116 protein-coding genes, 3 tRNA genes and 1 pseudogene (2 of these 120 running past the window's edge) are annotated in these 115,343 nt (G+C 46.5%); 46 read left to right on the plus strand and 74 right to left on the minus strand.

Features of this window, described 5'->3' with window-relative positions; all coding sequences use genetic code 11:
- Positions 1-1,991, plus strand: the 3' portion of a protein-coding gene (locus tag VJ249_11090; GenBank protein HKZ95105.1) for an FtsX-like permease family protein. It extends 853 nt beyond the left edge of the window; the window shows 1,991 of its 2,844 coding nt (coding positions 854-2,844); its start codon lies beyond the left edge, outside the window; the stop codon is at positions 1,989-1,991.
- A complete protein-coding gene (locus VJ249_11095; protein ID HKZ95106.1) occupies positions 1,988-2,884 on the plus strand; it encodes an ABC transporter ATP-binding protein in 897 nt (298 codons plus the stop codon). The genes VJ249_11090 and VJ249_11095 overlap by 4 nt, the downstream gene beginning before the upstream one ends.
- Here VJ249_11095 and VJ249_11100 read toward each other — a convergent pair.
- The 6 genes from VJ249_11100 to VJ249_11125 all read right to left on the minus strand — a co-directional run bounded on the left by VJ249_11100 (position 2,881) and on the right by VJ249_11125 (position 7,877).
- Positions 2,881-4,452, minus strand: a complete 1,572-nt coding sequence (locus tag VJ249_11100) for an amidohydrolase (protein HKZ95107.1) — start codon at positions 4,450-4,452, stop codon at positions 2,881-2,883. The genes VJ249_11095 and VJ249_11100 overlap by 4 nt on opposite strands.
- 85 nt (positions 4,453-4,537) lie before the next feature.
- Positions 4,538-4,699, minus strand: coding sequence for a 30S ribosomal protein S30e (locus tag VJ249_11105; GenBank protein ID HKZ95108.1), 162 nt, complete (start codon positions 4,697-4,699; stop codon positions 4,538-4,540).
- Positions 4,700-4,753: 54 nt separating this feature from the next.
- Positions 4,754-5,434, minus strand: coding sequence for a hypothetical protein (locus VJ249_11110; GenBank protein HKZ95109.1), 681 nt, complete (start codon positions 5,432-5,434; stop codon positions 4,754-4,756).
- The gene (locus tag VJ249_11115; GenBank protein ID HKZ95110.1) at positions 5,425-6,696 is read right to left on the minus strand and encodes a glycosyltransferase family 2 protein; all 1,272 of its coding nucleotides are present in this window, start codon (positions 6,694-6,696) and stop codon (positions 5,425-5,427) included. The genes VJ249_11110 and VJ249_11115 overlap by 10 nt, the downstream gene beginning before the upstream one ends.
- Positions 6,697-6,700: 4 nt before the next feature.
- Positions 6,701-7,201, minus strand: coding sequence for a hypothetical protein (locus tag VJ249_11120; protein HKZ95111.1), 501 nt, complete (start codon positions 7,199-7,201; stop codon positions 6,701-6,703).
- Positions 7,202-7,394: 193 nt separating this feature from the next.
- Positions 7,395-7,877 carry an adenosine-specific kinase gene (locus tag VJ249_11125; GenBank protein ID HKZ95112.1) on the minus strand — a complete coding sequence of 161 codons (483 nt, stop codon included), beginning with the start codon at positions 7,875-7,877 and terminating at the stop codon, positions 7,395-7,397.
- A gap of 407 nt (positions 7,878-8,284) precedes the next feature.
- On the opposite strand from VJ249_11125, the gene VJ249_11130 reads away from it, so the two are divergent.
- From VJ249_11130 to VJ249_11170, 9 genes are all read left to right on the plus strand, one after another.
- Positions 8,285-10,063 carry an asparagine synthase-related protein gene (locus VJ249_11130; GenBank protein HKZ95113.1) on the plus strand — a complete coding sequence of 593 codons (1,779 nt, stop codon included), beginning with the start codon at positions 8,285-8,287 and terminating at the stop codon, positions 10,061-10,063.
- A gap of 202 nt (positions 10,064-10,265) precedes the next feature.
- Positions 10,266-10,586, plus strand: a complete 321-nt coding sequence (locus VJ249_11135; GenBank protein ID HKZ95114.1) for a hypothetical protein — start codon at positions 10,266-10,268, stop codon at positions 10,584-10,586.
- Between the two features lie 351 nt (positions 10,587-10,937).
- The gene (locus VJ249_11140; protein ID HKZ95115.1) at positions 10,938-11,282 is read left to right on the plus strand and encodes a hypothetical protein; all 345 of its coding nucleotides are present in this window, start codon (positions 10,938-10,940) and stop codon (positions 11,280-11,282) included.
- Between the two features lie 122 nt (positions 11,283-11,404).
- Complete coding sequence (locus VJ249_11145) at positions 11,405-12,613, plus strand: hypothetical protein (GenBank protein HKZ95116.1); 1,209 nt, start codon at positions 11,405-11,407, stop codon at positions 12,611-12,613.
- A 277-nt stretch (positions 12,614-12,890) separates the two neighbouring features.
- Positions 12,891-13,199, plus strand: a complete 309-nt coding sequence (locus VJ249_11150) for a PqqD family protein (GenBank protein ID HKZ95117.1) — start codon at positions 12,891-12,893, stop codon at positions 13,197-13,199.
- Positions 13,186-14,316 carry a radical SAM protein gene (locus VJ249_11155; protein HKZ95118.1) on the plus strand — a complete coding sequence of 377 codons (1,131 nt, stop codon included), beginning with the start codon at positions 13,186-13,188 and terminating at the stop codon, positions 14,314-14,316. The genes VJ249_11150 and VJ249_11155 overlap by 14 nt, the downstream gene beginning before the upstream one ends.
- A gap of 44 nt (positions 14,317-14,360) precedes the next feature.
- Complete coding sequence (locus tag VJ249_11160) at positions 14,361-15,020, plus strand: methyltransferase domain-containing protein (protein ID HKZ95119.1); 660 nt, start codon at positions 14,361-14,363, stop codon at positions 15,018-15,020.
- 190 nt (positions 15,021-15,210) lie between these two features.
- Positions 15,211-15,888 (plus strand): nitroreductase family protein, encoded by a 678-nt coding sequence (locus tag VJ249_11165; GenBank protein HKZ95120.1) that lies wholly within the window; start codon positions 15,211-15,213, stop codon positions 15,886-15,888.
- A gap of 1,010 nt (positions 15,889-16,898) precedes the next feature.
- A complete protein-coding gene (locus tag VJ249_11170) occupies positions 16,899-18,086 on the plus strand; it encodes an AMP-binding protein (GenBank protein HKZ95121.1) in 1,188 nt (395 codons plus the stop codon).
- Between the two features lie 126 nt (positions 18,087-18,212).
- Here the strand turns inward: VJ249_11170 and VJ249_11175 are convergent, their stop codons facing one another.
- The 3 genes from VJ249_11175 to VJ249_11185 form a co-directional block, all read right to left on the minus strand.
- Positions 18,213-19,310 (minus strand): GNAT family N-acetyltransferase, encoded by a 1,098-nt coding sequence (locus tag VJ249_11175; protein HKZ95122.1) that lies wholly within the window; start codon positions 19,308-19,310, stop codon positions 18,213-18,215.
- Positions 19,311-19,842: 532 nt separating this feature from the next.
- Entirely contained in the window at positions 19,843-20,430 is a 588-nt protein-coding gene (locus VJ249_11180; GenBank protein HKZ95123.1) for a TrkA C-terminal domain-containing protein, read from the minus strand.
- 4 nt (positions 20,431-20,434) lie between these two features.
- Entirely contained in the window at positions 20,435-21,043 is a 609-nt protein-coding gene (locus tag VJ249_11185) for a TrkA C-terminal domain-containing protein (GenBank protein HKZ95124.1), read from the minus strand.
- Between the two features lie 198 nt (positions 21,044-21,241).
- Here VJ249_11185 and VJ249_11190 point away from each other — a divergent pair, with 198 nt between their 5' ends.
- Complete coding sequence (locus VJ249_11190; protein ID HKZ95125.1) at positions 21,242-22,636, plus strand: magnesium transporter; 1,395 nt, start codon at positions 21,242-21,244, stop codon at positions 22,634-22,636.
- A 104-nt stretch (positions 22,637-22,740) separates the two neighbouring features.
- On the plus strand, positions 22,741-22,908 hold the full coding sequence (locus tag VJ249_11195; GenBank protein HKZ95126.1) for a DUF1059 domain-containing protein: 168 nt from the start codon (positions 22,741-22,743) through the stop codon (positions 22,906-22,908).
- Positions 22,909-23,182: 274 nt separating this feature from the next.
- On the opposite strand, the gene VJ249_11200 is transcribed toward VJ249_11195, so the two are convergent.
- The 10 genes and pseudogenes from VJ249_11200 to VJ249_11245 all read right to left on the minus strand — a co-directional run bounded on the left by VJ249_11200 (position 23,183) and on the right by VJ249_11245 (position 36,375).
- Positions 23,183-24,109: a hypothetical protein gene (locus VJ249_11200; protein ID HKZ95127.1), complete on the minus strand. Its 927-nt coding sequence runs from the start codon at positions 24,107-24,109 to the stop codon at positions 23,183-23,185.
- A gap of 988 nt (positions 24,110-25,097) precedes the next feature.
- Positions 25,098-25,703 (minus strand): annotated as a pseudogene (locus VJ249_11205) (metal-dependent hydrolase).
- A gap of 188 nt (positions 25,704-25,891) precedes the next feature.
- Complete coding sequence (locus VJ249_11210; protein ID HKZ95128.1) at positions 25,892-26,176, minus strand: transcriptional regulator; 285 nt, start codon at positions 26,174-26,176, stop codon at positions 25,892-25,894.
- A 122-nt stretch (positions 26,177-26,298) separates the two neighbouring features.
- Positions 26,299-27,333, minus strand: a complete 1,035-nt coding sequence (locus tag VJ249_11215) for a hypothetical protein (protein ID HKZ95129.1) — start codon at positions 27,331-27,333, stop codon at positions 26,299-26,301.
- 689 nt (positions 27,334-28,022) lie between these two features.
- Positions 28,023-29,696: a NosD domain-containing protein gene (locus tag VJ249_11220; protein ID HKZ95130.1), complete on the minus strand. Its 1,674-nt coding sequence runs from the start codon at positions 29,694-29,696 to the stop codon at positions 28,023-28,025.
- A gap of 164 nt (positions 29,697-29,860) precedes the next feature.
- Positions 29,861-31,387 carry an oligosaccharide flippase family protein gene (locus tag VJ249_11225; GenBank protein ID HKZ95131.1) on the minus strand — a complete coding sequence of 509 codons (1,527 nt, stop codon included), beginning with the start codon at positions 31,385-31,387 and terminating at the stop codon, positions 29,861-29,863.
- Between the two features lie 178 nt (positions 31,388-31,565).
- Entirely contained in the window at positions 31,566-32,294 is a 729-nt protein-coding gene (locus VJ249_11230; protein HKZ95132.1) for a hypothetical protein, read from the minus strand.
- A 232-nt stretch (positions 32,295-32,526) separates the two neighbouring features.
- Complete coding sequence (locus tag VJ249_11235) at positions 32,527-33,138, minus strand: DUF1616 domain-containing protein (protein HKZ95133.1); 612 nt, start codon at positions 33,136-33,138, stop codon at positions 32,527-32,529.
- A gap of 297 nt (positions 33,139-33,435) precedes the next feature.
- Positions 33,436-34,278: a hypothetical protein gene (locus VJ249_11240; protein ID HKZ95134.1), complete on the minus strand. Its 843-nt coding sequence runs from the start codon at positions 34,276-34,278 to the stop codon at positions 33,436-33,438.
- 39 nt (positions 34,279-34,317) lie between these two features.
- Positions 34,318-36,375 (minus strand): exosortase/archaeosortase family protein, encoded by a 2,058-nt coding sequence (locus VJ249_11245; GenBank protein ID HKZ95135.1) that lies wholly within the window; start codon positions 36,373-36,375, stop codon positions 34,318-34,320.
- 178 nt (positions 36,376-36,553) lie between these two features.
- Between VJ249_11245 and VJ249_11250 the strand changes: the two genes are divergently transcribed.
- Entirely contained in the window at positions 36,554-37,918 is a 1,365-nt protein-coding gene (locus VJ249_11250) for a cellulase family glycosylhydrolase (GenBank protein ID HKZ95136.1), read from the plus strand.
- A 156-nt stretch (positions 37,919-38,074) separates the two neighbouring features.
- On the opposite strand, the gene VJ249_11255 is transcribed toward VJ249_11250, so the two are convergent.
- The 21 genes from VJ249_11255 to VJ249_11355 form a co-directional block, all read right to left on the minus strand.
- The gene (locus tag VJ249_11255) at positions 38,075-39,049 is read right to left on the minus strand and encodes a phosphotransferase (GenBank protein HKZ95137.1); all 975 of its coding nucleotides are present in this window, start codon (positions 39,047-39,049) and stop codon (positions 38,075-38,077) included.
- A gap of 46 nt (positions 39,050-39,095) precedes the next feature.
- Entirely contained in the window at positions 39,096-39,512 is a 417-nt protein-coding gene (locus VJ249_11260; protein ID HKZ95138.1) for an FkbM family methyltransferase, read from the minus strand.
- Between the two features lie 673 nt (positions 39,513-40,185).
- Positions 40,186-41,064: an NAD-dependent epimerase/dehydratase family protein gene (locus VJ249_11265; GenBank protein ID HKZ95139.1), complete on the minus strand. Its 879-nt coding sequence runs from the start codon at positions 41,062-41,064 to the stop codon at positions 40,186-40,188.
- Between the two features lie 213 nt (positions 41,065-41,277).
- Positions 41,278-42,363 (minus strand): hypothetical protein, encoded by a 1,086-nt coding sequence (locus VJ249_11270; protein ID HKZ95140.1) that lies wholly within the window; start codon positions 42,361-42,363, stop codon positions 41,278-41,280.
- Between the two features lie 129 nt (positions 42,364-42,492).
- On the minus strand, positions 42,493-43,602 hold the full coding sequence (locus tag VJ249_11275; protein ID HKZ95141.1) for a glycosyltransferase family 2 protein: 1,110 nt from the start codon (positions 43,600-43,602) through the stop codon (positions 42,493-42,495).
- Positions 43,603-43,718: 116 nt separating this feature from the next.
- Positions 43,719-44,429: a class I SAM-dependent methyltransferase gene (locus VJ249_11280; GenBank protein HKZ95142.1), complete on the minus strand. Its 711-nt coding sequence runs from the start codon at positions 44,427-44,429 to the stop codon at positions 43,719-43,721.
- A gap of 16 nt (positions 44,430-44,445) precedes the next feature.
- Positions 44,446-45,621, minus strand: coding sequence for a glycosyltransferase (locus VJ249_11285; protein HKZ95143.1), 1,176 nt, complete (start codon positions 45,619-45,621; stop codon positions 44,446-44,448).
- Between the two features lie 82 nt (positions 45,622-45,703).
- Complete coding sequence (locus VJ249_11290) at positions 45,704-46,639, minus strand: glycosyltransferase (GenBank protein HKZ95144.1); 936 nt, start codon at positions 46,637-46,639, stop codon at positions 45,704-45,706.
- Positions 46,623-48,287, minus strand: a complete 1,665-nt coding sequence (locus VJ249_11295) for a hypothetical protein (protein HKZ95145.1) — start codon at positions 48,285-48,287, stop codon at positions 46,623-46,625. Before VJ249_11295 ends, VJ249_11290 begins: the two co-directional genes overlap by 17 nt.
- Positions 48,288-48,526: 239 nt before the next feature.
- The gene (locus VJ249_11300; GenBank protein HKZ95146.1) at positions 48,527-49,693 is read right to left on the minus strand and encodes a glycosyltransferase family 4 protein; all 1,167 of its coding nucleotides are present in this window, start codon (positions 49,691-49,693) and stop codon (positions 48,527-48,529) included.
- 391 nt (positions 49,694-50,084) lie between these two features.
- Positions 50,085-51,338 carry a glycosyltransferase family 4 protein gene (locus VJ249_11305; protein ID HKZ95147.1) on the minus strand — a complete coding sequence of 418 codons (1,254 nt, stop codon included), beginning with the start codon at positions 51,336-51,338 and terminating at the stop codon, positions 50,085-50,087.
- Positions 51,339-51,356: 18 nt separating this feature from the next.
- Positions 51,357-52,820 (minus strand): radical SAM protein, encoded by a 1,464-nt coding sequence (locus VJ249_11310; protein HKZ95148.1) that lies wholly within the window; start codon positions 52,818-52,820, stop codon positions 51,357-51,359.
- A gap of 1 nt (position 52,821) precedes the next feature.
- On the minus strand, positions 52,822-54,372 hold the full coding sequence (locus tag VJ249_11315; protein ID HKZ95149.1) for a radical SAM protein: 1,551 nt from the start codon (positions 54,370-54,372) through the stop codon (positions 52,822-52,824).
- A 223-nt stretch (positions 54,373-54,595) separates the two neighbouring features.
- Positions 54,596-55,192: a DUF1616 domain-containing protein gene (locus tag VJ249_11320; protein ID HKZ95150.1), complete on the minus strand. Its 597-nt coding sequence runs from the start codon at positions 55,190-55,192 to the stop codon at positions 54,596-54,598.
- Positions 55,182-55,691, minus strand: a complete 510-nt coding sequence (locus VJ249_11325; protein ID HKZ95151.1) for a hypothetical protein — start codon at positions 55,689-55,691, stop codon at positions 55,182-55,184. Before VJ249_11325 ends, VJ249_11320 begins: the two co-directional genes overlap by 11 nt.
- 116 nt (positions 55,692-55,807) lie before the next feature.
- Complete coding sequence (locus VJ249_11330) at positions 55,808-57,007, minus strand: glycosyltransferase (GenBank protein HKZ95152.1); 1,200 nt, start codon at positions 57,005-57,007, stop codon at positions 55,808-55,810.
- Between the two features lie 43 nt (positions 57,008-57,050).
- Positions 57,051-57,941 (minus strand): glycosyltransferase family 2 protein, encoded by an 891-nt coding sequence (locus VJ249_11335; protein ID HKZ95153.1) that lies wholly within the window; start codon positions 57,939-57,941, stop codon positions 57,051-57,053.
- A 143-nt stretch (positions 57,942-58,084) separates the two neighbouring features.
- The gene (locus tag VJ249_11340; GenBank protein HKZ95154.1) at positions 58,085-58,246 is read right to left on the minus strand and encodes a hypothetical protein; all 162 of its coding nucleotides are present in this window, start codon (positions 58,244-58,246) and stop codon (positions 58,085-58,087) included.
- 126 nt (positions 58,247-58,372) lie between these two features.
- Positions 58,373-58,771, minus strand: a complete 399-nt coding sequence (locus tag VJ249_11345; GenBank protein HKZ95155.1) for a winged helix-turn-helix domain-containing protein — start codon at positions 58,769-58,771, stop codon at positions 58,373-58,375.
- Positions 58,772-58,845: 74 nt separating this feature from the next.
- Positions 58,846-59,847 carry an NAD-dependent epimerase/dehydratase family protein gene (locus VJ249_11350; protein ID HKZ95156.1) on the minus strand — a complete coding sequence of 334 codons (1,002 nt, stop codon included), beginning with the start codon at positions 59,845-59,847 and terminating at the stop codon, positions 58,846-58,848.
- Positions 59,848-60,185: 338 nt separating this feature from the next.
- Positions 60,186-60,632, minus strand: coding sequence for a hypothetical protein (locus tag VJ249_11355; protein ID HKZ95157.1), 447 nt, complete (start codon positions 60,630-60,632; stop codon positions 60,186-60,188).
- 245 nt (positions 60,633-60,877) lie between these two features.
- Here VJ249_11355 and VJ249_11360 point away from each other — a divergent pair, with 245 nt between their 5' ends.
- Complete coding sequence (locus tag VJ249_11360; protein ID HKZ95158.1) at positions 60,878-61,240, plus strand: hypothetical protein; 363 nt, start codon at positions 60,878-60,880, stop codon at positions 61,238-61,240.
- Here the strand turns inward: VJ249_11360 and VJ249_11365 are convergent.
- Positions 61,237-61,545, minus strand: a complete 309-nt coding sequence (locus VJ249_11365; GenBank protein HKZ95159.1) for a DUF4364 family protein — start codon at positions 61,543-61,545, stop codon at positions 61,237-61,239. The two genes, VJ249_11360 and VJ249_11365, sit on opposite strands and share 4 nt — an antisense overlap.
- A gap of 419 nt (positions 61,546-61,964) precedes the next feature.
- On the opposite strand from VJ249_11365, the gene VJ249_11370 reads away from it, so the two are divergent.
- Complete coding sequence (locus VJ249_11370) at positions 61,965-62,567, plus strand: hypothetical protein (GenBank protein ID HKZ95160.1); 603 nt, start codon at positions 61,965-61,967, stop codon at positions 62,565-62,567.
- Positions 62,568-62,639: 72 nt separating this feature from the next.
- Here the strand turns inward: VJ249_11370 and VJ249_11375 are convergent.
- From VJ249_11375 to twy1, 5 genes are all read right to left on the minus strand, one after another.
- Positions 62,640-62,715 (minus strand) — tRNA-Arg (locus VJ249_11375).
- Positions 62,716-62,755: 40 nt separating this feature from the next.
- On the minus strand, positions 62,756-63,469 hold the full coding sequence (locus VJ249_11380; protein HKZ95161.1) for an HDIG domain-containing protein: 714 nt from the start codon (positions 63,467-63,469) through the stop codon (positions 62,756-62,758).
- A 28-nt stretch (positions 63,470-63,497) separates the two neighbouring features.
- Complete coding sequence (gene nfi, locus VJ249_11385) at positions 63,498-64,169, minus strand: deoxyribonuclease V (GenBank protein HKZ95162.1); 672 nt, start codon at positions 64,167-64,169, stop codon at positions 63,498-63,500.
- A 12-nt stretch (positions 64,170-64,181) separates the two neighbouring features.
- Positions 64,182-64,829, minus strand: a complete 648-nt coding sequence (locus VJ249_11390; protein HKZ95163.1) for a hypothetical protein — start codon at positions 64,827-64,829, stop codon at positions 64,182-64,184.
- A gap of 34 nt (positions 64,830-64,863) precedes the next feature.
- Complete coding sequence (gene twy1, locus VJ249_11395; GenBank protein ID HKZ95164.1) at positions 64,864-65,823, minus strand: 4-demethylwyosine synthase TYW1; 960 nt, start codon at positions 65,821-65,823, stop codon at positions 64,864-64,866.
- Between the two features lie 173 nt (positions 65,824-65,996).
- Here twy1 and VJ249_11400 point away from each other — a divergent pair, with 173 nt between their 5' ends.
- The gene (locus VJ249_11400; protein ID HKZ95165.1) at positions 65,997-66,989 is read left to right on the plus strand and encodes a 4Fe-4S binding protein; all 993 of its coding nucleotides are present in this window, start codon (positions 65,997-65,999) and stop codon (positions 66,987-66,989) included.
- 6 nt (positions 66,990-66,995) lie between these two features.
- Here VJ249_11400 and VJ249_11405 read toward each other — a convergent pair whose 3' ends face one another.
- A complete protein-coding gene (locus VJ249_11405; protein ID HKZ95166.1) occupies positions 66,996-67,397 on the minus strand; it encodes an NUDIX hydrolase in 402 nt (133 codons plus the stop codon).
- Between the two features lie 364 nt (positions 67,398-67,761).
- Here VJ249_11405 and VJ249_11410 point away from each other — a divergent pair, with 364 nt between their 5' ends.
- Positions 67,762-67,989 (plus strand): hypothetical protein, encoded by a 228-nt coding sequence (locus VJ249_11410; protein HKZ95167.1) that lies wholly within the window; start codon positions 67,762-67,764, stop codon positions 67,987-67,989.
- Between the two features lie 16 nt (positions 67,990-68,005).
- On the opposite strand, the gene amrS is transcribed toward VJ249_11410, so the two are convergent.
- Positions 68,006-69,091, minus strand: a complete 1,086-nt coding sequence (gene amrS / locus VJ249_11415; GenBank protein ID HKZ95168.1) for an AmmeMemoRadiSam system radical SAM enzyme — start codon at positions 69,089-69,091, stop codon at positions 68,006-68,008.
- Between the two features lie 189 nt (positions 69,092-69,280).
- On the opposite strand from amrS, the gene VJ249_11420 reads away from it, so the two are divergent.
- Positions 69,281-69,847 carry a sulfite oxidase-like oxidoreductase gene (locus VJ249_11420; protein ID HKZ95169.1) on the plus strand — a complete coding sequence of 189 codons (567 nt, stop codon included), beginning with the start codon at positions 69,281-69,283 and terminating at the stop codon, positions 69,845-69,847.
- A gap of 405 nt (positions 69,848-70,252) precedes the next feature.
- Here VJ249_11420 and VJ249_11425 read toward each other — a convergent pair whose 3' ends face one another.
- The 4 genes from VJ249_11425 to VJ249_11440 form a co-directional block, all read right to left on the minus strand.
- Complete coding sequence (locus VJ249_11425; protein ID HKZ95170.1) at positions 70,253-70,933, minus strand: protein-L-isoaspartate(D-aspartate) O-methyltransferase; 681 nt, start codon at positions 70,931-70,933, stop codon at positions 70,253-70,255.
- Between the two features lie 325 nt (positions 70,934-71,258).
- The gene (locus VJ249_11430) at positions 71,259-71,837 is read right to left on the minus strand and encodes a hypothetical protein (GenBank protein HKZ95171.1); all 579 of its coding nucleotides are present in this window, start codon (positions 71,835-71,837) and stop codon (positions 71,259-71,261) included.
- Positions 71,838-72,308: 471 nt separating this feature from the next.
- Positions 72,309-74,132, minus strand: a complete 1,824-nt coding sequence (gene glmS, locus VJ249_11435) for a glutamine--fructose-6-phosphate transaminase (isomerizing) (GenBank protein HKZ95172.1) — start codon at positions 74,130-74,132, stop codon at positions 72,309-72,311.
- Between the two features lie 242 nt (positions 74,133-74,374).
- On the minus strand, positions 74,375-75,391 hold the full coding sequence (locus tag VJ249_11440) for a D-cysteine desulfhydrase family protein (GenBank protein ID HKZ95173.1): 1,017 nt from the start codon (positions 75,389-75,391) through the stop codon (positions 74,375-74,377).
- A gap of 118 nt (positions 75,392-75,509) precedes the next feature.
- On the opposite strand from VJ249_11440, the gene VJ249_11445 reads away from it, so the two are divergent.
- Positions 75,510-76,472 (plus strand): helix-turn-helix domain-containing protein, encoded by a 963-nt coding sequence (locus tag VJ249_11445; GenBank protein HKZ95174.1) that lies wholly within the window; start codon positions 75,510-75,512, stop codon positions 76,470-76,472.
- Between the two features lie 35 nt (positions 76,473-76,507).
- Positions 76,508-76,939: a DUF371 domain-containing protein gene (locus tag VJ249_11450; protein HKZ95175.1), complete on the plus strand. Its 432-nt coding sequence runs from the start codon at positions 76,508-76,510 to the stop codon at positions 76,937-76,939.
- Here VJ249_11450 and VJ249_11455 read toward each other — a convergent pair.
- The 6 genes from VJ249_11455 to VJ249_11480 all read right to left on the minus strand — a co-directional run bounded on the left by VJ249_11455 (position 76,932) and on the right by VJ249_11480 (position 81,469).
- Positions 76,932-77,999: a class I SAM-dependent methyltransferase family protein gene (locus tag VJ249_11455; GenBank protein ID HKZ95176.1), complete on the minus strand. Its 1,068-nt coding sequence runs from the start codon at positions 77,997-77,999 to the stop codon at positions 76,932-76,934. The genes VJ249_11450 and VJ249_11455 overlap by 8 nt on opposite strands.
- Before the next feature lie 38 nt (positions 78,000-78,037).
- On the minus strand, positions 78,038-78,814 hold the full coding sequence (locus VJ249_11460) for an ABC transporter ATP-binding protein (GenBank protein ID HKZ95177.1): 777 nt from the start codon (positions 78,812-78,814) through the stop codon (positions 78,038-78,040).
- On the minus strand, positions 78,796-79,587 hold the full coding sequence (locus tag VJ249_11465) for an ABC transporter permease (GenBank protein ID HKZ95178.1): 792 nt from the start codon (positions 79,585-79,587) through the stop codon (positions 78,796-78,798). The genes VJ249_11460 and VJ249_11465 overlap by 19 nt, the downstream gene beginning before the upstream one ends.
- Complete coding sequence (locus tag VJ249_11470; protein HKZ95179.1) at positions 79,588-80,640, minus strand: ABC transporter substrate-binding protein; 1,053 nt, start codon at positions 80,638-80,640, stop codon at positions 79,588-79,590.
- A gap of 181 nt (positions 80,641-80,821) precedes the next feature.
- Positions 80,822-80,917: transfer RNA gene (locus VJ249_11475), tRNA-Lys, on the minus strand.
- 63 nt (positions 80,918-80,980) lie between these two features.
- Positions 80,981-81,469, minus strand: a complete 489-nt coding sequence (locus tag VJ249_11480; protein HKZ95180.1) for an asparaginase domain-containing protein — start codon at positions 81,467-81,469, stop codon at positions 80,981-80,983.
- A gap of 76 nt (positions 81,470-81,545) precedes the next feature.
- Between VJ249_11480 and dph5 the strand changes: the two genes are divergently transcribed.
- The 3 genes from dph5 to VJ249_11495 are packed head-to-tail and all read left to right on the plus strand — an operon-like array spanning position 81,546 to position 83,073.
- Positions 81,546-82,349 carry a diphthine synthase gene (dph5, locus tag VJ249_11485; protein HKZ95181.1) on the plus strand — a complete coding sequence of 268 codons (804 nt, stop codon included), beginning with the start codon at positions 81,546-81,548 and terminating at the stop codon, positions 82,347-82,349.
- Complete coding sequence (locus VJ249_11490; protein HKZ95182.1) at positions 82,346-82,624, plus strand: DUF357 domain-containing protein; 279 nt, start codon at positions 82,346-82,348, stop codon at positions 82,622-82,624. Before dph5 ends, VJ249_11490 begins: the two co-directional genes overlap by 4 nt.
- Positions 82,597-83,073, plus strand: coding sequence for an adenylyltransferase/cytidyltransferase family protein (locus VJ249_11495; protein ID HKZ95183.1), 477 nt, complete (start codon positions 82,597-82,599; stop codon positions 83,071-83,073). The genes VJ249_11490 and VJ249_11495 overlap by 28 nt, the downstream gene beginning before the upstream one ends.
- 1 nt (position 83,074) lies before the next feature.
- Here VJ249_11495 and VJ249_11500 read toward each other — a convergent pair whose 3' ends face one another.
- Complete coding sequence (locus tag VJ249_11500) at positions 83,075-83,776, minus strand: DUF120 domain-containing protein (protein HKZ95184.1); 702 nt, start codon at positions 83,774-83,776, stop codon at positions 83,075-83,077.
- Between the two features lie 69 nt (positions 83,777-83,845).
- The gene (locus VJ249_11505) at positions 83,846-84,490 is read right to left on the minus strand and encodes a TMEM165/GDT1 family protein (protein ID HKZ95185.1); all 645 of its coding nucleotides are present in this window, start codon (positions 84,488-84,490) and stop codon (positions 83,846-83,848) included.
- 50 nt (positions 84,491-84,540) lie between these two features.
- Between VJ249_11505 and VJ249_11510 the strand changes: the two genes are divergently transcribed.
- The 4 genes from VJ249_11510 to VJ249_11525 all read left to right on the plus strand — a co-directional run bounded on the left by VJ249_11510 (position 84,541) and on the right by VJ249_11525 (position 86,571).
- A complete protein-coding gene (locus VJ249_11510; protein HKZ95186.1) occupies positions 84,541-84,855 on the plus strand; it encodes a ferredoxin family protein in 315 nt (104 codons plus the stop codon).
- 289 nt (positions 84,856-85,144) lie between these two features.
- Positions 85,145-85,369, plus strand: a complete 225-nt coding sequence (locus tag VJ249_11515; protein HKZ95187.1) for a hypothetical protein — start codon at positions 85,145-85,147, stop codon at positions 85,367-85,369.
- Positions 85,370-85,517: 148 nt separating this feature from the next.
- Positions 85,518-85,775 carry an Lrp/AsnC ligand binding domain-containing protein gene (locus VJ249_11520; GenBank protein ID HKZ95188.1) on the plus strand — a complete coding sequence of 86 codons (258 nt, stop codon included), beginning with the start codon at positions 85,518-85,520 and terminating at the stop codon, positions 85,773-85,775.
- 310 nt (positions 85,776-86,085) lie between these two features.
- A complete protein-coding gene (locus VJ249_11525) occupies positions 86,086-86,571 on the plus strand; it encodes a hypothetical protein (GenBank protein HKZ95189.1) in 486 nt (161 codons plus the stop codon).
- An 87-nt stretch (positions 86,572-86,658) separates the two neighbouring features.
- Here VJ249_11525 and VJ249_11530 read toward each other — a convergent pair whose 3' ends face one another.
- On the minus strand, positions 86,659-87,048 hold the full coding sequence (locus tag VJ249_11530) for a hypothetical protein (protein ID HKZ95190.1): 390 nt from the start codon (positions 87,046-87,048) through the stop codon (positions 86,659-86,661).
- A 141-nt stretch (positions 87,049-87,189) separates the two neighbouring features.
- Here VJ249_11530 and VJ249_11535 point away from each other — a divergent pair, with 141 nt between their 5' ends.
- Positions 87,190-88,425, plus strand: a complete 1,236-nt coding sequence (locus VJ249_11535) for an MFS transporter (GenBank protein ID HKZ95191.1) — start codon at positions 87,190-87,192, stop codon at positions 88,423-88,425.
- A 5-nt stretch (positions 88,426-88,430) separates the two neighbouring features.
- Here VJ249_11535 and VJ249_11540 read toward each other — a convergent pair whose 3' ends face one another.
- Entirely contained in the window at positions 88,431-89,294 is an 864-nt protein-coding gene (locus tag VJ249_11540; GenBank protein HKZ95192.1) for a metallophosphoesterase, read from the minus strand.
- A 25-nt stretch (positions 89,295-89,319) separates the two neighbouring features.
- Positions 89,320-90,162 carry an inositol monophosphatase family protein gene (locus tag VJ249_11545; GenBank protein ID HKZ95193.1) on the minus strand — a complete coding sequence of 281 codons (843 nt, stop codon included), beginning with the start codon at positions 90,160-90,162 and terminating at the stop codon, positions 89,320-89,322.
- A 57-nt stretch (positions 90,163-90,219) separates the two neighbouring features.
- On the opposite strand from VJ249_11545, the gene VJ249_11550 reads away from it, so the two are divergent.
- The 3 genes from VJ249_11550 (at position 90,220) to truD (ending at position 93,165) form a co-directional block, all read left to right on the plus strand.
- Entirely contained in the window at positions 90,220-91,440 is a 1,221-nt protein-coding gene (locus VJ249_11550) for an NAD(P)/FAD-dependent oxidoreductase (protein HKZ95194.1), read from the plus strand.
- A gap of 82 nt (positions 91,441-91,522) precedes the next feature.
- Positions 91,523-91,885, plus strand: a complete 363-nt coding sequence (gene pth2 / locus VJ249_11555) for a peptidyl-tRNA hydrolase Pth2 (GenBank protein HKZ95195.1) — start codon at positions 91,523-91,525, stop codon at positions 91,883-91,885.
- Positions 91,882-93,165, plus strand: coding sequence for a tRNA pseudouridine(13) synthase TruD (gene truD / locus VJ249_11560; protein ID HKZ95196.1), 1,284 nt, complete (start codon positions 91,882-91,884; stop codon positions 93,163-93,165). Before pth2 ends, truD begins: the two co-directional genes overlap by 4 nt.
- A 4-nt stretch (positions 93,166-93,169) precedes the next feature.
- Here truD and aspS read toward each other — a convergent pair whose 3' ends face one another.
- The 3 genes from aspS to albA form a co-directional block, all read right to left on the minus strand.
- Positions 93,170-94,489, minus strand: coding sequence for an aspartate--tRNA(Asn) ligase (gene aspS, locus VJ249_11565; GenBank protein HKZ95197.1), 1,320 nt, complete (start codon positions 94,487-94,489; stop codon positions 93,170-93,172).
- Positions 94,490-94,512: 23 nt separating this feature from the next.
- Positions 94,513-95,025 carry a hypothetical protein gene (locus VJ249_11570; protein HKZ95198.1) on the minus strand — a complete coding sequence of 171 codons (513 nt, stop codon included), beginning with the start codon at positions 95,023-95,025 and terminating at the stop codon, positions 94,513-94,515.
- Positions 95,026-95,177: 152 nt separating this feature from the next.
- Entirely contained in the window at positions 95,178-95,462 is a 285-nt protein-coding gene (gene albA / locus VJ249_11575; GenBank protein HKZ95199.1) for a DNA-binding protein Alba, read from the minus strand.
- A gap of 215 nt (positions 95,463-95,677) precedes the next feature.
- On the opposite strand from albA, the gene VJ249_11580 reads away from it, so the two are divergent.
- Genes VJ249_11580 through sucD form a run of 3 tightly spaced genes read left to right on the plus strand, consistent with a single transcriptional unit; the run spans position 95,678 to position 98,194 of the window.
- Positions 95,678-96,142 carry an Lrp/AsnC family transcriptional regulator gene (locus VJ249_11580; GenBank protein ID HKZ95200.1) on the plus strand — a complete coding sequence of 155 codons (465 nt, stop codon included), beginning with the start codon at positions 95,678-95,680 and terminating at the stop codon, positions 96,140-96,142.
- Between the two features lie 27 nt (positions 96,143-96,169).
- The gene (gene sucC, locus VJ249_11585) at positions 96,170-97,315 is read left to right on the plus strand and encodes an ADP-forming succinate--CoA ligase subunit beta (protein HKZ95201.1); all 1,146 of its coding nucleotides are present in this window, start codon (positions 96,170-96,172) and stop codon (positions 97,313-97,315) included.
- Between the two features lie 6 nt (positions 97,316-97,321).
- Positions 97,322-98,194 carry a succinate--CoA ligase subunit alpha gene (gene sucD / locus VJ249_11590; GenBank protein HKZ95202.1) on the plus strand — a complete coding sequence of 291 codons (873 nt, stop codon included), beginning with the start codon at positions 97,322-97,324 and terminating at the stop codon, positions 98,192-98,194.
- Between the two features lie 52 nt (positions 98,195-98,246).
- Here sucD and VJ249_11595 read toward each other — a convergent pair whose 3' ends face one another.
- Entirely contained in the window at positions 98,247-99,476 is a 1,230-nt protein-coding gene (locus tag VJ249_11595) for a DUF438 domain-containing protein (protein HKZ95203.1), read from the minus strand.
- 18 nt (positions 99,477-99,494) lie between these two features.
- Positions 99,495-99,854, minus strand: a complete 360-nt coding sequence (locus VJ249_11600) for a DsrE family protein (protein ID HKZ95204.1) — start codon at positions 99,852-99,854, stop codon at positions 99,495-99,497.
- A 136-nt stretch (positions 99,855-99,990) separates the two neighbouring features.
- Here VJ249_11600 and VJ249_11605 point away from each other — a divergent pair, with 136 nt between their 5' ends.
- The 5 genes from VJ249_11605 to VJ249_11625 all read left to right on the plus strand — a co-directional run bounded on the left by VJ249_11605 (position 99,991) and on the right by VJ249_11625 (position 105,214).
- Complete coding sequence (locus VJ249_11605) at positions 99,991-100,494, plus strand: rubrerythrin family protein (protein HKZ95205.1); 504 nt, start codon at positions 99,991-99,993, stop codon at positions 100,492-100,494.
- Between the two features lie 75 nt (positions 100,495-100,569).
- A complete protein-coding gene (locus tag VJ249_11610; protein HKZ95206.1) occupies positions 100,570-101,016 on the plus strand; it encodes a ferritin-like domain-containing protein in 447 nt (148 codons plus the stop codon).
- A gap of 140 nt (positions 101,017-101,156) precedes the next feature.
- Positions 101,157-102,089, plus strand: a complete 933-nt coding sequence (locus VJ249_11615; GenBank protein ID HKZ95207.1) for a trypsin-like peptidase domain-containing protein — start codon at positions 101,157-101,159, stop codon at positions 102,087-102,089.
- Between the two features lie 190 nt (positions 102,090-102,279).
- A complete protein-coding gene (trxB, locus tag VJ249_11620; GenBank protein HKZ95208.1) occupies positions 102,280-103,197 on the plus strand; it encodes a thioredoxin-disulfide reductase in 918 nt (305 codons plus the stop codon).
- 70 nt (positions 103,198-103,267) lie between these two features.
- The gene (locus VJ249_11625) at positions 103,268-105,214 is read left to right on the plus strand and encodes a molybdopterin-dependent oxidoreductase (protein HKZ95209.1); all 1,947 of its coding nucleotides are present in this window, start codon (positions 103,268-103,270) and stop codon (positions 105,212-105,214) included.
- 18 nt (positions 105,215-105,232) lie between these two features.
- On the opposite strand, the gene VJ249_11630 is transcribed toward VJ249_11625, so the two are convergent.
- Positions 105,233-105,580: a NitrOD5 domain-containing protein gene (locus VJ249_11630; protein HKZ95210.1), complete on the minus strand. Its 348-nt coding sequence runs from the start codon at positions 105,578-105,580 to the stop codon at positions 105,233-105,235.
- A 16-nt stretch (positions 105,581-105,596) separates the two neighbouring features.
- Positions 105,597-106,328, minus strand: a complete 732-nt coding sequence (locus VJ249_11635) for an ATPase domain-containing protein (protein HKZ95211.1) — start codon at positions 106,326-106,328, stop codon at positions 105,597-105,599.
- Between the two features lie 238 nt (positions 106,329-106,566).
- Between VJ249_11635 and VJ249_11640 the strand changes: the two genes are divergently transcribed.
- The 5 genes from VJ249_11640 to VJ249_11660 all read left to right on the plus strand — a co-directional run bounded on the left by VJ249_11640 (position 106,567) and on the right by VJ249_11660 (position 111,290).
- Positions 106,567-109,467, plus strand: a complete 2,901-nt coding sequence (locus VJ249_11640; protein HKZ95212.1) for a hypothetical protein — start codon at positions 106,567-106,569, stop codon at positions 109,465-109,467.
- 194 nt (positions 109,468-109,661) lie between these two features.
- Positions 109,662-109,877 carry an AbrB/MazE/SpoVT family DNA-binding domain-containing protein gene (locus tag VJ249_11645; GenBank protein HKZ95213.1) on the plus strand — a complete coding sequence of 72 codons (216 nt, stop codon included), beginning with the start codon at positions 109,662-109,664 and terminating at the stop codon, positions 109,875-109,877.
- A gap of 1 nt (position 109,878) precedes the next feature.
- Positions 109,879-110,277, plus strand: coding sequence for a PIN domain-containing protein (locus VJ249_11650; GenBank protein HKZ95214.1), 399 nt, complete (start codon positions 109,879-109,881; stop codon positions 110,275-110,277).
- A 416-nt stretch (positions 110,278-110,693) separates the two neighbouring features.
- Positions 110,694-111,005 carry a translation initiation factor gene (locus VJ249_11655; protein HKZ95215.1) on the plus strand — a complete coding sequence of 104 codons (312 nt, stop codon included), beginning with the start codon at positions 110,694-110,696 and terminating at the stop codon, positions 111,003-111,005.
- 45 nt (positions 111,006-111,050) lie between these two features.
- Entirely contained in the window at positions 111,051-111,290 is a 240-nt protein-coding gene (locus tag VJ249_11660; GenBank protein ID HKZ95216.1) for a hypothetical protein, read from the plus strand.
- Here the strand turns inward: VJ249_11660 and VJ249_11665 are convergent.
- Complete coding sequence (locus VJ249_11665) at positions 111,287-112,219, minus strand: transcription initiation factor IIB (protein ID HKZ95217.1); 933 nt, start codon at positions 112,217-112,219, stop codon at positions 111,287-111,289. The genes VJ249_11660 and VJ249_11665 overlap by 4 nt on opposite strands.
- A 326-nt stretch (positions 112,220-112,545) precedes the next feature.
- On the opposite strand from VJ249_11665, the gene VJ249_11670 reads away from it, so the two are divergent.
- Positions 112,546-112,655: transfer RNA gene (locus VJ249_11670), tRNA-Gln, on the plus strand.
- Between the two features lie 729 nt (positions 112,656-113,384).
- Here the strand turns inward: VJ249_11670 and VJ249_11675 are convergent.
- The 3 genes from VJ249_11675 to VJ249_11685 form a co-directional block, all read right to left on the minus strand.
- A complete protein-coding gene (locus VJ249_11675; GenBank protein ID HKZ95218.1) occupies positions 113,385-114,170 on the minus strand; it encodes a nucleotidyl transferase AbiEii/AbiGii toxin family protein in 786 nt (261 codons plus the stop codon).
- The gene (locus tag VJ249_11680) at positions 114,154-114,753 is read right to left on the minus strand and encodes a hypothetical protein (GenBank protein ID HKZ95219.1); all 600 of its coding nucleotides are present in this window, start codon (positions 114,751-114,753) and stop codon (positions 114,154-114,156) included. Before VJ249_11680 ends, VJ249_11675 begins: the two co-directional genes overlap by 17 nt.
- Positions 114,754-115,026: 273 nt before the next feature.
- Positions 115,027-115,343, minus strand: the 3' portion of a protein-coding gene (locus VJ249_11685) for a DUF1801 domain-containing protein (GenBank protein ID HKZ95220.1). The gene runs 55 nt beyond the window's last position; 317 of the gene's 372 nt are visible here — the last part of the coding sequence; its start codon lies off the right edge, out of view; the stop codon is at positions 115,027-115,029.

Below are 115,343 nucleotides of genomic sequence, written 5' to 3' on the forward strand. Positions count from 1 at the left end.
GGGGCGGGTTTGGTCTGCCTGTTGCAGGTGGACTTCAGGGCGTTTTGACTTTTTCGCAGATGATGTTGACCATGATGCGACTGGCTTTTATCGCGGTGTCATTGCCGGTGTTTTTCGTAGCTTGGTACATGGGCACAACGGTTTCAGATGTTTCCTTCAACCTTAGACGTCGCGAAATAGGGTTGCTATTGACCAAGGGCTTCTCCAGAAGCCAACTCTTCCGAATGTTCCTCGTTGAAGCCCTACTAATCGGCATCATTGCAGGAGCCATCGGAATACTTCTCGGTATCGCGTTGACTCCCGTATTCGTCAGAGCTGTCGGCGGCGAATTCGCAGCCACACCCATAATAGGAGTTGACACTATGATAATGACTGTTTTTTTCAGCGTTGTCTTGATTGTTCTAGCTGTTTTTAGACCCGCTCGAAGAGCCTCAAACCTGCCCACTGTAGACGCCCTCCGCGAATACATGCTTATAGAGGAAGTCAAACCCTACAAAAAACGATGGCCATGGATTGCATTCATCCTAGGCACATACAAGCTGATAATACTGGCTTTAGGGATAAACTTGTTCAATGAAGTCTCAAGACTAGCCATGTATGGAACCAACTTCCTGCTAACTATACTAGCAATATTGTGGGCAATAATTGATGCAATCTTGACATACATTGGTCCTGTCCTGTTCTTCTGGGGTTTCACAAAAATATTCATCCGAGGCTCGTTGAAGTTTCAGGAAATCACGGCGAAAGCAGCCAAGTTTTTGGGCGACTTAGGTGTTTTGGCAACAAGAAACGTGCAGAGGAATCCCGCACGAGCCGCGTCCGTAGCCTTCCTAATAGCTTTGATAATAGGCTACGGCATACAAATAACAGGAACTCTAGCCAGCGACCAAGACTACAACACGCGCGTCATCTATGCCACCATAGGTTCCGACATGAAAGTGGATCTGCAGCCACCAGTCAACATTTCAGCCACAACGGACCTAGCAGAAACAATTCGTGACAGCGTACCGGGAGTCGCCTCCACAACCACAGAATATTCACTGTACGGATCTTCAAGCTTCGGAAGCCTTCAACTGACAGCGATCAACACAACAGACTGGCGCAACACAGCTTACTACGAGGAAGGCTGGTTCAGTGGCAACGACATAACGACGGCCTTTGAGAAGCTGGCATCAGACAATCGCACCATAATCTTGGACCGTGACACAGCGGAACGCAACGATCTGCACTTGGGAGACCGAATAAAAGTGACTTTCTATGGAGACAGATTCGGCATGGACACTGCCTCCCGAGATCTAACCATTGTGGGATTCTTCGGTGTCAAGCGACCAGACTCACCCATATTTGGTCAAATCAGCATATACAATCCTTTATCTTACACCTCCCACGAATTGTTCCACGAAACACGCCTAATTGTCTCAAACACTTCCTCAAGCAGAATACTCATGAAACTAACAAGTGGAACCAATGGAACTGCCGCGGCGGAGCAAACTAGAACACTCGTACCTGCCACGGCCACGGTCTATTCTGTTTCTGAACAGATACAATTGCAGCAAAGCAACCCCATGTACACAGGCACATTAAACGTGCAACGATTAGGCGTGGCATTTGCCATCGTTGCAGCCTCAGTTGGAACAGCGCTAGTTTCGCTCGTCAGCTTGAAGGAGAGGCAGCGAGAAGCTTCCATGATGGGCGTACGCGGACTGTCATTCAAGCAATTGACGATCATGCTGTTAACAGAGAACTTAGCCGTGGTAACCTTTGCAGTTCTGCTTGGAACCATAGCTGGAATTGTAATAGTCTATGGAAACGTTGCTTCATCCACCGCCACAACGGCAGCTCTTGTCTCAAAACGCCTAGTCTTTCCAATCGACGCCTTACTAACCATATTCGCCTATTTCGGTTTGGTATTCGCATCCAGCATTATCCCAGTCATAATAATGTCAAGAAGATACGTTTCAAGATTAGATAGAGTGGTGCGACAAGCTTGAAAGGCGCAGATATAACCGTAAAAGACGTAGTCAAAGCGTATCGCATGGGCAAGTTGGAAGTCCAAGCCCTACGCGGCCTGAGCATGACCGTTAAAGAAGGCGAAGTAGTCGCAATCATAGGACCTAGCGGAAGCGGAAAAACCACCCTGCTCAACATCATGGGCGGTTTGGACACTGCAACCGCGGGCACAGTAATTGTAGGCGACCTGCAGGTAACAGCACTTGCGCCTGCACAGCTTATCGATTACAGGCGAAAAACCGTGGGTCACATTTTCCAAACCTTGAACTTGATCCCAACATTAACCGCGGCTGAGAACATAGAACTGCCCATGATGGCGCTGGGCATAGACAAAAGCAAAAGAAAACAGCGAGTCAAAGAACTGCTTGGCGTGGTAGGCTTGACTCCTCGAGCTGACCACAAACCCGACGAACTGAGCGGTGGAGAACAGCAGCGTGCAGCAATGGCGGCAGCATTGGCAAACGACGCCCCCGTTATCCTCGCAGACGAACCCACAGGCGAGTTGGACACAACCAACGCTAAAATCGTGGTCGACTACTTGGTGAAAATCAGTCGAGAACTAGGCAAAACAATCATCATGGTGACGCACGACCCTAACATAGCGCGGCACGCCGACAGAATCCTCCGAATTGAGGACGGCACAATCAAAGCGGCATTGACACCAGCCCAAGTCTTAGAGCCCACAGCGGCAATTTCCTACGTTGATCAGCTCAAATCGAGGCTAGTAGACATAGACGCGCAGATGGAACAGCTGGACAAAGACTTCCGCGCAGGCAAAATCGACGGAGACCAATACGCCGAGCAAAGACAGAGACTCAACCAGGCAAAAACAGGATTGCTCGACGAACTGCACCGAATGGGCGTCGTTATCTAATCAAGCGCTGAGTAGACAACTTTTCCATCAACGATAGTCATCTCAACTCGAATATCCCTGATTCTTTCTGGTTCAACCTTGAACGGATCATGTGACAAAACTGTTAGGTCAGCATATTTGCCCACTGCAATTGAACCTTTGACATCCTCTTCAAACGAGAAATAAGCTGCATTTATAGTGTAGGCTTCAAGCGTTTCTCTGACAGAAAGCCGCTCTTCTGGAAATGACTCTCTTGCAACAGCAGCCCACAAGCCTAAGATGGGGTTCAAAGGCTCAGCAGGGGCGTCAGAGCTGGCGGCTATAAGAATTCCACTTTCCACCATTGACTTCAACGCATACGTCCAACGAGCCCTTTCATGTCCCAAGCGGTCTTCAACCCAGAAATCTGAGACTACAAAATGAGGCTGCACACAAACAATCAAGCCAAGCTTCTTGATCTGCCTAATCAGCTTCGGATTCAATATCGATGCGTGTTCGATGCGATGCCGCATTTTGGCGATCCGTTCTCGGTTTAGCATAGTCTTGAAGGCTTCGAGGGCTTGACCTAAAGCCAAATCGCCTATGGCGTGAAGGGCAGCTTGATACCCCGCGTTATCCACTTCGCTGATGAGTTTGCTCAGCTCTTCTTGGCTGTAATAAAGAACGCCTTTGGTTGAGGGCTCATCCGCGTATGGTTTTTCCAAGGCGGCTGTTCGAGCGCCCAGCGAGCCATCGGTGAAGATCTTGACGCATCTTTGTCTCAGAAATTGATCGTCTAGTGCCTTGTCCCTAAAGCTGCGAAAATATTCAATGGGAATCATGACATTAATCCTGAGCGGCAGCTTCCCTTGTCGTCTCAGTTTCTTTAAAGCGTGGACTTCATTGGGTTTGTAGACTAACCATGTGACACTGGTCAAGCCAACTTTAACAGCCTCTGCGCATGCTCGACCGCACGCAGCACGCAGATCTTCTTCGCTGGGTTCGGGCAAATCCCATAAAACGTCCGATGCTCCCTCAAGGAGAATACCTGTTGGTTCACCAGTTTTTGGGTCTCTGCTCACAAGGTTCCCGAGCGAAGCAGTTTCATCTGCGTCTATCTTGGCGATTTTCAAGGCTTTGCTGTTCGCCACGCCGATGTGTCCGCAGACGCGTTTAAGCATGACTGGATTTTCGGGAGAAACCCGGTCCAAGTCCCATTTAGTTGGATACCTCTTCTCCTTCAAGCGGTCTTGATCCCATCCTCGGCCCTGAATCCATCTCCCTCTCCCCGTTTCTTTCACTTTTGCAGCTAATCTGCGCTTGATTTCTCTGATTGAGTGAACACCTCTCAGATCTATCATAGGCAAAGGACTACCCAGCGTAATCATGTGTGCATGCGTGTCGATGAGACCCGGAACAACGGTTTTTCCTTTTAGATTGATGATCCGGGTTTGTGCATCAATCCATCGTTTCATGGCGGAGGTTGCGCCGACATCTACAATCTTGCCGCCCTTAACGGCGATGGCTTGTGCCTGCGGTTTAGCTGAATGCATGGTGATAACGTTGGCATCAATGATGACTAGGTCGGCGCCCATACCACCATCGCTCACAGCCTATCGAGACCTTACAATCAGCCTATAGTCTAATTATTGTTAACGCTTCACGGACTAGAACTAGCTAGGATGTCAGAGAAGCCTAGACCCAGTTCTGCCCCGCCTTGCGCTGAAGAAGTAGCCTTTTCTCATAGTTGCGTCTGGAACGCATCCTAGGCGTGGGCTTCCTTCTCTCCACAGGAGCAATCTTAGGGGTCTGTCCCCTCACTTTGCCGGCTTTTGAAAGACTTCCGTGTGTAGGCATCTGCCAAGTCCTCGACTATTCAGTCTGAGCACATTCTTTTAAGGATTTTCGTCTTCAACCAATTTCGTCTAGGGCTTGAGGCAAATCCACCCTCGGGCATCTAAGCACTTTGATAGTGCCACGTGTCAGTATGCTTCCACTAACCTCAGAGCTTTCGTAGACTTCAACATCTCCGCCTGCCACCAACGTCAGTCCAACAAACACCTTTTCACCCAATTTCGCCGAGCCTTCAGAATGCACTGAACCAGCAACAACTACGTCATCTCCCAAGTGTATATCGCCCAACGAAATGAGATTGCCCCTAATGACTACGCAATCACCTATGACCGCTTTCTCTGCAGCCTTAACGCTACCATGAAAAACGCATCTAGCCCCTGCCTTGAGGGCACCATTAACCACGATATTGTCTGTGATTTCAACGCCGGGCTCAAATTCCACACCCTCAAGAATCCGTACAGTGTTCTTGTTGACTCTGCGGGATTTCACTCCAGATGCCATCAGTATTTCCTGCAAGTCGCCGGATTCCAGCTTAGATGTGCATGAACCGGCTCTTTGAACCGGGACAAGTTTAGGAGTTCTCGCCACTGACTCCTGAAGCGATGATTTCCTGATTCTGCGAGGTCCCTTATCTCGGGGTTTCTTCAGCTCAATTATCGAAGGCAAGAAAACCATAACAATGAAGCCGAAAGCAGAGATTATGATCATGACAAACAACGCATTCGAGTCTAGAGGCACTTCGGTTCATCCCCATTGTGAAGTGTTTTGTTCCAGCTATGTTCGTTGTTGCGAGCTATTTTCGAAATGACCACGTCGAGGAAAGCTTTGGAGCAGATAAGCACATTGAACACGAAGGACAATAGCAGAAGAGGCATTAACCAACTCAACCGCGCCCTCTTATCAAGATACAAACCCACACCAATCTCAAAGAACAAACCAAAGTTGCCAACTCCACTGAAAGCGAACACAGGAAGAAGTGCCCACATAGACTCGAACCAACTGGTAGGCGACTGAAAGAAAATAACTGCTCCTAAAAGCCATGATAATCCTGCGAGAATCGGAAGAAAGTAAACATTCAACAACAGCAGTCCATCAATCTTCTCCCTCAGGCTCAAACTCTCACTTCTCAAGACAGGTAGAAAATGCTTGAAGAAACATTGCATGTGACCCTTCGCCCATCTGTGTCTCTGACGCCACAAAGATCTCCAATCGCTTACAGCCTCCTCGTAGCACTCAGCACCATTAGCATAGCGCACCTTGAACCCAGCTCTGCAGACCTGAAACGTCAGGTCAGTGTCATCAGCCAAGATGCTCGTGTCCCAACCGCCCAAAGCTTCAATGAGCTCCCTCTTCACCGCGCCCACTGTGCCTCCATATTGCGGGATTAAGCCAAGTTTATCCCGTGCCAACTGATCTACTCGATAGCCGCCAATGCGTTCCATAGCTGCTAGCCTTGAAACTAGGCTTGCAGACTCATTCAGAACTGTCACCCTGCCTTGAACCAACCCCACTTCAGGATCCACGAAATATCCGACTAGCTTTTCAACGATATCGATTGGAGGATAATAGTCAGCGTCAAAACAGATCAGAATCTGACCTTTGGAGTGTTTGAGTCCCTCGTTGAGCGAACTGGGCTTGCCTTTTCCAGCGAAGCTCGGTTCTCTGTGAATGACTTTGATGATGCTGTGCATTCGGGCAAAATCCTCCGCGATATTTCCAGTCTGGTCCTTTGAGGCATCGTTGATGACAATCACTTCAAGCTTGTCCTTTGGGTAAGTGAGCTCTGTAATTCTGTACAAAAGCCTGCCGAGGACTGTCTCCTCATTTCGAGCAGGTATCAAGACTGAAACCATGGGTTTGAAACTTAAGCCATGCAACGCGTAATTAGGTTGACCTTTCCGATAGTACAAAGCCACAAGCGAGAAAACATAGTGTCTAACAAGATAAAACAGCATCACCGAAACCAGAAGCATAAACAGAGCGTAAAGGGCAAGAATCACTTTTTCACCAAGCCGCCCGATGCCTGACAGGCACAGACGTTGACAAGCACAGTGACCAAATCGAAACCATCCAAACGAAATCTGTAAGTGGACCCGTGAAAAACTCCGCAAGAACAAAAGCGCCCACACCAAAATAGTAAGAAGTGAAAACAGCGAGAAGCAACCGAATTAGACTCCAAGTCAATCCTATGAGAAAACCAAGCTCCAACCAGAGCATTTTTAACCTCATCGCGCCTCCAATCGGAAGCATAAGAAAGACAAACAATAATGCGAAAATCAAAGCGGAAACAAATCCAGATCTCTGCCATGTCAATGTTACATCGAGACTTGAGCCATCGAGAAGCTTAAGGACAAGCTTTGGCCCTTCAGCACTTAATGATTGAGTTACCTCTATTTGCGCGCCAGACAGCAGTTGAGCGAGGACATCGGCCAAGAGAGGTCTGGCATTAAGCCACAACAAAGCGCACGATAGAATTGAAACCACAAGTCCTGTTAGAAATTTCAAGCTTAGGAATTTCGATCGATGGGAAAGCCATGAACCACGCGAACCAGCGGCGTGAGATGCCCTCAAATATCCCCCAGCGTGAAACTCGCAAAACAGGTTTTCTCATCGAAGTGCAAATGGGGTTCATGTCTTTTTTCCAAATCGCAGATAAGCTTTTCTAACATGCACAAGAAACAGAAAAGAAGGCCAAGACTTAGAGCTTGTAGCCGATTCTTCTCAAGAACTCTCTTCGAGCCTTTATGTCGGCTTCTGTCTCCACTCCCTTGCTCTTCATGCCATCAACTACGCCCAATATCCCTCTTCCTTGCTCGGTTTCAGCCACAATTACTTGGAGCGGGTTGGCAGTCGCAGCGTGTATGGTACATACTTCGGGTACACGTTTGATCGTGTCCAGAACGTTTATCGGATAAGCGTTCTTAATGAAAATGACAAACGAGTGACCGCATGCCAATTCCAACGCGCACTTCGAGGCTAAGGTTGTGAGTTCATCGTCGTTACCTTCCCTTCTCACCAAACATGGTCCGGAGCTTTCGCAGAAACCTATGCCAAACTTGATGTCTGGCACGCTGTTTTTCAAGGCCTCGTAAAGGTCTTCCACGGTCTTGATGAAATGCGCTGTGCCTAGGATTATGTTAACATCTTCAGGTACATCAATTTTTACGACACTAAATTCCAATGTGCCCACCAGCCCGAGCGCGCTATACCCAGGTCATCTCTGACGAGGATTGTGTATTTATGACTTAAGTTCGCTAATACTTGCAGGGCAGACATTCATGAGTTTACCAACGAAAAAACCTCAGCACCCTTCTGAACGAAATTTCTATCTTTTTTGCTGAAGTGTGCGCTAGCAATTGAAATGATTCCTTCGTTTGGGATTCACCGTAAACTCTCCTATGCTTTCCGTGTTTTCCGCCTTTGGTTGAGCGCAGTGAGTTTTTAAACCACTACTCCAGTCATGGATATGAAAAAGACAGAGAGGTTTTATGGGACGGGGGGGAGGGAAGGCTAACGGTAAACTTCGTTATTGCTGTTGACCACAATTGTGAACGACTGACTTTTTTCATTGAGAAAATAAGGTCTTGCTTGGCTCCAATAGAAGGATTGCAGACAGATGTTTGTTCTTATGGAGCTTTTTCTGCTGTCTGGGCGGCGAGCAAATGGGCGCCTATCAGTCATATCGCCGACGATAGCGGTGCAGCAATAGTATGGGGAGAACCTACCAAAGACCCTGGCTCGGAAAGAGTCGACGCAGAGCGGCTTCGTGTTCTGTGGAAACCAAGAAGCGAAGTGCCGCCTGTTTTTGACGGTTTCTACGCAGCCGCATTGTACAGTCCTGAGGAAGGCTTATTGATGGGGGTTGATATTCTAGGAATCTTTCCAGTCTACTATTATTCTACGGATGATTTGATTCTGGTTGGCTCCAGCCCCGAACTCTTTAGGTTCCATCCCGCTTTTCGAATGCAGTTCAACCCCGCTGGTCTTGTGGGCATTTTTCTTGCTAGCGGTTTGTTCGATGGCAAAACTTTGCTTCAAGGGGTCAATCGTTTAGGCGCTGGCAACATGCTTGTTTGGCGATGGGAGAAAGGAGCAAGCGAAGTGAACCAGTATCGAGTCCCGCTTTCACAGAAGTATTTTGATTTTTCATTGAAGGAGCAGTTGGACGTGCTCGATGAGGCAATTGGCAGTGCAGTTAGGCGTTACACGGTTAAGGGCGCTAGGTACACTATGCTTCTTTCAGGCGGGCTCGATTCAAGAATGGTCGCAGGCTACCTTAAACGAGAAGGCGTTGAATTTACAGCTTTAACCGATGGATTGCCAACCGACATTGACGCAGAATGCGCGGCGCAAGTATCCGCAGATTTAGGCGTTAAACATGACTTAATTGATGTCGGAGCACGGGAATGGCTCCAATACGCACATGTGTCGTTGAAATGGGAGTTTCTAGCCAACGGTTTCACAGGTGGCAGAACCTGGGGAATCTGCTCTCATCTGGAAAAGAGGACGCCTCGAGTCATCGCAGGCTTTCTGGGCGACGCCATACTAGGAGGACTTTATATCAACTGGGCTAAAAATCCCATGTCATTTCGTGGTCTTGGTGGTGACTTGTCTTTTGACGCCTTTTTCCATCAGATTAACAGGCGTGGTGTCCCTCGGTTCGTCCTTAAGAAGCTGCTACGAAAGGAGTTGTTTGATGATTTTGTTCAAGACACGATAGCGCGTGTTAGAAGAGAATATGAAAGCTATTCAGATCTAGAGTTTCAGCGCGCTTGGTGTTTCGACCTGCATCATCAAGAACGGTTCCGTCCAGGAAACATGGTGTGGATTCTCTCCTTTGGAGCATGGCCAGTGCTACCTCTGATTGACCGAGGCATCCTTGAAGTCGCTGCAGGCTTGCCCGTATCTGCATTTAACAATCGACGGTTGGAAACAGAGCTAGTTTGCAAGCAGTTTCCAAACTTAGCCAGCCTGCCTTTAGACCGTAGTTCATACGACACAACTCCGTTGAAACCCACAATCAAACAACGGCTCATGTGGTTTGCGATTGGCGACGGAGGGGTTTGGAAGTTGAGCGGAAACGCTCGTCACCTGCGTCGCTTTCTATATTCCCATCTGCGTGGCGTTGAGCCACGATATTACTATCGCGTGTGGGATTTCAACAGTGCGAACTGGAGGGCAATAAGACGTGAGGCGGAAAAGAATCGTGAATTAGCGGGACAGTTTTTCGATGAGTCCGTGTTCGGAAAGGTCTTGCCTGGTCCCGATGCGACTTTAGAGTTTGACAATCCCGCGGTTGAATCGATGGGTCTGAAGTGTTTAATCGGATTCGTGTTATGGCTAGAGAGCCACTGCGAAAAAATCTGAGCCAAGTAACTCGGCTGTTCTAAGCGTACTGTGTATAATGATTTAGAAGTCGGTTTGATTGGCAGTCTGTTTTGCAGAGCGTCATCAACCGTGAGGCTGAACCAATGATTAGTGGCGGTGTCTCCCGCAAACCCGAACTTTTGTCGGATGCAGATATCTCTTTAACTCGGCAAAACCAATGAGTTATCTGACCTGAAGATGAATGCTCTGCGGCAACAGCCAACGTGGTTGCCCAGAAGTATGCTCTGGCTATCCAGAAGGCACAGCAGGAAGGCAAGCTGTCAATGCAAGTGCCTTAGGGCCTGGAGTAGTTACGCCGATGGGTCCACAAGTGCTTGGAATGCCTAGCCCATTCCCGACCGCTGGACCACCAACACAACCACCCTACTACTACCAAGCACCACCCTACTTTCAACCACCTCAACAGCAACCATCTTACCAGTACCCACCACAGCAACCATACGTGGATCCCGACGCCTTAGCACACAAGGTCGCAGACAAAGTGAGAAAGCCACTCGAGTAGAATAGCCTTTCTAACTGGCTGATTCTCTTGAAGATAGGCTACTAGACCACTTTCCTTGATTTCGTTGACTTCAGTCTTCATCAGATTTGCCATTGAGAATGTTGTGGAAAGGCTTGAAGCCGGGGTCCGAAACTGGAGAAAGAGCTAAAGGCAAAACTGGAGCAACTAGAGGCCTGAAAAAAGGATAGACCTGTCTGAACAATGTCCTTTCTGTCATGCTGTCGTTGAGGTAAGCATGTTCAACCATTTGAAAGTCTGCTCTGTGGTTACTGAGGGTAGAAAACAGCCTTATGTAGAAGGAAGTGCCAGAGTACATTCGGATCTTGCTTAGAGAAAAGGGGTCGTTTCTGAGTGGTGTTAGGGCAGAACTTTGACCTAGTTGTCACAAAAGATCCAAGCCTCATCGGAGCGACCGGTGAGATGATCGCTTGGAAATACCTCAGGGGCAAGAGAATATGGACTCACAGAATCGGTTCATGGTATCCTTTTCCACCGAGCCACCCTCTCCGAAAAGGTGAGGACAATTTTGAGCTTAGGGGTCTGAAAGACGAACAGGTGGAATACTTGAAGAATAATTATTTGCGGGGCCCAAGGCCGTATGACTTCGTGGGTGTGAAGCGGAAGCGTGGTCCTGACGGTTTCGTCGGAGAGGCTGACAAGAGCTGGAGAGGGTCAAATCGTCGCGCAATTCCTTAAGGATTTACCAAAGTATCTATTCTTGGACACGTATAATGCGCAACTTGCGAGCCCTGCGCAGAAATACCTGGCTTCCGACTTCCGAATTAGAAAGAATGCAATTGAAGGCTCTTCGTAAAATCTTGAAATACGCTTACGAGAACGTTGCTTTTTACCATCACAGATTTGACGCAGCCAAAATCAAGCCTGAAGACATTCAATCTATAGAGGACATGCAAAGACTTCCAATTCTCACAAAAAAGGACGTGCAAAGGAATTTCGATTCTCTGGTCTCAAGAAACGTCAGAATGGAAATGTGCACGAAAGAAACAACCTCAGGCACGACTGGCACTCCTCTAAACATTATTTCTGAGAAAACAGCCTCTAGTATTATGTCGGCCAACAAGCTTAGGCATCAGGTGGAAAATGGAAGCAGACTACTCAGAGACAAATACGTGCTTCTCCTACCAGTGAAGGGATTAGCTCGTGCGTATGCTAGAAGGACTTATCTTGGCGGTTTTCTCACACGTTTGGGCCTCCTCAGAAGACGTTTGATGGACGCTCAAGAGCCAATAGAAGACGTGATGGAGAAGTTGCTACACTTTGGGCCGGATGTAATAGATAGTATGCCAAGTTTCTTCCTATTGCTGATGAAAGAAATGGAAAAAGGAGGACAAGATATTCGTCCACGACGTATTTTTGCGTGTGGAGAACTCCTTGACGCTAGAAGTAGGGCATTCATCAACTCCGCTTTTAAGGTTGACGTTATTGACGTGTATGGATGCACGGAGGCAGGAAACATTGCCTGGGAGTGTTCTGAACGTATCGGTTATCACACAAATATTGACCTGATAGTGCCCGAATTTGTCAAGGATGATGCGCATGTAGCTGTGGGGGAAGCTGGAAAGATTGTTTTGACACCGCTCTGGAATTTTGCGATGCCACTGATAAGGTATGATATTGGCGACGTTGGAAGACAGAGCAGCGAGAGATGCCCTTGCGGGAGAGGATTGCCTCTAATGGAAGTAGTAGAAGGAAGATATGAGGATTTCATAGTCTTACCGAGTGGCAGAATGATTTCACCGTACGTCACCTCGCGCTATTTTGAAAATGTTGAAGGCATAGATGAGTATAAGATAATTCAACAGGCAAGAAACAAAATCTATATACAACTAGTGCTGAGAGAAAAGCACAATAAAGACATATTTCTTCGTCTTGAAAACACGTTCAGAAAGGAGTTAGGAGAAGACCTGACGATTAGCATCGAGGCCGTGGATTCTCTACTGAAGAACGGAAAACGTCGAAACGTAATCTCAAAATGTTTAACTCGGGAACAGTTTTTCTCCTATTAGCCGCGCTCCGGGGCTTTCTAGCCTAACAAACGATTCTTGACTTCTTCTAGAGCAAACTTCCATAATACTTTTATACGATGCCTCATCATCATATCCTAAGAGGGAGAAACATGTCGAAACCCACAATCCGTAGAATCTCAGGAATCAGCAAAACACGGAAAGCCGAAAAATGCAGCGGTTGCGGCTGCTCGGTAGACTTGGACAAAAAATAGGAAAGCGCTAGACTCGGCTCGCGACATTCGTAATTCCCAAGGAACGCCAGCCAGAAGACTGGATTATGAGAACAAATGGTGAAGCGAAAGCCTCTCCGAGAAAAAAAGCGATCAAAAGAAAAAGAATAGTTGTAAGAGACAGCCTCGAAAGCAGTGGTCATTATCTGGTACTAAACACTTCCAATGGAGACAGCTACGAGATAAACGCCACTGGCAAGCTAATCTTGGATTGCTGTGACGGTTCTTTAACGAAAGACGAAATAGCAAAGAAGATTGCCGACACGTACAGACCCAAGGAAAAAGTCTTAAACATAGACGTAATCAGGTATCTCAACCTCTTGTTGAAAAAGGGCATCTTGGATGAAGAGGAATAAGCAGAAGAAAGAAACAACTTCTCTAGCAACGTGCGAAAAAGTAATCCAAGAAAACTCCAGGACAAACTCTCTGGGTTCCAAAACTCCTCGGCACGAAAAACACGCGAAACCAAACTTTCGGTTTCAATGGCACATCACAGACAGATGCAATCTCGCGTGCAAACACTGCTACATAGAAGACAATAACTCGGTAGAACTGAGTACCGAAGAGATTACTCAAGTTATTGACCATCTTGCTGAAGTCCTAGAGCGGTGGAATTACTCGGGAAGCGTCTCTCTTACTGGAGGCGAGGCGCTCATGAGACGCGACTTTGAGAAAATTGTGAAAGCAATCAGAAAACACGAACAGTTCAAGAACATTTTGGTGATGACTAACGGTGTGCAGATTTCAGGTGAGACTATCGAGTTCCTGAGAGATAACGACTGTGCCGTTCAGGTCAGCATAGACGGCTTCACCAAACAACAACATGATGAAATCAGAGGTGAAGGAAATTTCGACAAAGCCATCGCAACGCTTGGGAAGCTGTCCGAATCAGGTATCTATACTGCCGTGCACTACGTCGTTCACAGGCTAAACTGTCCCACAAGTATCGATCAGTTGAAAGGCTTCTTCAGCTTGTTTGGGCAAGCTGCCGTAAAACAGGTCGTTTTCAGCCTGTTGATTCCAATAGGCAAGGGAAGAGAAATGAGAAGGTTACTGCTCTCACCCAATGAGGTCAGAACCTTGTTCAACCAGTTAATTGAGGTTTCAAGAGATTTTCCAACCGTGCATTTGGACACAAATCGTCCGTTGTGGGCGGCGACCGAAGCCTGCTCAGGCGGCGCATGCCCTGTTGGCTTTTGGTATTGCACTATTCTTCCAAACGGCGACGTGCTTCCATGCAGGCGCCTGCCAATCGTTTTGGGCAACCTGAGAAACCAGTCCTTCTATGAGATCTGGTACAAATCAGACATCTTGTGGAGACTAAGGGAGCATCGAAAGATTGAAGTCTGCGGTCAGTGTAAGCTGCTAGATCAGTGTGGGGGATGTAGAGGCATGGCCTACGCAGTTTACGGAGACTACATGGCAAGAGATCCCGAATGCTTTCTTCTCTCTGATGGACAAGAAAGCTCCTAAGAACATATTGACGATGCGATCATGCAACAAAATAGTGGATAATTGTGTTCGAAAGGCAGTACGTCGAAAACGAGTGCTTGTGGGGCCTATCTCCTGATTCTATTCTGACCAAAAATATAGGAAAGATTCCAGTGGGCAGAGCATTGGATCTAGGTGTCGGTGAAGGGAGGAACGCCCTTTTCTTGGCTCAGACTGGTTTTCAGGTCACTGGAATTGACATCTCACCCAAGGCAATAGAAAAATTCCTCAATCTAGCCAGAGAAAGAGACGTTGCAGTTGAAGGATTGGTGAGGGACATCAGAGACTTCGAGTTCAAACCACACACGTATGATCTGATCGTCGCAACTGTCACCCTACATTTTCTCGCAAAGACAGAGGTGTACGAGACAATCTCCAAAATCATCCGAAGCGTGGCCCTTGGCGGCTACGTTTACATCGGAGACTTCACAGTCAGTGATCCAAGCTACAAAAGTGCCAAGAAAAGACTGAGACAAGTGGATGAGAACACGTTCTGGTACCCAGACTTATCCTGCTACCTGTATTTCTTTTCACACAACGAGTTGAGAAGGATGTTTACGGATTTCGAGACAAAAGTCTATTTGGAAAGAACTCTTGCAGATACCCCTCATGGAAAACGAGGTATCCATACCCATTCAGTTGCCTTATTGCTCGCGCAGAAGTGCCCGAGGAAAAAAGGACTTTAAAGCGTGCTGCATCTTCCGTAACGAATCATGAACAGCATTACCGTCTGGTCCCAGAACGCTTAAAGCAATCTTTCGCAATCCAGCACGCACTCGTACCAGACACAACCGATTTATACGGTGAAACTGCGTCAAAGTAGAAGCATTATTGTATGTGGTCTGAAGAACAAAATACAATGGAGACTGTATGATTATGAAAAGACCAGACTCACTGACAAATGCGAACAGCGCTCACAAGAACCTAAAGAGCTTACTTGACACGATAACCGAAAGAAGAAGTGTCAGAAGATTTCGACAGGATGGGATTACAGACGCAGACCTCAGAACTTTGGTCTTTGCTGCAACAAGGGCTCCTAGCGGTGGGAACATGCAGCCATGGTTCTTCACAATTGTCAAAAATCAACATCTAAAGGACAGACTTGCAAGTGTCATTCTGCAGAACGTAAACGAATTGAATCAAAGTGACCTCTTCTTCAGGAAAGCCACAAAGAGTATCCGGAAGTACTCAACTTTCTTCAAAAACGCCCCCATCGTGATCGCAGTCTTAGTTAAACTGTACGACCGAACCTATATTGATTCAATCGTAAAATTCATGAACGTGGATGCCTTCGAGGCTGTTCACCTACTGGGTTTTGCAGAGGTACAGAGTGTGGCAGCTGCCATAGAGAATCTGCTGTTGGTTGCTCACGCTATGGATTACGGAGCCTGCTGGATGAGGGTGCCTTTCTGTTCAAAAAACAATCTCGAACGAGAACTGGGAGTAGAAAAGCCATGGCATCTGCTAGCATTCATTCCGATAGGATTGCCCGACGAGAAACCGAAAGCAATAGCAAGAAAAGCCGTTGAAGAAGTCATGAAAATCATAGAGTAACCCATCCCACACAGCCGAATCTTCTGACACGGAACTAGCGCGAGCGGTCGAATCGAAATAGGTAATCAATACTGGGATTGCCATCTTAATAGCTGAGATAGGTCCCGCTGCGGATGGACCCCCAAAGAAAGCGAGAGCGCACCTGCGAGGTTCAAGCGGCGATAGTCATGACTGCTAGTAGCTGCCAGTTGAGGTTCTTGGAACTGGACTAGGCCCTCAACAACTCCTCTTAACTGACAGTAGCTCCCACACGTCCCTAGGCTTCGCTTGCTTCTTCCGGACAGGGCAGTCTATTCAGGCACTCTCTAGAGAACTAGCAGTCAACTGGCAGTCAACTACTCTTAACTATATCTGAACGCGGTTAACTGAAAAACAACTTCGCCCAACGTCACGACCACACAGAAAAACAGGTGCCTCCAAACCTTAGGATTCAGATTCACCCGTGTCGACTCGGAACTCCCCTAACTGCCCTCACTACTCTCAGATAACTAGCGGAACTGCTTACAGTCATCTGAAAGCACTACAAAATCTATAAATTCGAGAGTTTCGAATGGTTCGGAATATGGGGTATGGGGAAAGTCCATTGAATCCATATACGTTCATAAGTAGAACAATCTACTGTAGATTGTCCTTTAATTGTTAATAGTAATTAACAAATATTTCCCACGCCAACATAACAATATGTTCATGGAAAATCCAAGTTCATCATTAAAATCATGGATATCCTTTTCCGACAATTTCTCGGGTTGTCTCCCGCAAACTCCTTTTTTTGTTTGATTGAGTGTTAAAAAAAAGAATTCTTTTTAGCGCGCGCTGCACCCCATATGCTTGCAATTTTCTGGAGCACAAGGTTAATAGGAAAAAGGGAAGTGCGTAGTTATGTTGGGAATTGGTGCTAGCAAAGGATGCGCCGTTACGAATCTGCCCCGCGCTTTCTCTATTATCTCTTCACGTATGGAAAAAACACTAGATTAGAAACACCTAGACTTCTTGCGATACAGGAAAAGAAAATGAGAGCGATGGTAAGATACGCCTATGATAACGTACCTTTTTACCACAAATTGCTGAACGCCATCAATGTGAAGCCGACGGAGATCAAAACAGTCAACGACCTGAAGAGGCTTCCCATAATATCAAGAAGACAAGTGCAGGAAAACTACGCCAGTATCATATCAAGGGAATTCAACCCCGCGAAATGTGCCAAACACAAGACCTCCGGGTCAACCGGGGTTCCACTAACGGTTCTTACCGACTACAGAACTTTAGAACCGTCGTGGGCAGTTTCTCTACGCCAGTTCTTTGAAAGCGGCGGGCGATTGCTTGACAAACAGGTGCGCCTTCGGGGACCGGGAGGAAACCCTCCGCATGCCGGAGCCAGACCGTTCTCAGAACATATTGGAATTTTCAGAACAGAATGGGTTACCATAGTTGATGAAATCTCTGACGCTGTACTTTCTTTTCTAAAAGCCTACAAGCCTGACGTAATGATTGGTTACCCTGGCTTTTTTCAACTGCTTTCGGAGAAGACAAGGGGTGAGTTAAGTCCGAGAATCATTTTTTGCATGGGCGAAACCTTGAGTAGTCGTTGCCGCGCCTTGATGGGTTCAGCTTTTGAGGCACGGACTTTTGACTCTTACGGGTGCACTGAAACAGGGGACATCGCTTGGGAATGCCCTGACGAACATGCAGGTTATCACATAAATATTGATTCTGTCATCGTTGAATTTATCAATGAAGGCGAGAGCGTCGCCCCGGGTGAAGAAGGAGAAATTGTTCTCACATATCTGTTCAATCATGCTATGCCCTTTATTCGTTACAAAATAGGTGACGTTGGAGTTCCAATCGAAGAGCAATGCTCTTGTGGAAGAACTTTGCCTCTTATGCGTTCGATAAAGGGTCGAGCTGACGATTTCATAGTTCTTCCCGACGGAAGAAAAGTGTCTCCCTTGGGTATCTTGAACATGGAAAATTTCGCAGGGGTGTCAGAGTATAGGATAATTCAAGAGAAGCGAGACCTTATAGAAGTTTGGTTGAAAATGCCTGAACACTATTCCGATGACTCTGTGAAGAAGTGCGTTTCCGCCCTCAGAAGAAGCTTGGGAGAAGGAGTTCAAATAAAACCGCGAATTGTTGAGGAAATTCCGAGAGATAATTCAGGAAAATTGAGGCGTGTCATCTCAAAAGTAGCAAACTGCTGAAAAGATCAGAGTGCCCAAGCTCAAGCCACCGAATTCACAGGCCTAGCAACTCCAGCGGGAAGCTTCAACGCCAACAATTCGCTCGTTCTGTAAACGCCAGCACGTGCGCTATGCATTAGTCCGCCCTCAGAGAAAGTCGCCAAGTGCGGTGTACCACTGCCCGCTGCATTTGATCAATTCCTCTGAAATTTTCGAAGGATCAAATCTGACGACCAATGTGCTCCTCGGAAATAGAGCAGATGCGAAGAATCCATGCCTTTTCAATGGCTTGTAGCAGGGACTATTCTTCACGGTCCAGCATTCAACATAGTCAACGCCGATCTTCTTGAAGTGCTCTGAAGCTTGGGAAAGCGAGAAACACATCACGTCTTTTCGTCGAGGATGTGTCACCATCTCAACTATGAACCCCTTGTTGAAGCCATCTTGGATCCTTGTTGACAAAACGGTGTAGCCTAAGATTCTTTCTCCCGCCTCGGCTAGGAACACGTCAAAACTCAAGTGGGGTCTTTCGAAGTATTTCCAGTTCAAATATGCCTTACTTCTCATGACGCATATCCCGTAGAAAGGGGAAATTTCATTCCAGAAAACATCGATCCTATCATCAAAGGCTGATATTCTCCTCATTCTTAACCCTGTCGCTTTTACTTTCTTTCTGGCGACGGAAAGTATTTTAAATGCGGATTCGACCCCATGTGAAACTGTTTTCGCGAAAAAACTTCGGCCAAAGCGTTTTTCCACGATTTCACGGGGGTTTAGAGGGTTTATCATAACGGTGATTTCGGAAACCTTTAGTATTCCATATCTTCGCGCGGGTGAAATTGTCATTCTCGAAGCGTCAGCGAAAGAGATGGGAATATGATGTTGAACTGCGTCTTTCCACGACGATTCTGAGAGTGTTCTGTATATCCCCCGACGCCTGAATTCAGGGTGGGTAGCTGCGTCTGCTGCAATCGATCCTTTCAAAGTTTCCTCTCCCAGCTTCATCGCCAGCGGAATGCGTACAATGTGTCCAACTATTTCTCCGTTACATTCGGCAACCCACCTGATGTTCCTTCCAAAAGGATTGGTTTGTTGCCAACGAAAATGGCGTAACCACCTAGATGAATAGGATCTGGAAAACACAATTCCCATTAGCTTTGAGATGCCTAACTCGTCTCCCAGTTTGTATCGACGAGTAATGAGCGACTGAGTCGTGACAGTCCCCCACTCGTTATGCAGCAGCATAACACATAGGCTTTGCGCGCACAGTTGGAAGTGCTAGCGCGCGCTGTGTGTCCGCATGTGTATGCGGTGTGGTCTCTGCAGAATTATCTGCGATTTTTCCACTATGCGTTGAGAAGACACAACACATGGCACAGATCACCTGCTTCTGAACAGAAACCGGTTCGGTATTATTACTGTTTCTAAGTGGAAGTTAATAACATCTGAAACAGAAACCAGCCTCACACGTATAACAGTGACGAAGCCCTAACACAAGACAACGGGCAGACAGAACCTAAAACACCATACAGAAACCCGAACAGGTCCGAAAGCACAATGCTCAAACTTGTTGATGTCACCAGGAACAGTCTGACGACGACATCCACACAGCTTCAGCCTCAAAACGCACTTCAACACCGGTAGAAGAAGGTACAAGGGGCTTACCTCTTTCTTCTTTTGAAATTTCTCTTTCCGCAGAGCCAGCAACATGCCCGTGAATGTTGTTCTAGCGTGCATCACCGCATTCAGGCACGCGATCCACATTAGACCATTTGACCTATTTTGGCCGTTTTTCCGCGTTTGTTAATCTCTTAAGGTCTTCTACACCTTCAGCATATCCTGAGGCAATAAGGTGGTCTCCTGCCTCTATAGCCGTATCAGGTTTTGGTCGAATCCACTTGTCTCCACGCTTTATGCACAGAACCCACATGCCCGTTTCTTCATGGATCTGTGCTTCTTTAAGCGTCTTCCCAGCCAATGGAGATTTCTTCGACACCTGTGCATGGACAACCGTTTCTTCAGCTTCCTTGATAGCGAGTTTCAGCACAGGGTGAGGATCAAGTCCTCTAAGCACAACACCCGCGATCTGCATAGCTGCATCAGCTATCTTTTCAGTGACCACGCCCAACCGGATAAGCCCTAAGTAGTCTTTTGACTCCTCTGGACTGATGCATCGCGTCAATACCAGGAGTTCGAACTTAGTGTGCAGATCGTCTATGTATTCTTCAAGTGTGGCAACTTCCTGAGCCAGCTCTTTACTATTGAGAAATATGGAAGAGTAAGCAAGATCCATCATGAGCTCTGAGGTGTCCTTAAGTTCAACAAGCATGTCAACCACGTCTTTGAATGATTTGTCAATGCTCATGTTTCTAGCTCCGTGCAGCCTGCAATGTTCTACCCGCTAGTCTTTCGAACTCTTCGACGCCCATTGGAGCACCTCTAGCTATGACAACGTCTCCTTCAAGGATTAGCTCGTCTTTTTCAGGATTAATTATGAAGTCTTTGTTGCGGCGTATAGCGATTATGTCTACTCCCATCTTTGGCGCTAATTCCAAGTCTTTCAGTGTCTTGTTTGCCCAAACAGAGCCCTTTTCAATCTCAACCCGCGTCAGACGTTCTTCAACCTGCTCAAAGGCCGCGCGCACTATTGGATGTATGCCGATTTCTCGCAAGACTATGCCCGCTATGTCGCCTGCAGCATCTGAAATCTTGTCTGCAGCCGAGGCCACCATCGATACCGCGACAAGCGATTCCGCATCTCTTGGATCCCTAGCTGCGACCATAGCGCTCATGTCAAGAAGGTAAGCAAGATTGTCAACTCGCCTCTCCATTTCGATGACTTCCTCAGCCAGCGGACGGCTATTAAAAAGAGCCGCAGAATATGCCAAGTCAATCATCAGTTCGGAGAGATCCTTCATCTCAGTGATCAAATCTCTGACCGATATAGGTTTGTACTTGATCTTGTCCAATCGAGCCATTTCTGTCTAAAACTCCCACTGGAACAGTTTGCTTCCCGTGGCAACACTACAATAGATTTCCTACGACAGATAATCTTTGTCCCAATTGCGACTGGACCACACGGGGCGCATGGAAACACCTTTATAAACGAAACGCAAAAAGGGATGACTCAATCGTCTAGCAAAAAAGGGTGAAAGAACTGCTGCAGGGAATGCAAAATGACTCGACTTCAGAAGAGACGGAGCAATCTGAAACTCTCCAAGATACTCCCCCGCGGCAACCCTCGAACACCCTCATACAAACTGAAAACTAGTCAGCTAGAAGAGCAGGAAAAACCAACGACTCAAATCTCCATTACTGCCATATTTTTGAAAATCCGTCGCCGGCTTTTCAAAGGACCCTCAAGAGTTATAGTTTCGGAGTCCAAGCACAAACTTGCCAAGACTTTAAGGGAGTCATTGAGCGCATTTGCCTTCAACATGGTCGGAATCGTGGCTGGAACAATCATAGCCTCGCATGTGGGCTTGTTCAAACTTGCCCCGTGGGCTATCTTGGTTTATCCGTCGATCGTGAGCGCTAGGGGAGTCATAGGCGGCCTGTTTTGCGGTCGACTGAGCACAGCATTGCACCTAGGTACTGTGAAGCCACGAGTTCGTGGAAATACCAAGAGTTTCCACTTGCTATTTCGTGCTGTGGTGATGATGACACTGGAAGCCAGCGTGGGAATGAGTCTGGTTGCAATGTTGTTTGGAAGCACGTTTCTAGCATTACCAACATCTTATTTCTCAAGTATCTTGGCTGTCACTGTCGCAACAATGGCGTTGGCATTATTGGTTGTCTCGCCACTGACTGTACTAGTTTCCGTTATCTCATTCAAACATGGACTGGACCCTGACATAGTTCTGTATCCTGTGGAGTCCACGGTGTCCGACCTGATGATCACGCTGATTTACATTGTGGTGGTTAATGCTTTTGTTCTATTCGGCCTGACTGGGCAATTGCTCGTCGTTCTTGTGGGTTTAATCTTGGCGTCTGTTTCCGCATATTTGTTGGCGAGGAACATGCGAGAACCTGAATTCGTAAAGACAGTGAAGGAGTCGCTTCTGACTCTGTTCTTTGTTGTTTTCATAGTCAATGTGACTGGCTCCGCTCTTGGCAGAATTGCAGAGATTGTCGGCGAGAGGCGAGAAGTCTACACTGTTTATCCTGCCATGATCGACACTATGGGCGATGTTGGTGCCGTTGTTGGCTCGACCGCGACAACAAAACTTGCTTTGGGCACGCTTCAATCATCGCTTTGGTCTATAAGGAACCACTCGATCGAAATCCTCGGGGCTTGGGTGGCGTCTTCCATTATGTTTTGTATTTATTCAGTTTCATCCCTGACCATACAAGGGCTGTTGAGCCCGTCTAATCTGATTAGGTTCACGGCGCTGTTGCTTACGACGAACGTGGCGGCAGGAGCCATTATCGCTGTCGTTTCATACATTGTTGCTGTGCTAACATATCAGAGGGGTTTGGACCCAGATAATTTTGTGATTCCCATTGAGAGTTCTCTCGCAGACAGCATAACAACGTTGTCTCTTCTTGCCGCACTAGGTTTGTTTGGCTAAGAGTACTCAAGCGCTTGCATATGCATTCGAGCGTAGACTTCAGCTTTAAGTCTTCTGGCCGTGTGTGATATGTTGTAGTTGCATCAAAATGGAGGTGACAGTTTATGGATAAAATGCTGATCGCGACGTGTCCGGGTTGCGGATGGCAATTGAAGACTCCGAAAGGCGAAAATGACGTGGTAAAGCACGTTATGCTGCATGCTCAGGACTACCATCCGGAAATGAAGAACGCAAAAAGAGAGGACATCGTGAAGATGATCAAGAAGGAGTAGCTTGCACCTTTTCGCATACAAGAGAAGCAGTCAACGTCTCTTGGTGCCCCAGAGGTTGGGCTCTATTTTCACTTTTTCGTCATTGAGAATTATTCACTCAGGAAGAAGGGCATGCGTTTGATTTTTTTGGCTTTTTTCCTTACAATCCATTGCAGCCGCCTCATAACCAGCGAGCGTATTCGGGAATTGTTCCCTTGCGGAGTCTATGATGTACTGTCTTGGTTTATTCTTGATACAAAAAGGGGGGAGAGGTGTAGGATGTCTGCTCTTGCTGCTATTGTACGGCGTAGTTGAAGTACATTGCCCAGTTGCGACTCGTGAATCTTACTCCGTTGCCCCATGCAGTCTCACACACGAGCCTACACGGAACCGTAACAGAGAAGAACTTCGTCCAACCGTCGAATGGATTTGGATCAGCCCAGCCATCTCTTAACACTGTATTGCCAAAGGAGTCGACGCCTCTCATCCAAGTACGCACGGAGATGAATAATACGTCTCCACAGTTTACTCCCATGCCAGTCAGTGAGAAGGTGTAGGTGTCGGTTGTCACTCCACCTAGTCCTGTGTGTCTGTCAGGCCACGTCCACCACGGTGGTGGAAACGGAGGTGCACTGAAGCCCACAAAGGCAAAGGTGTCGAGTAGTTGCCAGCTCCCTGTGGTTTGAATGGTGATGACGAGATTGTCTCCCACGATGGCTACTGAAACTGATCCGGCATTTTCTGCGTCAGGGTACGTGTAGAGTGGCATTGTGGCTAGTAGACCTTCTGCGAAGGCTTGATCACCTGCTGGTCCGCAGACCACAGCGTGCGCCGCTATGACGAGTACGGTTCCAGGCGTCCAGCTTCCAAGGCTGATGGTGTAAGTGAACATTGACACTGGAGGGTCGTGAATCGTGCTGAATGGAAATTGGCCTGGAATCGGGCTTCCCTGCTTGGTCCTCGGAATATCGGAGAGTGAATCGCCAACGGCGAGGTGGGTTGAAGTCATCATCCAGCTACCGGTGGTCACGTATCTGACAAAGAGATTAATACCGTCGTTCCAAACTAGAACGTCGCCAGCGTCAATTGTCTGGTTTGCGATCAAGTCTGTAATAAACGGGTTTGCGGCAGTGTGGGCGTTTGCTCTTGGGCTCAACGCGATCGGAAGCATGCCTACTATGAACATCAATGTGATTAGCGCTGCAACAATTTTTGGTTTCATTTTTTTCATCCTCTTACTCAATCTTTCTCGATTTTTTTAATGTAATTTTCACTGACCTAATGATACACTCATGCATAAAAGCAACTATGGGATTTTTTTCTAGAGCCTATCCACATTTGTTCTATAGCTAAAGCGTAGAAGAAGCCATCTCCACGAAGAATGAAGACCTGAAGTCAAGAAGTGAACCATCACATTAGTGTGCATAATCTAGTCAGGGAAAGCGGGCCCGGAGGGATTAGAACCCAAACGGGTTCAAGTCCACATGCTTAAACGCAGAAAAGAAGTGAGAGCGCGCGCAGCCAACATGAATGCACGCGCTCCGGGGTTCTCCTTTGCGCTCGCGTGAATTCAGCGTGCAGCAAGGATTGTCCTGACGACATGTAAGTGATAGGAGTTTTATCCCTATATTATAGTAGGGAAGAATGTTATGTAACATTTTACAAGAAAATTCATGGTCAGATTTCCTGCGTTTGAATGTGAAAGAAGGCAAATCATAACGCTGGCAAATTCAGTGACGACTAGACGATTAAAACATGAGTCTGCGTAGACCTGGCGGCTTCTTCGATGGGAATCGGTTTGCCGCCGAATTCTCTGTCTGTTTTTCCGGCTGTACGGCATACGATTATGCGTCAAAGATGTCTGACGGTGTTTGATGTGTCTTGTTTCTAGGCTAAGGGTTTGCTACGCATGTCTGTGTATGAAGGAGCTGGTGAAATGTTTGACATCAACCAGAAGCGCGCGTGCTGCTAAAGAGCAGTTGCACGCCTTTGGTTTTGATTGAGCGTGTCAAATAGTCACCTATAAGTGAGTGTGAGGTAGTTGCAGCCAGGTAGCGCGCGCTTCAAGAATAGTGAACTGACAGTCGGGCGTGCATTATGGGTTGACCGTCTCACGTGGCAATCGGTTTGCCGCCGGTTTCTTGTTGGGTGTCTTCCTAGGCAGAATGGCAAGCCGATTTGTGCTTTGGCAGCAAAAAGCGCCGTGTGTGTTAGGTATGTGGTTTGATGGACTTTGTGATTGGTATGATGTCAATGAGAATGGGAATCACCAAGAGAATGATCAGGATGAGGTGTGGTATGATCAGTTCTGCGGGTACGGGTATTGGAAATTCCGTGAAAACTGGAAATAAAGCTGTGGATACTGGCACTGTAAGTAGTAGGTTGGAAGAGTGACGTTCCAGCATCATTGGCAAGTCTCTTGATGCGAGCATGAGCGCTAAAAAAGCTGCGAAGAGGACAAATTCAATGTATACATAAGCGAGTTTCGCGGTTTCGGAACCCGCTGAAAACCAGTTTGATGTCAATGGATAGAGCAGTTGTACGCCTTGTGTTTTGCTTGGACGTGTCAGATAGTCGCCCAATATTGGGTGGGAGACTAGAGCGATCAGGTATGGAAGTGTCCGTTTTCTCCAAATTAGAACCGCGGGAAGAGCTGAGGCTAGCAGCAGGATGAGAGAGTGGGTGGGTCCACCGTGCTCAAGAACCGGTATTAACATGTCAATATCTGGAATGATTGAAAGCGTGAGGATCAAAGGTATGTTTACGTTGACTTTTAGAGGCTTTGATGAGGCTTTGCCTGTTAAATAACCTAGAGCTAGGTGTCCTACTGCGTACGTTGTGTTTCACTTGCTTGAAGTTTTTATTATTGTCTCTGGAATGCTTTCGCACGTATTTATGTATAGTGGGAATGGCGCGCGCTGTTTAAGTGACCTGCGTGAATGACTTTTGGTCTACATGCGTAGAGTGGGCGGCTGAAAACAAGGGGGCTCTACTTTCTTGGAAATCAGCCTTGTTTGTCTTTCTTTTCTTCCTGTTCAGATGTGTCTTGCAATTGTATGTCTTCGATTGGCGTTGGAGGTGGAGTTGTGGCCATGGTCCAGCCTATCCAAGCTCCTATTCCTAGAATGGCGATGAATGCGATGAACACTGGGATTGCGACTAGCCAGAGTCGTATGGCTTCTAGGGCTGGCCAGAACAGTGCGCCAGTATATGATCCAGCGATTGTTATACAGACGACGCAGATTAATCCGCCAATAACTTGATCCTTAGTCGTGCATGTCACCTCCATTTGATTTACTTACCCTGATGCTAGCACCTACAGTGCGGCGTTTGCTATCATGTCACTGTTCAAATGGCATTTGCGCGCTGCCAACAAACTGCCTTACAAGACGCTCTGGTTTCTTTAGAAGCTTAGTAGGTCTCCCTGATTATGTGACCTAGCAGCTGTCTGATTGCGAATGATGTGAATTTTGGGTTTAGCATACTAGAAATTTGGTCAGTGAAGCTTTTTCGAGCTTTAGCCTCTCTGAACTTCTCCACAAATGCCTGAACTACTGTTATGGGGTGATATTTGAAGGGCATAAGGAAGTTCACTTCTTCAACGCGTGTACTCTCCAAAGGGTTCAAGTCTCTTTGGCTGAGAAGCTTAGCCAGACAATCGGGTATGAAGCCATGAGCTTGTTGATGAAGTAGGGCTGATAGTCCTAGATGAGTTTGAAAAGCTCTGCTTATCTTGCATTCCTCAACCATGGAGATTATCGCATTTGAAGAGGTGCTTCTTGTGTTGGCCAGAGAGTAGAGCGTTGTGTAGTATTCAGATAGGACGTACATCTGCTCCTTTAGGACCGAATGTGCAATCAGGGCAACAAGGTCCGCACATGGATCTAGTGTTCGGACGATCTTTCCATTTGAGAGTTTTTTGTCAATAATGGATTTTCTCAGTTTTTGCTTGTCAAGGTATATTATGTGACTGGCTCCGATTTCATTGTATAGGTCAATGTTGATTTCTGCTTTGGCATCACGAAAAGTGGTTGAGAGAGGTCCAGCCGCCAAGAAGGTGTAGCCTGCATGAGACATATTCCTAATGACTTGTTGGTATTCCGGGCTAAAGATCAAGATATCTAGGTCTACCGTGACCTCTCTGTAGGGTCTTATGCTTTTGAAAAAGGCGTAATCTACGGAGGCTTTTTCTAGAGCTTGAGAAACTCTTGAAGTTGCCTGAACAATCTGAGTATATCTATTGCGTAGCTTATCGTACTCTTTTGCAAAGGAGTCTGATTTGCTGATTGTGCCTAATGCTTGAAGGAAACGGAGGGGCATCCTGTTTCTTGTAGCATAGTGATAGAGTGGTGTAACATCCTTGCCCCTCAACTCCAAATGCGATGTGGCAAAGGGGGAGCCGATAATTCTGAGGATTCTATGTGTAAGAGAATTCGAAGTTTTCACCGGTTGCAACAGAATCCCTTGTTGTCTAGAGTGTCTAGGACTTCTTGAAATGTCTTTTTGGGGCTTTTGTTGGTGGTGTCGAGCACATTAGCACCATCTCTTAAGGAATTGTAAAGATCAAGTTGATTCCTAAGAACACTGATGTCCTCTCCGCTTCTTTGTGCCAACTCCCTTAAATCGGCCACAACAAAGAATTTTACTTTGGTATTACCCGCTAGCGAAATCAGATGTCTTGCCAAGAAGCTTCTACAGAATGAGGGTTCCCCAGTTATTAAGGAGACCCAGACGACTAGGTCTAGAACGTATCTGTCAGCAATGACGACATAGCCAAAGAGGCTAGGTAGAACAAACCTGAGCAGAATGACAGGTAACGCACTAATGTACTCCAGGAGCCAACATAACCTAGCCATGCGTTTTGGTAAGGTGACATTGTAATAAGGGTTCACGTTTCCGCTGTAACTGTCAAATTTTGAAAGAAAGCGGAATAAGATGGAAACAAGAGTATGAGAACCCCTCATCCAGGAGACTTTGGTCCTTAGACCTGTCTTTCTTAGTCGATTGGAAAGGAATGTGGTTTGCGTGGTCTTGCCTGAGCCGTCAGGACCAAAGAAATAAATAATGCACATTGCCGCACCAGGTTGCGTGTTGGGAAATATCGATGCTAGATCGAAAGAGGTTGCGCAAGGTTTCTACTGGTTCGTTTTTCCGTAGTTCTTCCCGACGCTGAATAGGTCTTGGGCATTTACAAGGTTGTCGGAGTTGAGGTCGCTGTTCGGGTGCCAGTTTGGCTTTTCCGGCGTGGAACCGTAAGCTCCTGCCAGCTGGGACAAGTCTATAGCATTAACCATAGTATCTTTGTTTATGTCGCCTATTATTGGATTGCTCCAGTATTCGTATGGGCTCATCAAAGGGTATTTGTCTTGGTTATTGCTGTCAATGACAAACGGTGTATCTCCTATTCCATCGCTTCCAGTCTTGTTCTGGTAAGACCCCCAGTACAAGTCGACGCCTGCATAGTTGCTCCAGTAGTTGCCCCCTGAGGAATAGCCATTGTCCCAGAGGTTGACTGATCCACTGCGGCTGCGCACTTGGTTTGTGTTGTTGAAATTGTTATGGCGGATGTTATTGTTGCTAGATGATATTAGCCAAATTCCATAGTCATTTCTGGCTAGATCGTTGCCCTGAATTATGTTGCCGCCTGAAGAGGTTAGCATTGATCCAACCCAATTGTCAGTTATGTTGTTGATGCTGATCGTGTTGCCATTGGAAGAAACTAGCCAGATACCATACTCGCTGCATTCAGTTATAGTATTGTTGGTTGCGACATTACTGCTGGAACTATCGAGTAAGACTCCGTCTCTCGCAGTTCCTATAGAGTTGTTGGTTATGGTGTTTCCGTTTGATTTGTGCAGGTGGATGGCGGCTTCACTACTGTTTGACACAATGTTGCCTTCTACTGAGGAGTTGTTTGTGTAGGCTAGTACCACTCCTTCGCGATTGTTTGCCAGATGTAGATCCCTGATGGTGATATTCGTTGAGTTCACGGCAGCTACGTAGCCCGCATCAGAAGGTATCTGTTGGCTTTGTTGGTTTACCAAGTAGTAGATTGGCTTTTCGTTTACTTTGTTTGAGGAGTCTATGTCTTGTATGAAATTCGTGAGGGTTGCGCTGTGGACTCCGAAGTTGTAGATGTTGTTGGCTATCTTGTTGTCTCTAAGGGTATTGCTTCCAGAGAATTCCAGCCACAGACCATAACTGTTTCCTGAAGCGTTGTTGCTGAGTACGGAGTTGCCGTTGGAGTAAAGCAGCCAGAGTCCGACTAGGTTGTTCGTTGAGTTGTTATGGCTTATTGTGTTGCCGCTGGAATAGTATAGATATATGCCAACTTCTTGGTTGTTTGCCACTGTGTTGTTAGCTATAACGCTGTTGGTTGAGTGATCAAGAAGTAAGCCGGAGTCGCCTGTGCTTTCTATGATAGCGTTGTTGGCTATAGTGCTGCCGCTCGAATAGTGTAGGTATAAACCATAAGCGCCGTTTCTGACAGTGAACCCCTCGAAGACCACGTTGCTTGCGGTTACGTTGACTGCTGGGGCGTTCCCTAAACCGTCAATAATCGTTGATTCTCTGTTTTCGCCGATAATGGACAATGTTTTGTTTACGACAATATTTCCGGGGTAGGTTCCACTGTCTACGAGAATCGTGTCTCCTGAGTTGGCAGCGTTTATGGCTTCTTGTATCTTCGTGAAATCTGTTGGAACTCTGATCACTCCAGGGGCTGCGATTACGTCAAACCTCGGAGCAGCTAGTGAAAGTGCTAGTATTGTTGCACAGAAGATTATTCGTGAAGAGACTGTCTTTCGCATTTTGAATCACCTCTCTTTGATTTCTACAAGCGCGTTACGACAGATTCCGCTTCATGTTGATAGATGCTGTGAGTACGACGTGACATTTGTCCATTGACATGTCGGCATGTGGGTGTCGACAGCAAGAGCACTTGGACTAGAGCGTGCTTTTCTATCAAGAAGCGCTACCTCGAGAAGAGCTTCTCCGGTAGTCTGAGGTATTTTTCAAGTCTGGGAAAGGCTTGTTTAAGGAGCTCGAAATCCCTTTCATGTAATGCTTTGAGTATGCAGAGTGCTGACAAGTATGCGGCACTTGCCCCTGTAATCTCTAAGACCAGACGTAGGACTGCCGGAAGCGTCATGAAGGCGTTTTCAACGAGTAACAAGTACGGTACTATTAGTAGGGACGCAGCAGCTGATTTCCACAGGGATTCTCTGTCTAGAGTGAGTTTTAGGTTTTTTCTTAGCGCATGAATCACCAGAAGAAGGCTTATTGATTGCACGAAAAACCGGGCGAACGCCGCTCCAACGGCTTCAAAATGTGGAACTAGAACCAGCAATAATAGGATATTTGATAATGCTGAAATCGCATTTATCTTGAGTAGGTATATGGTTTTCCCAATGGCTGTCATTGCGGTATTTAATATCGCTGAGAATGAAATGACAACTGTGGCGAAAGACAATACTGCGAGCGGTATAGCCCCAGTGACGTAATTTTCCCCGTAGAAGAATTCCAATGCTGTTGGAGCTATGATCGCTAACCCTAGGCAGCTAGGAAGCATCAAGTAAGTGATGTATCGTGTCGCAACTCTTATTGTACTGCTTATGCTTTCAAATCTCTGCACTCCGTGTTGAGCCGAGAGTAACGGAAATATCGTTGATGTGACTGGCCCCCAGACTACTGAGAGCATACCAACGCTGTTCAACGCAAGATAGTAGACGCCTACCAGTCCATAGTTAGAAGTTGCTGAGGCTATTATGGCTATATCTGCCCAATTGATGGCAAGTGAGACTGCAGTGCCGATAATGAGGGGAAGGCTGAATCGCACCAATGGTTTGTACGGGGCATAGCTGTTTGAGGGAGGAAGTCTACCTCGAGTAAGAACTACAGCATAGGTCAGTGAGACTGCAGATCCTATAACAAAGCCGCCGAGTACACCTGAAACGCCCAAGTGAAGAAGAGCCAGTAAAGCAGCTGTAGTTCGACCAAGGACTACATGTAGGAGAGCCAATGTTGCCATTTTTCCGAAAAAACCTAAAGCCTGCAAACTTGAGTTGAGAATGGCTGTTAATCCAGAAAGATATGCATATATGGACATGAAAACTAGGAGAGGGGCATTCGCTGATGTGCCAAAAAAATACTCTGAGAGCACCTCAGAAGAGCAGATAATCGCGGCTAAACAAATCGACGAGATAGTGAGAACAATCGCGACAACGGTTTTCTGGACCGCGGCAGCCGTTTCTGGTTTGTTCTTTTCGATGTATTCGGCCATGTACTTCGTCATTGCAGTTGGCAGCGCAAGACCAGTCAGGAGTGATATCGTCGACGCAAGGAAGATCAGAATTGACAGAACACCCAGATCTGCAGGGTTCAGTGCACCTGTCTTTGCCACGACGACGTAGAATATTCCGTAGACGGCATACTGAACTAGCTGAGTCAAAGTTATCTGGAAGGTGCCTCTGCTAACGTTGGCGGTTTTCAGTGTAAGCACCTTTGGACATGTCACAAAACCGGGAGATCAGCATGATTTAGTGAAGGCGTTAGTGCGCGAGCTGGGTTTGGCGATTTGTCACTGCATTTTTCTTAATCGCGTCATTTGATAACACGTAGACATGTAGGACGATAACTATTCTCATTCCGATGCTTGACGCGAATCGAGACCCGCGCGCTTATTTCTTGCGTTTTATTGCATACAATCCGAAGGCAGTAAAGAAGCTCAGAGCCAAGAACAAGGGAGCAAGCTCTGGAACCACCAGTGTGCTTCCGCTATACGGAGTTTTTATATCGAAAGGCAGTCCATAATAATTGCCATTATTATCTGGAATTGACCGCCCATTAGCCAACACGAGAGCTTTGATCTGGCTGACATCTATTGCCGAAGCAAAATTCAGAGTAAGACGAAACTCATATGGAGTTAGTGTTACTGAGTCTTTAAAGAACTTGTAGGCATAATACACATCTTGACCTGCGGCCCCTAGTTGATCCTTGACACCCCCTATTGCGTATTGATCATCGTAGGTGCATCCTGGGTAAGTCGAATCATAAGGTCCGTCCGGGGCTTCTGGGGGGATCCTGGGTTCTGCTGCGAGCACAAAACGGTCTTTGTCAAAGGTGACTGAGGTATCCACTCCGATTGCTGTAATATAGTCGAGGGCGTTGAATGTGGGTGTGTTCAATACAATTACAAGCCAGACATTCTTAGTAGGCGAGTGCCGGGCCGTAGTCACATAGATCATTAAGTCTGCCGGAGTGTAGGTGATCCGTGCCGCGCCAGTTTCTGTTGAACCTACGGGGATGACTCGCAGGTTGGCAAATGGATCTGGAGCGGCTTTGACACTAGATATCATGAAGAACACAACGACAGCTATCAAACCCACTGTCAAATAGGGGCTTTTCATCCAGATCCTTTCCTTATTCTATCTATCAAATGAGCACCAAGCTTGCTTATAATTCCATATGGACATTCAGTGCTGTTTCGTCTAGAAAAAACCTAGGTCATGATTCTAGTGCGCGCGATACCGATTAGTGTGGAAACAGCGAACAAGTAGCCGATTGCAGCGATTTCTGGAAAACCACAAGCATCTTAATGTGTATCGCGAAAACCGGAAAACGATCACGAGTTGAGTCCTGCTATCTGTCTTGGCGATTTCGGCGGGATAGCTTTTCTTTCTCTCGCATTAATCCAGTTGTTGCCAAGACTATCGTAAGAGCCAACAGGCTGAATGTTGGACCCGGAGTTATTATTCCTACGGGTGTGAAGTTTAGTAGTAGTCCTACAAGCGTGGCGAGGGCGATGCTCGTCCCTATGCCTAAAGCGATGCGTTCAATGTCATTCAACCCTTTAAGGGGGAACAGTGCTCTGACCAGCGCGAACCCTGGCAAGAATAGGACAAAGAAGGCCCCGAATATGTATCTTGTATAGACGATGGGATAAGCGTTTTCTGGGACAGTGAAGACCATGATCGCTGTTACTAGGGCTGATGTAATTATGACCCAGTACCAAAGTGCTCTTAAAGAGCACAGATAGGCTTTCAGTGTTTGTGGAGGAGATGTCGCATTAATCCCCAACTTGAGTTTTGCTTGAGCTTCCAATCGTAATATGCTTTCCAGCGCATCTTTCTTGCTTAAGGAACAATCAACCTGAGCGATTCGAATGAGGTGTTCAACTGTTTCTGGATTCTCAGCTCTCAGGATACGTAGAATTCGTTCGTCTAGAGAAGCAAGGTCAGACTGAGTATTCATAAAACTCACTAGAAGAGTTAGGGGGTACGCAATCTTGAGAAAGCGTTGCGTATGCTTTCAGAGCTGAGTTGCACGTGCCGGGCAACTAGGTTCTCAGAATACTGTAGATTTCCACTAAGGTGGTGAGGATGAACACTAGACCAACTACCAGGGCGGCGCTTTTGAGTCGACTCCTTTCTAGAACAATGTGATTCTCTCCAGGGCACGAATAGAGGATCTGAGATGTCAGTAGTAAGATGACAGCGATTATCCCCACCCACAGGCTTATCTCCATAAAGGAAGGAAAGTAGAGCATCTTCAATCCTCAAGGATTCGGTATTGAACCTCGATCAAATCTCCGTTTTCACTACAATTATTCTCTTCTATTACTATTGGTCTTCCCGTAGTCCGTGCGAGCGCCAAAGCGATAGAGCTGCATAAAGGGCAACCGATTCTCTTGCAGACGATCGGGAGCTTTCTTGCTTCTTTGCAGAGATCAGCGAAGATTGAGTTCTCTATTTGGACTTCAACCTTGTCATTTTTTACGCTAATCCGAAAGCCTCTGGCCATTTCCAAGCCTTCTATGAAAAGTCTAGGCAGATTGTTTTGCAGATAATCCAGTTTCACTTTGACGAAGTCGGCTCCAAGTTCCTCTTCATACAAGTTTACAAGGTCTATACCAAGTGGAATTATTATCATTCCTGACTGATTCAGCGCAGCTTTGTCTTCTTTGGATGTTACGGGAATCGGAGAATCTTGGTTCTTTCTTGCCATTAACAACCTCCCGCCTTTTAGATCTTCAAGGCTTTCCGGTGGCAGGTATACGCCATCGCCTTCCAGTCTTAGGGCGCTAATTATTCCGTCTATAGCTGAGCACGATGAAATTGCCGTTGAGTTGAGGAGGCTGCTCTTCACGTATTTTGTTGGGCTTATGAAATGGAGAAGGGCACCCCAGAAAATCAAGGCTAGACCTACAAAATACGTAACGTTTGATGGGTAGAAGACCGACAAAACAAGTGCTGCGCAACCAAGTAGTAGAAGCCCGTATCCAGCAATTCGTGTAGGCTTACGTTTCTGTCTCCATAGCTCTCGCCTGAGCTTCTTGTTTTCGATCTGCAATTTCCGGGTCTTTTCAGCCAGATCTTCAACTTCAAGTGTCATTTTTCTCTTTCTCTCAATACTTGGCCTGATATGCGCGCATCAACCTGCCCGCTGAAAAGGGACTTGGCTTTTCCATATGAGTATGGGTTCATCTTCCTGGCTTGTCAGTTGCCTTTTGACAAGACCAGCCTTTTCTGCCTTGCTGAGTGTCTCAAAGAGTAGATCTAGTTCTATTGGTTCTTCGGTCAGCTTTTCATAAGTCGCAGCAATTTTGTCTAAAGTGGATTTTCCTGTCTTGTCACTTTCATAAACAGCTTTCAGAGCAAGTTTCTCTCTTTCCGAAGTTAGTCGTTCAAATGCTACAAAGTTAGATCTCCTTTTTCTTCGTGTTACTATGGCTTGAAGTACCAGAACACTTCCAAGACAGAAAGCGGTTGTCATCATCAGAGTTTTGCCGTACTCGGGAACAATAGGCGCGATCCATGAGTGACTCTTGGTGTATTGCCACTTGTTGACGACTTCCTGTCCTAAAGGAACTAGCAGGCTTTTAGCTTTCGCGGAATCTTCTGGCGTGATTATTGTTAGAAGGCTTGTTTTTACGTATCTTTCTTCGAACGTGGAGCCCATGTCAAATAGCACTTTCTCGTACCAATATAGGACGGCTTGCGTCAGGTTTGATCCTACGTATTGAAAGACAAAGAAGCGTCCAATCACTGGCGGGTCCTGCAGGAGTTGGACATCTGCAAGATCCAACTGATTCACTCGAGGCTGCAACCCGAATTCCAATCGCAACGTGTACAGGCAATATTCCCAGCCGTGAAGTTCAGACAATGAATCGCCTATTTCTATCGATACCCAAGTCGTGATTTGTTCCGTTTTTCTGGGAATGTATACATACAAAAGCGCAACGTCACGACCCGCTGCTCTCTCAAATTCCCTGTCTCGATAAGCAAATACGAGTTTATGTCCTTGAACATCCGGAAGAACATCCGGACTCGTCTTCTCGCCACCGGGATATAGAATGGATACTTGCATGGTTTCGCCGAGAGAAAAAATGGGCACCTGCACATACAGGATCAAAATCGAGCAAACAAGAAGAATGAGGGTTTTGTACCAGTCTCGATTTGTAGACCTCCGAATTCTGTTTCCAAGGAGTTTCCCACAGCTTAGGCAAAGGAATTGTGCTTTCAAGTCGCGTAGATGATGTTCACATTGCGAAGTTCTGACATCTTTGACGAAGATTTTCGTCTTGAACATCTTTTCCACTGTGAGCAAAAAGACAAAGCTTCCCGCCAAGATCAGAATCCAGCCCCCAAACAATTCGAAAACTCGCATCCCGATTTCAGAACCAAACTGATAACCTATCAAGGCGATAACGATTATGCGAACTATGTTGAGGGCATATATGAGGGGAAAACCAATTAGAAACATTACTGGTTTCTTCCAAGTCCTCCCTCTCACAATATAAGCAATGAATAAGGCAAAGATGGAAAAGGTCATGATTGAATAGATGCCAGAGCATGCGATGTCTATTGTTACGAAGAAAGGGGAATTGTCAGGCTTTTGAAGAACTATGATCGGGGCTCCGTACTCAGCAACTAGAGTTATCGGCAAGCCGATACCTTTGAGGGTCGTGTAGACGGCTTGGGAAGTGATTGTTGACAGCGTTGTACCCGCTGCGAGGAGAGCTTCCACGGGGAGTGGTATTATGAAGAAAAGAAGTGCCACTGCGAACATCAGAGCCTTTAGCGTTTCCTTGTTGAATACAATCAGCAAGCATCCGGCTAAGAATAGCGGAAGTGAGATTAAATGATATTGAAGTGGATAAAACGTGTAGGAACCATTCCAGTATAGTAAGAAGGACAGGACTAATAATAGTCCACCTATGATTTCCTCCTTGGCATTTGCCCTCGTAGCTGTACTGGTTTCTCTAAAAGACGCAGCAGCTGCCAAAACCTTCCTTTTCCTATATATTAGGTAGCTTATGAGGAAAGGAATTAGGATTATGTAGCTGGTTGGTTCATAACGCATTGCTTCACCTGATACCATGATAATATCCGGATGATAGACAATCAACGCTGCCGCTAGTATCACAATTGCTTTTACAGTCATCGTCATTCTGCTGAGTTTCTCGCGCAGAAGAAGTAAGATGCTCATTTCAGCTTCGCCAAACCTTATCAGCAAATAGGGTTTCCCACTAGATCATTGTATTTGTGAAGAACAAACAGACGATAACGTTTATTATATCTTAATACAACGTATAGTTCTTGATACTGGGAATTAGTTTACTCGGTATTGATGGGTGTCGCGCACGCGTATGAGTGGTCATCAAGCAATGAGGCGATCGCTTCCTTCTATTATGCTTTCTTTGCTTCTGCTCCTTGTTCCAACTGCAATGATACAAATCCTTGCTTCGCAGACTTCAGAATCCACGATTTCATCCACTGGAATGATTGGATCAGGCCAAGGACTCCCTTGGCTACATGTTGAGGGTCAATACGTTGTAGATGACCTTGGCAATCGTGTTGCCTGGCGGGGAGCGGGATTGGATTATACTGCGTATAACTTTGGGTGGGACCGTTTCAGAGGGTACATTCGAACATTGAAAGGTAGAGGTCTTAACATGGTCCGACTCGCGTTCTGTGTTCCTGGGCACAGAATTCAGCAAACTGAATATGATCCGGCTAAGATGGATATGGCTCTGAGCATTGTTGAAGAGTACGGCATGTACGCAATTCTTGATTCACACCATTATTGGGCAACAGAAGAGGTTGAAGGATGGGACGACGTAGTGCCAAAGTATAAAGATGAGTGGATTGCCACTTGGGTGGACATTGCCACCCGCTACAGAGATCGCCCCTCGATAGCTGCTTATGAACTAATCAACGAAGGCTTGGGACCACATGACGAGCTGCTTGCCGTCTTAATCGAAGGCATGAATGCCATTAGATCCGTAGACCCAAATCACATGTTTGTTGTCTTTGAATGGAGAAATACAGAATGGCAAATAGCTGAGAACTTCACGGTTTGGAAACCAAGAGACAAGCAGCCCAATACCGTCTATGCATTACATCATTGGTGGACGGCTTATAGAAATAGCATTGAACCCAAATATCCTGAATATGACCCAACCAGATACGTGAACGAGTCCGCGATGGCTTACGGCAATGCTGCTGAATATGTTAATGGGGCAATGGCGTATCGCAGATTCATGAACGCTCCTGTGTGGCTTGGGGAATTCGGAGCCTACGACCGTGACATCGCACATGCCAATATGGCAGAAACCAAAGAGATCATAAGGTTAGCTGAAAGTCAGTCTTTAGGTTGGAGCGTCTGGCAAATGGAAGTAAACTATGATTGGGATTGGCTTGTGCCCGCTCCTTACACGAACCCATATTTCGGAGACCCCCAACCTTTTGCCCCGAAACCTTTTGACATGCGAACCAAGATCGTTGATTCATATGAAATTTTCAGGCTAGATCCATCGTTCATATGGCTCCGCAATAATGGCGCCAACGTAACCCTGAAAGACCCAATGAAAATTAGGGTAGTGATTTGGGAAGGTTGGCCAGGATTGGGAACACTCCTAAGCGATGAAATCGTGACTGTAATCGACACCACAACAGTCGTCAACAGATTTCCGGAAGGACAGACCGGATTGGACGTGAGACATACTCAAATCCGTCCATATGGCATCTAAGGTTCATGCAATGAGTGCTCACAAACTAGATGCCGAGTCTGAGTTATTCTTCCTGCGCCTTCTGGACCAAAAAAAGATGAAACGTGATCGCAACACGGGATTCAATCTGTCATCCTAGATCGAGACACCGAGCAAGTACTTTAAAGCAATCGAGGGCTAACTGCTTAACCTGACGTCTTTGGTTAGCCCACGCGAATCACTCGAGGTTAACATTGCTTCAAGTAACCAGAGAAACCTTCTTAACTTAAGTCTGCACAGAAGCCTGACTCTAATTGAGAGATCTACTTTTGAAGACATATGCAATTTGAGAATTTCTTGCAAAATGACAGAAAGCTCTGCGATTCTCAACGATGCCGATGGAACGTCACTTCCGAAATATCCGCGTAGGAAGGCATTCCTCAATAGCGCCAGTCGTTGCATACTCCTCTTGGATACAAGAACTGAAGCATACATACTAACGAGGAAAGTCGCGAGGTCGTAATACGCTGGACCTTCGAATGATTTCTCCAAGTCTAGGAATATGAATATGTTGTCGGAAAACCGCATGTGTGTGAAGTAAGCTTCTCCATGTAGCCTAACGACTCGCAGCACATTTTCGCAAATATCAACGCTTTTCATAACTTGCAGAATGGTAGATGTATCATCAGGGCTTAGCACGCCATAATCGCGAAGTGTGTTGACCATCTCCTTTACACTGTCTACTAGGCTTTTCTTCGAAGTGGTAATGTTGCTGTGTAGGGTAATGGGGATTATGTCATGAAATTCACGTAGCGCATGGCCAAGATGAAAAAATGTATTAAGGGTTTCAGAAGTTCCGAACATCAAGAAGCTGTGTGTTGAGGGCTCCAGCTCGTTTCCTTTCACATATTCCATTAAAATAGCAGACTGTTCACCTTTTTCAACAAGATTAAGCGTTTGTGGCACATCGAAAGTCTGTGGTTGCATATTCTTGATGGCATTAAGTACTAATCTTTCACGTTCAGCTGCATCGTGTGAGTCATAGACCTTCAGGAAATACCTCTCGCTTCTTGAATACCATCTTCCTTCATGTGCCCTGAACAGAGTTCTCCCAGTTCGAACCAGATGGAAAAAAAGACGGAGCGGGTCAAAAGAGTTCGCATTCTTCAACATTATCAATCCACAAAAGACTCAAGGGCACATGCGCGAATGATTGAAATCACTGGTAATCACAAGAATTGGCAAACCTCAGGTTGCGTGGCCGCAGGCTTTGGGTGCGCGCGCAAGAACGAGAAATTTCGCCAAGTAAGTCTCTAAATAAACGTTGGTTGACGTACACGACATCCGCTTCAGGACTCGCGTCTCTTGAATACTCTTGAACATGAAAGAGTTGGAAGCCCGCTCTTTCAAACACGGGCCTCTCTTCTTCAAAAAGGGATTGACGTTCATACAATCTAATGTTTTGATTCCTAGAAACAACGGATTCTACCTGAACAAAGAGAACGTTGCGGGCATATTTTCCCAGACTCTTGAAAACATCAAGATCACTTCCCTGAGCGTCAATTTTTACATAATGAATAATAGTTTTCTTGAGACCGAGTAGTTCTATAACGGAACTCAAATGCAGGTTGTACACCTTCTCAATTCTCGTAAGGGTTTCGATTTTCCTTCCGACAAACCACTTGTTATTTTTTTAATCAGAGAGGTGTGTGACATTCTCAACTCTCATTTTTTGCAGGCTATTGCATTGTGGGTCGTTGTAGATGTAGAAATCATGGTAACCCTCTTCGCCGTTGGAAATGGCTGCCTGAAGAAATACTGAGAATGGAATTGGGTGATTATATCGGATCGGGTCGATCCCAATAGCAAGAATCGATTTTGTGGGAAGGATGTTTTGGTAAAATGTCTTAAAGAAACCACCGTCGTAGCAACCAACGTCGACATATAAAAGAGATCGTGTTTTAATTTGATTTAGAATCTCAGCAATTATATCGAGTTGAGTCTTATTTCTCTTCAGAGGTAATACGAAAGTTGATTTCAAAACTCGAGCAACAGAAGGAAAACGGGCAAAAACAGCTTGCGCGCGCATGCTAAAGAATCTGAATATTTTCCTCTTCATGTGTCCATTATACATTGCGCCTCATTCCTGAGCAGTTAATGGAACGTTCTTTGGATATGCGCGCAAGTTTTCAACACTGCTAATCACGTGATTAACCGCAGTCAAAAAACCACCAGAGGTGTGTGTGCATACTTGACATTTCCGCTTGAAAGAATACCACACGTTCGTGTTTCCAAGAAAGCTGAGGATTTCAGAGATTACCTAGGTACTTACTTAGACCCGTTTCCAGATTCATTGGATTGACGCCTAGCAAATGTTTCATCTTGCCTATGGCTGCAAGAGTGTTTTCCAAATAACTTACTGGTTTGGGAATGTAGGTGGGGGTAATATCTTTGTCTAAAAACTCATTAATCAAAGAAACTACTGAGTTGAATGTGTAAGCTCTTCCAGAACCTACGTTTACTACACCTTCAACGCTTCTTTCTGCAGACTTCTCAATCGATTTGACTACATCGTCTATGTATACGAAATCTCTCATTTGCTCCCCATCCCCGTATATGGTGGGTTTCTTTCCCCTAATCATGGAATCCAAAAACAGAGTTATCACACTCGCGATCTCTCCTTTGTGGTCTTCACCAGGTCCATAACCTGCAAAGATTCGAAGACCAATAGAAGGAACCACCTCAGAATAATGACTGGCTATATGTTCACAGTTGAGCTTAGCTATGCCGTAAAGATTATTTGGAGCTGGGTTGCATTCTTCAGAATGAGGAAGAGGATTTCTTCCGTAGACACTACCTGATGAGGGATAGATTATTTTCTTGATTCCTGCATCTTTCGCCCACTCGAGTATGTTTATGAATCCTATGATGGTGTCGCGAAACGCAGTTTTTGGGTTTCGGTTAAACAAGATTACAGACGAAGGGGCTCCGAAATGGAAGACGTAATCAATGTGCGGCATTCTCTTGAATATTCCTGCGTTGGAAACATTGCATTTCAGAATTTCACATCTGGAAGGTATATTCTCCATTTTCCCTGTGGAGAAATCATCAACGACAACAATATTTGCCCTTTCTTTCACAAGCCATCTGATAAGATGTTGACCTATGAACCCTGCTCCACCAGTCACTAACACTGTCTGGCTGCTCCACCTCATAGAAACACCTCACACATCAGTCCGTAAACTCGTGGCTATGCACACTTCCAGAAGTACTCCAAAGGTCGCGCTGGGTTTGACATAAGACCTCCACTTTAGTTCACAATGACAGACGACGTTTGAGAAACTCGTGTAGCACGCGCCATCGTGCACACGCTTTCTCCAGCTAGATCATGCGCTTTCGATCTAACTGACTTTGTCAACCATGTTCAACCATAGTGAGAAGTTATCAAGAACTCTAGACATGTAGTTGTCGATAGGTTTGTAACGTATTGGAGTATTCTTCAAGAACGAAACAACATTACTGGTAATAGTGTAATAATCATGGCCTTCTATGTCTGCTCTTTTCAGAGAAGACAATAGCCAATCGATGATGTATGATCCAAAGTACTCCTCTATAACGTCCTTTTCGAAATTGTGAGAATGCCTGTTGTGAACAGCTTGAGGTGGACCGAAAGTTATTCTGTCATCCATTAAATCAACGATTTTCTTAAATATTAGACCTTGAGCTATGTCGTCGAATCGTCCTATTTTGATATTGTTGATATACTCTCCCATGGGAAACTCGTACTGGCATGGAAGTGTTTCTAAGTGAAATGAAACATTCTGAACTGTGTAGGAAATAAACTGTTCCTTTCCAACCATTAGTGGTTTTAGTTTCTTTTCGTGAACATTAATATCCGGATAAGATAGGTGATCAATAGCGCAAATGTCTGGGCTCTTGCTCCACAATCCGATGTTAGACACCACTCTTTTGCGCTCATTTTTGAACGAGTACCGCAGTTTCATTCTACTCATGATTGGAAATCCTCGGACAAACACCCTTTCTTTGAGATTCAGAAAATCACACTGATTGATATAAGCAACATTATTCTCGACAGATTGGAGGTTTCTAGTTTTCCCCACTTCATGCATTGAGAAGAAGTCCTCATCCTTCTTTGGGAAATTGTCATCATCCATTATTATTATGTTGTCTGCTCCTTCTTGAGCTGCTCTCAAGAATCCTATGATTCTTCTTTGATAATTGTTTTCTTTGAATATGAAGTTGTATCTAGATCCGAATTCCGCTTTAACATAATCCTTTTGTTCTCCAATTGACCAGATCGACAGGTTCGGGATTTCACTCAGAGTCTTCTTACATTCATCTGTGGGGGTCTTATTATCTCCTACAAATACAAAGTCGATCTTATGACCGTGAGAAACAGCATTCTGATAGAGATCTATTACGTTCATTGGCACGGTGATGGCGGTAACTACAACAAATGCTCTCATTTGTTCAATACTTCCTTAAATTCCAATATGATGCAGTATTCCATTCTGATGAGTCGTGCAAGCTTGTGAGACATGTGAGAACAAAGTTTCAATCATCGTGCGGACACCTGGAATGCGGTGAAGAATCAACTAACTCTTCTTGAAACTTAATCTTAGCGGCTTAAGTAGCCTCAGGAAATTGTCTGAAAACACGCTCGAATACATGAAACCCCGGCGCATCAGAACAAAAATGCCGTAGAAATGGACAAGAATTAGAGCCAGTAGAGCGCCTACGTATGATTTGCTATCTCTTAGTTTGATCGCAAAGTAAATGAAATTGCTCATGCATCTTGATATGAAGGCAAACCACGACAGTTTAAGACCCAATCTCTTGATCCTGTAGAATAACAGGTACTCCTCAAACTTTATCTGAAAGACCTTGAACCAATCCCCTCCGCGCCTTGGGACCTGAGATGCATAATCTCCAAATATATGATAGTTGAATGGCCCACAACCATTATACTCGCAAACTTCAAATCCTCTGAGGACTGCGACTGTCGCCAGAAAAGCTTCAAACCGATACGGGTTCAATGAGTCCTCATATACATACAGTTCGCGAATCGCTTCCCTTCTGAATGACATATTTCCTGCCCAGAAATTTATCGACTTGCTCTTGTTAGTCTGAGGACGCCCAAAGATTTTCCCACTTATGCTCAGCCCTACATCGTAGTTTTCAAATCCCTTTGTAGACCGATCCAACACCCAGTTAATAGGCCTGCCAAGGCTCCTGAACGTGTTCGATATTATGTCCCTGTATTTATCTTGCCTGAAGACCCTACTTACAGAACAATCAGTTTTCCTTGCTGCGAGATTCTCATTCACAAAGTAGACACACTCACCCGTCAACCCGCCTAGGTTATGATTTTGTGTGTACTCTTTCACGTGCTTCTCTATGAAGTCTCTGGGGGGAATAGTATCATCCTCAGTGAAAACTATAATACTGCCTTTGGCATTTCTTAAGCCGATATTGAAACCTCTGCTGATGTAGCCTTGTTTCTGCAGGAACAATCTTAGCTCAAGATTTTTCTTCTGGCTCTGGATGACTTTTTCCGAATTGTCGCCACTTGGTTTCAGAACCACTAACACCTCGAAGTTCTTGTAGCTTTGACTAGCTAACGCCTTCAAAACACATGGAAGAAAATAATCCCTTCTAAACGTAGGCAAAATGACAGAAACAAGCGGATCGAATGCTTCTTCCATGTGCAGTTCCTCCTATCGCGCGCACTCAATCGGTTCAGATCAATGAGCAGCAAAGCACTCAATGCGGTAATGCGCGTAAATTGACAGCCTACGTGATAAACTTGTACGACGCGACACTATGCTTGCTTCTTTGGATTGACTTCAGTTCTCTCAAAGCGCATCACTAATCCAGCGCTGCTTGGAAATGTCGCTTCAATCTTTCGTTCCGAGAACCAATTTAGTTTCCAAGGCAAGAATAGACTCCTCCACTCTTCGAGTGATCGCTCCCAATAGCCTTTGTCAGATTCTTTCTGCCCTACCCCTTCAGCCAAGATTATGATCGCCCTTGGTCCGCATACCCTTTTTATTTCTGAGACAGCTTTGCTCAGCTGTTTTGGGTATACATGCTGGAGGACCGTCCAGCTTACGCACAGGTCGAAGTAACCATTTGGAAACGGTAATTCTTGAGCTCTGACCTTGTGAAAGCGAATACTTGGATGAAGTTTCATCGCTTGTGCGAGGAGAACCGATTCCGGCTCAATTGCGTGATGTTCACTAGAGTGATCAGCGATCCATGGAGTGAGACGCCCATATCCACAACCAATTTCAAGTGACCTTTCTGCGTGATAGTTCGCAATTGCCTTGTTTAGAAGAAGGACTTCTGCATACAAACGGGCGCTAAATTGTGGTAATCCTGCTCCTTCTGCTCCCCAATCGCATACGACATTTTCGAAAGTGAATGGAACCCGTTTTTCGATGTATCTACACCTGATGTACGGAAGTGTTTCCTGAGGTTTCCTAATGCCTTTGACAAGCAATTCCCAAGTTTTTCTTACTCTCGAACGCAACAGGGCACCTACTCCTTTAGCCCTGAGGTGAATTGCTCAATAACTCACTCACTATTGATGCCATCCTACTTCTGAATCTGACCACAGAAAATCCCTGAGCTCTTTCCGCAACTGCTTCAGTGAGGTTTTGCCTTAGAGCCTTGCTGTTAAGAATATTGGTGACGTCTTGTGCCGCCTCTTCGGCGGTCTCAAAAGCATAACCGTATATTTCTTGTTTTTTTTCAAAGATATCAATCCATGGACCCCCTGATTTGTGAACAACTGGAACTAGCCCGGCCGCCATTGCTTCAACAATTGCTATCCCAAAGCCTTCATTTAGGGTTGTGTGAAGATACACTTGTGCCCTTTGCATAATCTCAAGTTTCTCGGTTAGCGACGCGTCGGGCATTAGGACTATTCTATCCTCCACACACAAGTCTCTTGATTTTGTCTTCAACTCCATCAACACGTGCCTGTCTCTTTGACTTGCAGAGCCCAACACGAAGAATTTTGCCCCCGGAACCCCCGCTGCAATCTCGGGTATCATTTCCAAGTTCTTTGAAGGACTAAAGCGTGATATGGTGACTACCCAAGGCTCACAATGCTCTGCATGTAAGATGGTTTTGTACAAATCTACGTCCACAGGCGGAAAAACAACCACGGCATCAATAGCCCAGTTTTCACTCAAAAATGCTTTCCCGTAGCTACTATTAGTCAAAACCGTCTTCACCTTGAAATCTTCTCTTAGCTTGTTCAAGATGGAACGGCAAGATTTTTGGTAAATCCAGACTAGAGGGCTCTTCGACGCTTTCGTTGGCATTATTCCTTGCAAAAGCATGTGGGGATCATGGACATAGAGTATGTCAGCGTCAACATAAAGAGTCTCTGGATGCGTATTGATCACAAGGTCCAGATAGTTCTCTCCTTTCAAAGATCTGAAAACTCTGTATAAGGATCTCTCAATCCACTTCCAATGCTTAGGTTCATAGGTCATTGGTAGGCTCAAATGAGGGTATACTATTTCATAATCTACTTTCGGTATGCGACCGCAGAGTTTTTCAACGTGATTCCATTTGGTTTTTTCAAGTGTGATCAAGCATGTTCTGTACCCCTCCCTTTTGAGAGATCGAAGTGCTGATATGACTAACCACTCCGCTCCTCCGAACGAATTCAGACTAGGATGAACAAGCGCTATCGTCTTAGAATTGTACATCAATAACTACCAGCGGTCTAAGCGTTATTTTGGCAATCAAACGTTGAGGATCTTTATGAGAATGATTTAGCCAGATGATTCTTCACTTGTTCAGACTGTTTCTAGCTAATGCGCGCTTCTTTATGTCTTTATATGCATTCATGTGCCCTACAAGAAAACCAAGTCTCCTGAAAAGAAAGTGAACAGGCATCAATAGGCACACTTTGTCCCTCGTTACCATCATGGATTTTATTGTCACTCTTACGCAGTAGATTAGGTTCAGGCCGACACGTTGCGCAAAATTCGGGAAATAACGTTTGTGCTTGTTTGCTAGATAAGGAGTACTATACCCCCACCAGCAAGATTCTCTCCATAACGACTTCCACGTATCTCTCATGAAATGGAATACTGTGGTTTCTTTATTTCGGACTATGTCCCATCCTTCGGCTCCTATTCGAATAAATAGGTCCACATCCTCGCCTGCGCCCTTGATGGATGCGTCGAATCCTCCCACTTCTTTTATCGCTTCAATTCGGCATACGGATCCAAAGATTCCAAGCTTGCCCTTACGGCGAACTGAGTCAGTTATCACGAGAGAGGACAGGACCCATTGGTATCCTTCAAGCCTTGCGACAACGCTCTTGCCTTTAGGCAGAAGATGCGGATAGGCGACTCCAATACCAGAGTTGGATTCCATGAGTTGAACATGATTTCTAATAAGATTAGGAGGAATAGCACTGTCTCCGTCAACCCACACTATGTACTTTCCCTGAGCATTCTCTACTACTATTTGGCGCGCCCGAGCCAAACCCTTACCTCCATCGAAGAACAACTTTAATGACATTTGGGTAGTTTTGGACATCCTCTTTATGATATCCAGTGTTTTGTCTTCGCACATCCCGTAAACAACGATTACCTCGATTTCATCATGCGGATAGTCTGAGTCAAATATGCTTTTCAATACGTTGGCGATTGTTTTTTCATTGTTTCTTACGCAGAGTCCAACGCTCACCGGGGGCCAACTAATTTCCTTCAGCATTTGAACACGCAAAGGCCAAATGCCTCCCACTGCTATAAACGATATTCACCGGCATGTTTGTTATGTTAGTTTCAATGTCATACGACCAAATGTAAACTACATCGGCTACTACTTCCCTCTCTTCAATTACTTTATCAATCAATAATCTAATACCCTTCATAGATCCAACGTAGGGGTGGATTATTTTTTCTCGAGTCGCACTAAAATAGTCAAGAGAGGCCATCACCTCGTATGTTCCTACAACCTTCATATCACTGCTAATAGTATCATACAGCTGAGACACTTCTAGATAATCCTCGATTCCCCCTCGAGACACTGTTTTCATCTCTTTATAAAGTTGAGGAGATAAGGAGGGATCACTAATGCCTATTCCACTGAACAAAATCATTAACGTGATAAAAAGCAATGTAATCTTCTTGCCGGAGGAGTTCAAGGCTTTCATACCTACAATTGCGGCTGCAGGAATAAAGAGAAGAAGACTTGAATATCCCATATATCGCTGAAGACCAGCGTAGCTTGAGGATACTCCCCCAATGAAGCCAGCTACTAGTGCGCCCCCACCTCCAACACACATCGACAAAGTCAAGAGAACCTTTTTTCGCGTTAGATATTGTCTGCGAGTAAGATGGTATAACGTATAGGTCAATGCCATTGAAATTGGCATGCTCCATGCGAATGCGTTAATGGGAGAGACGTATTGATCGTATAACGGCACATATTGCCTACCGATCCATTCAGAAGAAGAATAACCAAGCAGGTCTACAATTACGCTTTTTATCGGGTCTAATATGATGTTTATCCCTGATACATGTATCCATCGAAGCATGGTTATGACTACAATTGTGACAAAGGTCATACGAAGTATTGTATCCTTATGGAGCGATCTTCCTTTTGTCTTTCCAATTTTGTACATCAAATAACTAACGGCAAGCATACTTGAAAGAAGCAATATACTAATCGCAGATGTGCCATGCGTAAAAATGGCGGCAACGTAGCTTAGGTTGACTAAAACAATGTTCGAGGCTGTGGGTACAAAGTGCATTGGAAAGAGGAGAATCATTAACATTAGAAGAAAAAAGGATGCTAGCCCTTGTGCTGTAGCATTAACAATAAGAGGTGGAGTAAAAGCAATCAAAAGTATGCCAATAACTCCGATCCGCCAGTTTCCACCAAGTCTTCGGATCAGAGAATAAATCATAAGATCATATGCTAGTGTGAAAAATATGTCAACAAACCACACATTTAGCCTATCCATCCAACCTATAGAGGTCATGTTTGAAACCATAGAGAACAGACCTAAATCCATTGGGAAAGGATTATAGTAAGGATTGAGAAGCCTCCAATCCGTGTCCCAGTGCCCAGTTTGAACGAGTTTAGCCATTGCAGCCGTGCGCTCATCTATCATAATTCCAAACGTCGGCAGAAGACGAGAGAGAATAATCAAGTGGAAGAAAATCACTGCAAAAAGCATAAGTACTCTTTTCGAGTCCGGAGACAGCGCAAGCGCAAGAAGCAAAAGAAATGTAACAGAAGGATACAGGACTAGGAGAAATATTGGCGCCAAATTGAATCCTTGGAAAAGCTGTGAAAGAATCAACATTCCCAACAGGACAAAACTAGATGCCAACAGCCTTAATGAGACACTCAAGTTCGCTTTCTGCTTCTTACTTGGTAACATCAGAACCAGAAAGTAGATCGGTGTCAAGACTGCAGTGAATATTAGAAGCGCTAAGCTAAACTTCATAAAGTATCGACCACATTGCCCTACTTCAATAGGCGTAAGTGTTCGGACTGTAATCCGGCAAGACTCGCCTGCACTAAATGAGCGGGCTCAGAATCTTTGCGTTTGTCAACACAGGGGTAAAACGTTTTTGAACGTGTCACTTCCTAAGAAAAAAGGTCGTAAAGCTTGATAAGGTCTCGAACCGTTCGATCCCAAGAGAACTCATGGAAGATCATATTTCTGCCTCCTAGACCTATTTTGGCTGAAAAATGAGGATTGTTAAGCAAATACATGATATATTCTGCTAGAGCATTCTCCTCGGGTGGATAATTCAATAGAAGTCCAGTCATGTCATGTTGAATGAGGTCGCGTATGCCTCTTACTCTCGTCGCTATTACGGGGATGCCGCTGGCCATAGCTTCCATCAACGAGATCGACTGACTTTCATATTGAGAAAGCGTAACGAACACGTCTGATGAAAAATACAATTGTGTCAAGTATTCTTGGGATATGCCCCCTAGGAATTTTACGGAATCTTGAACTCCAAGACTACTGGCCAGATAGATCAGCTTTTCCTTGTAGAGACCGCTTCCAACGATCAGCAATTGAGAGTTGGGCATAGAAGCCTTGATTCTTGCAAACGATTTGATAAGGTAGTGTACTCCTTTGTATTTTTCCAGTCTGCCAACATACAAAATACTCTTTACGCTTCGATCTGCACGTGCACGATTCCTTGCAGAGTCTTCAAATCTCTTGGCATCTAATCCGTTTGGAATATAGTTAATCCTTCGTTCATCTAACCCGAATTTTTGTTTCAAGAGTTTTCCTTCGAGCCTTCCGACTGCCACAATAGCGTCAGCCTTACTACAAATATACTGTCCTATTGAAAAATCATAGCACCTTTTGGCAAACTGTTGCCAAATGCTTGTACCCAAGGTACGTATATCATATCCTCCGTAGTGTGAGGTGAACACTAGTGGCTTTCCATTTTTGTCTTTAGTGACTGCTGCTGCTAGGGCAGGGAAATTAGGATAACCGTGTGCATGAATTATGTCGGCATCCGTTGTTTTTCCAAGTGCTGAATAAAGTCTGGGTGCAAGAAAGTAGATGTGTCTGGGCGTGTAAGAATCAAATCTCGATATTTCCAATCCGTCGACTATCTGCCTCTTTGGCAATTTACGAGAAGGATCTGTTGTGTATATTCTAACGTTAAACCCTGAACGAATGAGACGTTGAGATATCTCTCTTACGTGGGTCTCTATTCCTCCATTATATGGAAAAAATCTAGGGCAAACTTGTATGACATTCATGTTGTTCAACCCGCTGAGCATTTGTTTGTGATTATTCTGCTTTATCCGATCAAATGCTCAGTTCATTCAAGACCCGCAAAACCTGACATATGCAAGTTACGTCAAGGATTCGAGGAGATGTTCGTATTTCCTGCTATTCTAGTCCAAGTTTTGCTTCTAGCAAGACGTCTACCACACTTCGCCTTTTCTTGGAATTTGCTTGGATCCTTGAGTAATCCTGAATAATTCTAGCGCGCTCGGGCATTTGCAATGTAATACAATGCCAACCGACTAGTTTAATGTCAACTATTTCGTGAACCAAAGCTTGTGTTTTGAGTTTTTTCAGGACAAAATTCGAATCCTAAAACGTGAACCTCATTGCATGGGGCGCGCGCTTAAAAAGTAGTCGTAGTCTGCCAACTGTACCTACCATTCACTCACCAACTTCTTTGTACAAATCCTCGATTTGAGGAACAACTTTTTCTGCGGAAAACAATTTGACTACTCTATTATATCCTTCTATTCCCATGTGTTTCATTCTTTGCGGCTTTTCCAGCAAGTATTTGATAGCGCTCGCTAATTCCAGATGATCATTTGGAGGAACCAGCAACCCCGTCTCTCGATCTTGAACAAACTCTCTTAAGCTACCTATCGCAGAAGCAATCACTGGTTTCTTGAAGGTCATAGCCTCAAGAGTGACCAGAGAAGAAGCTTCAGGCCAAACTGACGGGACTACAACAATCTTGGCATGTTGCATGTAGGAGAAAACAATGTCACTAGGCATGTTAGAGATCATCTTCACTTTTGAATCCGAGATATTGAAAGACCATTTCAGATGTGATCTTCCAACAAGGGTTAATTGAGGTAGAAAATTGAGATTATTCTTCAGAGTTTTGTATGCTTTCAGAAGGACATGTACTCCCTTGTACGGCACTAACGCTCCCACGTAAAGGATATCAGTCAAGAAAGATCCTTCATTGCCAAAACATGTTTTCTCAATCTTTTTCATTTCGTTCAGATCAATAAAGTTAGGAATTACCCGAACGTTATTAAAACCAGCCTCTATAGTCACATTACGGAGGTAATCGCTTACAGCCACTATTTGATCCAGATTGCCTAACAATTTTCGAAAAGCTAACATCGATGACATTATGGCAAACGACTTCATTAACCCATGACTGTTTCGAGCACATGACACACATCTAAACACTAGCGGTTCTCTCTGGTAGCATATACTTCTCTCATTTTCATTGTAACTCGTTTGCTTGGGGCAGAAGAAGCCATAATCATGAAACGTAGAAATAATTGGTAAACGCGGAAATCGTTTCTTGAGAGCAGCCACGGTATACATTGGCCAACCATGTACATGAACAATATCAGGACCAAAGGCCGCAATAACTTTCATAATACCTTTCTTCAAAACAAAGTCAGGTAGAGGGGGGACATAGCACATCTCCTTATCAGTAAAGATCCACTTAAAACTGGACAGAATATGCTTAGTTCTCACAACCTCTACATTTTCCTCGTTTTCAACAGCTTTGTGAGACGGGTCCGAAACCAGAACTTGAATTTCATGACCTCTTTTGGCAAGGTTTAATGCAAGTCTTCTCACATGTTGAGCAATACCACTGATCTTCGGTGGATAAAACTCCGAGATGAGCAAAACACGCATTTTTCCTGCCTCCAAAAAAATGCACGAGCGCTTTCATCTTTGTAGACGCGTGTCCCTTAAGAAATATTTGCATATCTTTCTCAGTTCATTCCGACTAAATAGTTTCCTTGGGTGTTTCACCAGTTTATGCAATTCAAATTCTCGCTTAGCATTATCACATACTTTCTGGACATCCTCTGAAGAAAAAGCATCTGTGCTGATATTTGCGCATCCGACCCATAATTTCGACAAATCTTCATTTTTCAGATAGCCCATTGATTTGCATTGATCATACAAGTCTGTGCCAGGATAAGGAGTAGCGATGGAAAATTGAGCATGATCAAGATCTAAAGATTTGGCAAATTCGACGGTGTCCTTCATGGTATCCTTTGTTTCGCCGGGAAGGCCGAGCACAAAGAATCCAACCGTCTCCATGTCCAATCGCTTTATGAGCTTTACTACTTCTCTAACTCTAGCTAAGGATAATCCCTTCTCGACTATGCTGTTTAGTATATAGGGATTGCCAGATTCTATTCCAAGAAAAAGTCTGTAACAACCCGATCTTTTCATAATCTGCAATAGATCTTCATCTAACGTATTTACATGTACACCATTTGGGGTCGTCCATGAAATGTCTACTCCTCTATTCAGTATCTCTCTGCAGATGTTTCTCATCCTATTCTTATCTAAGGTGAGATTATCGTCTTGAAAATGAATTTCTCGAATTTTATATTTGTCGACTAAGAGTTCAATCTCGTCCACAACGTTTCTTGGGCTTCTAGCTCTCCAAAAACGTCCCCACACTTTATGTATCACGCAGAAAACGCACCGATTGGGGCATCCACGTGAAGTGATCATCGTCGTGAAAGGTATACGCTTAGCAGAAATGCCGTTCATCTTATAATCTGCAGAGAGAACGAGATATTCCTTTATAGGAAACAGATGTCTCGCTGGAAATGGTAATACATCTAGGTCTCTTGGAAAATGCTTCCTCGGATTAATTTTGAGCACGTCATTCTCTCTGAAAACAAGTCCCTGAACAACGTCTAATGAACCCCCCTCTTCAAGACAATTTACAAGGGAGAGCATCGAATATTCTCCCTCACCGATTATGACAAAATCAAAGTCTGGGTCTTTCATTACCAATGATGGAGCCCCGGAAGGATGCGCGCCTCCCACAACTACGGGTATGTTGGGATCCACCTCTTTGACTAACCTCGCCGTTTTTTGAGCGTTGCGAAACTGACAGGAAAACATGCATGATATACCAACAATGTCAGGCTCTACTTGTTTGATCCGGGATCTCATCTCATTCCACGACAATCCGACATGGTAGCAATCATCTTCCCAAATCCGTTGTCTCCAATTTTCAATCACACAATCAATCACTTCAACATCATGACCTGCCTTCTCGAGTAGAGCTGCGATATAAGCAAGCCCTAATGGAGGGCTTCTATGAACAAAATATTCTTCTCCTGCTAAATATGAGTCAGGTGGATAAACTAGCAGTACTTTCATCTCAATCACGATTTTTCTTCTTTAACAGGTTCGTAATTGTATACGCGCCTTTCTTTGCAAAGCCTACCTTGTCTTTTACAGCAAGAAAATGAAGAAAATGCATAGGCAAGAATCTGATGTTCTTTCTCGCCAACGTTTCCAGTCCCTTCTGAGCACGAACCTCGTAATTAGCTCGCCTCACAATTCTCTCTAGGTCTTCAGTACTTAGGTATCGCGTACGAACTACAGAACAAGTGTAGGTATCCATTTTAGATAAATCACTGTCACTAATTAGTCCTTCACTATTCGCCATTTCGGAGAATTTTGTCCCAGGGTAAGGAGATGCTATAGAAAACTGAACAGCGGTTCTGAGCCCCTTTGCAAAATTAATCGTTGCAAGCGCAGTATCCCAATTCTCTTCAGGCAACCCCAACATAAAAAAAGCAAGTGGAACTACACCTAAACTCCTTGCTCGTTCAACAATTTTTCGAACATGATCCAAATAGGCGTCAGCAGAAAATTTGGGGAGGAGTCGACCCATACTGTCTAAGATTCTTTTGCTACCAGACTCGACTCCCAAAAGCATTTCACAGCAGCCTGCCTTAGCCAACAGCCCCAAAAGCTCAAAGTCTACAGTCTCAGGTCTTGTTTCTACAATCCAGTCAACATCTACCTTCTTCTGCATAATGAGTCTACAGATATCCTTCGCACGCTCTTTAAGAAAAGAAAAAGTTGGATCTCTAAACTGAATCAGCTTGGCACCAAAACGTTCCTTGAGATACCGCATTTCATTTACTACGTTTTCAGGACTCCTAAAACGATATTCTAGCCCTTGACTAATCACATAAGGACAATAGAAACAGCCATAGGGACAACCTCTGCTTGAAGATATAGTGAAGAAAAACCTTTTGTAAGGCAAAAGATGCCAAGCTGGATATGGTAATGCATCGAGATTTTTTAATAAAGGAGCATCCCCTGTTGAAACCAACCCTTCACTGCGCCGAAAAACTAGCCCTTTCATCGACACTAGACTTTTATGAGCATGAATGCAACCAATGAGATCGGGCAAGACATTTTCTGGCTCACCAAGTACGCCAAAATCTGCTCCGGACAAATTTAGTGTTTTTGTGGGAAAAACTCTTACCATCGGTCCAATCATTATCAGTGTTATTTCTTCGCTTTGCTTCTTGAGTTGTCTTGCGAAACTGCAATCTAGATTAAAAGTCGGCGTAGACGTTAAAACTACTGCAACCCGTGGTTCAAAGCTGCAACAATTTTTGATGGCCTTTTTCTCATCGTAATTCATAGCGCTACAGTCAAGAACTCTTAAGGGAAATCTGCGTCTTTCCAAAACCGAAGCACTATATAGAAGCGTCAATGGAGGGAATGCAATTTGCTCTTTTGTCCGCAAAACTCCAAATCCGCCTGCAGCATCTCTATCAGCAACAAGGTTTCTTGGATTTGGAGGATTTATCAACACTACATTGGGCCTGGCCATGTCTTTTTTCCACGCTAAGTCGTTTAAGCGCGCTAAGAGGAATGCGCGCGCATAGAACAATACCTCAAAAGTCAACAGGCCATTGCGCGTGCGCTAACCAAAACATTATCATAACTTTCTCGACTCAATTCGCCTACAACTTGCCCTATCGTTTTCCCTTCATTCAGAGTTGGAATGACGACAGTAATGTCCCTCTTGCCTACAGCCACCTGCATCCCTTCACAACCTTATGCTTCAAAATTTCGAACGAAAGGACACCCACAGCACGCGCGAAGCGAACCAAAAAACACAGAAATTACTAACCCGTCATGTTGACCCAGAATCCAACAAAGCGGTCATGATAATGAAACTCCCGCAACGCGTTATCATAAAGCCAAAGTTCAAAAAACAACTGGTAATAGAATCCGCTGTACTCTGAACTCCACTTGGAAAGACAGTCAACTTGAAAATCCACGTCATCTATTGATAAACTACTGACCAAGGAAGAATCTTCTCTAAAGAACACGTTTCGGATCATGAAATTGAAAGCCATTTCCCATTTCTGACCATCGGCAAGAAATACACGAAACTCATAGACCAAGGGCAACGGACTAGGTTTAGAGTTCAAAGAATCCGGTGCCGGCTGAGTTAGATTTCGAAACTTCACATAGACGGCATAATAAGCTGAACGGCCCAAATCATTGCGTACGCCAAAAAAAAGGCCATACTGCTTATTAGCACTGACATTAAAAGGATATCCCTCAGACATTCGCGTCGGACCCAAAATCCAAATCTCAGAAAAAAGCTCCATGCTCCTCGGAAAAGGAAGGAGCATAACAAGTGCAGGATAGGACGCAATCAAAATCAACAGCAAACTACCAGCTAAGAAAAAATTGAGATACCCCTTAAGGCTCATCTGGAGATCCCTCCGGTTTCATTCCCAAAACACGCCGATAATAGCGACGCTTGAAAAAGCGCCAACCGATAAAACTTCCACTAGCAATAATCCCTATAGAAGACATCGATCCGGCAATTGCGACAAAAAAACGTTCATGCCACGACTTTTCAGCCAAATCCCTCAAACCAGCAGCTTCTGACTCAACAACAACTCCAATTTCCTTGCTTCGCTCAGCTAACCTCGACGCATTCTCAAAATCTCCAATCCTAAATGAGAAGCGCGCCTGAACTAAAAGCTGCTCAGCAGAATTCAAGCTAATCAATAGACGCGAGACATTAGCCCCGGCTTGTTCAGCCTCCAAGACAGTTTGAAACGCAGAGTTTATTATATCTTCGCCATTTGAGATAGCCAATGCCACCGTATCTTCACCAGCTGCTGCAAAGCGTGCGCCAACAGAAAACCAAGATGCTAAAACCAGAACAGTTATGAATACAAGTGAAGGTCTCAGAATAGACATGTATCTTCACGTCAGAGCGTCTTTTTCAATTGCCGCGCGCGCTATTTCAAATGCCTCTGAACGCACGCTCAGAACTTTGCAGTTTCAGTAGTGTCAAAATCCAGTTCTGGGCGCTATTACGTTTGATAAAGTGACGAATAAATTATAGATGCAAAAAGCGCTGCCGAGTTTGTCCATGTTCGATTCAAAGCGTTTCTATAACCTGTTTCTACCTTTTGATACACTTCGGTTTTTCCGTGTGCACGTGCTTTGGCTATGCACAGAAGTTGTTGGGCGTAGTCTTCAGGTGTTAAAGCTGTTAGCACGCAATCGGAATTTCTTAGAACTTCAGGGATAGGAGTAGATATGACAGGTATTTTTTGAGACAGGTATTCCCACATCTTGTTGGGCGCAGCGTAGTAAGCCGTTAGATTCAAAACGTCAAAAGGCATTACGCCTACATCAAATTCGGCAATGTACTCTGGTACCTCCTCGTACGGCACAAAGCCTAAGAATTCTGTATGTTTCTCAACTTGTGCGTGCCTAACCCACTGCATCACTTTCTCTGAATACTTAGTAAACAATTTGCCGCCTATTATCAAGAGCTTCACAGGCAACCCTTTCTTTCTAGCCAAGGCAACCCCATCAATCAAACTTCTCATATCAAGCCAGAACTCTAAGCTTCCAACGTAACCCACGACCAAATCCTCCTCACTATACCCCAATTTTTCTCGCAAATTGTTTCCCTCACGCAGCTTGAGGAAGCACTCCGCTATTCCATTGGGAATCAGCGCAACGCTGCGTGCCCCAGCGCGCGCGCTATATTCTACCAATGCTTGGGAGGCCGCAGTTACCACAGATACACGTTTTATCATGTAGCGTAATATGAGGTCAAATACTTTAGTGAGTAATATGCCAGTTGCGCTCCTCACGTCAGACACATAGCCTGCGGCGCTTGTAGGATAGTAGTCAGGCAAATCGAAAATGATGGGAACATCAAGACCTGATATCCTCTCTGCGATGCTATAGGCAAAAGGTGCGGCTAAATTGGATAACACAACCACATCTATGTTTTCCTTTCTAACTATTCTTCTTATCTGGGAAGCATAATTGATACCGTTTATCAAATAATGCAGAGCCACTTGGCCCATTCTTTTTTCATCTAACTCATGCAAAATCAGTTTTGTCTTTAGCTTAGGCCTGTCAAACAGTCTAAACCTAATCGCATGTACCTCAAAATCCTTTTCGTTATTTATCCTGTCGAACAATTGGTTGTGCCTTTGGGGGAAAGGATGACCTACGTAGTCACTGCTAGGAACCAGCAAAACCTTGATCATGAAAAAACACTTTCTTCAAAAAGCACATACGCGCTAAAATCGCTCAGCTTTTCCTCGTTTGCCTCATTATGCGTTTTTCCATCCTTCTGAACAGAAGCGATATGGTGGCCACAGTTAAGCCCTGGGACCCCAAAAGCAGCAACATCAGACCACTCAGAGCATAATCGCCGCGCCATGCCCCGCTTGACACTCTTTCCAATACTGTCCACAAGAGTATGACTGATGCAGGAATGACTGCTAAAGACACAAGACCAGAAAACAATAGAACTGGATTATAACGATGAGCTAAACCAAAAATCGTTCGCATAATCTGGAACCCGTGCTTCCAGCTGCTAAGCTTCTGAGAACCTAGCCGCTTCCTATACGCTATCGGAACCTCCGTGACCCTACCGTTCATGGCAGTCTGAGCCGCAATCTCCACTTCCACATCAAAACCTAGGGCATTCAACTCGAGTTCCCGAGCCGCGTGAGTGTCCATCAGATACATTCCAGAACAGACGTCACTCAGTTTGGTTCCCATGAGCAAATTAAACGTCTTGGTGATCAACCAATTCCCGAAGCGATTTGTGCGTGGGATATTTTTTCTTCCGTTAGCGCGCACCCCAATTATTTGGTCATACTTGTCAGCATGAACCAAAAGGTTGTCAATGTCCTTCGGATCATAAGTGAGATCTCCATCCATGACAAGTAGATACGGCGTCTTCACATTCTCAATAGCTGTTTCAATAGCACCGCACTTTCCTCTACTATGCTGAGAAACAACGTAGCAGCCGTTAGACTCAGCAATTTTCACCGTACCATCAGTCGAATAACCATCAACAACAAGAATATTATGATAGCCCACTTGCTTCAACTCTGTGACAACTGACTCGATTGCCTCCTCCTCATTAAGAGTGGGCAAGACTATCGTAACGTCATCCTTACTCCTTAACATTTCTGTCATCTCCGCAATTCGAGTCAGAATCCACTGTCGAATAGGTTGCGCGCCCGAAACAAACATTCAACTTTTCTGGAATTTAAACAACAATGAAATAAACCGAGTCAAATATCTATATCAAAAGTCTAGAGAAAACCATGTCAAAGTTGCAGCGCGCCTCCACTTTCAAGGCGCAAAACCCTATTCATAACCATCTCATCACCTTCAGAAGACCTCAAACGAGCAAGTTCGAGGTCTTCATCTGAAGTTTCAGGATGATCATCTCCAACAACACGTAATAATGCCTGATCAAGCTCATCCAAGAAAAGATCCCTCTGCGTACTCCGCAACCCTTTCACCCAAACTGGCGTGCGCAAAACAATTCCTGAGACAAAAAGCAACCTAACAGCCGACAAAATGAACAACCACAGCACGTTTTGCTTTGATATTCACACGGAAACTTCTTTTCTATTTGCTATTCGCTTGGAATTGCATTCATTGTTGAAACACATGTTCTCGAGCAGAAGCTTGTCCTTGTGAGCGCCATTTATTTCCTCATTAATTCTCCTATTCCGCTCAAGGTAATCGTCATACATTTGAAGAAAATCCTTCCCCCTCTTCGTAATCAAGTAACAAGAATCATCGTGACAATCTATCAAGCCACTCTCCAAAAGACTCTTCAAATACTTCTCCGACTGTCGGAAACTCAAATTGGCCTGATACATCATCCTCGTCTTCCTAACCTTCACTGAAGCAATAAGTAGCATGTCTCTTACAATTTCCAGACTGTACCGATACTTCTTACCTGCGCGCTCACGCGCTTGATCAAAATTCAAAATCCTAGACAAGCCAGACCACTCACCATACACCAAAACGCGATATCCAAGAGATGAGAATCAGCTAGGAAGGAGTCATGAACGTCCTACTTCTTCATATGATGATGAAGCGCACGCGTATGATAGTGTTTGTCACCTTCTCTAATATGCCGTAAAAGTTCACGACAGCTCAATTTGATAGCTCCTTCACTGTTCAGCGAAGGTTTCCATCCGAGATTAATCAACCTATCAGAAGAAAGCAACATCGCCTTGACATCTCCCCTCCACCCACGTCCCCCATCAACTCCACCAGTTACCCTGAATTCCACGTTCTGAAGCCCCATCTCAGCGACAACAATTTCCGCAATGCGCTTCACACAGACCTGATCAAACGACCCTACGTTGTAAACCTCAAAAGCCCTTTCCGAAACAAGGAAACTATCAAACGCGCGAATCAAGGAATCCACAAAATCGCTAATGTGCAAATACGACTTGCTTTGATTTCCATCTCCTAAAATTTCAAGTTCCTTAGGGTTGCGCCGAAGTTTGTCAATAAAATCTGCAACTATGCCATGATTTGACCTCTCGCCCACAATATTGGCGACACGAAGAATAACACCTCGAAGATCAAACATACGACAATAGGAACTAATCAAAGACTCGCAACCCAACTTTGAAGCTCCATAAACAGAAATGGGCAAAAGAGGTCCATAATCTTCAGGAGTAGGAAAGACCGTAGGTTCACCATAAACAGTTGAAGAGGAAACAAAAACAATCACTTTAGAATTCTTACTCTCTCGCATAGCTTCCAAAACATTAAACGTAACCAACAAATTCTCACGAAAATGAACCGAAGGCTCAGCCATCTCAACACGAACCTCAGGGTTAGCAGCCAAATGAAAAACCACATCAACCCCATCAACACAATTCTTGGCAACATCCAAATCCTTCAAATCACCACGAACAAATCTAAAACGAGAATTACCCAACCAACCCTGAATGTTCCCTAAAATACCACTATTAAGATTATCAACAACCCTGACAAAACACCCCATACCCATGAAACAGTCAACCAAATGAGAGCCAATAAAACCCGCACCACCAGTCACCAAAACTCTAGAAGACCCACCCACCACATCATCCCCTTAAAACAGCCACTACTCTATTTGGAACCAAATAGAGGGGGCCTACAACAATTGCACAACACACAAACGCCCACTCACAGCATCACTCAACTCGCCTTCTTACCAAGTCTCCTATGAAACCACCAAATCCAAACCCTAGTCCTCAACCGATAATACACCGTGAACAGCCGACCCACCACTCCTGCCATAAAGTCACAAACCCCACACGTCGAAACAGCGCACCACAACCAAAGCGGCACAATTAGGAAGAAAAGACCATCAAAATCATTTCCAGACACATACTAGGCTAAAAGCGCACGCACTCACTTTCTAGAACTTCGGTGCAGCCAGCCTCTTCCGCCCTTCTTGAGCTGCAAGTTCTTCTTCCGACCCACTCGACGTGGCACAGCCTCTTCCAGTTGTTGCGCACGCGTGACACGCCTCTGCGTGTTTATCATGGTGCGAGCGAACTTACCCCATCCACCCACTGAAGGATGAGGAGGAATAAAACGCTCAGCATTCTCAATCTTGTGTACACGCAGAATCTCCTTCAAATCCAACAGCTTAAAGTCACGGGTAGCAATTATCACCGTGCCGCGTTCGACAAACAACAACTCAAAGTTCCGGCTCGCCATGCCCTCTGCCCTAGCCTTGTCATCGATGCGATCCCGCCACAAGAGCCGCCACTCGTTTCTCACATCACCTACTAGGATTTGGAGATCTGTGGCTTCAGCACTGGATAATCCTCCTGTGCTATCAGGACGGAGCAAAAGCTTATCGAAACTCCTTTCCGAAACTCTCAGCTGAAGGATAGTATAACGAGTTCCTATTTTATAAGAGATGAAGAATGAAAGGTATAGATGATAAGTACAGACCAAAAGTACAAATCATTAGAGCTAGATTCTCTAGAAAATCGGAATCGATGAACACAGAAATCCCCGGGAGAGCTCTCTCTACCACATGTTCTCCTAGGCTAAAATACAACTTCCCACAACTGTATGCACGTGGTCTATTCTTGACCATAGAGAAGTTCTTCTCCACCATCAAAAACGGAGATTGGCACCGGGTGGACGAGCTGTCAGATCAGCTGGGACTTGGAAGCAGCCAGCTTCTCGAATTCTCAAAGTTCCTTTCCAAGCAAGGTCTCCTCAAATACGACGAAGAAGGCAGCAAGATAAGACTTGAGCCCAAGTGGAAACTCCTTCTCCCAGATGAAGAGATGACGACTGAACCAAAAACCACTGTTGCGACTTTCATAATTCCGCCTGACACCTGCGTTGATGTTCAGTCGACACAAATCAGAAACCTAAGCAGCGTAGAGCTTGAAGTAAACTTGAGAATGGACGACAGAATCAGGGAGGTGGCAATCAGAATCTAGACCGAAGCTTCTTCTGAATAAACGAGCTGCTCCGCCTTCTTGAGAACCTCAAGCAGCGTTCGACCGCGATCAGTGATCCTATACATAGTCCGGTCGTTTCCATTGTCGATCTCTTCTATGAAACCCTTCCTCAACAGATCGTAGAAATACCTGTTGAATCGTTGAAAATTCAGGTTCGACCTGTACATCACCCGCATCTTGTTCGAGGGGTGTAGGGTGGTTTCCAAAATGTCGACCGTAATGGCTGGCCAACTACGTTTATTCAGTCTCCCTCTCCCCTCGACGTGTTGAAGCGATACATTCATGCTTCGGTATGCGCATTACTAATATGTAGAAACCAATTTATGTTTTATGGATAAGGATTCCACTCATAAAAGTGTCGATAATGCGTCCTTCCTGAGAACTCACCCCATGTTATTCCACAAAAAAAGTGAAATATAGCGCATAACGCTTCATGCAATCCACCTAAAGAAGAGTCTAATGAAACGCAGAAAGACGGACGTTGATGCGTTTGATGTATCTCCTGCAACGATAAAGAAGAACTTAGTTCGCTCTTCCTCAGGCAGCAAGGCCCAGTGAACCGTACGGCCTACGCGTACTACGCATCATTAATGCGTATTCGAAGGGTTACTCGACTAGCACGACAGGTATTCACTAACATTCTAGTCGAATGTTCGAGAAAATCTAAAATACAACTGATTACATGATAATGACTCTGAGGAGAATGCGTTCGTTGTATTCTATGAGCCCCTCAGCTAAAGTGCAATGCAAAAAGACAATAGGCAAGATGCTTGTTCTCATGCTAATCTTGATCTCTTCTGCTGCGTCAATGAGATCGGCATTTGCCGACACGACAACTTTTCACATGAACGGAAAAGCAGCTATGGCGCAACTGAGTGACGGATCGTCCTACGCTACGGTCATTGCATTTGAAATTTCGAAACCTACAAAGATAACGATGCTTCAATTCATGCTTCAAGACTCTAGCAATGGGATCTTAATCTTTGAACAGAAGGAACTAGCTTCCAATGAATTCAGCTGGAACTTGGGCGCCTGCAACCTCGACACAGAAATCGCAGGGTTCGCACTGCTCGTAGAATGGAAAGCCATAACTCGGCTCCAAAGTGACCACACAAACCAGAAACTCGAAATAGAGCTGCCGGCGCAAGTAACCCTTCACCTCATATCGACGATGATCATGAGGAATGCAGAAGCCACGTTGAGTTGGAATGGACGCTTCATGCAGGGAGAAGGACAAATTGGACTCACGAACATCGTAAGCGTGATCCATTCCACAGAAGAACCAATACCGCCTAGTCCTCCATAGCGCGCGCACCCACAACGGATAAAGACCTGTGCTTTCTGTACGAAGCTTGTGGGACTTGAACCCAAATAGGAGCGGGCCCGGAGGGATTTGAACCCTCGTTCTCCGGCTCCGAAGGCCGGTGCCTTGATCCGGGCTGGGCAACGGGCCCTCTCTAGAGCTATGACAGCTTGAGTTGTGATAAAAGCTTTTTATGGCGATTTTCGGGGTTTCTGACGTCTTTGTCTTAGTTTTTCTAGAGTTTTGGGCACGGCTTCCCACCCTTTTTGCGTTTTGGCGTTGATGATTTGAAAGGCTTCTTTGGCGGTGATGCGATTTAGTTCCGAGCCTGTCGCCTGTCTGAGCAAGTATTGCGCTGCGTTTAAGACTTCGCCGTTTAGCCTTGAATCAGCCATGTCTGCCAAGTGTACGATTAGTGCTTCGGCTGTTCTAGGTCCCATCGGTCCGTGTTGCCAGCCCATGTGAGCAACGATTATGTGAACTAGGTTGAGAGGAAAGCCTCTTTGAATGAGTTCAGCTACTCCCAATGTGAGGTGGTCGAGACGTTCAGCGAGCGGTGCCGTGACGTAGGTACCGTTCTCCCGTTCAACGTACGTTAACGCTTTGAAGATATCATGGAGTAGTGCGCCGGCTACAACTAGGTCTCGGTCAACCGTCTCATTGTACACATTCTCTACGGTGTCACATAAGGCCAAAGCGATGTTCGTTGTCGAGATCATGTGCTCGACTAGACCGCCAGGATAACTGTGATGATGCGATAAGCCCGCAGGCGATTTTTCAAGGGGCATTCCTGCGTACACTTTGCCTTCTATCTTGATTGTGGGGTCTTCTATTAAGGCAGCGACTTTTTGCCGCAGTGTCTTGCCTGCAATTTTGTTGATTGCTCTTTTCAGTTTTGGGTCCACGTTCTGGTTTTTCTCCTCTTGTTGATAGTTATGGGTGGGTTATTTTTCGTTTGCGTAAATCTCTTTCTTTCGTTGCCAAGGTGTGGGCTGTGTAGATGGGTTCAGGCACTCTTGCCGATTTGGTGCAATGTTTGACGATTTCGATGGCTCTGTTCAATGAAATCTTGTGGCCGACGCTGACGTAGACTGGCTGCTCGTTTTCCTTTCTGCTCAGCGCCGCGCCTAAGACCTCGCCTTTATCGGTTATTGGGGACCAACCTTCTGGGCTCGCTGAATCGACGCTCCCATAGAGGAGGCTCTTTGCCACGCCGACAGTTGGCTTGTCTGTAAGTAGTCCCAAATGGCTGGCGAACCCAAGTCGACGGGGATGTGCTATTCCTTGAGCGTCGACCAGAAAGACATCTGGCTGTATCTTAAGCTTCTTGATGGCTGCTCGTGCTGGTTTGATTTCTCTGAAAGACAAAAGAGTGGGAATGTAGGGAAAGCTTGTCTTCACTGTTGCTATCTGGGCTTCAACAAGCGACAATGTTGCGTACCTGAGTACGGCAACTGCACCAATGGCAAAGTCTTCGACATAGGCTACGTCGACTCCTGCAACATAATTGAGCCTCTCAGGAAGCGTGTCTTCCCTTATGACTTGTTTCGACAATCGTAGCTGAAGCTGCCGAGCCTTTTCAACCGAGAACTTGCCGCGTAGCATGCTCTTTTAGCTCTACTTTTGGCGCTTGGTTCTTTGCTTGACTAGTTTTTCAAGGTTTTTCATGCATTTTTCAAGTGAGCTGCGTCGAGCTTCGATTGTTATGTCGCCTCGTGTGGTTTCGATCAAGTGTCGTGCCACATCGCTTTTTCGGCGGAGTCCGGGCACAAGCATGTACGCTTCGTCCATGGCCATGAGTTCAACATAGATTTCCTCCATTAGCTGTAGGCTTTGTTCAGCTGTTTTCACGTCTTCTCTGCGAAGTGAGTCCAGGGCTCGTCTTCTTAATTCGCCGATTACGTCTGCTAGTCCAAGGACGTAGTCGATTGACGGCGCGTCGATTTCCTCGGGTCTGATGAAACGATTCTCCTCAACAAGAGTCAGTAGTGTCTGCGCTTCTGCGTACTCTTGATGAGCTGCGTTTACTAAGCCTGAGTAAGACATGTCTGGATAAGTTTCGGCAATAGAATGCAGTTTGATGAAGAGTTCAGTGGTTTCTTTCAACAGTTTCTTGGCCTCTTTGAACCTTTGCTGATGTGTAAATAAAATGGCTTGTTTGGAGAGCCGTGTGGCTCGGCGCATGTCGCGCTGAACTTCTTCGTGTATTTTCTCACGCTTTTGTAGTTCATTCTGAATCTTACTTAGCAGGGTCTTCAACGACAAGGTGGGTAACCGTCCAGTTAGGTTATTGAGAGCTTCATGTTAGCCTAATAGGCTTTTGCAGCCTGCTCAAGAGGACAACTCGGCTTTCAGATGCTTCATCAAGCACGTGGTATCCTGTTCCTTCCGCTAATTCTTTCGCGAACGTGTTGATCTCCATGTGGCTTGGCGTGTTCTCGTATTCGAGGCGGAGTTGAGAGAAGCCAACGTGCATGTAGCTTTCTGGTTCAACGTAAGTGGGATTGGCTTTCTTGATCAGCTTTGCGTAGAGTTCGGGGTGCGCCAGATTGTGATGCTTAACAAGAGTAAGTCTGAGCACGGTGGGACAACTGAAGCTGGGAAGATGGCTTAGAGTTTCATTTAGCCTAGTCCAAGCGTTTGGGAACTGCGGGCGACATGTTTCGAGAAAAGTTTTCTCATCGTAGGCACAGAGCGAAACATACAGCTGGGTTGGTTCTTCGCTGAGTCTGCTCAGCGCTTCGGGTATGGTTCCATTTGAAACCAAGAACGTCGTGAATCCCCGCTTGTTGAACAGGCGAAGCAATGCGCTCAAGTGTGGGTAGAGGGTGGGTTCGCCTGTAAGGCTTATTGCCACGTGTCCTGGTTTCAGGGCTTCTCTGAGTTTCCATTCGTCGGTTTTTGGGTTGCCCTTGTAGCCTGTTAGTATCTTTCTTTGCGCTTCGAGGCACCCTTCAACAATCCGTTCAGGGTCATCCCAGCGTGCATCTGGCGTCTCTCTCCATCTGAGGTCGGGCTTGTCGCCACTGTGTGCTCGCCAGCAGAAACTGCAATGCATATTGCAGTAGTGGACAGCCGGCGTCATCTGAACGCATTTGTGCGTTTTGATACCGTAGAACTTCTGTTTGTAGCATGGGCGCTGATTGACGAGGGCTTCATGGAACCATCGGCAGCGTTTGACTGCTGAGTGTGAGCCTATTAAGTGGTATTTCTGTGTCTTCAGTAGCTGGGTGAGTTTGTCTGGAATTTCATTGTGCAAGCAGGTGCCCCCTCTTTGAAGCCAGGTAGCCGTGTTCTTCCATTAAAACGTGGCTGTCGCGTTCTGTTGAAGATTTATATGCAACTTAAGCCTTTCACGTCTCTAAAAACGTAACATAGACGCTGTTAACTGAGCCAATATCTCTGTCATTGAACGCTGGGTGAGAAGAAAGGTTGAGTAAGGAAAGAGAACCACAAAAAGATATGAAGCCCAGAGCCGACGAGGCTAGAACCCCGGGTCTCAGAAAACGACTGTTGAGATTTCAAACCGCAAGAGTCATCGTGCAGTTGTTTCTATTTTTCTTGTTCAACGCAGTTTTTCTGGGTTTGGGACCATGGCCTATACTTCTGCCTGTAACTGGGTTGCTGGGCGTTCCAACTAAGACTATGGGAGACGCGTTCGGTGCGTTGCAATACATGCTCTATTTGCTGATTCCACCATGGCTTGCCATAGCGTCAATATTCGTGGCTTCGGTTCTTGTTGGTCGAGCTTTCTGCGCGTGGGCTTGCCCGTTCGGCTTGGTTCAAGACATACTAGAAGTCATGAAGAGAAGACACACAACGGTTTCGCCACGCACTCACAGTCAGATGGTTAATGTGAAGTATTTTGTCCTGATTGCGACGCTACTAGTCTCTGGTCTTCTGACTTTATCTATCGTTGGTGGACTTGGAAGAGGCTACCAGGATGCGCTAGGAGTCTTCGCCATGGCTCCGTTCAATGCGTTAAGCCCAGCAGATACATTGTTCGCTGTGATTCCCCGAACGGTTTTGGATGTGCGTCATACGCTGCCTCTGTTCTTTGAGCCTAGTGCTGATGCTGCTGGCTTGATTGCCAACTCGATATCTTCTAGTCAAGCGCTGTTTTGGGCTCGATTGGTAGTCCTTGGATTGACCTTGGCTCTTGCTGTGTATGTCCCAAGGGGCTGGTGCCGATACTTTTGTCCTCAAGGCGCTTTGTCAGCCATCCTAATGCGCTTCAGCTTCCTAGGTTTGAAACGTGATCCTGTGCGCTGTGGAAAAGACTGCCGCGACTGTGTCAAAGCCTGTCCCATGGTGGTTCCTATATTGGATGAGCCATGGGAGAAATTCACGCACCCCGAATGCATAATGTGTCTGAAATGCGTCGATGCTTGTTCAACAGCGGCTATAAGACCGAAGTTTCCATGAGCGCAGTTATCTCAGGCGAGCAAGTGCCTCTTTTTCATTATTCCAGTGAAGCATTTGGAGGGCTTCCTCTTTTGTTGTCCAAACGTAGTCAGCGACTTCTGATTTCTGCAGTTTTATAGGTTCCTTTGAGTTAGCTTCGACTACATAGCTTGAAACCACGTGTCTGATGTGTCTGAAGAAGAACTCGTAGTTATGCACTTTGCCTATTATTTTGATGTTCCTTAGGCCTGTTTCCTCAGAGATTTCTCTTTGCAATCCTTCGGTTTCGGTTTCGCCGTTGTTTACTCCACCCTTGAGCAATCGCCAACGATGCCGTCGAGCTGAGTAATCGATTTTCTTGAGAATCAGAACTTTCTTTGCGTTGTCAACTTCGTCGAAGATAACTGCCTGAACTTCCCGTCGCACCATCAAAGGGTTTTCGCCTGCCTTCCCTCAGTCACAGCGTTGTTTTGCCTTATTTGAATAGCGAACTAAAAACTTAATGTTTTCTTGTTGAATAGGGTTGTGCTTTTCAATTTTACATTGAAAGGGTGAGTTTCTCCATGACGCGCGCACTATTTTTGCGAGTGAAAGAGGTTTCAGCCCGTGATTCTGGTTCGCGACGCGAGATTGAGAGTTAACCTAGTTTATACATTTATGTTTGTTCTGTGGAGAGTAAATAGAGATATTAATTGTAATTACATTTTCAGCATTACGCGAGATCCTAGCGTCGGACATGTGGTTTCTTTTAATGTTTAATAGGGTTGAGCAGCATTCTTCTTAGCGAGCATTTATGAGCAGGAGTAAGGGCGAAGAAAAAGCGGCATATCGTCCGCCTGTGCCGTTGCCGAGACGTCCTGAACGCCCCGAAGAGTCAGGTTGGCCTTCTCCAACGCCGATGCCTGCGCCAGCTACTGAGGATCTGGGTAGAGCTATGAAGCAAGTGCTTGATAGATTAGAAGCGATTGAGAAGCGTTTGGAAAACATCGAGAAAATGTTGATGACGCGTCAGCCAGTTTAGCTACCAGTACGCACGTCTAAGCGAGTGGTTGCGATCTCTTAATTCGGCGTCCAGTGATCGGTATTAAGTGACCGCATTTTGGGCATTTTTTGTCTTCTGTTACTTCGTATTGCGTTATGGTATGGTCGAAGCGTTGGATTAGTGTGTCGCCGCATTTTGGGCAGTAGGTGTTTTCGTATTTGTGTCCTTGGACGTTTCCGATGTACGGGTAATTGACTCCTTCTTTCTTAGCCATAGTGTAGGCTTTCTCTAAGGTATCAACTGTGGTTGATGGCTTTGTGAACTTGTAAGCTGGGCTGTACCGTGTGAAGTGCAGAGGAGCGTCTGCGCCCACGTTCTTCAAATGCTTCTTAATAATCCATTGCAGGCATTCGTCGTCATCGTTCACGTCGGTCACGACGAGGTTGACGATTTCCACGTGGAGGCCCATTTTCTTGGCTTCGTGGGCGTTGTGCCATACTTTTTCCACTTCTGCGCCGCCGCAGTGTTTTTGGTAGGTTTCCTTGTCGCCTTTCACATCGATCTTTAGTCCGGTCATGCCTGTGTCTTTCAAGAGTTTCAGTGCTTCCTGTGTCATGTACCCGTTTGAGACGTAGCATGAGTAGAGTCCTTTTTGGCGTCCTAAGCTGAAGACTGGGAGAGCCCATTCTGTGAGCATAGTGGGTTCTTGGAAGCTGGCGCATAAGCCCGTGTCGTGTTGGTTTGTGGCGAGGTTGACGATTTTTTCTGGGCTGAAGTAATGGTTTGATTTAAGTGGATCTGGCTCTTTTTTCGATAGGTGGTGGTTTTGGCACCATTGGCAGTTGAAGTTGCATGACCATGTGGAAAACGTGAGCGCTGATGAGCCGGGCCAGTAGTGGAAGAGGGGTTTGATTTCGATAGGTCGGCTTTCCAACGCGCTTAAATCGCCGTAGACTAGTGTGAGCAGTGTGCCGTCGATGTTGATTCTGGTTTTGCAGATGCCTTTGTTGCCCTGTGGGATAGTGCAGCGCCATTCGCATAGGTTGCATTTGACTTTGTTGCCTCTTTGTTTCTCGTAGAGTAAAGCCTCGTGAACTACGGGAAGGCGTATTAGCTCAGAGTATTCCTGCAGTTGTTGCATTTTTGGTTGGCTCTGCTGTTTCTCTGGGTTGGTTTTGCTCCGCGTAACTGTGCTGCTTGATTAGAATAGTTTTCGATCTAGAAAAGTGTTTCAGAAGAGAAAAATCGTTTCTGACCTCTGCTCTAGGCTTCGGGCTTGCGAAAAGTAATAATTCTGATGTTACGCATGTTGCTCTGAAGGTGTGCTAGCTTGGACAAGGAGGGGCATAGGATTCCGCCGAATCAGAGGGTGACGTCGAAGTTTCCGGTTTTGCATGTCGGTTCTGTGCCCAAGTTTGATGTGAAATCGTGGGATTTCGCGGTTGAGGGTCCGGTTGAGAATCCGGTTCGGCTTAGTTTTGAGGAGTTTGTGAAGCTTCCGAAGGCGGTGAGGATTAGCGATTTTCACTGCGTCACTGGGTGGAGCCGCTTGGACAATAGGTGGGAAGGCGTAACGTTCAGGACCATTGTCGATGTGGTTAAGCCGTTGAAAGAGGCCAAGTACGTGACAGTTGTGGCTGAGGGGGATTATGCGACGAGTTTGCCGCTTGAGGAACTGCTTGGCGACGATGTGCTTTTAGCGTATGTGTTTGAGGGTAAGCCTTTGGAGGCTGTGCATGGTGGACCGCTGCGGCTTATAGTGCCTAAGAAGTATGCGTACAAGAGTGCGAAGTGGGTTAGGAAGTTGAGGTTTACGAAGGAGCAGGAATTGGGGTTCTGGGAGCAGAGGGGATACAGCAACACGGCTGACCCTTGGAAAGAAGAAAGATACGGATAGACTGGCTTACCAACGATTGTTAACTCGGGTTGCGTTGGTTGCAGAAGTTTCCATGCTGGGTTAGAGGGAAAGAGCAGTTTGGATGTTAGTGTTGACCGTGGCTTTGAACCATTAGCATCCAGTGGCTGCGGGAAGAATAATTCAAAAGAAGGTTGTCAACTATCGGCTTTAGCCTTCTTCTTCCGACTATGAAGAGTAAGAACTTCAACTTACTGTAGGTGTTCCCGCCCAATGTTGAAGTGCGTTGCGGCTTTTGCTGTGTGGTGTCGTCGTCAAACTGTTCCTAGTGACATCATCAACTAGAATGTTGTGGCTGCGGGCAGTGGCGAGTTTCTGTTCAGGTGTTATTAACTTTCGCTTAGAAACAGTAATAATAACTTCTTTTGTGTTGGTGGCTTGTGTTGTTTATGTGTGTTGTCCGTATTTTCCGGTTAAGGGTACGAAGGCTACTCCGCCTAGGTTTTCGCGTGTGAGCTGTGCGTCTTTTTTGGTTATGCGGTACAAGGTTTGATAATAGTATGTGCCGCCGACAGGTATGAGTAAGATTCCGCCGTCTGGTTTGAGTTGGTCTGTTAAAGGCGTAGGTATGTCTGGTGCGGCTGCGGTGACTAGGATGCGGTCGTAGGGCGCTTCAGGTGGATAGCCTTGGGAGCCGTCATGATGGATTATTGTGACGCGTTCAGTGTAGCCGGCTTTTTCTATGTTTGTTCTGGCGTAGTCGGCTAGGTCTCGTATGATTTCTGTTGTGTACACGTGCCCCCATGTGGTTTTGGGCTGGTCTGCTGGCGCGATGATTTCGGCTATTGTGGCTGCGTGCCAGCCGCTGCCTGCGCCTACTTCAAGTACTTTGTCTCCGGCTTCGAGTTGTAGTGCTTCGTTCATGATTGATACCATGTGTGGCGCTGAGGCTGTTTGACCCCAGCCTATTGGCAACGGTGCGTCTATGGCGTAGCTTTGTTTCATGTGGTCAGGTAAGAAGGGTTCGCGGCTGACTAGGCGGATTGCTCGTGTGATGTTAGATGTTTTGAGTATTCCTTCGGCTATGAGATTGCGGATTAGCTGCTCCCACTCAGCCTTAACTGTCATGTTGCTAGCAGGTTCCTGACAAGACAATGATAATCAACAATCGCAGCTTAAGACTTTGCGAGCTTGATCAAACCCATGGTTATAGGCTGAGAGCCTAACCATTCAGCACCAACAAACAAAACATCCAACAATTATCTTAGAATAAATGGAAATCACCCAAAATGCACGCGCGCTGAAAAAGTTAGTATTTTTATGGAAAAGGCAGTCCTAAACCATTTATCAGAGAACCTCAGTCTTTTTCAGTCCTGCCTCGCATCTTTAGCAATTTTTGTTTGTTGTATAGAAATTCTATCTTTTTTGTTGCCTATGTTTGAAAAGGTTTGGTCTATCCCTTCTTTTGACCTTGCTTTTGTCCACAGCGAGGACATATTTCGGACGCTATAGGAATTTCTTCCTCGCATTCAGTACACTTTTTAAGGAAGGTTTTGGGAGTTTTGGAATAGTCAGGTTTACCACTCAAATGTCGCTTCACTTCCTCGGTGGCAATGCGCGCCTGCGGCATTGTTCTTTTGATAATTGCTTCTAAAATTTCCTTTTTCTTTGGCTCAATGAAGCCAAAAACTCTTTCTATTTCGCCAACTTTTACTTTCATGTGTAGAGCCATGAGGCGCGTTTCTACGGATATGTCTTGTATTTTCTCATATTCTATGGTCTCGATAGCGTTAATTTCGAGTTCCTCGGGGGTCAGACGTCTTAGCTTGTCTTCAAAGTCTCTCGTTGCTTGCATTACTGACGGTATGGCAAGCCATGTGATTGCACCCAGTCCTGCATACTTGAGCAATTTCGGGTCGAAAACCATCATTCGCTTATTTGTCCAAAGCAGAAATTTTTCACCTAATTCAAACCCAAAACCATCTTGCTTTTTTCTTCTTACTCTTGTAACGGCTATGACCCTTTCAGACATATTTTGCATCATCGCTTCTGCTGGACGTCCGAGAAGTAATACAGACCAGCCTTATAAAATCCTTCGCGAGTAATACAATTGCGGTAACCTCCCTTTTTCTCATGTCTTGCCTTTCCTCAGAGCACTACCCGCACTAGCGGGCGACACCCCAGGTCTTGCCTTGAGGCATATAATATCTCACTGATAAAAAGAAGATAGAATTTCTATCTAGCATAAAAGAGTTTTAGGGTTTCAAACAAAGGATGCAGTCTTACAGCAGATACGCTTATCCGATTGGGTTGCCCAAACAATCTTTGTGAGTTGAAATAGATTGAACGCCAAGAAACGTGCACGCTATGCTTCAAGGCATGCCCACCCAAGTTTGGTGAGACATAAGAAGAAGCGCTAGCTAGCTTCGAATAGAAATTCCATCCAGCCAATTGCAGCCTATTCTTTGCCGTGTTCAGAGAAGAGCGTCATGAGCCTACCTAGTTATTTCACTGTTACTGATTTTGCTAGGTTGCGTGGCATGTCTGGGTTCAAGCCTTTTTCCAAAGCCACATGGTACGCAAACAATTGCATGGGAATCACATACAATATAGGCGAGAGAATCTCTGGAATGCCCTTAGGCACCTCAATGAAATCGTCTCCATAACGCTTGATTTCTTCGTCGCCTTCCTCACACAACACGATAATCGAAGCGCCTCGTGCCTTCATCTCCATGATGTTGCTCACCACAGCCCGGTGCGTATCATCCTTTGGACAAATGAACACCACCGGAAACCCCGGCTCAATCAGGCTGATGGGACCGTGCTTAGATTCACCAGCAGGATAGGCAATGGCAGGCACGTATGATATTTCCATTAACTTCAGCCTGCCCTCATTAGCCGTCGCTGAACTAATGCCTCTGCCCAAATAGAAGAAACATTGACTCCGACTGTACTTCTTTGCCAAAGCCTTTATTTTCTCAGTTTGCGTCCTCAAAATCTCGTCAGCGATATCTGGAATCTGCTCCAACTTATCCTCCAGGAATTCGATTTCCACATGCGAAACTTTGCCACGCTTCTTCGCTAGCCTAAGCGCCAACTGCGACAAAACGCTCAGCTGACTCGTAAATGTCTTGGTCGCAGCCACACCGATCTCAGGTCCGCTTTGTTGACACACGTAAACCCGGCTCACACGCGTCAAAGTCGAACCAATCACATTAGTCAAGCCCAGCACAGTTGCCGCTCTCAGGCGTGCATGATCCAAAGCCGATAAGGTATCCGCTGTTTCGCCACTTTGGCTAACAAACAGAATTGTACTGTCAATGTTCACGCTTCTGCCATGCTGCTCCACAAACTCCGACGCAATAATCGGATGAGTAGCCAAAAACGCCAGCTTACTAAACATGTACGACGCAGCCAAGCAGGCGTGATAACTCGTGCCACATGCAACCAGAAACACTTCGCCCGCCCTGTCCAAAAACTCGGTCATCAAATCCAGAAACTGGTTCTGCAACCTCAGCGTATTTCGCAAGGTGTTCGGCTGCTCATAGATCTCCTTCAACATGAAATGCGGATAACCCTGCTTCTCAGCCATCTCAGGATCCCAGTCGACTACCTCAGGCTGACGAGGCACAACACTCCAGTCGCTTAAACGACGAATCTCGTAACGATTTGCAGTCAAAACCACTAGCTCGCCATTCTCAACAATCAAAGCCTTCTTGGTCAAAGGCAAAAACGCAGGAATATCTGAGGCACAATAGACCTCGCCTTCATTAATGCCCACAACCAGCGGACTCTCCTTACGAGCACAAACAATCTTGTCCGGTTCACGAGCAGACACAACAGCAATAGAGTAAGAGCCATCCAAACGATTCGCAGCGTCACGCACAGCCTCAGCCAGCGACAAACCGCCTTTCATCGCTTCCTCAATCAAATGCGAAACCACTTCAGTATCCGTTTTAGACTTGAAAACATGCCCTTTAGTCTCAAGCTCCAACTTCAAATCAGCAAAATTCTCAATAATCCCATTGTGCACAACCGCAATCTCATCCGTGCAGTCAGTGTGCGGGTGAGCGTTCACTTGATAAGGCGCGCCATGGGTAGCCCAACGCGTATGCCCTATGCCTACTCTTCCAGGCATGTCGTCAAGATCCAACAGTTTGTGAACATCATCGATGTTGCCCGCATCCTTCTTAATGAACAAGCGGCCATCCTCAACCGTAACTTGACCCACAGAATCATAGCCACGATACTCTAGCCGCTTCAAACCCGCGTGAATAACAGGTGCAGCCGCACCATTCTTTACTATGCTGCCGAATATTCCGCACATCAACAACAGCCTCCAGAAATCTGACACAAAGCGAATGTTTCAGTTAGTCTCTAGCTCATCTAAAGCTCGTAGAATACAACGCAGAGCAGTCTATAAGCATTCTTAAGAAATCAGCAATATTACTAAAACGAATTCTAAAACGGCTCATGGACTAGAGCGACGCCCAACGACGCCTCCATTAAAAAAAAGTCTTTAGGGGTCCACTTCATCACTCATCCAAGCATGAACCACGGTCAAAAGGCTCAAACAAACTCCTTTCTGTAGGGAAAGAGCGCTGGCGTTCCACCTGTGTGCAAGAAAACAACATTGTCGTCCCTTTTGTAATGACCCTGCTTTATGAGATTGATGAGCCCAGCCATGGCTCTGCCAGTGTAAATCGGGTCGAGCAGTATTCCCTCAGTCTGCGCGACTAGCTTAATAGCCCTCAGAGCTTCCGAAGTCGGTTTTTCACAAGCCTCACCAACATAGTCCTCGTTCAAAACCACATCATCCGACATCACATTTGTTTTAAGATCTAAGAGCGAAGCAGTTTTCACCGCAATCCCAACGGTTTCCTCAATTAGCTTGTTCTTGATTCCTGGCTCGGCACAAATCCCCAAGATTGCGACCTCTGATCCTAGAGCCTTATCAGCCAGGACGAGCCCAGCCTGAGTTCCACCGGAGCCTGCAGCATGAACAATATTATCAATCTTGAAGCCGTAGTCGCGTGCCTGCCTCAGTAACTCGAGCATAGCGTTGACATATGCAGCCGCCCCAGGAGGGTAGGAGGCACCTGCAGGTATCACATAGGGGATATGACCCATCTTCCTCAAATCAGCCGCTATCTCCTCCATAAAACGCGCCCTATCCGACTTCGAAGGCTTTCCTCCAAGCAGTCGAATCTCAGCTCCGAGAAGACGGTTCAAAAGCAGGTTTCCATCATAACTGCCCGGTTCTTCACCAGTGATAACCAGAATCGCTTTCACGCCCAGTTTGCTCGCGGCTGCGGCTGTAGCCCGCGCATGATTTGATTGTGTGGGTCCAGTTGTGATCACAACGTCAGCCTTCTTGCTCAACGCATCTCCCAATGCAAATTCTGCCTTCCTTTCCTTGTTACCACCAAACGCAAGACCAGTGCAGTCTTCTCTCTTTATCCACAACTGTGGACCATTCAATGAGGCAGTTAGTCGAGGCATCCTTTCCAGTGGCGTAGGCAGATGCACAAGTCTGACTCTGGGAAACTTGTCTATTCTTTTTTGAAGTTCCTCTGCGGTTATCAACAGAGTAGCCCTCGCGAAAAACTATGAAACCGTATTCTTATTAGACTTTATCGAGAAAAAGCCTGCCAAACCATTAAAAAAATGTTTATAAGGGAATCATCCAGCTACCATACAAACCATGAAAAAGAAACTCTTGCTCAGCGGCGAACCGCCCAGTTTCGAGGCAAAAGACATAGCCATATTCGACCGTCCGGACCAGCTGAAAACACTTGAAAGCCGACTAAGCTGGCAAATCCTCAGGCTCATAGCCGAAAACGAAATGTACCCCATCCAAATCGCCAAAAAACTTGGCGTTCATGAGCAGAAGGTCTATTACCACATACGAAGACTCGCCCAAGCAGGAATCATAGAAATCGTCAAAGAAGAAGAGAAGAAAGGTGCGATAGCTAGGTTCTACAGAGTCACGTTTCCAGCCTTCGGCGTCGAATTGCCTTTCGGAAACCGCAAGATCGCAGCCTTAGACAGCACAGAAATGGATGAAAAACTCAAAGAATTCTTCTCACCGTTCCTGAAAGACGGCGTGTTCGACGGCAAAATTATAGTCGGCAGCCCAGATCCTCATGGACCATTCAAGGCTCGAGCCAGAGATGGACACTACGCCGCATACCTAAGCCTGTTCCTCGGACGATACGTAACGCTACCCGACGACTTCGTGATAAAACTCGACGTAGACGTCAAAGTCGAAAAAGAGGAAAAGAACAACCTCATCCTCGTAGGTGGACCAGGCACAAACCTACTCACCCAAGAAGTCAACAACCATCTACCCACACGCTTCAGCGTAAAATCAACCGAAGAAGGATTCCTGTTCGGCGGACTCATCTCCCAAAGGACCGGCGCGGTTTATACTAGCGACAACATCGGCTTAATAGCGAAAATAACTAATCCATGGGATAGAACCAAACGAATCATAGTCACAGCGGGCAATAAGGCAGTGGGCACAAAAGCCTGCGTATTGGCGTTAACCAAGTTTTGGAAAGAAACCCTCAAAAACTTCAACGCTGCAGACGACTTCGCCGCGGTCATTCAAGGTTTCGACATGGACGGCGACGGAAAAGTCGACGCCATAGAAGTCCTAGAATAAGAACCAAAGGTGCAGTCTTACAAGAGAGAGTATGCTTGAAAGCAACCGAAGTCATCCATGCACGTGGACACCAAAACGTCACATCCACTAACAGGACAACTCTTGAAATCACCAAAGAAACACATCTAACCAGACGCGGCGACTGCATAATCGCGATCGACTCAAACAAAGGAGCAAGAGACCTGAACTCAAAGTTCAAGAAAGCTGCCCAAAACGAGAAAGCCAAAATCGCAATCCACTTCGAAGCAGACGGGGAAGTTGAAGTTGTCAAAGCTTGGGGAAGCCCTCACCTAACCTTCACGCATCCAACCGATCTTGTTGTCAGAAAAAGCGACTACGTGTGCGATCGAACACTCGCCATCCGAGCGGATAAAGCTGCCCAAGACTTCCCGAGAACACTGATTGAAAAAATGCAGAACCCAAAACAAAAAATTAAGATCACCCTAACCGTGTATAAGGCTACGTGACCTCTGCATCGATTACCACTTGATACGTGAACGGCGCAATCCCACGCACAATTCTTGTCCCCAATATTTTTCTCAAGCGCCGATTAGACTGCTCAACTGCCTCAGCGAACCTAGTCTTTGCAGTCTCTGTGGGTTCAGGTGTGTTGCTGAACTGGTAATAGTGTATGATGCCGCCGTCTGATCTCAGCGCTCTACACGCCGCATCCACGTATCCTATGGCTTTTTCAGGCAAGTTCATAACCACGCGGTCGGCGACTCCAACCAGCCTTTCATTGATGACCTGTCTTGCGTCGCCTAGAACGGGCGTAACTTTGCCCACAACTCGGTTGACCACTATGTTTTTCTTCAGAAATTCGTAAGCACCGGGATTTACATCTATGGCGTAAACACGCACTTTCCCATGCGTTTTAGCGATATGGATGGAAAAAGGTCCGACGCCCGCAAACATGTCGACCACGATTTCGCCTTCCCTGACCGAAGACGCAACGCGGGAATGCTCATAGGACAGACGCGGCGTAAAGTAAGCCTTCGCGAGATCCACAGAAAACACGCAGTCATGCTCTTTGTGCACTGTTTGAGTCTTCGCCTCTCCTCCAATGACCTCAAAAGTTCGAAGACGATAAACACCGGTCACCGGACTCCACTTCGAGAGAACAGTCTTCACCCTCTCATGAACTGACAAAATGGCGTCGCCGATGATCCCCTTATACTGTTCAAGCTCGGGTGGAACTTCAACAACAGCTATGTCACCCACAAAATCAATTGAATGCGGCAGACTGGCCAGCACATGAGGTGGCAACTTGCCGCTTAGAATGTCCACAAGCGTGACTGGTTTCCCTAGGTTCTCCTCGAATTTCCGCTGCGCGATCTGCAACTCAGGCAAGGCGCGTTTCAGTTTCTCAAGTTCTATTGGAAGTGGCTTGCGCACCAATGGAATGTGAATGGAATCGTTGTCCCGATGCACCCTAAGTTCACGATTCAAGAGCGCCAATTCTCTGGTTAGCATGATGGCTTCTTGGGCAGAAGTCTTTGGAACCTTTAGGCCAACTGCGTCAGGCAATGAGCGTTCACCAAAGCAGCTTTCGACGGCTATTCTCCTCATCTGCTCATAGTCTTCTCTACTTCAGCTTCCAACTCCTGAAGAATAGGACGCCTCACAGCATAGAACTCTTCGCCTGTGCGGTCACGAGGCCGCCGCAGCTTTACCTCAATCACTTTCTTAACTGTTCCCGGTCGCGCTGTCAAAATAACAATTCGATCTGCCAAGTAAACCGCTTCGTCAACCGAATGAGTGACAAACATCACAGTCTTCTTTGTCTGCGCCCATATTCTCAAGAGTTCCTTCTGCATAATATTCCGGGTCTGCGCATCAAGAGAACCAAAAGGCTCATCCATCAACAACACTTCAGGATCATTGGTTAAAGCTCGGGCAATAGCCACTCGCTGCTTCATACCGCTGGAAAGCTGACGAGGCACAGCGTCTTCGAAGCCCTGCAACCCCACTAGTTTCAAGTAGCTATCGACGACTTCTTGGCGCTTCTCCGGCGCAGTGCCCTTGATTTCTAAGCCGAACTCAATGTTCTTGCGCGTGGATCTCCACGGAAAAAGAGCGAATTCCTGGAATACAAAGCCTCTATCTGCACCGGGTTTTGACACTGCGCGCCCATTCAGAAGAACTTCGCCTGCATTCGGTGATTCCAACCCTGCTAGTATTCGCAAGAGTGTAGTCTTGCCGCATCCGGTTGGTCCGGTTATGCACAGAAGCTCGCCTTGGTACACGTCTAGGGTAAGGTCGGTTAGAGCTTCAACTCTGGCTTTGTCGCTTTCGAAGACTTTGCTCAAACCGCGGATCTGGATCAGAGTATTCCTGCCCATCTGGACAACCGTCTTTCCACATAGCTTATCGCAGTTATCATGAGGAAACCTATTATTCCAACGAGAAACATGCCTGCAAACACGTTTTCGTAAAGCCCAAAGTCGTCGCTCATAACATGAATGTAAAAGCCCAAACCACCTTCTCTAACACCAACTAGTTCAGCGGCTACGATAGCCATCCAGCCTATGCCCAAGCCAATCCGCAGCCCAGTCATAATGTGCGGCAACGAAGCAGGAACAATAACTTTGCCAAAAAGCTGCCTTTTGTTGGCGCCAAGAGTCCGCGCAGCATCGATTAAGACGGAGTCCACAGCCTTGACACCTGCAACCGTGCTCAAGACGATTGGAAAAAACGAGGCCAAGTAGACAATGAACACGGCGTCAAACGGGTCTCTGAAGAAAATTATGGCAAAGGGAATCCAAGCAAAGGGCGGAATAGGACGGAAAAGCTCCACCAAAGGCCTGCTAATGCCCTCAGCATAAAGCGAATACCCCCACAGCAAACCTACAGGAATCGCAACAACGGCAGCGAGAAAAAAGCCATAAGACACTCTGAAAAGGCTCGCCACCACATGCTCACTGAAAACATGACCTGTTGGGTCCCTTTCATTTGTGATCACCACACGTATCAGAGTTGAGAAGATGCTGACTGGACGAGGCAGCAGCCCTCTCGGATCTCGTGCAGCCACAAGATCCCATATAAAGAAGAAAACTGCCAGCGCAACAATGCCCAATAAGAGTTTGATGAGGAGTGTGCGCTGCTTCTCCTTCATTTAATCACTTCGAGCCGCAGTCAAATAGGATTCGTCGACGTATTTCTCAGTGAAATCGTACTTGTCTTCGTAGCCTCTTTCAGCAAGTTTGGTTGAGGGCACCATGTTGAAGTCGATGAGTTTGCCGGTGAACTCGATGAAAGTGCTGAGGAACGTGAGGTTAACGGCATATTTGTAGTCTATGCGACTCAACGCCTCCTTCACAACCGATGCCTCGCGCGCCGTGAATCCAACTCCGATGTCTACAAGCAGTTGATACTGAGACGAACTTGGATCAGATTTGGCTTCGTTTATCCATTCGGTTGCTTCAATGTGCGCCTTGAGAAAGTTAACGACTGTGGAAGGATGGTTTGCCGCGAAAGCTTTGTCGGCTACTATTACGCAGTCTAGGTGGTGAGGCCAGATGTCGCTTGATGTTGCCAAGAGCTTTCCAAATCCTTTGTTAACAGCGTCTGAGGGAAACGGTTCCCACGCCACAAAAGCGTCAATGGCACCCGACTGCAGTTTCAGCTCCATGTTGGCTCCAGAAAGTGGCTCGTCTATTAAGAAGTCGGTTATGCTCATGTTCTGCTTCTCAGCGTAGTTTAGCAGAAGAAAGTATTGAATTGAACTTCGGCTTGGCACACCGATGGTCTTGCCCCTCAACTCTGAAATGTTGTTGACTTCAGGTTTCACCACGATGGCTGAGCCGATGTCATTGACCTGCGCTATAACCGTGGTGTTCACGCCCAAGTTCAGGTGCTTGATTATAGCTGGGGGCGCACCTAAGAAGCCGATGTCAACTTTACCTCCCGCAAACGCATCCATCTCCACGCCGCCAGAAGCATATCCACCCGAAACAGCGTCTGTCACGTTGACGCTGTACTTTTCAAAAAACGATTGACCGCCGCCTACAGTCTTGTTCTTGGCCACGAAATATGCGATGTGGTGAAGGTCGGCTGTTAGGTATCCGACTCTAATGGTGGTTGAGGGAGCTGCGGGCGTCAAGTAAGGAGCTAGGAAAATGCCTGCTAAGGCAATGGCGACCAGAGATATGATAGCAGTTGCAATCAATGTGCCCCTCGACATATAGTGAACTTTCCCTTTGAATCATTGTTTTTGGAATAGAATAATGGATGAAGTACATATAAAATCCTATTGTGCCTGCGAGAAGAGAAGCCTTTGATTGTTGAGCTACTGAGGGAAAACCCATCTTGAGACACCTGAAAAAGAAACAGCTGAAAACGACTTCAGATGGCGGGCCCGAGGGGAATTGAACCCCTGACCTACGGATATCTCTATTACGGACATTTAAGAGTCCGCCGCTCTAACCTTGCTGAGCTACGGGCCCTCTGCGCGATTGCCATATTGCACATTTTACATGAGTTTATTAAGCTTACTTAGACCGAGCGGCTCAACTCTCAACAAATCGCCCTGTTTTTCTGTCCCTCCTGACCTCATTCCAAGGATAGATCCTGCCGCTCATCGCAATGTAGACTCCGTTAGTCAGAACGTTTATGGCGCCAATAGCGGTTCCAACGTTAAACAAGGCGTCTGAATCAGAGAACCTCTCCGGCCTCAGAGCTCCTGTCAAGATCATAACCTTGTCTTTAATGTCGCTTAGTCTCTTGGCGGTTTCTATCATCGTATCAGTTCCGTGTGTAACTACTATTTTGTCAGCGTCAGCTTTCCTGCAGGCTTCAAGTATCTTCTCTCGGTCTTGTTTCGTGATGTCTAGACTGTCTTTCCTCAAAAGCGAAACTATCTGAAAGTCGAAGTTTGGATGAACTCTCTGCAATATTCTTTCGACAGCTGGCTTCCCTATCTCAAAAGCGTACCCCTTCTGCGTTCTTGGATAGTCCTTGTCGATTGTTCCTCCGGTTTGGATGAAAACGATTTTCATGATTCTAGATGAGGTTTAAACGCTTTAAATAGCTTCGGCGGTAGTCCTTTGTTGACAAGTGGAAGGAATGGATCACTTGGGTGAATTGGTGTTTGTTGGCTTGGGCTTAGGCAGCGAGAAAAGCATATCGCTTCTAGGCTTGGAAAAAGCTAAGACGGCTGAGGTCCTGTTTGCAGAGTTGTACACGAGCCTCTTGCCAGAACTTGATCTTTCAAAACTTGAGAAACTCGTTGGAAAGCGGGTCCAACTGGTTTCTAGACACGACCTCGAAGAAGACTGCGGAATGATGATTTTGACGGCGGCGGAGAAGGGCGGGGCAGTCTTGTTGGTGCCCGGCGACCCTCTGATTGCTACAACACATGTTGATTTGCGTATTCGAGCCCAAAAGAAAGGCATTAGGACCAGCATTGTCCATGCGGCATCAATTGTTTCAGCAGTGACCGGCTTGTCGGGCTTGCAGAACTACAAGTTTGGCAGAAGCGTCACCATACCTTTCACCGATACGGGCTCTGTTGATGAGACCCCGTACAACGTTATCGCCCAGAACCGGAAAACCGGTCTCCACACGCTCTGTTTTCTTGACCTCCGAGTAGACGAAAAACGATACATGACTATAAGAGACGCCTTGGAAGTGCTCTTTGGCCTGGAGAAGCGGAAGCACCACCGCGTGATAACGCCTGACGCATTGGCAGTCGGCATCGCACGAGCCGGCTCAGAAAATCCCACGATAAAAGCAGATTTTGTCCGAAAACTTCAGGGGTTTGATTTTGGAAAACCGCCCCACTCCCTAGTTTTTCCGGGCAAACTGCACTTCATGGAGGTAGAGGCGCTTGTCACACTGGCAAAGGCGCCTGAAAAGATTAGGGAGATGGCAAAATGAGCGCACACGCTTTGCTAGCAAAGTACATTGGGAACTCAGAGAAGGTCTTGGGTGAAATCAGAGTCAAGCAGAACGCTAAGACCTTAAGCCTTGACCAAGTTATCGAAGTGGTTGAGGACGCGAAGCGATATCTAAGCGATGCAAAGTATTATGGAGAAAAACAGCAGTATGAAACTGGACTGGTATCGGTCGCCTATTGTGAAGGCATGCTTGACGCGTTGCGCCTCTTAGGCTTGGTGGAGTTCAGATGGTCCGAAACGAAGGAAAAAACTTGAAGAAAAAAGGCAAGATCGTGCTAGCGTCAGGCACGTTCGACCTGCTCCATTTGGGTCACGTGAAGTATCTTGAAGAAGCCAAAAAAGCAGGCGGCAAAAACGCTAGACTGATGGTCATAATTGCAAGAGACAAAACAGTTGAGAAGAGGAAGGGGGACAAACCGGTCATGCCCGAGGAACATCGGCGGGCGTTGGTTGAGTCTTTGAAGGTTGTTGATGAAGCTATCTTGGGCTATGAGGACTTTGACATTGGCTCGGTGATCACGGAGTTAAGGCCCAACGTTATTGCAGTAGGTTACGATCAAGAAGGCATTGAAAAGCAAGTTCGCAAGGTTGTAGCTGAGAAAAAATACCCAGTTGAGGTTGTGAGAATTGAGAAATTTGGCAAAGACGAGTTGAACAGCTCGTTGAAAATCAAGAAGAGAATCAGCCAGATTTGCAGGAGATAGTTTAGGGCAAGGTGAGAACTTCAACCTTAATCTTCTGTCCATCCTTGAGTTTAAGGTGAGATCGAAGATAGACTGGCGAAACTATCTCGATTACGGATGAGTCGTAATGGGTTCGCATGGCAGTTAAGATGGCGCCTTTAACCTTGTTGTTGATTATTGCAGGATAGCATCTGACGCCGCCAAACGATCTTGACTCATTTTGGAAGCCATGCAACTCAATGGCAGGATATGATTCCAGCTCGCCTCTGGTCTTGATGTCATAGTCGGTGGTGAGTTTGAGGTTCAAAGTTCCCGGATAAGGGTCAAAGCCTAGTTTTTCGAGGAACTGTTTGCGGTAACCCTCTTTCGACACGTAGTATGCGCCCTCGCCCAGCCCTGTGAATAACACGCCTTCCAAAGTGACTGACGGTGGATAGGCGGCTTCGAAGACAAGGCCGAGATTGGAGTACAACTGCTTCAGTTCCTGTTGGCCAGTGTCTGTGACTTTGACCAAGCATCCATCAGGTGTTATGTTTCTTTTCAGCCAACCTTTCTTTTCGAGTTGAATCAGGTAACGCGACGCGGTTTGCTGGGAGAGACCCATCTTGTCGGCGAAGTATTCGGTTGAGACTTTGACGGTGCGGCGTGAGGCGCCCAACTCAGCAAGTTTATACAACGCGTACAGATATTTCCAAGATTGTGCGCTGAGGGTCGGCGGCTTCATTCTTGACTTCGCCTGTAGGTGAGGAAGTGAGGACTGTGTATTTAAGCCACTCGAAAACGAGTTGCTAGCCTAAAACACTTTGTTTCCAGTCAGTGAGCTCCAGATGAATAGGAGGCCGAACACGATGAAGAGTAAGCCTGAGCCTATTCTAACGTATTTCAAAGGAACCCATCTGGATATGGTTGTGCCGAGCAACACGCCTAACGCAGTTAATGCGGCAAATGCCAGCATCACTCCAACAAACACCAACAACGGCGCATCGTATTCAGCAGCCAACGAAACGACTGCTAACTGTGTTTTGTCGCCTAGCTCCATTAGAGCTATGAGAGAAAAGGAAGAAGCCATAGCTAGGGATTTCTCTTCGATCTGGGGTTTCTTAGATTTCTCAAAAAACAATGTGTAAGCAGCGAACGCCATGAAAGCAATGCCGGCGCCTATGCCTACCCAAAATGCCGGGATTAGTGCTGCAATAGCTCCGCCTGCAAGAGCGCTTATTCCATCGACGAGGGCAAAAGCCAACAGGGCGCCTATGAACACGTTTATGGATTTACGTTTTGAGCTTAGGCTGATAACTGCAAGCTGGGTTTTGTCTCCTAGCTCTGCTATCATGACAAGACTGAATGATGCTAGCAGAGGTAGGAAATCCATGGCGAGAGCAGTAGTGGGCAGTGCATTTAAGGATTTTTGCAGGTTTAAGATGGTTAAGCAAAGCATAAATATTCAGCTTAACGTGTATTTTGCCAAAAGGAAGGTGAAAATTCGATTTGCCAATTGATCCTGATTTCATGAAGAACAAAGCCGAGTCTGGAGAGCATGCTGGACACAAGGTTAGAGGCGAAGTGAAAGCGCCGGAGAAACTTGGCGTCCATGGAACACTGGTTGCGGTTGATCAGGACTGCTGCAACGGAGATGGCATCTGCATATCTGTCTGTCCGGTCAGCGTCTTCGATTGGGTTGACTCACCAGGACATCCAACGTCTGAGAAGAAATCTGATCCCGTCAGCGAACCTCAATGCATATACTGTCGAGCTTGCGAAGTGCAGTGTCCAACACAGGCCATAAAGATAACTGAACCGTAACCTGGCTGACAGACTCGTTTCCGCAGTTTCCGATGAGCTGTTGGAAACCTAGCTTATTTTTTGATTCTTCAGTTTCGATTCGCTTAACTTGGCTCAGATGTTTGATCAGGCTCTTCTTTAAGCAAGATAATGTTGAATGATTGTTGGAAAAGGAAAAATCCGAGCGTTATGTTGCGTTATGGTATTTGAATGATGCGTCTTATGAATGTGTACTTGTGTTTCATAAACGCTATATAAATTCGACACCACACAACCAAAAACGTCGAACAACAAAGGGACGTTGAACACGTTGAAACAAACAAACCCGCAGGTACTAACAATCGATCTGTCTAGGATTGATGGAAACGGCGATTTTCCATGCCCCAACTGCAGCGTGATGATATCACCTGAAGACACGAGTGAGACCGTTTACACCATTGCTGACACGCGGATGGACGGCGGGTCCTTGGAAGAACTAACAATTCAATGCAACAAGTGTGGAGCCAAGATCCGCCTTATCGGGTTCGTTTCATAGACGCGCGTGATCGCTTTTTTGGTGGGTTTTTTCGCCGTTCATGATTTTGTGTAGTTCCCGATTAGTGGTGGCTATGCCCTGTGGCTTGCTTTGCGAATCTTTTATTAATGGAGTCATTTGCATATAGCACATTTGAGGGGAAAATGTCATGGCGAAAGCGTTCGTGTTGATAAACACTGAGGCTGGAATGGAGCAAGACGTGGTCAACCAACTCAAGAACATGAAAAGTGTGAAAGAAGCTTACACTGTCTACGGAGTCTACGACGCTGTGGCCTATGTGGAAGCAGAGAAGATTGATGAGTTGAAGAACGCTGTATCCTATGAAATTCGTAAGCTCAACGGCGTCCGCTCAACCGTGACCATGATGGTTGCGGAAGGAAAGAAAGTCGGCACTAGTCCACCCTAGTTTGGGCAAAATCACAGCTGCTTTCAGCCTGTTTCAAGTGCGGTAGCCGCAACCTTGTCATTTTTGGCCTTTTTTTGAAGGGTTAATACGTAAAGTTAATGCCGCGCCCTAGGTTTTCAATAACTTTGAGCATTGTGCCATGCTGCTCTTGAAAGATGAGTGTGCGCTTTGCAAGCGTGTTGTTTCAAGTTCTTATTTGAGACGTTGCACACGTTGCAGCAAGCTCTACTGTTTCGACTGTACCATGTTCACTAAGGATGGTTATGTTATCTGCTTGAATTGTGCTCGAAGAGAAGTTACGCCTCGCCATTTGGGAACAAAGTACAGCTCGTTGAGTCGCTATCTCTTGCGCAGAGGCATGTTCACTGGCAGAGTTGTGGTTCCAATAGGCGATATTGAGGGAATAATAGGAGACAACTTGCCGATTAATGCTTCTCGCGAAGCTGAGTGGTGGAACAATACTCGAAGTCGACCTTGGGTAGCTGTTGGATGGCACGTCGAAAGGGTTGATTTGGACAATCACACAGTTACATTCATTAGAGTTGCCAAGCCAGCGGTTAGACCCAGAAAGAAGGAAAACAAGAAGACAGAGTTTTTCAAACGTCCGCTGGGATTTCCCAAGCCAAGGCGAGCAGCGCAGCCATCAAAGACAAAGATTGCCAAGGCTCAAGCTAGAGCTAGAAACATTGAGCGCCGAAGAATGATGACCGAGCAACAACGAGGGAAAATTCAGCCAAGGTCAGCTTATGAGAAACGCTTGTTCAAACCTGACGCCAAGCCGTCAACCGCAGATTAGAGATGTGAATATTCGCTCTTCGAGTGCGTGGAAGAAGAAGACGGATCTCGCTTAGTGCCTTCTTCTACCGATTTGGCTTCACGTCTTTCAAGCTTCAACGTAGCTGTGTCCCACGCATTCGATGTATTCCATTCCCGTTGCCTGAATGCCCAACTTTGTCATGGATTCCAGTTGCGAATGGAACCGCTGCATGAAATGCTCCAAAGTTTCGGTGCCCAAATTTCTGAAGCTGGCATCAGTTAGCCGGTACGCGCCGCTCTGATCTTTGGCAACGAAGAAAATCGCGAAAGCCGCATAATCTGTTTTCCTAAGAGCTGATTGAAGACACCCCTGTTTATCGGATTCTTTGCAGTCGAAGAACACTTGATGAGCTTTAGAATACCATTGTCGCAGTTTGTACTCTGGAAAGTCCAAGCTCGGATACTTTTGCTTCAGTGATTCGACATAGTCTTGAGCGAGTGCGATCTCAGAACTCATATGTGTTTCCACCAATTGCGTCAAGTGGATTATAGATGTCGCATCTGATAAAACCTAGCGCCTTATTTGAAATGGTTAAATATCTCACTCCGGTACTAGACAGCCCACGACCCAACGTTTAACCGAGGACTGTTATCGAAGTTGTCGTTCTTCGACAAACTCAGAGAAGAATTTTCGTTCGTCCGAGGCAACTACCTCGTCCTCGTAATAAGCTGGGTTTTCATTGACTTCGGAAATGAAATACCAGGCGCATACTACCCCTTATACGTCAAAGACCTAGGGGGCAACGAGCCAATCCTCGGCTTAATAGGCTTCGTAGCCCTCATCTGTTTGGCTTCAGTGCAGTTTCCAGGAGGCTACCTAGCCGACAAATACGGAAGAAGATGGCTGATATTCACCATGACCTTCGGCGTCGCGCTGTCCTACATATTTTTTGCTCTGGCTCCAAGCTGGGAGATCATTCTCTTAGGAGTAGTGGTGCAAAACCTGTGTTTGATATATCAACCAGCACTGTTCGCCATGATTTCAGATTCACTGCCACCTGAAAAACGCGGTATGGGAACCTCCATAACTCAACTTATAGCATCGGTGGCCACGACGCCTGGACCTGCCATAGCTGCTTTCTTGTACACTATTTATGGATCTATAATGGGCATGAGAATAGGCTACGGCGTGGTCATCGTTTTGTTTCTGGTAGCAGCCGCCTTGCGATCAAATCTTAAAGAAACCATTTCTGATCCGCACAAGATCAGCGCCATGGAGATATTAAGGGCTTATCCCGCTTCACTTAAGGAGAGTTTCAGGGTTTGGAAGGTTGTGCCTAGGTCAACGTTTCATCTGTTCTTGGCTTTTCTGGTTGGTGGATTTTCGTTTGCTATGATACAGACTTTCACTGTGGTCTACGCTGTTGAGGATCTGGGATTGTCTAGGCCAGAGTGGTCGCTTGTCCTCATGGTTTTGTTTGCTGCAATGATCGGCTTGGCCATTCCAGTCGGCAAACTTGTTGACAAAGTTGGGAGAAAAATCCCGTTGTTGCTCTCTTATGCATTTGCTGCTCCTGCGCTGTTGCTCTTCATCTATGGTGATCTTTACAGACTGTTCTTATCGTTGATCTTGTTGGGTTTGACCCAGTTGATGATGTTTTCCTCGTATTCAGCTCTCATGGCGGATTTGGTGCCGAAGGAGCAGAGAGGAAAAGTGACCGGTTTTTCACAGTTTTTCAGTTACATTGTCATGGCTTTGGGAGTCCTGTTAGGAGGCATGCTGTATACTAGCGTCAGCCATCAATTCCCATTCTTCCTGATGCTGATCTTCCTTATCCCGCAATTTCTCATCACACTGTTCATGGTTCATGAGCCGAAGCACCGCGAACAGTGAGAGCGTTAGCTTAAGCTTCTCAGTTGATTGACTGCACCGAGAAAAGTGCCATCGAGCATATTGATCTCAGCGTTTTCAACGTCTATGGCGCCTGACCGCAGAAGTGGTCCAAGATACTCAATTGATTGACTGCCTCCTCTCTCATACCTGCCTCCGCTCTTCCTGTTTATCGGCCTGCCGCCAAGAAACTCGTTGAAATAGGGCATAATGTAGAACTCGGACACTTTAAGCCGCACACTGAATTTCTCGAACAAAAGCTTGGAAGGATCCTCGCCAGCTTTCACTCTGAAGCCCGCACCCTTCAAAAAAGACCGAGCAAGCTGATCCTGGTTTACGCCTGCCTTAAACCAGACCTGCGTTGTGATTCGGAATCCCAGCTGGTCACGAAAAGCCACAGTTGGGTGCACATGCCCAATAACCAAGTTGCGATATTGAAGCAATTCAGCCGCAGGCCACGCGTTGCCGTGAGAGAAACCGACATCAAACAAAGCGATGCCCGTTGACGGAATGATCTGCACCGCTGAAGGTAGAAGCGGCTCCAAGTTCCCGTCATGATTTCCCAAAACAACTTTGATGTCGGGCACTTTCTGCGTCAGAGCTTCGAACAGGTCAGGTATGTCGCGCCACTCTTCAAGTTCCACGCGTGCGATTGTGTGCTTAACATCGCCTAGAAATAGCAGGCTTGTAGGCTTGTACAAGTCTACGAGTTTGAGCAATCTATTCTTCATCTTTGGCGTTTGCGAAGGAACGTGAATGCCCTGCTCAGCTAGAGCCACTTCCCAGCCTATGTGAAGATCAGCCACAGCGAGAACTCGTTCTTCGCCCTTCCTCACCAGCAACGCAGGATATGGAAAAAGTGGCGACAACAAGATGCGTTGGACGCTCCTAAGACCTTTACCTGCTTGGTCTTAACCAATTCGTGATTACATCGTGCATTTGCCTGTTTGCCGCTGCAATGAACGACACGCGCTGTTTAGGATCCAGCGGAGCGTCAAGTCTGCCCCCTTCGGCTGTGGTTATGATTCCACCAGCCTCGAGCAGGATCAAGTATGCCGCGGCTATATCGGTTATTCTTAGCTTACCGCGAATGTCAATGAAAGCATCGCTTGTTCCATCGGCGACGTAACAGATTTCTAGAGCGTTGGCTCCCAGATGGCGTAAATGTCGTGTCCTCTCCAAGATTCTCACCAGCCGGTTGACTAGCTGCGGCGTCTTGAAAGTGCTGAAATCCACGCCCACCATGGCTTCTTCGAGCCTTTGTGTGTCCGAAGGCTTGATTCTTTTCCTGCCCTTGTAGGCGCCTTTACCTTTCTCAGCAACGTAGGTTACGTCTCTGAGTACATCAGCAACCAAGGCAACATTCACATCGCTCAACATCGGCTTTCTCGAAACTGCTAGAGAGATATTCACAAAGGGCAGGCCTCGAATAGCATTAGCGGTTCCATCAACTGGATCAGCAACTACAAAAAACTCAGAAGGAGACTCACCGATCCGCATGACTCCGGACTCTTCGCTGATCAGGGTACAGGAGACGTTGTGCTTCTGCAGGGTCTGGACTAGCGCGTTTTCAGCCGCCAAGTCAATCTGCTTCTTCACGTCGCCGCCTGCGCCTATTCCATATCCCTGCTTGGCTTGCGCTGAGCCAAACAAAGGCCGCACTTGTCGTTTCATGCTCTTAGCGCATGCTTTGAGTACGGTGAGCCAATCAACCAACGAAGCTATTCCTCTTCTACTCATGATATTGGCGTGCACTTTTAAGCGTGCACTCAGCCTAATCTATGCCAGAATCGCCCATTGGACAGAAGCAAAGTGCAGACACAAGCTGACGTTGTGGTGGTAGGCGCTGGACCAGCAGGCTCTTTCGCCGCTTTGACAGCTGCCAAACTCGGCAATGACGTCGTTATCTGCGAGGAACATAGCGGCGTAGGCTTGCCCAGCCACTGCGCCGGACACATTAGCATCAAAGGGCTAAACCAAGTGGGACTCCGAATGCCAGAGAAGGCCATGGAAAACAAAATTGCCAGCGCAATCTTTTACTCGCCCTCAGGCAACGAGTTCAGAGTAAGACTTCCTTCGCCTGTAACCTACGTGATCAATAGATCCATGTTTGATAAGCACTTGGCACAACTCGCAGAACAAGCAGGCGCCAAGCTCTTGCTTGGAACAAAAGCGGAAGAACTCTTGATGGATCAAGGCTCGGTTCAAGGAATCTCACTCAAGAACGCAAAGCGCTTGAAATCAAAAATCGTGATCAATGCTGAGGGTTGTGCCTCCACACTTTTGAAGCAAGTCGGTCTGCAAACCTTTGACAAATCAATGGTTGTTAACGCGGTCAACGGCGAAGTCGACAGCATCAACGGCTTAGAACACGACACAGTTGAAGTCTTCCTAGGGCAGAAGTATGCTCCAGGCCTTTACGCTTGGATAATACCCAAACAGGACGGCTCAGCGAAAGTCGGACTAGCTACGAAACACGGAAACCCAAAAGAGCATCTTAACCATTTCCTGAGTACACACCCTGTTGCCCGCAAGAAAATCAGATTTAGCGATGTTAAGAATCTGTCATTTCACCTAATCCCTCTGGGCGGACCAATACCCAGAACATATCACAATGGATTCCTCGTCGTCGGCGACGCAGCTTCACACGTGAAGCCTACAACAGGCGGTGGTGTTGTAATGGGCTTGACATGTGCTAAGATCGCCGGAGAGACAGCGTCAGAGGCGGTACAGAACAACAATTCGTCAGAGGACTTCTTGTCACGTTACCAGATAAGATGCCAGCGGGCAATCGGTTTCGACATGATGGCCATGCGTCAAATGAGACTGATGCTGAACCGCCTCTCCGACAAGAAACTCGATGCAATAGTCAACTTGTGCCAACAATTCAAATTGAATGAGGAACTCCGGAAAGTGAAGGACATCGATTTTCAGGGCAAATCAACGCTTCAATTGCTGAAAAGCCCAAGCGCATGGGCTGTGGCTCTATACTCGCTTGTGGCTTCTCTGACATCCTAAGTCAATTTTTGCTTCAATCTGCGCTTCATCGAACAAAAGCCTTAATCAAACCCTGAACAACACGATAACCGTGCCATAGCAAATGTCCGACTTCACGTACAAGCAAGTCATCGTCATGCGCGCCGACCTGAAGATGGGCAGAGGCAAGATCGCAGCTCAAGCCGGGCACGCGGCGATCTCAGCGGCTGAGGAAGCTCGGAAGCATTTTCAAAGATGGTGGAAAGCTTGGCTCGACGAAGGACAATGCAAAATCGCTGTCAAAGTCAACAGCGAAGCCGACCTGCTCAAACTTGAAGACATGGCACGACAGTATAACCTGCCCTACGCGCTGATTTCAGACCGAGGCTTAACCCAACTGGAGCCCGGCACCATCACGTGTCTAGCCATTGGTCCAGCGCCCTCGCCTGAAGTAGACAAGATTACAGGTAAGCTGACGCTTCTTTGACCGTTCCATTACTTGAGAAAAGGATTGGCATTGAAGTTTACGCAACCAAAAGCCAAGGCATTGGTGGAAAACTGCGCCATTTTCCCGAAGACTTCAAGGTAGAAGAGATTCTCACAAACGGGTCAACAGCTAAGATCGAACCCAATAATATGCCTATTATTACAGGACATGGTAGATACCTCATCCACGTGCTAGTCAAATGCAACGTGGACACCTTTCAAGCAGTACAGATAGTTGCCAACAAACTAGGCATCAACGTTGAACGTATCCAAATCGGCGGAATAAAAGACGCCAAAGCCCTAACCGCCCAGCACATAAGCGTAAGTCGAATGCTGCCAGAACAAGCAACACAGATCAAAACCACTAGCCTATGGGTGTATCCGCTACTTTTTTCCAACGAAAAAATGGATTCAAGTATGTTGTTTGGCAACAATTTTCACATCAACATAAGAGCCATTAACCATCCAGCCTCAGCCATCACGAAGCGCCTTGAAAACGTTAACCGCAACCTGCTCAAACTCGGCGGATGCCCGAACTTCTTTGGGCACCAACGCTTCGGCACGATCCGGGCAATAACCCACTTGGTGGGCAAAGACATACTGCTGGGCGAATGGGAAAAAGCAGCGCTCACATTTCTGGCAAAACCCAGCGTACTCGAGCGTCCTGAGTCAAGACAAGCAAGGCAACAGCTATGGAACACTCAAGACTACGAAAGCGCCCTTCGTTATTTTCCGCCTAGACTTGTCTACGAGCGACAAATGCTCAAACATCTTGCCCAACAACACAGAGACTTCATCGGCGCCTTTCACCGCCTACCAATAAAGCTGTGCCAGCTTTTCATCCAAGCGTACCAATCCTATCTATTCAACAGGTTCCTGAGCCAACGCATTATGCACGGGCTACCGCTCAAGAAACCGCGAGCAAATGAATACAGGTTGACAATAGACAGCAGAGAACACGTAGCTCTTCCATTGATAGGCTACAGACAAGGCATCTCAGGTGGACTGCAAGGTGAAATCGAAAAGACATTGCTTGAAGAGGAAGTCGTGCCGCCTGACAAGTTCAAAATCCCCGCCATGCCCAGAATCAGCTCATCAGGCGGTGTGCGAACAGCACTTACCGAAGTCATCGACTTGCACTTAGAAAGACCCTCTCGAGATGAAACTAACATAAGCAGGAAGAAGATAGGGCCCAGTTTCACCTTGAGAAAAGGTTCTTACGCCACAGTGGTCTTACGCGAATTCATGAAGCCGAGGAACCCAGTTAAGGCTGGTTTCTAGTTGCTCAGGGTGTAAGCCTGAAGCGATCTCTTGGAAACAACGTGACTTCACGTATGTTGTATTTGCCCGTCAAAACCATGGCAAACCTCTCTAGACCCAATGCCCACCCTGCATGAGGCGGCATACCATAGTCGAAAGCCTGCAAATGATACTTGAACGAGTCAGGGTTCAACCCCTGCTCCCTCAACCGTTGAGTCAGCACGTCTTTTGAGTCCACCCTTGTGCCGCCTGAGGCGAGTTCTATCCAGCTCCACATCAGGTCGAAAGCCGCGCAAAGCTGTGGCTTGTCACCTCGCGGCTTCAAGTAAAACGGTTTAGACTTGGTCGGCCAGTCAGTGATCCAGTAATAATAGGGGTGCAACTTGCCTACGGTTCTCACCGCTTGCGTCGGAACGTCCTCTCCCCACGGAATTTCAATGCCTTCTTTTTTCAATTCCCTAAGAATCTGATCGTAAGTGAATCTGCGGAACGGTTTTTCGGGCACTTCCACCTTGTGTTTCAGAGCTTTCAGTTCTTTCTTGCAGCGGTCGTTCACTTCCTCGCAGATGTAATGCACGAGTTGCTCAAGTGTTTGCATAACGTCTTCAGCCGTGACGAATGCCTGCTCGATGTCGATGGAATTGAACTCGCTGATGTGCCTTCGCGTATGTGACATTTCAGCCCTGAAAAACGGTCCAATTTCAAAGACCTTCTCAAAATCGATGACCAACTGCTCTTTGTACAGCTGGGGACTCTGAGCCAAATACGCTTCTCTGTCATAGTAATCAACTGAAAACAACGCGGCTCCACCTTCAGTGGCTGAACCAATAATTCTCGGAGTATGCACCTCGATGAAGCCCAGTTGAGAAAGGAAACTGCGGGTTGCCTCGCAGCCCACATGCTGAATCCTGAATATGGCACGGCTTTCTTCCCTTGACAAGTCTAACACACGCGCATCTAACCGAGCATCAATTTTGGACGGCGTCTTTCCAGTAATGTCAAGCGGCAAGGGTTGTTGCGCCACCCCCAGCACTCGAATCTCACTCGGGATAACTTCAACCCCGCGCGGTGTCATCTTGGTCGATTGAACTGTGCCCTTGATGCCGATGCTGTATTGTCTTCCCAATGCTTCCGATTTTTCGAGTACTTGAGGAGCCACTTTCTTTCTGTGTATGGTGATTTGAACGGTGCCTTCTCGGTCTTGAAGGATGATGAAGCGTAAGCCGCCTAGGTCCCTTATGTCCTGAATCCAACCAAATAGAACAACTTCCTTTCCGTTCAGCTCAGGCGTCACGCCAAGCGTGTAATGGGTTCTTCTCCAGTCTCCCAACTCGTCAAGTTTCATGTCAATCTTCGCTCCATCAGTCTCTAATCGGCATACTCCACGCGCAGGGTAATTCCGCGAACCTTTTGGGCAATCTGTTTGATGGCTTCCACATCAAAGGGCGGTCTTCGTCCCCGTCTTCGCAGAATAACCCGTGTCTCCTGACTGCCATCGGGCAACCAGATGGTGTTGATGGTGATAATGCTTACAGGCGCAAACAAGTCTTCAAGGAATTTTCGCTCGTCCACGCCTGCTTCCAGAACTTTCACGTTTTTGCCGGTTTTTTCACCGATGGTTCGAATGATCTTTCCTCCGGTGCTCAGAAGTCGAGTCACATCTCCCTTGCCAAGGATCAGCGCTAGTACGACGTCTGTTTCAACGGCCTTGTGAAAGTTGATTTCCTGCAGGGGGGGATGCGAACTTTCAAGTGAGAGCAGTAAACGACCTATTTCCAGATCAGTCTGGCTGATCTCGCCTTGCTTAAGCTTCGCTTGGCATTTTGAGCACAGAATCCCACTTTTTAGGCAAAATTGGCAAACATTCACCATCTTGGGCATCTGTTAATCAGCGTCCCTCAACAACCACCCCGGTGGTAATTCATACGAGCACTGTCTATGATAATATAAACCTTCCGTGAATTTTTAGCAGAAAAAGGAAAAAAGGGTGGCGAAGGTCTTTTGCCTGCGCTGTCTTGTTCGCCTCGTTGTTTTTACCTTGTCAGCGTGATTTCGATGGTGCTGACGTTGGTTGGTCCACGTCCCTCTTCGCCTAGTCGCGGTGGCAGTTGCTGTGTGCCGATGTCAATTGCCTTTATTTTGACGTCTGGCAGGAATCGGCGTCTGCATATTTCGACAACGTCCACTGCGTGGCTGATGGCTCTTCCTCTTGCTTTAACTTTTATTTCTGGTGCGTTGCCGTGGAAGAGGGTTATGCAAGCTAGGACGTAGTTCATTGCAGGCTTTCGCCCGATCAAAACAGCATTGCTTTCACGCATGCTTTCACGCGGCTCTGACATCTTGTTGTTTCACTCCTTGATGGTTTTTGTCAAAGGCGTTTTGTGTGCTCCTTTGCAAGCAGTTTAATGCGTGGCGGAATTTTATAACTGTTACTCTATAGGCAGCGTTACTGGTAGTATTTTGTGAATGTGCAGTAAGACATATATGTTGACGTTAGTAAACACAGACCTTTCCTAGGACAAGGTGTTACATCTTGAGCCGTGAAATCCCGTCTGGAAAACCTTTTCGACTGCTTAACATGCTCTATGAAAAGGGCAAACCGACCAGCACTTACACTTTGACAGTGAAGCAAGCAGAATTGGCTAAGCAACTCAACATAAGCCGGCAAGCATTGAATGTGCACTTGCGTAAGCTTCGAACTCAAGGACACATTCGCACTGGCAGAGGCTTCATCGATGTTACAGAAAAAGGACTTGCCATTTTAGGCGTGTCGGTTAACCCTGCGTTCGTGTTCGTTAAGGTGTCGCCTTTGAAACGCGTGCACGCCTACGCGGAGATTATTCAGTTCCCAGTTGAGCGTATTTACAGAGTAACTGGCGACATGGATGCCATTATTCAGGTGGAAAGGGAGAAGCTGGATGACGCGCTTAAAAGACTAGCTTTAGTTGAGGGCATAGAAGACACAAAATCTTACATAACCATTCAGACACTCAAATAAACTCCTTCCAAAATGGATGTGAACGCATTGAAACTCTACGAGTATGAAGCAAAACAGATAGCTGCAAAGTATGGTTTGCCAACGCCTCGAGGCTTCTTAGCCAAGACTACAAAAGAAGCCCGTGAATTCGCATCTCTCATAAATGCGCCTGTCGCAATCAAGTCTCAGATTCTTGTAGCTGGCCGAGCCAAGGCTGGCGGAATACTGTTTGCTGATTCTCCTGCTGACGCTGAGAAGGCTGCTGCGCAGCTTCTGGGCAAGGAAATCAAAGGAGTAAAAGTTCAAAGCGTGTGGGTTGAAGAGAAAGTCGCGATTAAAAGAGAGTTGTACTTCAGCTTCACCGTGGATCGATCTGACCGCAGTTACGTGGCTGTCGCGTCTGGCGAAGGCGGCGTCGACATAGAACAGTTGGCAAAAACCTCGCCTGAGAAGATTGTGAAGGTTACAGTTGATCCTGTGTATGGGTTTCGTCCTCACCATGCTAGACACGTCGCTAAAAAGTTGGGTTACGCTGGAGACCAGATGGTTGAAATTGCTTCAATTTTCCTAAAGCATTACAGGGCTGCAATGGACTTCGACGCCGAGCTAGCTGAAATGAACCCGCTGGTTGAGACTGCTGAAGGCAAGTTTGTGGCTGCTGACACGCGACTCATCATCGATGACAACGCCTTGTATAGACATCCGGAGTTTAAGAGCCGCCTCATGGAAGAGGCAGAGCTGACGCCGCAGGAGCTGGCGGCTCAAAAAAGTGGTTTAGCATATGTTAAACTCGATGGAGACGTTGGCATAATCGGCAACGGCGCTGGACTAGTTATGGCTACGTTAGATGTTATTCAACTGTATGGTGGAAAGCCAGCGAATTTCCTAGACGTTGGAGGTGGAGCCTCAGCTGACATGATGGCTGTTGCTCTAGATATCGTGCTGTCCGACCCAAACGTGAAAGCCGTGTTCATCAACATTCTGGGCGGCATAACGCGTTGTGATGAAGTGGCTAACGGCGTTCTTGAGGCTCAAAAGCGAGTTGGCTTGACTAAGCCAATGGTGATTCGCCTTGTGGGGACAAACGAGGAGGAAGGAAGGCGCATACTTATCGATGCGGGCATTCATGTTTTAGATAGTATGGAAGAAGCCTCGCAGAAGACAGTTGAAATCAGCAAGAGCGGAGGCGTGTAGCACACTATGGGAGTCTTCGTCAACAAGGCAACCAGAGCCATTGTTCAAGGAGTTACAGGCTCGCAGGGCAGCTTTCACACACGGCTGATGCTTGAATATGGCACGCAGATTGTGGCAGGTGTGACGCCGGGTAAAGGCGGAGCCAGAGTTCACAGTGTACCTGTATACGACACGGTTCGGGAGGCAAAGGATGGACGTGGCGCTGATGCTTCAATTATCTTTGTTCCTGCGCCTTTTGCTGCCGATGCGGCTTTTGAGGCTTTAGACGCTGGCTTGAAAACTATCGTGATTATTACCGAGCATATTCCTGTTCGAGACGCTGTCCTTGTGATGCACCGTGCTAAGCAGGAAGGCGCTGTTATTATTGGTCCAAACACTCCGGGCGTCCTCACAGTAGGCGAGTGCAAGCTGGGGATCATGCCGGCACATGTATTCAAGCAGGGGAGTGTAGGCTTGGCGTCTCGCAGTGGTACATTAACGTACGAAATAGCTGCGGGTCTAAGCGTTCGAGGCTTAGGTCAATCTACATGCATTGGGTTGGGCGGCGACCCAATTGTTGGATTGAGCTTCATTGACGTCTTAAAGGAATTTGAGCGAGATGAGCAAACGAAAGCTGTGGCGTTAATCGGCGAAATAGGCGGCAGCTTCGAGGAGCTAGCAGCTGAATACATTGCGACCGAAGGTTACTCTAAACCTGTTGTAGGCTTTGTAGCTGGGCGAACAGCGCCGCCGGGCAAACGCATGGGACACGCAGGCGCAATCATCATGGGCAGCAGTGGAACTGCAGCCAGCAAGATCGAAGCATTCAGAAAAGCAGGCGTTCCCGTTGCTGACAAACCTGGAGACGTCGCCAGGCTGTTGGCTGAAAGGCTGGGCTGATTAGCGTACGTAACTGAGTCTTGGAGTAGACAGAAGCGTTGCGACAGGAAACCTAGTTGGTCCAGTCTAGAAGTCTCTTTTCTCCTTCGAGTTGCCTGATATCCGTAACGTCCTGCGTAATCTCCATGGTTCCAAGGTACTTACCGTCCTTATTGCGTACAGCAAAGTATCGAATATGAATCATTCGACCTTTCATGTTGATCCAGAATTCTGCAACGTCTTTTCTGCCGCTTTTGAAGCTGTCAAGAATTCGATTTACTATGTTGACGCTTTGCTGAGGGTGACACTGTTGAACCTTTCTGCCAATCACGGCCTTGGTACGTAGGAATACTTCAGACTTGTTGAAGAACCTCACAGTGTCCTCTGCGTCGACAAACGTTATGTCCACGGGAAGCGTTTTGAGAAGGGCTTCGATTCCAGCTTGAGGAAGTGTCCCAGTTTCAAGATTCAGAATTCCGTCAAGGACAACCAAGGCTTCTGTCATCGGTTTCTCAGGCTCTGCGACCTTTGAAACAGCGATCAATTGCTTCGGCGTGAAACGTGGATAGCCCACTGCGCCGAATTCTCTGCGAGCTTCCTTCCATTCTTCGTCTGTCACAACGCGAAGAGCCGTTGGAAAGAGTATGTTGTTCTCCTTGAAAAGGTGGCTTCCAAGCACAGTGATTATGGTTTCGGCTGATTCGGCAAGCTGCTTCCTGAAGTCTTCGAAGTCCATACTGGCGTAGCCCTGAATCAGGTTGTTGAATCGTTTCTTAGCCTCTCGAAGCTTGTTGTGTTCCATCCACATGATCGCTGGAGGCTCAGAGACGCCATGTTTCTCTAAGATCGGGAACAGCACGTTTTCCTCGCGTTTATAGTGTTTTTCAGCGTCCAAGAAGTCGTCGGCGATGCCTTTTAACTGACCTATTTCCTCGCTGACCTCTGCGAAGCTTGACCCCTGCGCAACTCTGCCCACTATGCTTTTGAGTTTCTCTAGGTGCTGTTGGAGGACTTTGTGTTCTTCCATGAGTATGTTGATCGAATATTCAGCCGGAGGAGGTGTCTTCGGCTTTTGGGCTTCCAACTGCTCTTGAAAAACCGCCAGATGAACGTCGCACATGCTGAGGATTTCCTCGCGTGGCATGCCCTCTTCCACTAGTTCCTGTTCAATCTTTGCTATCTCTTCAGGGGTCGTGCTCTCTAAAACCTGTTTGAACTTCACTTTGAGTTCAGCTGGCGATTTTCCAGCGTGTAACTGAACGATTATTTCTTTTAGCATCTTTTTCTTCTGAGCCGGATCCATCAAATTCTTTCACCAGACCTAGAAAGACAATACCTTTTGGCTTTGTTTAATCCATTGGACAAGATTGCCCACGGTTGTGCCAACTCGTACGCCGGGTACGAGTTCGTCTTGGCTTAGTCCCCTAGCGTTAATGCACGTGCGACACGCAACTACTTCTGCTCCTTGCTCGATTAATTCCTTCATCATCTTTTCAAGATTGTAGTAGCCCTCAGGCGGTTTTTGTCCTTTCTTGGCTGTGCTAACAGCGTCTCCGATGAGGAAGAGGTTAACCTTCATTTTGTCTGTACCAGTCATCAACGCTTTGGCCAATCTGAAAGCGTTCCAGGTTTTTTCATCTCCGTAGGGAGCTGCGTTCAAAATCATTGTTAATGTTTCCAAACTTGCACCTCAGTCATCACTATTAGGATGGGAGTTCTATGGATTCCAACAATCTGCTTAATTCGCTTTCGGTGGTTGTGACAATAAGCTTATTGGAAAATTCGAGCAAGAAATAATGTCATATGAGGTGGCAAGTGTGAGAAAAATGACAGAGGACAACTTGAAGACCGCGTTTGCTGGTGAAAGTCAGGCACACATGCGCTATTTGATATTCGCTAAGAGAGCTGAAGCTGAAGGATTCCACAATGTTGCCCGGATGTTCATAGCCATATCGTATGCGGAGCAGGTGCATGCTTCAAACCATTTCAATGCCCTCGGCTTGTTGCGAGGATCAACTGATAATCTTCAGATGGCTATTGAAGGCGAAACTTACGAGGTGAACGAGATGTATCCAGCGTTCAATGCTGTGGCTCAGCTGCAGGAGGAGAAAGGCGCTGTGCAAACCATCAACTTTGCGTTGCAAGCTGAGAAGATTCACGCCAGTATGTATGAGAAGGCTAAACAGGCAGTGGAAATGAGCAAGGATATTCAGCTTGGCTCAGTGTACATATGCGATGTCTGCGGCTACACGGTTGAAGGCGAAGCGCCTGACAGATGTCCTGTATGCGGCGCATCTGGAGAGAAGTTCAAGAAGTTCTAGGATTGGGAGGGAGCAGTTGGGATAAATCATAAATAATGTGCTAGGAGATAACAAGGGGTTCGTGAGGAATCTGCAATGAGCATATTGTTGAAGAAGGCTGATAGGGAGAAGATCATCAAGGCTTTGAACTTTGACATTGGACTTGAAATCGGCGCAATCGTGCAGTACATTATGCACGAAGTCATGGCAGAAGGCATGGAAAGTCCCGCGATCATGGAGAAGTTTGAAAGCATCGCTAAAGACGAAATGAAGCATCTAGAGCGCTTAGCTCAACGAGTGAATTATCTCGGAGGAATCCCAAACACTAAACCTGCGCCCGTCAAAGTGGGTGGTGCACTCAAGAAGATGGTTCAAGACGACTTGGACGGCGAGTACACGGCAATCAAAACCTACAAGCAGCATGTCCAAATGTGCGCGGACATCGGAGACACAACATCAAGGCTGATGCTGGAAGAAATTCTGTCCGATGAAGAGGGACATGCAGACACGTGGGAAACAGTTCTTCAAAAGACAGTTAAGTAGGAACACAAAATCGCCTTTCTGTCTCCATTTTTTCTCTAAATCGCCTGATAGATCACTTTCTCGACTGAATGAGTAGCTTTTATATAGCCTCAAAATGAGTGTATAGCGCTTCAGCCAACAGATTCGAAGAGGTTTGGAAAATGTCGTTTGATGAATCCGCCGTTCTTGAGGTCATAGAAAAGGTGAGCAAGAGCGTAGTTAACATCAACACGGTTCGCTTGCTTCAAGACTTCTACTATCAGGTTCTTCCGATTCAGGGAATGGGGTCAGGAGTGATATTTGACCCTAAAGGCTATGTTTTGACCAACAACCACGTCGTTGAAGGCGCGGAGAAGATCGACGTAACATTGCCTTTGTCTGGAGTTCTACGAGGCAAGAGAGTTGGAGCATGCGTCAGTGACGACGTCGCAATCATAAAGGTTGACGCCAAAGACCTTCCCTCGGCGGAGCTAGGCAACTCCGATGAACTGCGAGTTGGACAGACTGTGTTCGCCATTGGCAACCCGTTTGGATTGCAGGGAGCGCCCACAGTCACTAAGGGCGTGATAAGCGCAGTAAAACGATCAATCAGATCTGAGAGAGGCCTTTTCGAGGACTTGGTTCAAACGGATGCTTCAATTAATCCTGGCAATAGTGGCGGACCGCTTGTGGATGTCAAGGGCAGGGTTGTGGCACTCAACACGGCGATTGTGCCTTTTGCGCAGGGAATCGGTTTCGCCATACCAGTTAATCATGCTAAGCGCTGTGCAGAGGAGATTATGACTCATGGCAAGGTGATGCGTCCTTGGCTTGGCGTTAGCGGGTTAACCGTTACTCCAGAGATTGCTTCTTACTATAACTTGGCAGCGGATAGGGGCGCGCTTGTAATCGAGGTTTGGTCTGGCAGTCCAGCGGGTGAAGCTGGAATGGAAAAGGGCGATATTATCGTTGGTTTCGGTGACAAAGCCATAAACAGCGTTGATGAGTTGGTCAAGGAAGTTCAGAAAAGGAAGATTGGCGAGAAAGCCCGAGTGCTGTTGATCCGTGAAGGTGGAAGATCAATCGTAGAAGTGACTTTAGGGACTACGCCGTAGAACGGTCGATTGCCAGGGCTATTTTGGTTTTCCTCTAAGGATTCGTTTCTTGGGCAACCGGGGTTTCTTCACGCGTTCTTGTTCTTTGACTGACATGGGCTTGGGATTCACCTAAAAGATGGTTAGTTGGGAAACGATTTAAAGTCGCCGCTTGCTGTATTTGACTCAAACCAAAGCGGTGGTACAAAGATTGCATGACGTAATCATTATCGGTTCAGGGCCAGCTGGATTGACAGCAGCCATCTACGCTACCAGAGCGAAGCTGGACACGCTTGTGATTGGCGGCATGGCGTGGGGCGGTCAGCTAATGCTCACGAGCATGGTTGAGAATTTTCCCGGCTTTCCAGATGGGATACTTGGACCTGAACTGATGGCTCTGATGCGCCGGCAGGCTGAGAGAATGGACGTTGAAATTCTCTTTCAGGATGTGACTTCTGTTGATTTTTCCCGTCGACCTTTTCAAGTCAATGTTAGTGACAAGAGCTACGAGGCGAAAGCAGTCATCGTGGCCACAGGAGCAACTGCTAGGTCGTTGGGTTTGCGCTCTGAGATGAGATTAATAGGACGAGGTGTTTCCTACTGTGCTACTTGTGATGCACCTTTTTTCCGAGATAGAAAAGTTGTTGTAGTAGGCGGTGGAGATACAGCACTGGACGAAGCCTTAGCCTTAACCACCTATGCCCGAGAAGTCACGGTTGTACACAGAAGAGATAAGCTAAGAGCCTGCAAACTGCTGCAAGAACGCGTTTTCGCTGTCAACAAGGTCAACTTCATATGGAATAGCGTGGTTGAAGACATATTAGGCGAAGCCAAGGTCGAAGCAGTCAAACTAAAAAATGTTCAGACAGGTGAAGTGACAACGTTGCCCACAGACGCAGTTTTCGTCGCAATAGGCTACAAGCCCAACACTGATGTGTTTAAGGGGCAAATCCAGCTTGACGACTATGGTTACGTAATTGTACATGATGAGACAAGGACTAGTGTGGACTGCGTTTTCGCAGCGGGAGACGACCAAGACTTTCGGTACAAGCAGGCCATCACATCTGCTGGCTCAGGCGCAAAAGCAGCGTTGGATGCCGTTCGATACCTGCAGGAAAACCCGCTTTGAAAAAAGAGAGAAGATTATCGCTGCAAGCCGTGGTTAAATGCATCTCATGACCGTTGATTGAGGGTGAACTTTGGAAACCGTTGCCTCAATGTGCGCTTACTGCGGTTGCGGTTGCCGCCTTTTGTTCCAAGTTGAAAATGGACGAATTGTGAAGATTGTTCCTGATAAAACTGACAACCCAAGCGAGGGCATAGCCTGCGTCAAAGGCTTAACCTTACATGAGGCAGTAAGCGAAAACAAGGGAAGAATTCTCAAGCCTCTAATGAGGACAGACAAGGACAAGCCATTTGAAGAGGTCTCATGGGATGAAGCCTACCGTTTCATCTATGAGCGTACCCGAGACTTAGCTCCAAGCGAGGTTTTCATAAACGCGTCAGGCAAGATCACAAACGAAGATTGCTACGTAACACAGAAGTTTGCCCGAATCGCATACAAAACAAACAACATTGATGCCTGCTGCGCTCGACTCTGCCACGTCACAACCGTTGAAGGATTGGAGCATTGCTTCGGCAGTCGAGCAGCTTTCTCGAAAATGGACGATGTCTACAACTGCGACTGCCTTTTCATCATCGGTTCGAATCCAGCCTCAAACTACCCAGTGTTGCACAATCGTATCTTGAAGGCGCGACGCAAAGGATTAAAGGTTGTTTCAAGCCAAGCGGTCCACAACTTAACGGCGAAGTTTTCCGATGTCTCCATCCTCATTTATCCAGGCACGGAACTGGTGCTACTTAACGGCATCATGAACGCGTTAATCCAACAAGGCGCATACGATAAGTCAGCGGAGAACCTCGAAGGCTTCGAGAGACTCAAAAAAGTTGCTGACTTCTACAACATCGATTTTGTCCGCTACACTTGCGGCGTGGAGCTAGAACAGCTCAGACAGCTAATCGGCTACATAGCAGAGGCTGAGTCATTAGGCATCATCCATGGCATGGGCTTGACGCAGCATGTTACTGGATCCGAGAACGTTCATGCACTGCTCAACCTCACGATTCTCAAGAACGCGCAGTTGCTTTCGTTGAGAGGCGAAATCAACGTCCAAGGCGTAGGTGACATGGGCTGCCTCCCTGACCGCTTGCCAACTGGACCGTTGGCAACTGCACATCAGTTGGCTGCCAAATGGAACACGGAAGTCCCCATTGGAAAAGGGAAAAGCATAGTCGAGGCTTTTCTCATTTCGCCCCCAAAAGCCACATTCATTTCTGGCATGAACACGGCACAGTCTTTGCCCAATCTCAACGTGGTTCACCGCAATCTGCGCGACATGTTTGTAGTTGTTCTCGACCATTACTTCAACCTAACAACGAAGTTTGCTGACGTGGTTTTGCCAACTCCCTTGTTGTTTGAACGACATGGAACAATAACAAACGGTGAACGACGAGTCCGGTTAGTTCGAAAGGTCGTTGACTCTTGCGGCAACTGCAAATCCGAGTGGCAAATCTTCAAGGAATTATCAGCCTTCTTCGGCTGTGAAGTGCACTTCAATTATCCAGAGCCAGCTGACATTACAAAGGAAATTGTTACAGTGGTTCCAGCCTATCAACAAGTTGACGTTGACAGCATCTATGCGGGCAGCGATGCGTGGCCTGAGAAACGCATGCTTTTCCAACGATTTGTGCCCGAACATTTCGAAGGCGTAGAAGACATTCGAAGCGACAAATACCCGCTGATACTGACTTCATTTCGGTCAACGCACCACTTCTTGACAGGTGAGATGACTAATCAGGCTAAGACACTGATGAGCTTTCAAGAGGGACCGTACTGTTACGTGAGCCGCATGGACGCCGAACGATTGGGCATAGCAAACAGCGACGTGGTCGAGGCGTCAAGCAGTGTGGGCAGCATTCAATGCGAAGCGAGAATCGATGAAAACATACCTAAAGGTAGAGTTGGCATGCACTTCCATTTTGAACAACTGCTGGTCAACATGTTGTTTCCAACACAATTCGACGAGAACACGTTCACCCCGAACTACAAGATGACAGCTGTGAGAATAAGAAAGCTTCCAGCTTAACGAAGCCCACGTTAACTATCACACAAGCTGTTTCAACACGGACGGATTATGAGAGCTGAAAAGCTTTTGCGCCTTTTTCACCTCTTCTGCAAAATCGAAGCTGCCCTTGAGCTTTTGCTTCACCTCAAGCCTCAAGTGAAGGGACTCGAGGATTTTTCTCTCAACAATCTCTGTCCCGTACCCAAGGACTTCCTTCAAGCCCTCATCAAGAGATTTCGGATCCAATGCCGAGGAATCAAATCGAATGGTTGCCTTCTTTTCCAAATAAACAAGCACAGCATCGGAAATAGATGGACCGATGCTGTTCAAGCCGTCTTTTACAGCTTCAGTTAGAACTGTGCTGAACTTTGGTTGTCCTTTTTTCAAGATATACCACTCAGTGTTAAGGAATGTAGGGCATTAGCGAAATTCCATGATCTGAAATCACAATGTGACTGTAGTTCATGTTGTGGTTGGTGCCTCTCATCTTGCGCACCACTGCACGCTTTCGGATGCCTTCTCTTTCATCAATAGTTTCGAATAGAATTACGCCATCGGCCACGAATTCCTCAAAGCCAAGCCCAATCGTTTTGGTTCCGGTCGGAAGTTCCACGAGCAACAAGGTTGTGCAGTCGCTTTTTCCCATCAATTTGTCTAACATGTGAAGTATGATTCTTGCATCTATCCGTCTGTTGAAGGCTTGAGCCATGGCGGTAAACGAGTCCACCACTAATCTCTTTGCCCCAAGCTCCAGAACCTCTCTCGACAACATGCCAAGCGTTGACGAAACTGTATCTTCCCGTGTCGTAAGGAGATCCAAGAACTTGAACTTCCCTTGGCTTTCCAATGGCTCAAAATCGAAGCCGAACTTCCTCAAATTCTCATAGAAGAACTCCTTATGCTCCCCGAAAGACAAGTAGATGCCGCATTCGTTGAGGTTCTTTGCGCCATGATAGAGAAAATGCGCAGACGCGATAGTCTTGCCCGAACCCGGAGAGCCTGCCAGCAGGATGAGACTACCTCTAGGAAAGCCCCCTTCAATCATCTCATCCAAACCAACTATGCCAGAGGAGACCCTATTGTCCAGTTCATCGGCTTCGGGAACTGTCACCAAGTCGCTTTGCTGTTCAGACAAGTAAATACGCCTCCTCTCTATGTCAGAGGACCTTCATATTAATCGATTATGAATCGACAAACTGTATCAAAAACATGTTTCACCCTCGCTTTTCGGGAGAAATGAGAAGAGGCAAATTGGATTTCCAATTCATATGTATTAAATCCGTCTAGCTCGGACATTCCAACAGGAACGGAAGACTACCAAAGGAAGGCGATGCTTAGACTACTCCAGACTCTAGAAAAGGCGCACACAGCTCATGTTGAAGAAAAAACCTAGTTCCAAGAACCTTTTCCTTTCACTTCGACTATTGCTCAGCTTTTTCATTCTTCTTGGGTCACTTAGCCCTGCCCATGGCAACGCAGACGCAACCTACTACGCAAGCGATTACAGCGTCTCAAATGGAACATATCTTTCCGGCAGCGTTCCAGCAAGTCTTCGAGCTGTTGACTCAGATTATTTCACCGTACAGAGCACGCCTTCATCAACGTCCAGTTCATCATACAATCCTATTAATCACACGTTGTTTGGCGGCACGGCTAATGTTTCAGGCACAACAGTGGATTTGGTCTCAGACAATAGCGTTCACATGGTTTACCGAAGTTATCCAAGCGCAATGTCCGCCCAAACTCTTTATGCGCATCAAGAAGCCACAACAATTGGAGGAAACCCGTATTACACGCAAAGACCTGAGACATCCGACTTAACTGGCACAAGCTTACCTGCTCCAATGGCTACGGCGGGAAGACAACTTCTGGGAAGATTCGTTTACCCGTTAAACGGCTTGACCTCAATACCTGCAAGCACTTGGACAGAGTTTTACAGGGCGTGGCGGGATTCAGATCCACGCATCGCTTTTGATTCTGTCGGCTCAGGAAACAACGGGGATGGAACCGCAACTATTACTTGGAATCACGTTGTAGGCACTGGAACCAACAGGCTTGTCATGATTGGCATTTCGATAAGAACCGTGACTGTCTCGGTTCTAAATGTAACTATAGGTGGGCAATCAGCTACCTTTCTCAGAAGCGATGTACGCGGCAACGAGGTTCGCGGAGAAATCTGGTATCTCGTCAACCCAGATTCCGGTTCAAAGATCGTTACTGTAACGCTTTCAGGCATATCTAAAGCAAGCGGAGGAAGCGTGAGTTACACTGGGGTTGCACAGACAAGTCCATTTGACAACCATCGAGGCGTGTCTTACGTTGGCGTAGATCCATCAATATCATTGACGACGACTAATAGTAATGATTGGATTTTCTCGAGTCTAGCCATTTCAGGAACAGCTGTGGCTGCAGCCCACGGCAGTAGTCAAGTGCATCGTTACTACGATATTGGAACGGGCGGCGGCGGGTCAAGCCGAGCTGGAACTGACGGGGACGACGAGCCCACAACCACCCCGGGCTTTTACTTGATGGGTTGGAACATGAGTTTCTGGTCCGACGTGATCGTGCAGGCAGTGGCGCTCAAACCAGCGCCTCCACCAGTTGGACACGTTGATATTGACATTCTGATTCTGAAATCGGATGGCACAATCCGCACAACCATTGCGACAAACACCGCAAACTCCGTGGATTTAACATCAACTCCAACAACGCTTACAGGAACCTACTCAATGGCAGCATACACTGTTGTAAATCAAACAGACTTCCTTGAAATCGACTATTATGTCGAAGTTACCGCAGCCACATCTGGCACAGCAGCGTACCTAAGAATAGACGATAATTCTTTGCCTGTAGCCAATCAAACAAGACTAGCCAACATCATGCTACCGAATGAATACACGGTTGAAGTCGAATTTTCTGGCCTTTCCAACACGTTTGCCTGGACGCAGATCAACTGGACCGTAAAAGGCGCATGGACGACTAGCACTGCAGCGGTCACGTTGCAGCTCTACGACTACGCTTTAAGCAGGTATCCAGCCGGCGGAAACGGCTTCATTGCTTACACGTCAAACGCGACTGCAAACACAGATGAAACAAGAACACAAGCGGTAACGACGAACCCTCAGCAATTCCGCGATGCCTCAGGCAACTGGAAAGTCAAGGTTAAGGGCGTAAAGACCTCAAACGCGCCATTCGACTTCAAAGCCGACTGGATAGAGTTCAGACCTACGCATTACAGTGAATATGCGGCGTCAACGGAATTCCTGTTTTCATCCATAACCAATGAAGCTGCCATGCAGCTTAACTTCACGGTTGTGAACGAATACGACATTGCAGGCGTCTCCGTCGCGGTTCAAGTCTGGAATTATTCATCCTCTGCCTACGTGAGCCGCGGTCAAGGCTATCTGAGGTACATGGCGTATTATGTAAACGAAACCAGAACGTTGAGCATAGACGCAGACCCGCAGGTCTTCACGCTGAACGGAAGTGCAAAAATACGCATCACAAGCCTTTCGTCAACCACGACCCGGTACCAGCAAAGGACAAACCAAATCAAACTCGAACGCAAGAACGCCGCAGGCACACTGTCGCCGCTCGGCGTGATTACAGTATTCCTGTATGCTTTGCCCGTGCCCTTTGCACTCGTATTCCTCTGGTGGCTGTTGCTCAAACGTAGGAAAAATGCTAGACCAAAAATTGGGAAGAAAATTACAGCGTTTTCGGAGCAGTTCGGGATGACCCATGAGCAGATGGCGGGCAGGAAGATGCTTCTGGAAGTTGACCCAGCATCTGACTACAACATGGCGCTTTCAGGCTTCGTTTCTGAGGCCAAGAACAGCGACGAGAAACTCTTCATCGTGACAAACCGGAACAGCGCATTGCATTCGGTGTTTTCGCCAGCTGAGAATCCCCATTTCCTCATTCTGACTTCAAAAACCAATTATCAGCAGCAAGTAAGCAAGAAGGAAACTCTTCTGCCCGCAAGTGATCTTTCCGTCTTGCTCAACGCCTGTGCCAAAATCCAAGAAACACAGTCGAATAAGACCGTCAACCTGCTGTTCGACAACGTCTCTGACATCATCCTCAGATGTGGTTTCGACAAAACCTACAAATTCACCCGCCTGCTCTTGGAAGCGCTCTCATCATCCAAAACCACAGCCCTGTTCGTGTTCATCCCAACAGCACACGAGCAAGAAGTAGCGTCATCAATCAGAGGCTTATTCCAGACACAGTTAGCTTACACTAAAGACGGACCAAAAACTGGGAATACATAGACCAAGCATCACATTTTCCGTCGGTTTGATTGTGAACAGGTGAAGTTTTTCTTTCAATTCCCCTTTTCTTGGGGTCCAGTGTACAATGGTTATCCTGAATATGCAATTTAATCCTACGTCATATTTGAAATAGGAAGATTTTTTAAGGTAGTACATCCATTTCTTATCTGAGGCAAAGGCACGTGCATAACGTCGTGAAAGTAACAAGAAGAGGACAGACCACGATTCCAGCCGAACTCAGACAAAAACTGGGAATAAGAGAAGGAGACGAACTAATGGTCGAAGCCACCGAACAAGGATTACTCTTCAAAGTGATTCCCAAACTTGAGGAAATGGCTGGCATTGACGCAAAATATGGCAAAGTGGAAGAGATCAAGAAAGAGATCGATAAACTGAGAGAGGAATACTAACTTGAAACTGGTCTTAGACACCAGATTCCTAACCGAGCACTTCTACTCTGACCAAACCGAAACAAAACACAAAACCACCAGGAAACTCAGAGAACTAACCGAAAAAAGAGAGGGAATACTGCCCACCGTAGTCATCTCCGAAATCATTCAGATAACATGCGAAAAAAGGGGAAAGGAGATGGCAGAGACTCGCTATCTGGCGCTGATGGAAAGCGGACTTCAAATCCAAAACCTAAACCCAGCAATCGCCAAACAAGCCGGGCTGCTTAAATGCCGACACAAAAACGTATCAATGGGAGACTGCATCATCGCCTCAACAGCCATCATCAACCAAGCAAGAATACTATCCGACGACCCCCACTTTGACAACATAGAGGAAACCAAACGCGTCTGGATCTGAAAGATAATTTTTCACTTTCAATTCCCCTTTGCTGGGATTTTCCTTGACTCCTTCTTCCGAAATTCATATCAGCCCACAACCGCCAACATGAAACAAACACATGCCAAACGTCACGCTTAGCAACATTAAACGTCACGCATAACTATGTTGAAAGTCACCACAAAACACGAGTAAACAGAGCCCACAACACCATACAAAAACAAGAACAGACCTCAAACCGCAACCAGAAAACTCCAACTTTCACCACAAAAAAATTTTCCCAGACTCATACTACACCCTCAGCTCCCAACTAACATGGAGTGACGCCAAGTTACGCCAAAGTGCGCTAAATCACGCTAAAGTACCAAATTGACGAAACCCAACCCTACACGATTACTCTTAAATACTCCACACAATATTCCTAACAACAGAGAACAATGCCTGAAATCTGTCCAACATGCGGATTACCAAAAGACATCTGCGTCTGCGGCGAAATCAGCAAAGAACAACAACGAATCAAAGTTCGTGTAGAAACCAGAAAATTCGGAAGAGCAGTCACCATAATCGACGGCATAGACCCAAAAGAAAACGACATGGGACGCCTAGCACAAAAAATGAAAACCTTCTGCGCATGCGGAGGAACCGCCAAAAGCGGCCAAATCATACTCCAAGGCGACCACCGAGACCGCGTAGCAGACTTTCTCGCGCAGCAGCTGGGCTACCCAAAAGACAACATAGAAGTACAGTAAGACAACCGATATCAGCAGGCGTAGTACAGGAGCCACACACAGTCCATGGGAATGCTCCGTAACTTCCGTGAAGTAGTACGAAACCTAAGACACAACCGCGCCTCACCCAAACTGTGTCCACGTTGCGGCAGCCCAAAAATACGACTTTCCACACGCTTCGACATGTGGCTTTTCCCAGAACAATACATATGCCAACAATGCGGCTACAAGGGACCAGTCACACTCGAACTCGAAGAACAAAAGGAAAACAAGGAAACAGGTGAAAAAGAAAAGGGCGGAGCCTAATCTGGCAACTCCAAGCCCAATTGACGCTTCAAACTCTTGTAACGGTTCCTAACCGTAACCTCAGTCACGCCAGCAGCCTCAGCAATGTCCTTCTGAGTCTTCTTCTCATTACTCTGCAAGCAGGCAATGTACAAAGCGGCAGCAGCCAAACCCATAGGATCTTTGCCAGAAGCCGCACGCCTCCTCTTAGCTTCATGAATGATCTTGATAGCCAAGCCCTGCGTCGGACCACTAATGCCCGTGCGCTCAGCAATCTTAGACACATAAGTCATGGGATCAGCAATGGGCATCTGCATCTCAAGCTCGCGCAGCAACAATCGATAGCAACGAGCCACGTCCTTCTTGTCAACCAAGCTGGCTTCAGCAATTTCACGTAAGGTCCGAGGGGTCTCGGTGTTGCGACACGCAGCGTACAGAGATGCAGCAGCGATAGCTGCGATTGATCTGCCTCTCACCAAACCCTTCTCTAAAGATTTGCGGTATACAACAGCAGCCTTCTCCTTAATCGGCCCAGGAATGTACAGCTTGTCAGACAGTCGATCTAACTCAGCCATAGCTTGAGCCAAGTTGCGGTCAACAGACGAATGCACACGAGAACGAATCTGCCACTTCCGCAAACGCCACATCTGCAAGCGAGTGGACAACGGCAGTTTGCGTCCAAAAGCGTCTCTGTCAACCCTTCCGATGGCTGTGGACAAACCTTTATCATGAACCGAATACGAGGTAGGTACGCCGACACGGCTGCGGGATTCCTTCTCCTCCTGCGTAAAAGCACGCCACTCAGGACCCTTGTCCAATGTTTGCTCATGCAGAACTAGGCCACAATTGCTGCAAACGGTTTCTCCACTATCGTAATCGTGAACCAGACTTGTGCTGCCACATTCGGGACATTTGTCCGCGAGTCTGGGCTTTGCCTCTGCCTTCGCCACGGTCATTCCCCACTATATACGCTGAAAAGGCGAGAAAACCGTCACCAAGCGAGAAGTTCAGCGAGAACTTACGGGCTTAGAATTCGTCCATCTGGCCCCGCCGTATTTTGATTCTTAGGAAAGGTTTAAATATATAAACGTTGCGATTTCCGTAAACATATCAATTTTACACTTTAAGTCCTAATATTGATGGTAGTCTTTTACAATTCATCTCTCTACTCCATGACGGTCTTATCAATGATGATATCATTCACAAAGTTGGAACCAGCCTGACTCATGAATGATTTATTAGTATGATGCTGTCAAATTGTGTTTTAGCCCGGTGCAGCCCGGTCGAGGCTAGTGGAGAAAGCTTCTGCTAGCCGCCGACTCTAGCGGTCAAGGATGGCGGGCTCTGGACCCGCTGACGAGAGTTCGAATCTCTCCCGGGCTACCATTCTGCATAGGTGGATGGGTGTACGTTGAGTGCTGAAAAATTTTTTTGTGGTGAAAGCTCGGCTTTTCTGGTTGCGGTTTGAGGTCTGTTCCTGTTTTTGTATGGTGTTTCTGGCGCTGTTGGCTCGTGTTCTTGCGTGACGTTCAATGTTGGTATGCGTGACGTTCAATGTTGCTATGCGTGGCATTTGCCTATGTTGGCTGATGCTCTGTGGGAAAAGAAATTTAGAAAGAAGAAGGCACCATGCCCCTTATACCTTCTTCTACCGGTGTTGTGGTTGTGTGCGTGGTGGTGTTGACTTGCGCTATTGTTTCATCATCATCACGGGTGGGTCTGGCTGAAGCTGTATGGACATCGTCGTCAGAGTGTTCCCGGTGACATCAACGCTCAGAATGTTGCTGGGGAGCTATGGCTGTTCTGAAGTTGTTGTTGACTAGTGTAGTGCTTTGCCCTCAACAACTTCTTGTATGTTGGAGGCGGTTTTCTTTTCAGATGTTATTAACTCTAGGTTAGAAACCGTAATAATACCGAGGGGCTTTAGGTTTAGAAGTAGTTGTCTGCGCCGCGTGTACGTTGACTACTACTTCTTTGCTGGTTTGCGGTTGGTAGCTGTGGGCGTGTGGGTGTGATGGAGTGTGGTTTAGGAGTTTTTTTGTGGCTTGGGCTATCTTGAAGTAATCAGGAAGCAACGGTGAAAGATCAGGCGAGTGGTAGAAGCGGATTGACGGTTTATCTGAGTTCGGTTATTGCTCTTGAGATTTCGTGGGCGTCGACTCCGATGATTGTGGATACTTTTTTGATTTCTGTTTTTGTGAAGGCTTGTGATGTTTTTCTTGCTTTTTCAGGTGCGTAGATGAAATATAGTTGGTTTTTGAGTTGGCTGATTTTTGTGTTTGAGTGCCAGAGTAGGGCGTAGATGTCGGCTATGTCTTTGATTCTTTTGTCTTCTTTGTCGCGGTTGATGACGGAGTTAAGTTTCATCGCTAGGAGCACGTGAGTTTGTGGCATTAGTATGTTGATGCCAAATAGTTTTGTTGTGATGCTGAGTTTCTTGGTGAAGACTAGGGAGAGAAGGGGTTCGTCGATGGGGACAAATCCTAGTGTTGGTTTGATTTTGGGATGTATGTAGTCTACGATCAGGTCCACGTAGAGGCGCAGGATTTCGTATTGTTGGAGTCTAGCCGACTCTCCTGGAGTCAACTCTTTTCCAGTTTCTAGGGTGAAGTCTTTGGCTAGCCTGAAGCTTATGGGTTGGAATCCCATGTTTTCGATTTGCTTGAGCGCGTTGCAGAATTCTGATTTTCTGAGTTGTTCTTCTGACAAGTTTTTGTCTATGTGGAAGCCTATGTCGATGTCTCTTGATCCGATGTAGTTTCTGCCTGTGGCTTTTTCGAAGTTTTGGTTCACAGTGTGGTAAGCTGCCCAACCGCCTAAGAGGCAGGCGTTGCCTTTGACTAGTTTGAAGATTTTCTGTAGGTATTTTTCTGCGGTTTGTATTTCAGCTGATTCGTACAATGTTCATTGCGACCTTTTCGAGTAATTCTTGTGCTGCCTCAGTGCATACGCCGCCCTCTTCTAAGAGGTCGACAATGAGTTGTGGAGGTGAGACGATTTTTAGTTCTCTTCGTTCCAGTGAGCGGTAGAATACGTGGCTGTCTGCTATGAGTAGTCTTAGGTTGCCTTTTCCAACGAGGCCTTCTTGTCTTATGAGCCGGTGCCATAAGTCTTCGTCCTCGCGTCTGATGTATAGGTCGGTGCGTGAGGGGAAAAGAAGGTGTTGGACTAGGTTTTCGGCTCGATAAGTTGTGAGAGCATACGGCAGTTTAATTGTTCTGAGCAGATTGAGCGGGTCTTTGTGCATGTATTCGATTTTTTCGGGCTTTGTTTTGACTTCTAGCCAGTATTTGATAAGGCCTTCGTAGTCTTTCACTGTTGTTTTCTCTACGAGCCCTTTTGTTTGGAGTTTTTGTAGGAATTCGTGGACCCATGGGAACGTGCATTCGGCTTCTTTGGCGACTCGGTACATCGTGAGCGCGCCGGTTGGCTCGTTTAGGAGTACCCGTATTATGCGCTCCCGCACGGTGCCTCTTTGTTTCATGGTGTTCATCTGCGATATATAGGTAAGGCATATAAACACAGCGTTTTACCGATATATAGGTAACTCTGCGATTTTAAATACGCTACCTACATAGGCTCCATCGAAATCGGATTTACTGTGAAGTTCTTCGTTGCAGAGTATCAACTGACCCGTTTGGATAAGGTGCGGTACCGTCGCGTACCCTGAAGACATCGTCGGCTTCAGCATTAAAGAAGCACTGGGCGGACAGGGGGTCTTCAGCTTAAACGTAATGAAATAGCATATGTTTTCGAATTATTTTCTCTTTGACTCGTTCTCTTTTACTCTGAATTTCACAATTTTCTTCACAAGATCAAACGGGATCGGTTTGCTTAATGGAAATTGGGCAGTCCCTCTGCTTGTCTTAAAGGGAGATAACTCTTTTTTGAAAGCTTTGATCCCTGATGAAGTGGGATAAAAGCCGACATGATTCTTGTATGCTGCGAAATGCACCAAGTGCCTCCCATTGAGGTCAAATGTGGGTATTCCATAGCTTATGGTTTCTTCAGCTTTAGGTGCTGATTCCCTAATTACCCGCCTAAGTTCCTGTAAAACATCTCTAACATTTTTCG

The organism is Candidatus Bathyarchaeia archaeon (assembly GCA_035283685.1).
In the GTDB taxonomy this organism is placed as follows: Archaea; Thermoproteota; Bathyarchaeia; order Bathyarchaeales; family Bathyarchaeaceae; genus DATETJ01.

What these genes read in the sequence shown, in the direction of transcription:
- VJ249_11105 (HKZ95108.1), bottom strand. Translation starts at nt 4,699, where the DNA reads ATGCCTACACACGGAAGTCTTTCAAAAGCCGGCAAAGTGAGGGGACAG.
- VJ249_11135 (HKZ95114.1), top strand. Translation starts at nt 10,266, where the DNA reads ATGCTCTGCGGCAACAGCCAACGTGGTTGCCCAGAAGTATGCTCTGGC.
- VJ249_11150 (HKZ95117.1), top strand. Translation starts at nt 12,891, where the DNA reads ATGAGAACAAATGGTGAAGCGAAAGCCTCTCCGAGAAAAAAAGCGATC.
- VJ249_11155 (HKZ95118.1), top strand. Translation starts at nt 13,186, where the DNA reads ATGAAGAGGAATAAGCAGAAGAAAGAAACAACTTCTCTAGCAACGTGC.
- VJ249_11165 (HKZ95120.1), top strand. Translation starts at nt 15,211, where the DNA reads ATGAAAAGACCAGACTCACTGACAAATGCGAACAGCGCTCACAAGAAC.
- VJ249_11170 (HKZ95121.1), top strand. Translation starts at nt 16,899, where the DNA reads ATGAGAGCGATGGTAAGATACGCCTATGATAACGTACCTTTTTACCAC.
- VJ249_11175 (HKZ95122.1), bottom strand. Translation starts at nt 19,310, where the DNA reads ATGCTGCTGCATAACGAGTGGGGGACTGTCACGACTCAGTCGCTCATT.
- VJ249_11180 (HKZ95123.1), bottom strand. Translation starts at nt 20,430, where the DNA reads ATGAGCATTGACAAATCATTCAAAGACGTGGTTGACATGCTTGTTGAA.
- VJ249_11185 (HKZ95124.1), bottom strand. Translation starts at nt 21,043, where the DNA reads ATGGCTCGATTGGACAAGATCAAGTACAAACCTATATCGGTCAGAGAT.
- VJ249_11190 (HKZ95125.1), top strand. Translation starts at nt 21,242, where the DNA reads ATGACTCGACTTCAGAAGAGACGGAGCAATCTGAAACTCTCCAAGATA.
- VJ249_11195 (HKZ95126.1), top strand. Translation starts at nt 22,741, where the DNA reads ATGGATAAAATGCTGATCGCGACGTGTCCGGGTTGCGGATGGCAATTG.
- VJ249_11200 (HKZ95127.1), bottom strand. Translation starts at nt 24,109, where the DNA reads ATGAAACCAAAAATTGTTGCAGCGCTAATCACATTGATGTTCATAGTA.
- VJ249_11210 (HKZ95128.1), bottom strand. Translation starts at nt 26,176, where the DNA reads ATGGAGGTGACATGCACGACTAAGGATCAAGTTATTGGCGGATTAATC.
- VJ249_11220 (HKZ95130.1), bottom strand. Translation starts at nt 29,696, where the DNA reads ATGCGAAAGACAGTCTCTTCACGAATAATCTTCTGTGCAACAATACTA.
- VJ249_11230 (HKZ95132.1), bottom strand. Translation starts at nt 32,294, where the DNA reads ATGAAAAGCCCCTATTTGACAGTGGGTTTGATAGCTGTCGTTGTGTTC.
- VJ249_11235 (HKZ95133.1), bottom strand. Translation starts at nt 33,138, where the DNA reads ATGAATACTCAGTCTGACCTTGCTTCTCTAGACGAACGAATTCTACGT.
- VJ249_11240 (HKZ95134.1), bottom strand. Translation starts at nt 34,278, where the DNA reads ATGACACTTGAAGTTGAAGATCTGGCTGAAAAGACCCGGAAATTGCAG.
- VJ249_11245 (HKZ95135.1), bottom strand. Translation starts at nt 36,375, where the DNA reads ATGAGCATCTTACTTCTTCTGCGCGAGAAACTCAGCAGAATGACGATG.
- VJ249_11250 (HKZ95136.1), top strand. Translation starts at nt 36,554, where the DNA reads ATGAGGCGATCGCTTCCTTCTATTATGCTTTCTTTGCTTCTGCTCCTT.
- VJ249_11255 (HKZ95137.1), bottom strand. Translation starts at nt 39,049, where the DNA reads ATGTTGAAGAATGCGAACTCTTTTGACCCGCTCCGTCTTTTTTTCCAT.
- VJ249_11270 (HKZ95140.1), bottom strand. Translation starts at nt 42,363, where the DNA reads ATGAGAGCATTTGTTGTAGTTACCGCCATCACCGTGCCAATGAACGTA.
- VJ249_11275 (HKZ95141.1), bottom strand. Translation starts at nt 43,602, where the DNA reads ATGGAAGAAGCATTCGATCCGCTTGTTTCTGTCATTTTGCCTACGTTT.
- VJ249_11285 (HKZ95143.1), bottom strand. Translation starts at nt 45,621, where the DNA reads ATGTACAATTCTAAGACGATAGCGCTTGTTCATCCTAGTCTGAATTCG.
- VJ249_11290 (HKZ95144.1), bottom strand. Translation starts at nt 46,639, where the DNA reads ATGCTGAAGGAAATTAGTTGGCCCCCGGTGAGCGTTGGACTCTGCGTA.
- VJ249_11300 (HKZ95146.1), bottom strand. Translation starts at nt 49,693, where the DNA reads ATGCTCAGCGGGTTGAACAACATGAATGTCATACAAGTTTGCCCTAGA.
- VJ249_11310 (HKZ95148.1), bottom strand. Translation starts at nt 52,820, where the DNA reads ATGAAAGTACTGCTAGTTTATCCACCTGACTCATATTTAGCAGGAGAA.
- VJ249_11320 (HKZ95150.1), bottom strand. Translation starts at nt 55,192, where the DNA reads ATGAGCCTTAAGGGGTATCTCAATTTTTTCTTAGCTGGTAGTTTGCTG.
- VJ249_11325 (HKZ95151.1), bottom strand. Translation starts at nt 55,691, where the DNA reads ATGTCTATTCTGAGACCTTCACTTGTATTCATAACTGTTCTGGTTTTA.
- VJ249_11330 (HKZ95152.1), bottom strand. Translation starts at nt 57,007, where the DNA reads ATGATCAAGGTTTTGCTGGTTCCTAGCAGTGACTACGTAGGTCATCCT.
- VJ249_11335 (HKZ95153.1), bottom strand. Translation starts at nt 57,941, where the DNA reads ATGTTAAGGAGTAAGGATGACGTTACGATAGTCTTGCCCACTCTTAAT.
- VJ249_11365 (HKZ95159.1), bottom strand. Translation starts at nt 61,545, where the DNA reads ATGAATGTATCGCTTCAACACGTCGAGGGGAGAGGGAGACTGAATAAA.
- VJ249_11370 (HKZ95160.1), top strand. Translation starts at nt 61,965, where the DNA reads ATGCGTTCGTTGTATTCTATGAGCCCCTCAGCTAAAGTGCAATGCAAA.
- nfi (HKZ95162.1), bottom strand. Translation starts at nt 64,169, where the DNA reads ATGCTACGCGGCAAGTTCTCGGTTGAAAAGGCTCGGCAGCTTCAGCTA.
- VJ249_11405 (HKZ95166.1), bottom strand. Translation starts at nt 67,397, where the DNA reads ATGGTGCGACGGGAAGTTCAGGCAGTTATCTTCGACGAAGTTGACAAC.
- VJ249_11410 (HKZ95167.1), top strand. Translation starts at nt 67,762, where the DNA reads ATGAGCAGGAGTAAGGGCGAAGAAAAAGCGGCATATCGTCCGCCTGTG.
- amrS (HKZ95168.1), bottom strand. Translation starts at nt 69,091, where the DNA reads ATGCAACAACTGCAGGAATACTCTGAGCTAATACGCCTTCCCGTAGTT.
- VJ249_11425 (HKZ95170.1), bottom strand. Translation starts at nt 70,933, where the DNA reads ATGACAGTTAAGGCTGAGTGGGAGCAGCTAATCCGCAATCTCATAGCC.
- VJ249_11430 (HKZ95171.1), bottom strand. Translation starts at nt 71,837, where the DNA reads ATGTCTGAAAGGGTCATAGCCGTTACAAGAGTAAGAAGAAAAAAGCAA.
- glmS (HKZ95172.1), bottom strand. Translation starts at nt 74,132, where the DNA reads ATGTGCGGAATATTCGGCAGCATAGTAAAGAATGGTGCGGCTGCACCT.
- VJ249_11445 (HKZ95174.1), top strand. Translation starts at nt 75,510, where the DNA reads ATGAAAAAGAAACTCTTGCTCAGCGGCGAACCGCCCAGTTTCGAGGCA.
- VJ249_11460 (HKZ95177.1), bottom strand. Translation starts at nt 78,814, where the DNA reads ATGGGCAGGAATACTCTGATCCAGATCCGCGGTTTGAGCAAAGTCTTC.
- VJ249_11465 (HKZ95178.1), bottom strand. Translation starts at nt 79,587, where the DNA reads ATGAAGGAGAAGCAGCGCACACTCCTCATCAAACTCTTATTGGGCATT.
- VJ249_11480 (HKZ95180.1), bottom strand. Translation starts at nt 81,469, where the DNA reads ATGAAAATCGTTTTCATCCAAACCGGAGGAACAATCGACAAGGACTAT.
- VJ249_11490 (HKZ95182.1), top strand. Translation starts at nt 82,346, where the DNA reads ATGAGCGCACACGCTTTGCTAGCAAAGTACATTGGGAACTCAGAGAAG.
- VJ249_11495 (HKZ95183.1), top strand. Translation starts at nt 82,597, where the DNA reads ATGGTCCGAAACGAAGGAAAAAACTTGAAGAAAAAAGGCAAGATCGTG.
- VJ249_11500 (HKZ95184.1), bottom strand. Translation starts at nt 83,776, where the DNA reads ATGAAGCCGCCGACCCTCAGCGCACAATCTTGGAAATATCTGTACGCG.
- VJ249_11505 (HKZ95185.1), bottom strand. Translation starts at nt 84,490, where the DNA reads ATGCTTTGCTTAACCATCTTAAACCTGCAAAAATCCTTAAATGCACTG.
- VJ249_11520 (HKZ95188.1), top strand. Translation starts at nt 85,518, where the DNA reads ATGGCGAAAGCGTTCGTGTTGATAAACACTGAGGCTGGAATGGAGCAA.
- VJ249_11530 (HKZ95190.1), bottom strand. Translation starts at nt 87,048, where the DNA reads ATGAGTTCTGAGATCGCACTCGCTCAAGACTATGTCGAATCACTGAAG.
- VJ249_11545 (HKZ95193.1), bottom strand. Translation starts at nt 90,162, where the DNA reads ATGAGTAGAAGAGGAATAGCTTCGTTGGTTGATTGGCTCACCGTACTC.
- pth2 (HKZ95195.1), top strand. Translation starts at nt 91,523, where the DNA reads ATGTCCGACTTCACGTACAAGCAAGTCATCGTCATGCGCGCCGACCTG.
- aspS (HKZ95197.1), bottom strand. Translation starts at nt 94,489, where the DNA reads ATGAAACTTGACGAGTTGGGAGACTGGAGAAGAACCCATTACACGCTT.
- VJ249_11570 (HKZ95198.1), bottom strand. Translation starts at nt 95,025, where the DNA reads ATGCCCAAGATGGTGAATGTTTGCCAATTTTGCCTAAAAAGTGGGATT.
- albA (HKZ95199.1), bottom strand. Translation starts at nt 95,462, where the DNA reads ATGCGTGAAAGCAATGCTGTTTTGATCGGGCGAAAGCCTGCAATGAAC.
- sucD (HKZ95202.1), top strand. Translation starts at nt 97,322, where the DNA reads ATGGGAGTCTTCGTCAACAAGGCAACCAGAGCCATTGTTCAAGGAGTT.
- VJ249_11595 (HKZ95203.1), bottom strand. Translation starts at nt 99,476, where the DNA reads ATGGATCCGGCTCAGAAGAAAAAGATGCTAAAAGAAATAATCGTTCAG.
- VJ249_11610 (HKZ95206.1), top strand. Translation starts at nt 100,570, where the DNA reads ATGAGCATATTGTTGAAGAAGGCTGATAGGGAGAAGATCATCAAGGCT.
- VJ249_11615 (HKZ95207.1), top strand. Translation starts at nt 101,157, where the DNA reads ATGTCGTTTGATGAATCCGCCGTTCTTGAGGTCATAGAAAAGGTGAGC.
- VJ249_11640 (HKZ95212.1), top strand. Translation starts at nt 106,567, where the DNA reads ATGTTGAAGAAAAAACCTAGTTCCAAGAACCTTTTCCTTTCACTTCGA.
- VJ249_11655 (HKZ95215.1), top strand. Translation starts at nt 110,694, where the DNA reads ATGCCTGAAATCTGTCCAACATGCGGATTACCAAAAGACATCTGCGTC.
- VJ249_11660 (HKZ95216.1), top strand. Translation starts at nt 111,051, where the DNA reads ATGGGAATGCTCCGTAACTTCCGTGAAGTAGTACGAAACCTAAGACAC.
- VJ249_11680 (HKZ95219.1), bottom strand. Translation starts at nt 114,753, where the DNA reads ATGAAACAAAGAGGCACCGTGCGGGAGCGCATAATACGGGTACTCCTA.